The 113838-nt window shown below is 71.4% G+C and carries 95 protein-coding genes, 1 tRNA gene and 1 pseudogene (2 of these 97 only partly in view); 46 read left to right on the forward strand and 51 right to left on the reverse strand.

Annotated elements, in window-relative coordinates:
- Together ACFVFQ_RS18900 and ACFVFQ_RS18905 are read left to right on the forward strand one after the other, a co-directional pair.
- Window positions 1-340, forward strand: the end of a protein-coding gene (locus ACFVFQ_RS18900) for an APC family permease (protein ID WP_383416978.1). It extends 1220 nt beyond the left edge of the window; only the last 340 of its 1560 coding nucleotides appear in the window; its start codon lies beyond the left edge, outside the window; the stop codon is at window positions 338-340.
- A gap of 34 nt (window positions 341-374) precedes the next feature.
- Window positions 375-1943 (forward strand): GMC family oxidoreductase, encoded by a 1569-nt coding sequence (locus ACFVFQ_RS18905; RefSeq protein WP_383416981.1) that lies wholly within the window; start codon window positions 375-377, stop codon window positions 1941-1943.
- Window positions 1944-1964: 21 nt separating this feature from the next.
- Here ACFVFQ_RS18905 and ACFVFQ_RS18910 read toward each other — a convergent pair whose 3' ends face one another.
- Entirely contained in the window at window positions 1965-3044 is a 1080-nt protein-coding gene (locus tag ACFVFQ_RS18910; RefSeq protein ID WP_383417386.1) for a HoxN/HupN/NixA family nickel/cobalt transporter, read from the reverse strand.
- 434 nt (window positions 3045-3478) lie between these two features.
- Between ACFVFQ_RS18910 and ACFVFQ_RS18915 the strand changes: the two genes are divergently transcribed.
- Window positions 3479-5755: a heavy metal translocating P-type ATPase gene (locus tag ACFVFQ_RS18915; RefSeq protein WP_383416984.1), complete on the forward strand. Its 2277-nt coding sequence runs from the start codon at window positions 3479-3481 to the stop codon at window positions 5753-5755.
- A gap of 214 nt (window positions 5756-5969) precedes the next feature.
- Window positions 5970-6362 carry a BlaI/MecI/CopY family transcriptional regulator gene (locus ACFVFQ_RS18920; protein ID WP_383416987.1) on the forward strand — a complete coding sequence of 131 codons (393 nt, stop codon included), beginning with the start codon at window positions 5970-5972 and terminating at the stop codon, window positions 6360-6362.
- 62 nt (window positions 6363-6424) lie between these two features.
- Here the strand turns inward: ACFVFQ_RS18920 and ACFVFQ_RS18925 are convergent, their stop codons facing one another.
- Complete coding sequence (locus tag ACFVFQ_RS18925) at window positions 6425-6865, reverse strand: MarR family winged helix-turn-helix transcriptional regulator (RefSeq protein ID WP_383416990.1); 441 nt, start codon at window positions 6863-6865, stop codon at window positions 6425-6427.
- Window positions 6866-7038: 173 nt separating this feature from the next.
- Between ACFVFQ_RS18925 and ACFVFQ_RS18930 the strand changes: the two genes are divergently transcribed.
- Window positions 7039-7929: an MBL fold metallo-hydrolase gene (locus tag ACFVFQ_RS18930; RefSeq protein ID WP_383416993.1), complete on the forward strand. Its 891-nt coding sequence runs from the start codon at window positions 7039-7041 to the stop codon at window positions 7927-7929.
- A gap of 111 nt (window positions 7930-8040) precedes the next feature.
- Here the strand turns inward: ACFVFQ_RS18930 and argJ are convergent, their stop codons facing one another.
- Entirely contained in the window at window positions 8041-9231 is a 1191-nt protein-coding gene (gene argJ / locus ACFVFQ_RS18935; RefSeq protein WP_383416996.1) for a bifunctional glutamate N-acetyltransferase/amino-acid acetyltransferase ArgJ, read from the reverse strand.
- A 64-nt stretch (window positions 9232-9295) separates the two neighbouring features.
- Window positions 9296-10663: a hypothetical protein gene (locus ACFVFQ_RS18940; RefSeq protein WP_383416999.1), complete on the reverse strand. Its 1368-nt coding sequence runs from the start codon at window positions 10661-10663 to the stop codon at window positions 9296-9298.
- Between the two features lie 572 nt (window positions 10664-11235).
- Here ACFVFQ_RS18940 and ACFVFQ_RS18945 point away from each other — a divergent pair.
- From ACFVFQ_RS18945 to ACFVFQ_RS18955, 3 genes are read left to right on the forward strand one after another with little or no spacing between them, the layout of a single operon-like run.
- On the forward strand, window positions 11236-11919 hold the full coding sequence (locus tag ACFVFQ_RS18945) for a hypothetical protein (RefSeq protein ID WP_383417002.1): 684 nt from the start codon (window positions 11236-11238) through the stop codon (window positions 11917-11919).
- Window positions 11916-12872, forward strand: coding sequence for a protein phosphatase 2C domain-containing protein (locus tag ACFVFQ_RS18950; protein ID WP_383417004.1), 957 nt, complete (start codon window positions 11916-11918; stop codon window positions 12870-12872). The genes ACFVFQ_RS18945 and ACFVFQ_RS18950 overlap by 4 nt, the downstream gene beginning before the upstream one ends.
- Window positions 12869-14437 carry a DUF4189 domain-containing protein gene (locus tag ACFVFQ_RS18955; RefSeq protein ID WP_383417007.1) on the forward strand — a complete coding sequence of 523 codons (1569 nt, stop codon included), beginning with the start codon at window positions 12869-12871 and terminating at the stop codon, window positions 14435-14437. The genes ACFVFQ_RS18950 and ACFVFQ_RS18955 overlap by 4 nt, the downstream gene beginning before the upstream one ends.
- A gap of 79 nt (window positions 14438-14516) precedes the next feature.
- On the opposite strand, the gene ACFVFQ_RS18960 is transcribed toward ACFVFQ_RS18955, so the two are convergent.
- From ACFVFQ_RS18960 to ACFVFQ_RS18975, 4 genes are all read right to left on the reverse strand, one after another.
- Window positions 14517-16472 carry a serine/threonine-protein kinase gene (locus tag ACFVFQ_RS18960; RefSeq protein WP_383417010.1) on the reverse strand — a complete coding sequence of 652 codons (1956 nt, stop codon included), beginning with the start codon at window positions 16470-16472 and terminating at the stop codon, window positions 14517-14519.
- Between the two features lie 158 nt (window positions 16473-16630).
- The gene (locus ACFVFQ_RS18965; RefSeq protein WP_383417013.1) at window positions 16631-17188 is read right to left on the reverse strand and encodes a restriction endonuclease; all 558 of its coding nucleotides are present in this window, start codon (window positions 17186-17188) and stop codon (window positions 16631-16633) included.
- Window positions 17189-17440: 252 nt separating this feature from the next.
- Window positions 17441-17650, reverse strand: coding sequence for a hypothetical protein (locus ACFVFQ_RS18970; protein WP_383417016.1), 210 nt, complete (start codon window positions 17648-17650; stop codon window positions 17441-17443).
- Window positions 17651-17820: 170 nt separating this feature from the next.
- Window positions 17821-18282, reverse strand: a complete 462-nt coding sequence (locus ACFVFQ_RS18975) for a nitroreductase family deazaflavin-dependent oxidoreductase (RefSeq protein WP_383417019.1) — start codon at window positions 18280-18282, stop codon at window positions 17821-17823.
- A gap of 166 nt (window positions 18283-18448) precedes the next feature.
- Between ACFVFQ_RS18975 and ACFVFQ_RS18980 the strand changes: the two genes are divergently transcribed.
- Complete coding sequence (locus tag ACFVFQ_RS18980) at window positions 18449-19150, forward strand: TetR/AcrR family transcriptional regulator (protein WP_383417022.1); 702 nt, start codon at window positions 18449-18451, stop codon at window positions 19148-19150.
- An 84-nt stretch (window positions 19151-19234) separates the two neighbouring features.
- Here ACFVFQ_RS18980 and ACFVFQ_RS18985 read toward each other — a convergent pair whose 3' ends face one another.
- Window positions 19235-19735: a hypothetical protein gene (locus tag ACFVFQ_RS18985; protein WP_383417025.1), complete on the reverse strand. Its 501-nt coding sequence runs from the start codon at window positions 19733-19735 to the stop codon at window positions 19235-19237.
- The gene (locus ACFVFQ_RS18990; RefSeq protein ID WP_383417030.1) at window positions 19705-21222 is read right to left on the reverse strand and encodes a sigma-70 family RNA polymerase sigma factor; all 1518 of its coding nucleotides are present in this window, start codon (window positions 21220-21222) and stop codon (window positions 19705-19707) included. Before ACFVFQ_RS18990 ends, ACFVFQ_RS18985 begins: the two co-directional genes overlap by 31 nt.
- Before the next feature lie 413 nt (window positions 21223-21635).
- On the opposite strand from ACFVFQ_RS18990, the gene ACFVFQ_RS18995 reads away from it, so the two are divergent.
- The 4 genes from ACFVFQ_RS18995 (at window position 21636) to helR (ending at window position 27939) form a co-directional block, all read left to right on the forward strand.
- The gene (locus ACFVFQ_RS18995) at window positions 21636-22580 is read left to right on the forward strand and encodes a CAP domain-containing protein (protein WP_383417033.1); all 945 of its coding nucleotides are present in this window, start codon (window positions 21636-21638) and stop codon (window positions 22578-22580) included.
- Window positions 22581-22805: 225 nt separating this feature from the next.
- The gene (locus ACFVFQ_RS19000; protein WP_383417036.1) at window positions 22806-24137 is read left to right on the forward strand and encodes an ATP-binding protein; all 1332 of its coding nucleotides are present in this window, start codon (window positions 22806-22808) and stop codon (window positions 24135-24137) included.
- Window positions 24134-25261: a hypothetical protein gene (locus ACFVFQ_RS19005; protein WP_383417038.1), complete on the forward strand. Its 1128-nt coding sequence runs from the start codon at window positions 24134-24136 to the stop codon at window positions 25259-25261. Before ACFVFQ_RS19000 ends, ACFVFQ_RS19005 begins: the two co-directional genes overlap by 4 nt.
- A gap of 470 nt (window positions 25262-25731) precedes the next feature.
- The gene (gene helR, locus ACFVFQ_RS19010) at window positions 25732-27939 is read left to right on the forward strand and encodes an RNA polymerase recycling motor ATPase HelR (protein WP_383417041.1); all 2208 of its coding nucleotides are present in this window, start codon (window positions 25732-25734) and stop codon (window positions 27937-27939) included.
- Between the two features lie 179 nt (window positions 27940-28118).
- Here the strand turns inward: helR and ACFVFQ_RS19015 are convergent, their stop codons facing one another.
- Both ACFVFQ_RS19015 and ACFVFQ_RS19020 read right to left on the reverse strand, forming a co-directional pair.
- On the reverse strand, window positions 28119-29663 hold the full coding sequence (locus tag ACFVFQ_RS19015; protein ID WP_383417044.1) for an amino acid permease: 1545 nt from the start codon (window positions 29661-29663) through the stop codon (window positions 28119-28121).
- Window positions 29664-29758: 95 nt separating this feature from the next.
- A complete protein-coding gene (locus ACFVFQ_RS19020; protein WP_383417047.1) occupies window positions 29759-30340 on the reverse strand; it encodes a TetR/AcrR family transcriptional regulator in 582 nt (193 codons plus the stop codon).
- Between the two features lie 224 nt (window positions 30341-30564).
- Here ACFVFQ_RS19020 and ACFVFQ_RS19025 point away from each other — a divergent pair, with 224 nt between their 5' ends.
- Complete coding sequence (locus tag ACFVFQ_RS19025; protein ID WP_383417050.1) at window positions 30565-31878, forward strand: MFS transporter; 1314 nt, start codon at window positions 30565-30567, stop codon at window positions 31876-31878.
- 16 nt (window positions 31879-31894) lie between these two features.
- On the opposite strand, the gene ACFVFQ_RS19030 is transcribed toward ACFVFQ_RS19025, so the two are convergent.
- From ACFVFQ_RS19030 to ACFVFQ_RS19065, 8 genes are all read right to left on the reverse strand, one after another.
- Window positions 31895-36643 (reverse strand): caspase family protein, encoded by a 4749-nt coding sequence (locus ACFVFQ_RS19030; protein WP_383417053.1) that lies wholly within the window; start codon window positions 36641-36643, stop codon window positions 31895-31897.
- A gap of 16 nt (window positions 36644-36659) precedes the next feature.
- Window positions 36660-37022: a hypothetical protein gene (locus ACFVFQ_RS19035; protein WP_383417056.1), complete on the reverse strand. Its 363-nt coding sequence runs from the start codon at window positions 37020-37022 to the stop codon at window positions 36660-36662.
- Window positions 37023-37428: 406 nt separating this feature from the next.
- Window positions 37429-38271: a 3-deoxy-8-phosphooctulonate synthase gene (kdsA, locus tag ACFVFQ_RS19040; protein ID WP_383417059.1), complete on the reverse strand. Its 843-nt coding sequence runs from the start codon at window positions 38269-38271 to the stop codon at window positions 37429-37431.
- On the reverse strand, window positions 38268-39005 hold the full coding sequence (kdsB, locus tag ACFVFQ_RS19045) for a 3-deoxy-manno-octulosonate cytidylyltransferase (protein ID WP_383417064.1): 738 nt from the start codon (window positions 39003-39005) through the stop codon (window positions 38268-38270). The genes kdsA and kdsB overlap by 4 nt, the downstream gene beginning before the upstream one ends.
- Window positions 39006-39272: 267 nt before the next feature.
- A complete protein-coding gene (locus ACFVFQ_RS19050) occupies window positions 39273-39506 on the reverse strand; it encodes a hypothetical protein (RefSeq protein WP_383417067.1) in 234 nt (77 codons plus the stop codon).
- A gap of 162 nt (window positions 39507-39668) precedes the next feature.
- Entirely contained in the window at window positions 39669-41177 is a 1509-nt protein-coding gene (locus tag ACFVFQ_RS19055; protein ID WP_383417074.1) for a SagB family peptide dehydrogenase, read from the reverse strand.
- A 13-nt stretch (window positions 41178-41190) separates the two neighbouring features.
- The gene (locus ACFVFQ_RS19060) at window positions 41191-43182 is read right to left on the reverse strand and encodes a TOMM precursor leader peptide-binding protein (protein ID WP_383417077.1); all 1992 of its coding nucleotides are present in this window, start codon (window positions 43180-43182) and stop codon (window positions 41191-41193) included.
- Window positions 43175-45082 carry a hypothetical protein gene (locus ACFVFQ_RS19065; RefSeq protein ID WP_383417080.1) on the reverse strand — a complete coding sequence of 636 codons (1908 nt, stop codon included), beginning with the start codon at window positions 45080-45082 and terminating at the stop codon, window positions 43175-43177. Before ACFVFQ_RS19065 ends, ACFVFQ_RS19060 begins: the two co-directional genes overlap by 8 nt.
- A gap of 471 nt (window positions 45083-45553) precedes the next feature.
- Between ACFVFQ_RS19065 and ACFVFQ_RS19070 the strand changes: the two genes are divergently transcribed.
- Both ACFVFQ_RS19070 and ACFVFQ_RS19075 read left to right on the forward strand, forming a co-directional pair.
- On the forward strand, window positions 45554-46141 hold the full coding sequence (locus ACFVFQ_RS19070; protein WP_383417083.1) for a hypothetical protein: 588 nt from the start codon (window positions 45554-45556) through the stop codon (window positions 46139-46141).
- Between the two features lie 187 nt (window positions 46142-46328).
- Window positions 46329-46925 (forward strand): hypothetical protein, encoded by a 597-nt coding sequence (locus tag ACFVFQ_RS19075; protein WP_383417091.1) that lies wholly within the window; start codon window positions 46329-46331, stop codon window positions 46923-46925.
- A 259-nt stretch (window positions 46926-47184) separates the two neighbouring features.
- Here the strand turns inward: ACFVFQ_RS19075 and ACFVFQ_RS19080 are convergent, their stop codons facing one another.
- Window positions 47185-47439 (reverse strand): hypothetical protein, encoded by a 255-nt coding sequence (locus ACFVFQ_RS19080; protein ID WP_383417094.1) that lies wholly within the window; start codon window positions 47437-47439, stop codon window positions 47185-47187.
- A 300-nt stretch (window positions 47440-47739) separates the two neighbouring features.
- Here ACFVFQ_RS19080 and ACFVFQ_RS19085 point away from each other — a divergent pair, with 300 nt between their 5' ends.
- Both ACFVFQ_RS19085 and ACFVFQ_RS19090 read left to right on the forward strand, forming a co-directional pair.
- A complete protein-coding gene (locus ACFVFQ_RS19085; protein ID WP_383417097.1) occupies window positions 47740-48171 on the forward strand; it encodes a hypothetical protein in 432 nt (143 codons plus the stop codon).
- 834 nt (window positions 48172-49005) lie between these two features.
- Window positions 49006-49314 (forward strand): hypothetical protein, encoded by a 309-nt coding sequence (locus ACFVFQ_RS19090; RefSeq protein WP_383417100.1) that lies wholly within the window; start codon window positions 49006-49008, stop codon window positions 49312-49314.
- Between the two features lie 900 nt (window positions 49315-50214).
- Here the strand turns inward: ACFVFQ_RS19090 and ACFVFQ_RS19095 are convergent.
- From ACFVFQ_RS19095 to ACFVFQ_RS19110, 4 genes are all read right to left on the reverse strand, one after another.
- The gene (locus ACFVFQ_RS19095; protein ID WP_383417103.1) at window positions 50215-51000 is read right to left on the reverse strand and encodes a hypothetical protein; all 786 of its coding nucleotides are present in this window, start codon (window positions 50998-51000) and stop codon (window positions 50215-50217) included.
- A 31-nt stretch (window positions 51001-51031) separates the two neighbouring features.
- Window positions 51032-51679: a hypothetical protein gene (locus ACFVFQ_RS19100; protein WP_383417106.1), complete on the reverse strand. Its 648-nt coding sequence runs from the start codon at window positions 51677-51679 to the stop codon at window positions 51032-51034.
- 114 nt (window positions 51680-51793) lie between these two features.
- Window positions 51794-52135 carry a hypothetical protein gene (locus tag ACFVFQ_RS19105; protein ID WP_383417109.1) on the reverse strand — a complete coding sequence of 114 codons (342 nt, stop codon included), beginning with the start codon at window positions 52133-52135 and terminating at the stop codon, window positions 51794-51796.
- A 519-nt stretch (window positions 52136-52654) separates the two neighbouring features.
- Window positions 52655-53197 (reverse strand): hypothetical protein, encoded by a 543-nt coding sequence (locus tag ACFVFQ_RS19110; protein ID WP_383417112.1) that lies wholly within the window; start codon window positions 53195-53197, stop codon window positions 52655-52657.
- A 1171-nt stretch (window positions 53198-54368) separates the two neighbouring features.
- On the opposite strand from ACFVFQ_RS19110, the gene ACFVFQ_RS19115 reads away from it, so the two are divergent.
- The 3 genes from ACFVFQ_RS19115 (at window position 54369) to ACFVFQ_RS19125 (ending at window position 55945) form a co-directional block, all read left to right on the forward strand.
- Complete coding sequence (locus ACFVFQ_RS19115) at window positions 54369-55025, forward strand: recombinase family protein (protein WP_383417117.1); 657 nt, start codon at window positions 54369-54371, stop codon at window positions 55023-55025.
- Window positions 55022-55156, forward strand: a complete 135-nt coding sequence (locus tag ACFVFQ_RS19120) for a recombinase family protein (protein WP_383417389.1) — start codon at window positions 55022-55024, stop codon at window positions 55154-55156. The genes ACFVFQ_RS19115 and ACFVFQ_RS19120 overlap by 4 nt, the downstream gene beginning before the upstream one ends.
- Window positions 55157-55222: 66 nt before the next feature.
- The gene (locus tag ACFVFQ_RS19125) at window positions 55223-55945 is read left to right on the forward strand and encodes a hypothetical protein (RefSeq protein WP_383417123.1); all 723 of its coding nucleotides are present in this window, start codon (window positions 55223-55225) and stop codon (window positions 55943-55945) included.
- On the opposite strand, the gene ACFVFQ_RS19130 is transcribed toward ACFVFQ_RS19125, so the two are convergent.
- Window positions 55910-55994: transfer RNA gene (locus tag ACFVFQ_RS19130), tRNA-Leu, on the reverse strand. The two genes, ACFVFQ_RS19125 and ACFVFQ_RS19130, sit on opposite strands and share 36 nt — an antisense overlap.
- Window positions 55995-56381: 387 nt before the next feature.
- Between ACFVFQ_RS19130 and ACFVFQ_RS19135 the strand changes: the two genes are divergently transcribed.
- The 4 genes from ACFVFQ_RS19135 (at window position 56382) to ACFVFQ_RS19150 (ending at window position 63138) form a co-directional block, all read left to right on the forward strand.
- Window positions 56382-58118, forward strand: coding sequence for a thiamine pyrophosphate-binding protein (locus tag ACFVFQ_RS19135; RefSeq protein WP_383417125.1), 1737 nt, complete (start codon window positions 56382-56384; stop codon window positions 58116-58118).
- Between the two features lie 13 nt (window positions 58119-58131).
- On the forward strand, window positions 58132-59361 hold the full coding sequence (gene frc / locus ACFVFQ_RS19140) for a formyl-CoA transferase (protein ID WP_383417128.1): 1230 nt from the start codon (window positions 58132-58134) through the stop codon (window positions 59359-59361).
- Between the two features lie 8 nt (window positions 59362-59369).
- Entirely contained in the window at window positions 59370-61508 is a 2139-nt protein-coding gene (locus ACFVFQ_RS19145; protein ID WP_383417131.1) for an acetate--CoA ligase family protein, read from the forward strand.
- 196 nt (window positions 61509-61704) lie between these two features.
- Window positions 61705-63138 (forward strand): OFA family MFS transporter, encoded by a 1434-nt coding sequence (locus ACFVFQ_RS19150; protein WP_383417134.1) that lies wholly within the window; start codon window positions 61705-61707, stop codon window positions 63136-63138.
- A gap of 467 nt (window positions 63139-63605) precedes the next feature.
- Here the strand turns inward: ACFVFQ_RS19150 and ACFVFQ_RS19155 are convergent.
- From ACFVFQ_RS19155 to ACFVFQ_RS19165, 3 genes and pseudogenes are all read right to left on the reverse strand, one after another.
- Window positions 63606-63842, reverse strand: a pseudogene (locus ACFVFQ_RS19155) (transposase); the annotation flags it as partial.
- Between the two features lie 37 nt (window positions 63843-63879).
- On the reverse strand, window positions 63880-65139 hold the full coding sequence (locus tag ACFVFQ_RS19160) for a hypothetical protein (protein WP_383417137.1): 1260 nt from the start codon (window positions 65137-65139) through the stop codon (window positions 63880-63882).
- 376 nt (window positions 65140-65515) lie between these two features.
- Complete coding sequence (locus tag ACFVFQ_RS19165) at window positions 65516-65920, reverse strand: winged helix-turn-helix transcriptional regulator (RefSeq protein ID WP_383417140.1); 405 nt, start codon at window positions 65918-65920, stop codon at window positions 65516-65518.
- A 153-nt stretch (window positions 65921-66073) separates the two neighbouring features.
- Between ACFVFQ_RS19165 and ACFVFQ_RS19170 the strand changes: the two genes are divergently transcribed.
- Window positions 66074-66943, forward strand: a complete 870-nt coding sequence (locus ACFVFQ_RS19170) for an SDR family oxidoreductase (protein WP_383417143.1) — start codon at window positions 66074-66076, stop codon at window positions 66941-66943.
- A gap of 12 nt (window positions 66944-66955) precedes the next feature.
- On the opposite strand, the gene ACFVFQ_RS19175 is transcribed toward ACFVFQ_RS19170, so the two are convergent.
- The 3 genes from ACFVFQ_RS19175 to ACFVFQ_RS19185 form a co-directional block, all read right to left on the reverse strand.
- Entirely contained in the window at window positions 66956-67270 is a 315-nt protein-coding gene (locus tag ACFVFQ_RS19175) for a hypothetical protein (RefSeq protein ID WP_383417147.1), read from the reverse strand.
- A gap of 233 nt (window positions 67271-67503) precedes the next feature.
- The gene (locus tag ACFVFQ_RS19180) at window positions 67504-67890 is read right to left on the reverse strand and encodes a chorismate mutase (RefSeq protein ID WP_383417153.1); all 387 of its coding nucleotides are present in this window, start codon (window positions 67888-67890) and stop codon (window positions 67504-67506) included.
- A gap of 169 nt (window positions 67891-68059) precedes the next feature.
- Window positions 68060-68743 carry a GntR family transcriptional regulator gene (locus ACFVFQ_RS19185; protein WP_383417156.1) on the reverse strand — a complete coding sequence of 228 codons (684 nt, stop codon included), beginning with the start codon at window positions 68741-68743 and terminating at the stop codon, window positions 68060-68062.
- 239 nt (window positions 68744-68982) lie between these two features.
- Here ACFVFQ_RS19185 and fdhD point away from each other — a divergent pair, with 239 nt between their 5' ends.
- Window positions 68983-69837 (forward strand): formate dehydrogenase accessory sulfurtransferase FdhD, encoded by an 855-nt coding sequence (gene fdhD, locus ACFVFQ_RS19190; protein ID WP_383417159.1) that lies wholly within the window; start codon window positions 68983-68985, stop codon window positions 69835-69837.
- Window positions 69838-69857: 20 nt separating this feature from the next.
- Here fdhD and ACFVFQ_RS19195 read toward each other — a convergent pair whose 3' ends face one another.
- The gene (locus ACFVFQ_RS19195; RefSeq protein WP_383417162.1) at window positions 69858-70310 is read right to left on the reverse strand and encodes a MarR family winged helix-turn-helix transcriptional regulator; all 453 of its coding nucleotides are present in this window, start codon (window positions 70308-70310) and stop codon (window positions 69858-69860) included.
- A 151-nt stretch (window positions 70311-70461) separates the two neighbouring features.
- On the opposite strand from ACFVFQ_RS19195, the gene ACFVFQ_RS19200 reads away from it, so the two are divergent.
- Both ACFVFQ_RS19200 and ACFVFQ_RS19205 read left to right on the forward strand, forming a co-directional pair.
- Complete coding sequence (locus tag ACFVFQ_RS19200) at window positions 70462-71403, forward strand: zinc-binding alcohol dehydrogenase family protein (RefSeq protein ID WP_383417165.1); 942 nt, start codon at window positions 70462-70464, stop codon at window positions 71401-71403.
- A gap of 202 nt (window positions 71404-71605) precedes the next feature.
- Window positions 71606-73537, forward strand: a complete 1932-nt coding sequence (locus ACFVFQ_RS19205) for an exo-alpha-sialidase (RefSeq protein ID WP_383417168.1) — start codon at window positions 71606-71608, stop codon at window positions 73535-73537.
- Here ACFVFQ_RS19205 and ACFVFQ_RS19210 read toward each other — a convergent pair.
- On the reverse strand, window positions 73423-74565 hold the full coding sequence (locus ACFVFQ_RS19210; protein WP_383417171.1) for a bile acid:sodium symporter family protein: 1143 nt from the start codon (window positions 74563-74565) through the stop codon (window positions 73423-73425). The two genes, ACFVFQ_RS19205 and ACFVFQ_RS19210, sit on opposite strands and share 115 nt — an antisense overlap.
- Window positions 74566-74742: 177 nt before the next feature.
- On the opposite strand from ACFVFQ_RS19210, the gene ACFVFQ_RS19215 reads away from it, so the two are divergent.
- The 4 genes from ACFVFQ_RS19215 to ACFVFQ_RS19230 all read left to right on the forward strand — a co-directional run bounded on the left by ACFVFQ_RS19215 (window position 74743) and on the right by ACFVFQ_RS19230 (window position 79842).
- A complete protein-coding gene (locus ACFVFQ_RS19215) occupies window positions 74743-75606 on the forward strand; it encodes a LysR family transcriptional regulator (protein ID WP_383417392.1) in 864 nt (287 codons plus the stop codon).
- A gap of 402 nt (window positions 75607-76008) precedes the next feature.
- Window positions 76009-77835 (forward strand): AMP-dependent synthetase/ligase, encoded by a 1827-nt coding sequence (locus ACFVFQ_RS19220; RefSeq protein ID WP_383417174.1) that lies wholly within the window; start codon window positions 76009-76011, stop codon window positions 77833-77835.
- A 111-nt stretch (window positions 77836-77946) separates the two neighbouring features.
- Window positions 77947-78780: an aldo/keto reductase gene (locus ACFVFQ_RS19225; RefSeq protein ID WP_383417180.1), complete on the forward strand. Its 834-nt coding sequence runs from the start codon at window positions 77947-77949 to the stop codon at window positions 78778-78780.
- 276 nt (window positions 78781-79056) lie between these two features.
- Window positions 79057-79842: a VOC family protein gene (locus ACFVFQ_RS19230; protein ID WP_383417184.1), complete on the forward strand. Its 786-nt coding sequence runs from the start codon at window positions 79057-79059 to the stop codon at window positions 79840-79842.
- Window positions 79843-79920: 78 nt separating this feature from the next.
- On the opposite strand, the gene ACFVFQ_RS19235 is transcribed toward ACFVFQ_RS19230, so the two are convergent.
- Entirely contained in the window at window positions 79921-80871 is a 951-nt protein-coding gene (locus ACFVFQ_RS19235; RefSeq protein WP_383417187.1) for a class I SAM-dependent methyltransferase, read from the reverse strand.
- Window positions 80872-81002: 131 nt separating this feature from the next.
- Between ACFVFQ_RS19235 and ACFVFQ_RS19240 the strand changes: the two genes are divergently transcribed.
- Together ACFVFQ_RS19240 and ACFVFQ_RS19245 are read left to right on the forward strand one after the other, a co-directional pair.
- Window positions 81003-82028: a DUF1266 domain-containing protein gene (locus tag ACFVFQ_RS19240; protein ID WP_383417190.1), complete on the forward strand. Its 1026-nt coding sequence runs from the start codon at window positions 81003-81005 to the stop codon at window positions 82026-82028.
- Window positions 82029-82222: 194 nt separating this feature from the next.
- Window positions 82223-83143: a YihY/virulence factor BrkB family protein gene (locus ACFVFQ_RS19245; RefSeq protein WP_383417194.1), complete on the forward strand. Its 921-nt coding sequence runs from the start codon at window positions 82223-82225 to the stop codon at window positions 83141-83143.
- A gap of 22 nt (window positions 83144-83165) precedes the next feature.
- Here the strand turns inward: ACFVFQ_RS19245 and ACFVFQ_RS19250 are convergent, their stop codons facing one another.
- Window positions 83166-83477: a 4a-hydroxytetrahydrobiopterin dehydratase gene (locus ACFVFQ_RS19250; protein ID WP_383417197.1), complete on the reverse strand. Its 312-nt coding sequence runs from the start codon at window positions 83475-83477 to the stop codon at window positions 83166-83168.
- 168 nt (window positions 83478-83645) lie between these two features.
- On the opposite strand from ACFVFQ_RS19250, the gene ACFVFQ_RS19255 reads away from it, so the two are divergent.
- Window positions 83646-84458 carry a helix-turn-helix domain-containing protein gene (locus tag ACFVFQ_RS19255; protein WP_383417200.1) on the forward strand — a complete coding sequence of 271 codons (813 nt, stop codon included), beginning with the start codon at window positions 83646-83648 and terminating at the stop codon, window positions 84456-84458.
- Between the two features lie 6 nt (window positions 84459-84464).
- Here the strand turns inward: ACFVFQ_RS19255 and ACFVFQ_RS19260 are convergent, their stop codons facing one another.
- The 3 genes from ACFVFQ_RS19260 to ACFVFQ_RS19270 all read right to left on the reverse strand — a co-directional run bounded on the left by ACFVFQ_RS19260 (window position 84465) and on the right by ACFVFQ_RS19270 (window position 88813).
- Window positions 84465-84866 carry a nuclear transport factor 2 family protein gene (locus ACFVFQ_RS19260; protein ID WP_383417203.1) on the reverse strand — a complete coding sequence of 134 codons (402 nt, stop codon included), beginning with the start codon at window positions 84864-84866 and terminating at the stop codon, window positions 84465-84467.
- Between the two features lie 275 nt (window positions 84867-85141).
- Entirely contained in the window at window positions 85142-86569 is a 1428-nt protein-coding gene (locus ACFVFQ_RS19265) for an amino acid permease (RefSeq protein WP_383417206.1), read from the reverse strand.
- 168 nt (window positions 86570-86737) lie between these two features.
- Window positions 86738-88813: a phage holin family protein gene (locus ACFVFQ_RS19270; RefSeq protein WP_383417209.1), complete on the reverse strand. Its 2076-nt coding sequence runs from the start codon at window positions 88811-88813 to the stop codon at window positions 86738-86740.
- Between the two features lie 289 nt (window positions 88814-89102).
- Between ACFVFQ_RS19270 and ACFVFQ_RS19275 the strand changes: the two genes are divergently transcribed.
- The gene (locus tag ACFVFQ_RS19275) at window positions 89103-89897 is read left to right on the forward strand and encodes an MBL fold metallo-hydrolase (protein WP_383417212.1); all 795 of its coding nucleotides are present in this window, start codon (window positions 89103-89105) and stop codon (window positions 89895-89897) included.
- The gene (locus ACFVFQ_RS19280) at window positions 89894-90586 is read left to right on the forward strand and encodes a DedA family protein (RefSeq protein ID WP_383417215.1); all 693 of its coding nucleotides are present in this window, start codon (window positions 89894-89896) and stop codon (window positions 90584-90586) included. The genes ACFVFQ_RS19275 and ACFVFQ_RS19280 overlap by 4 nt, the downstream gene beginning before the upstream one ends.
- Window positions 90587-90609: 23 nt before the next feature.
- On the opposite strand, the gene ACFVFQ_RS19285 is transcribed toward ACFVFQ_RS19280, so the two are convergent.
- From ACFVFQ_RS19285 to ACFVFQ_RS19295, 3 genes are all read right to left on the reverse strand, one after another.
- Window positions 90610-91869 (reverse strand): MBL fold metallo-hydrolase, encoded by a 1260-nt coding sequence (locus tag ACFVFQ_RS19285; RefSeq protein WP_383417217.1) that lies wholly within the window; start codon window positions 91867-91869, stop codon window positions 90610-90612.
- A gap of 415 nt (window positions 91870-92284) precedes the next feature.
- Window positions 92285-93616: a pyridoxal phosphate-dependent aminotransferase gene (locus ACFVFQ_RS19290; protein ID WP_383417220.1), complete on the reverse strand. Its 1332-nt coding sequence runs from the start codon at window positions 93614-93616 to the stop codon at window positions 92285-92287.
- A 154-nt stretch (window positions 93617-93770) separates the two neighbouring features.
- Complete coding sequence (locus tag ACFVFQ_RS19295; protein WP_383417223.1) at window positions 93771-94289, reverse strand: GNAT family N-acetyltransferase; 519 nt, start codon at window positions 94287-94289, stop codon at window positions 93771-93773.
- Between the two features lie 156 nt (window positions 94290-94445).
- On the opposite strand from ACFVFQ_RS19295, the gene ACFVFQ_RS19300 reads away from it, so the two are divergent.
- From ACFVFQ_RS19300 to ACFVFQ_RS19310, 3 genes are all read left to right on the forward strand, one after another.
- On the forward strand, window positions 94446-95933 hold the full coding sequence (locus tag ACFVFQ_RS19300; RefSeq protein ID WP_383417226.1) for a phosphatase PAP2 family protein: 1488 nt from the start codon (window positions 94446-94448) through the stop codon (window positions 95931-95933).
- 276 nt (window positions 95934-96209) lie between these two features.
- Window positions 96210-97025, forward strand: a complete 816-nt coding sequence (locus ACFVFQ_RS19305; RefSeq protein WP_383417229.1) for a methyltransferase domain-containing protein — start codon at window positions 96210-96212, stop codon at window positions 97023-97025.
- Between the two features lie 140 nt (window positions 97026-97165).
- The gene (locus ACFVFQ_RS19310) at window positions 97166-97519 is read left to right on the forward strand and encodes a VOC family protein (RefSeq protein WP_383417232.1); all 354 of its coding nucleotides are present in this window, start codon (window positions 97166-97168) and stop codon (window positions 97517-97519) included.
- 418 nt (window positions 97520-97937) lie between these two features.
- Here the strand turns inward: ACFVFQ_RS19310 and ACFVFQ_RS19315 are convergent, their stop codons facing one another.
- From ACFVFQ_RS19315 to ACFVFQ_RS19325, 3 genes are all read right to left on the reverse strand, one after another.
- Window positions 97938-98858 (reverse strand): NADP-dependent oxidoreductase, encoded by a 921-nt coding sequence (locus ACFVFQ_RS19315; RefSeq protein WP_383417234.1) that lies wholly within the window; start codon window positions 98856-98858, stop codon window positions 97938-97940.
- Window positions 98859-98987: 129 nt separating this feature from the next.
- Window positions 98988-100988 (reverse strand): DUF5107 domain-containing protein, encoded by a 2001-nt coding sequence (locus tag ACFVFQ_RS19320; protein ID WP_383417236.1) that lies wholly within the window; start codon window positions 100986-100988, stop codon window positions 98988-98990.
- A gap of 147 nt (window positions 100989-101135) precedes the next feature.
- Window positions 101136-102041 carry an arginase family protein gene (locus tag ACFVFQ_RS19325; RefSeq protein ID WP_383417239.1) on the reverse strand — a complete coding sequence of 302 codons (906 nt, stop codon included), beginning with the start codon at window positions 102039-102041 and terminating at the stop codon, window positions 101136-101138.
- A 137-nt stretch (window positions 102042-102178) separates the two neighbouring features.
- Between ACFVFQ_RS19325 and ACFVFQ_RS19330 the strand changes: the two genes are divergently transcribed.
- A complete protein-coding gene (locus ACFVFQ_RS19330; RefSeq protein ID WP_383417242.1) occupies window positions 102179-102514 on the forward strand; it encodes a DUF6204 family protein in 336 nt (111 codons plus the stop codon).
- A 22-nt stretch (window positions 102515-102536) separates the two neighbouring features.
- Here ACFVFQ_RS19330 and ACFVFQ_RS19335 read toward each other — a convergent pair whose 3' ends face one another.
- Window positions 102537-103100 carry a GNAT family N-acetyltransferase gene (locus tag ACFVFQ_RS19335; RefSeq protein WP_383417245.1) on the reverse strand — a complete coding sequence of 188 codons (564 nt, stop codon included), beginning with the start codon at window positions 103098-103100 and terminating at the stop codon, window positions 102537-102539.
- A gap of 150 nt (window positions 103101-103250) precedes the next feature.
- Window positions 103251-104687, reverse strand: a complete 1437-nt coding sequence (locus tag ACFVFQ_RS19340; protein ID WP_383417248.1) for a CoA transferase — start codon at window positions 104685-104687, stop codon at window positions 103251-103253.
- Window positions 104688-104996: 309 nt separating this feature from the next.
- Here ACFVFQ_RS19340 and ACFVFQ_RS19345 point away from each other — a divergent pair, with 309 nt between their 5' ends.
- From ACFVFQ_RS19345 to ACFVFQ_RS19355, 3 genes are all read left to right on the forward strand, one after another.
- Window positions 104997-105680 carry a TetR/AcrR family transcriptional regulator gene (locus ACFVFQ_RS19345; protein WP_383417251.1) on the forward strand — a complete coding sequence of 228 codons (684 nt, stop codon included), beginning with the start codon at window positions 104997-104999 and terminating at the stop codon, window positions 105678-105680.
- A 180-nt stretch (window positions 105681-105860) separates the two neighbouring features.
- Complete coding sequence (locus ACFVFQ_RS19350) at window positions 105861-107060, forward strand: cytochrome P450 (RefSeq protein ID WP_383417254.1); 1200 nt, start codon at window positions 105861-105863, stop codon at window positions 107058-107060.
- Window positions 107061-107109: 49 nt separating this feature from the next.
- Window positions 107110-107304, forward strand: coding sequence for a ferredoxin (locus tag ACFVFQ_RS19355; RefSeq protein WP_274912426.1), 195 nt, complete (start codon window positions 107110-107112; stop codon window positions 107302-107304).
- 132 nt (window positions 107305-107436) lie between these two features.
- On the opposite strand, the gene ACFVFQ_RS19360 is transcribed toward ACFVFQ_RS19355, so the two are convergent.
- The 4 genes from ACFVFQ_RS19360 to ACFVFQ_RS19375 form a co-directional block, all read right to left on the reverse strand.
- Window positions 107437-109269, reverse strand: coding sequence for an alpha/beta fold hydrolase (locus tag ACFVFQ_RS19360; protein ID WP_383417261.1), 1833 nt, complete (start codon window positions 109267-109269; stop codon window positions 107437-107439).
- A gap of 234 nt (window positions 109270-109503) precedes the next feature.
- Complete coding sequence (locus ACFVFQ_RS19365; RefSeq protein ID WP_383417264.1) at window positions 109504-110892, reverse strand: M20/M25/M40 family metallo-hydrolase; 1389 nt, start codon at window positions 110890-110892, stop codon at window positions 109504-109506.
- On the reverse strand, window positions 110885-111718 hold the full coding sequence (locus tag ACFVFQ_RS19370) for a M55 family metallopeptidase (protein WP_383417395.1): 834 nt from the start codon (window positions 111716-111718) through the stop codon (window positions 110885-110887). The genes ACFVFQ_RS19365 and ACFVFQ_RS19370 overlap by 8 nt, the downstream gene beginning before the upstream one ends.
- A 258-nt stretch (window positions 111719-111976) precedes the next feature.
- On the reverse strand, window positions 111977-112483 hold the full coding sequence (locus ACFVFQ_RS19375; RefSeq protein ID WP_383417267.1) for a PadR family transcriptional regulator: 507 nt from the start codon (window positions 112481-112483) through the stop codon (window positions 111977-111979).
- Between the two features lie 558 nt (window positions 112484-113041).
- Between ACFVFQ_RS19375 and ACFVFQ_RS19380 the strand changes: the two genes are divergently transcribed.
- Window positions 113042-113838, forward strand: partial view of a glycoside hydrolase family 13 protein gene (locus ACFVFQ_RS19380; RefSeq protein WP_383417274.1) — the 5' portion only. 886 nt of this gene lie beyond the right edge of the window; the window shows 797 of its 1683 coding nt (coding positions 1-797); its start codon is at window positions 113042-113044; its stop codon lies off the right edge, out of view.

Here is a 113838-nt window from a genome sequence, read left to right on the forward strand (position 1 = left end):
CTACCTGGCGTATCTGATGGTGACCGTGCCGATGCTGGTGCAGCGGCTGCGCGGCCGCTGGACCACCGGCGGCTTCTCGCTGGGGCGGTTCGGCCTGCCGGTGAACGTCCTGGCGGTGCTCTGGGGCCTGGCGATGTCCGTCAACCTCGCCTGGCCGCGGGCCGCGGTCTACAACGCCACCGGCCCGCAGCACTGGTATCTGCGCTGGGGCGCCTTCCTGTTCATCGGCATCGTGGGGCTCGGCGGCTTCGCCTACTACTGGTTCGTCCAGCGGCACCGCACCGGCGTGCTGGCCTCGCACGCCGCCGAGGACGCGGACTCCGAAGCCGCCGCGCCCTGACGCCGCCCCTCCCCTGTGACCTGGAGCCAGCGCCATGTCCGACGAGACCCACGTGGAACACTCCGACGCGTTCGACTATGTCGTGGTCGGCGGCGGCACGGCCGGCGCGGTGGTGGCCGCCCGGCTCAGCGAGGACCCGTCCGTGACGGTCTGCGTACTGGAGGCCGGCCCCTGTGACGTCGGCGACGACAACGTGCTCCGACTGAACCGCTGGATGGGCCTGTTGGAGTCCGGATACGACTGGGACTACCCGGTCGAACCGCAGGAGAACGGCAACAGCTTCCTGCGGCACGCCCGCGCCAAGGTCCTCGGCGGCTGCTCCTCCCACAACTCCTGCATCGCCTTCTGGGCCCCGGCCGAGGACCTCGACGAGTGGGCCGCGCTGGGCTGTACGGGCTGGAGCGCCGCCGACTGCTTCCCGCTCTTCCAACGCCTGGAGACCAACGACGCGCCCGGCGGCCACCACGGCCGCTCCGGTCCGGTGGTGCTGCGCGGCATCCCGCCCCAAGACCCGTGCGGGGCGGCCCTGTTGGAGGCGTGTGCGGCGGTGGACATCCCCACCGTCCCGTTCAACACCGGTGCGACCGTGGTCCGGGGCGCCAACTGGTTCCAGATCAACTGCCGCCCGGACGGCACCCGTTCCTCCGCCTCGGTCTCCTACCTGCACCCGGCGTTGGGCCGTCGGAATCTCGATGTGCGCACCGGGGTGCAGGCCAAGCGGCTGCGCTTCGACGACGCGCTGCGGTGCACCGGCGTGGACTACCTCTCCCCCGATCTGATCCACACCCGCACCGTGGCGGCCCGCCGCGAGGTGATCGTCTCCTGCGGCGCCATCGACTCCCCCAAGCTGCTGATGCTCTCCGGCATCGGCCCGGCCGACCAGTTGCGCGCCGTCGGCATCACGCCGCTGGTGGACGCGCCCGGCGTCGGCGCCAACCTCCAGGACCACCCCGAGGGCGTCATCATGTGGGACGCCAAGCGGCCGATGGTGGACACCTCGACGCAGTGGTGGGAGATCGGCATCTTCTACGACACCGAACCGGGCCTGGACCGGCCGGACTTGATGTTCCACTACGGTCAGGTCCCGTTCGACCTGAACACCTACCGCCGCGGCTATTCGACGTCCGAGAACGCCTTCTGCCTGACCCCGAACGTCACCCGCGCCCGCTCGCACGGCACCGTCCGGCTGCGCACCCGCGACTTCCGCGACAAGCCCAAAGTGGACCCGCGCTACTTCACGCACGAGCACGACGTGCGGGTGATGACGTACGGGCTGCGGCTGGCGCGGGACATCGTCTCGCAGTCCCCGATGGCCGAGTGGGCCGGTGCGGAGCTGGCCCCCGGCCCGAGCGCGCGCACCGACGGCGACCTGCTGGACTACATCCGCACCACGCACAACACCGTCTACCACCCGGCGTGCACCGTGGCGATGGGCGCCGCCGACGACCTGGCCACCCCGCTCGACCCGCAGCTGCGGGTCAAGGGGACGACCGGGCTACGGGTCGCGGACGGCTCGGCGATGCCGTTCCTGACCGCCGTCAACCCGTGCATCACCACGATGATGATCGGCGAGAAGTGCGCGGACCTGGTCCGGGGCGGGTGAGCGGCGGCGGCCGGTCGGCGGTCAGTCGTTGACCTGCTCGGCCGGCGCCGGGCGGACGTTGACGGTCCACTTCTCCTCGATGCGGCCGAACTTCCACACCGCGAGGGCGACGACCCAGGTGAGGAGGAACAGGCCGACGATGGCGAAGCCGATGACGTTGAGGTCCAGTCCGCTGATCCAGTCCCAGAACCAGCCGTGCAGCCCCAGCTTGTCGGCGAGCAGGCCGAGCAGCTCCACGGTGCCGATGATCAGGGCCACGGCGACCGACAGACCGGTGATGGTGAGGTTGTAGTAAACCTTGCGGACCGGCTTGGAGAAGGCCCAGCCGTAGGCGAAGTTCATGAACGAGCCGTCGATGGTGTCCAGCAGGCTCATGCCGGCCGCGAACAGCACCGGCAGGCAGAGGATGGCGTACCAGGGCAGGCCGGAGGCGGCGCCGGAGCCGGCCAGGACCAGCAGCGCGATCTCGGTGGCGGTGTCGAAGCCGAGCCCGAAGAGCAGGCCGAGCGGGTACATCTGCCAGGGCTTGGTGATCGACTTCATCACTCGGCCGAGAATGCGGTTCATCAGGCCGCGGTTGTTGAGCTGCTCCTCCAGCGCCGCCTCGTCGAAGTCGCCGGCGCGCATCCGCCGGAAGACGCCCCAGAGTCCGACCAGGATGACGATGTTGATCGCGGCGATGAGGTACAGGAAGACGCCGGAGACGGTGGTGCCGATCAGCCCGGTGATCGCGTGCAGTTGGGAGTTGTCGTCCTTGACCGGTCCGGCGAGCGCCTTGACACCCAGCGACAGCAGGAGCGCCAGCCCGAAGACGATGCTGGAGTGTCCCAGCGAGAACCAGAAGCCGACCGAGAGCGGGCGCTGCCCCTCGTTCATCAGCTTCCGGGTGGTGTTGTCGATGGCGGCGATGTGGTCGGCGTCGAAGGCGTGGCGCATGCCGAGGGTGTACGCGGTGACGCCGATGCCGATGCCGAAGCTCTTGGTGCCCAGGCTGTAGTGTTCCGGGGCCACGATCGCCACCAGGGTGAACCAGCCGATCACGTGCAGCGCGAGGATGAAACCGGCCATGCCGGCCATCCGCCCCCACTCGGCGCGGGTCATCGACCGCGCGATCCGCTGCCGGCGCGACGGCGGGGGTGCCTCGCCGGCCAGGGTCGGGGAGGGGGACGTAGACATGCTTGATACTGCTTTCTTCCGTTTCGCCCCCGACCTCTGCCGGGGCACCCTCCCTACAGTCGTGCGCGATGGTTTTACTTGCAACCAATGTGCAGTAAAGCCCGCGGTCGAAGCAGCGGGCGGACGGTTCGCGCTGGTGGGCGCGGGGCGGCGGCCACTCCCCCGCCCCTAGACAACGCCGGACAATTCCCTCGTTCCATGCCCCCTGGGGGTATTCAATCGATCGACCGCCTTCCCTTGCGATGCATACAGGTGGGGGGTATACATGAACTCGCCCCCCTGATACCCCCCAGGGGTATCAGGGAGGGGCGCCAGACGACGCGCGTACCTCCCTTCCGTGAGCTGCGAGGAGCAGAAAGATGACCACCACCAGTCCCGGCGCCGCCGAGGTCGAGCTCGCCATCGGCGGCATGACCTGCGCCTCCTGCGCGGCCCGGATCGAGAAGAAGCTCAACCGCATGGACGGCGTCGACGCGACCGTCAACTACGCGACCGAGAAGGCGAAGGTGGCCTTCCGGGACGACGTCTCGGTCGGGGACCTGATCGCCACGGTGGAGGCCACCGGGTACAGCGCGCAGCAGCCGGCGCCGGTCGCCCCCGTCGCGGGCGGCGAGGCCGCGGACGGCGCACAGGGCGGCGGCGCGGAACCGGATCCGCTGCGGACGTTGCGGCAGCGGCTGATCACCGCGGTGGCGCTGGCCGTGCCGGTGATCGCCCTGGCGATGGTGCCGGCGTTGCAGTTCACCTACTGGCAGTGGCTGTCGCTGACGCTGACCGCGCCGGTCGTCACCTATGCCGCCTGGCCGTTCCACCGGGCCGCGTGGACCAACGCCCGGCACGGCGCGGCCACCATGGACACCCTGATCTCGCTCGGCACCTCGGCCGCGTTCCTCTGGTCGCTGTGGGCACTGTTCTTCGGGACGGCCGGCATGCCCGGCATGCCCCACCCGTTCGAGCTGACCATCGCCCGCAGCGACGGCGCCGGCAACATCTATCTGGAGGCGGCCGCCGGCGTCACCGCCTTCATCCTGGCCGGGCGGTACTTCGAGGCGCGCGCCAAGCGCAGGGCGGGTGCGGCGCTCAAGGCGCTGCTGGAGCTGAGCGCGAAGGACGTCACGGTGCTGCGCGGCGGCGAGGAAGCCACCGTGCCGATCGGGGAGTTGCGGGTCGGGGACCGGTTCCTGGTTCGGCCGGGCGAGAAGATCGCGACGGACGGCACGGTGGTGGACGGCGCGTCGGCCGTGGACGCCTCGATGCTGACCGGCGAATCGGTGCCGGTGGAGGTCGCGGTCGGCGACGCCGTCACCGGCGCCACCCTGAACGTCGGCGGGCGACTGGTCGTCGAGGCCACCCGGGTCGGCGCGGATACCCAACTCGCCCGGATGGCCAAGCTGGTGGAGGACGCGCAGAACGGCAAGGCGGCCGCGCAGCGGCTGGCCGACCGGATCTCCGCGGTGTTCGTCCCGGTGGTGATCGCCCTGGCGCTGGCCACCCTCGGCTTCTGGATCGTCAGCGGCGCCGGGCTGACCGCCGCGTTCACCGCCGCGGTCGCGGTCTTGATCATCGCCTGTCCGTGCGCCCTGGGGCTCGCCACGCCGACCGCCTTGATGGTCGGTACCGGGCGCGGCGCCCAACTCGGCATCCTCATCAAGGGCCCTGAGGTTCTGGAGTCCACCCGCAAGGTCGACACCATCGTCCTGGACAAGACCGGCACGGTGACCACCGGGCGGATGACGCTGCTGGCCGCGCACACCGCGGCGGGCACCGACCGGGCCGAAGTGCTGCGGCTGGCCGGCGCGTTGGAGCACTCCTCGGAGCACCCGATCGCCCGGGCGGTGGCGGCCGGCGCGAGCGCCGAGGTGGGCCCGCTGCCGAGGCCGGAGGACTTCGCGGGCGTCGCGGGGCTGGGCGTGCAGGGGGTCGTGGACGGGCATGCCGTGCTGGTCGGCCGGGAGCAGCTGCTGGCCGAGTGGGCCATCGCGCTCCCCGAGGAGCTGGCGCGGGCCAAGGCGGCGGCCGAGGCGGCCGGGCGGACCGCGATCGCGGTGGCCTGGGACGGCGCGGCCCGGGCGGTGTTGGAGGTGGCCGACGCCGTCAAGGAGACCAGCCCGGAGGCGATCTCGCGGCTGCGCGGGCTCGGGCTGACGCCGGTGCTGCTGACCGGTGACAACGCGGCGGTGGCCCGCTCGGTGGCGGTCGAGGTCGGCATCGACCCGGAGCGGGTGATCGCCGAGGTGCTGCCGCAGGACAAGGTCGAGGTCGTCAAGCGCCTTCAGCAGGAGGGCCGTTCGGTCGCGATGGTCGGAGACGGCGTGAACGACGCGGCGGCGCTGGCCCAGGCGGACCTGGGGTTGGCGATGGGCACGGGGACCGACGCGGCCATCGAGGCCGGCGACCTGACGCTGGTGCGTGGCGACCTGCGCACCGCGGCGGACGCGATCCGGCTCTCCCGCCGCACCCTGGGCACCATCAAGTCCAACCTCTTCTGGGCCTTCGCCTACAACGTGGCGGCCCTGCCGCTGGCCGCCGCCGGCCTGCTCAACCCGATGATCGCGGGCGCCGCGATGGCCTTCTCCTCGGTCTTCGTGGTAGGCAACAGTCTGCGGCTGCGCGGATTCCAGGCGGCGGGCGACTGAGCCCCCGTACGACGACGGCGAGGCCGCGCCACCCGAGGGACGGCCCAACTGCCGGGCCCCGCCCGCTCCTTCCGGACCGACGCCCTCCACACCCCGCCGGTGTGGAGGGCGTCGGCGCGCGGGCGGCGCCGGGGACCGCGTCCTACGATGTGGCGCACCGTGCGCGGTCCCGACATCAGTCCGCGAGCGGTGAGCCCGAGGAGGGGAGGCAGTCGTGCGACGGCTGGGTGGCCTGGAAGCCGAGATCATGGACCGGCTGTGGCGGTGGCAACGGCCCACGACCGTCCGTGAGGTGGTGGACGACATCAACCGCGTCCGGCCGGTGGCCTACACCACGGTGCTGACGGTCGCCAACATCCTGCACCGCAAGGGCTGGCTGCGGCGCCACAAGGTCGGCCGGGCCTGGGCCTACGAACCGGCGCGCGGGCGGGAGGAGTACACCGCCGGGCTGATGCAGGACGCGCTGGGCCGCAGCGCGGACCGGCGGGCGACGCTGATGCGGTTCGTCTCGCACATCTCGCGGGAGGACTGCGCCGCCCTGGACGCGGCGCTGCGCGCGCTCGATCAGGCGGAGGCACCCGCCGCCGACGCGGGCGGCGAACGGTGAGCGACCGTCCCGCCACGCCGCCGCAGCGCTAGTCGTCCTCGTTCGGCTCCGCCGCCAAGCGACTACTCCCCCGTCGGCGGGTGCGTCATCGCCCGTTGCAGCAGGCGCTGGAGGGTGCCCTTCTCCTCTCGACTCAGCGCCGCGAGCGGGGAATCCGCGTCGAGCAGCACCAGCAGCCGCTCGCGGAGCTCGGTGCCCCGCGGGGTGAGGACCAGTTGCTTGGCGCGGCGGTCCGTGGGGTGCGCGCGGCGCTCGATGAGCTGCTGCTTCTCCAGCTTGTCGACGACGAAGGTGGCGTTGGAGGGCTCGCAGGTCATCCGCGCGGCCAGCTCCCGCATGGTCATCGGCCCGGCCAACTCGCGCAGCGCGACGGCCTGGGGCGCGGTGAGGCCCAACGTGGCCGCGCGCCGTCGGATGTGCTCGGAGATCTGCTGGGCCATCCCGTTCACCAGGCCGCACAGCTGGCGCTCCGCAAGGGCCGGCGTTTCCGGGTCGGTGGTCATGGGCCCATCGTAACAAGCGCATACAACCTAAATATTCCGAGCTTGAATGATTCAAACTTGATGCTTATGGTGACGTGGTCGCCGTCCCGAACGGGTCGGCGTCGGCATCCCCACCGCTGGACCCGGGGACCAACACCCCTTGTCCGCACCGCACTTCAGGAGGACCAGCCACCATGAGCACTTCCGCCCCGAGCCAGGACGAACGACTGCGCCGCCCCGCCACCCTCCGCTCGCTGCGGCTCGGCGAGACGACCGTGACGTACCTGCCCGACGGCGTGGCGCAGCTGATCCCGCGCCGCTGGCTCCCGGACACCACCGACGAGGTGTGGGCCGCCCACCCCGAATACCTCGACGCCACCGGCCACTTGGCGGCCGGCGTCGGCGGGCTCCTCGTGGAGCGGGACGGCCGCGCCCTGTTGATCGACGCCGGCCTCGGGCCGCTGGCGCCCGCGGCCGATCCCGACCGGCCGGTGGGCACGCTGCACGGCGGCGCGTTGCTGGACAGCCTCGCCGCCCACGGCCGCACCCCCGCCGACATCGAGGCGGTGGCCTTCACCCACCTCCACTCCGACCACATCGGCTGGGCCTGGCATCCCGCCCCGGACTCCGACCGCCCGGCCTTCGCGCACGCCGACTACCTGGTCACCGAGCCCGAGTGGCACCACCGCCACCTCCTCGAAGCGCACGGCATCGACGACCGGATGCTCTCCGCGCTGGCGCCCCGGGTGCGGACCGTGGCGGACGGCGAGGAGGTCTTCCCCGGCGTCCGGGTCAGGTTCCTGACCGGCCACACGGCCGGGCACGCGGTCTATGTCATCTCCTCGGGCGGGCAGCGGCTGATCGCCTTCGGCGACGCCCTGCACTCGCCGATCCAGGTGGACCACCCGGAGTGGTCCGCGGCCGTCGACCACGACCCCGCCCTGGCCGCCGACGCCCGCCGCCACCTCCTCGCCGAACTCCGGGAGCCGGACACCTTGGGCTTCGGCATCCACTTCGCGGACGTGGTGTTCGGCCGGGTCGGACCGGCCGGCGACGGCCCGGCCTGGCGCCCGCTCGACGACTGATCCGCCGCCGGCCGGCCCCTGTCGGACAGGCCCCAGGGTCTGTCCGACCCGACCCGTCGGAGAGACCCTAGGGAAGGGCCAACTGCCTTCCGGGGCAACGCCGTTGTCCGCTCACGACGTGTAGTCCGCGTTGACCCGGACGTACCCGGCGGACAGGTCGCAGCCGTACACCGTCGCCGCGCCGCCCCCCAAGCCGAGGCCGACGGCGATCTCGACCTCGCTGCGCCGCATGGCGGCGCTGAGCCGCGTCAGCACGTCGTCGGTCGGCTCGGCCGGGTACACCTCGGTGTCGCCGAACGCGACGGTGACCCGGTCCGGCGCGATGTCGCGGTCCTCGGTGTTCTTGCCGATGGCCATCAGGACCCGCCCCCAGTTGGGGTCCGCGCCGTGCACGGCCGTCTTCACCAACGGGGAGTTGACGACGCTCTTGGCGATCCGCCGGGCCTGCGCGGCGTCCCGCGCCCCGGTGACGGTCACCCGCAACAGCTTGGTGGCTCCCTCGCCGTCGCTCGCCAACTGCCGGGTGAGGTCCAGGCACAGGTCGGCCAGCGCCCGGCCGAAGTCACCCGGATCCACCGGGCCGGCCGCACCGTTGGCGATCACCGCCACGGTGTCGGAGGTGGAGGTGTCGGTGTCGACGCTCAGGCAGTGGAACGTGGCGTCGACCGCCGTGCGCAGCGCGCCGTCCAGCTCCGCCGCGCCGATCTCGGCGTCGGTGAAGACATAGGCCAGCATCGTGGCCATGTTCGGCTCCAGCATGCCAACGCCCTTGGCGATGCCGACGATTCGGGCGCCGCCGACCGTGCGGACGGCGGTCTTCGGGCGGGTGTCGGTGGTCATCATGGCCCGCGCCACGTCCAGCGGGGCCGCGGTGAACGCGGCGGTGCCGCGCCGTGCGGCCGCGTCGAAGTGCGCCCGGATCGCGTCCATCGGCAGCGGGCGCCCGATCACGCCGGTGGAGCCGATCAGCACCGCCCCGTCCGGGACGCCGGCGAGGTCGGCGACCCGGCCGACCACTTCGGCGGCGTGCTCCGCCCCGCTCCGGCCGGTGGCGACATTGGCGTTCTGCGCCAGCGTCACCACGGCGCGCAGCCTCCGCTCGGCGGCGTGGGCGCGACTGAGCACCACCGCGGGCCCGGCGAACAGGCTCCGGGTGAACATCGCGGCACTGACGGCCGGTTGGTCCGACACCACGATCGAGATGTCGTCGCCTCGCTCGCGCAGCCCGCCGTGCCCGGCGTAGGCCCGGAAGCCCACCGGCCAGGCCAACCCCGCACCCACCAAAGGATCATTATGCGTCATAGTGCATACCTTTGCAGCAGGTTGGCGCGACTGTCCAGGGCTTTCCCGGGGCCCCGACCTTCCGTTACGACGCGCTCCCGCCCGCGCCGCCCCGCTCCCGCTGCACCTCCTCGACCAGCCGCCCCACCTCGTCCTCGGACAGCGCAACGGCCTCGACGTCGGCGTGGATTCGGGCGGAGAGGCGGGGTGCACGCCGATGGCCGTATCCCCAAGTGTCCGATCCTGAAAGGGAGTTGCCAGTGCCAGCGTCGGCCCCGGCGGAATCCGGCCCGGCATCGGTGACCGGGCAGGACAACGAGCCGGAGACCGAGTCGCCGTTCAGGGGGAAGCTCTCCCGGTCGCTGGTGCACGAACCGGCGTTCCGCCCGTTGACGATGACGGTCGCCCGGAGCACGGCGGTGACGGTTCCGTCGGCGCTACGGGCCCGGGCCGCGGAGTCCAGCCGTCCGGTGAACCGCTCGGTGACGGAGCACCCCCCAGGACCGCAGCCGAGGTCGCCCGCGTCGTCGAGGGAGAGGGCGACCCCGCCGTCGACCGCGTCGTCCAGCCGCCCGGCCTCCCGCTCCAAGGTGTCGTACACCGTGCTGACCTGGTCGTCGGAGAGCGGGGTCAGGGTCATCCCCGCGGAGTCGCCGCCCTTCAGGGGGCCGACGGTGACCTGCAAAGGCGTCGGCGGGGACGATGCGCCGCGCTTCCGGGGCGGCGCGGAGTGCGCGGTGGGGGCGTACGGCTCCAGCCGAAGTACCCGATAGGGCTTGCCCTTTGAGACCAGCAGGCGGCCGGCGGGGGTGTCGACGCGCAGCGCGGGCACCCCGTCCACGGACTCGGACGTGTGCCCGGTGCCCTTCGGGTCGGGCAGTGCGTGGGTGGCATCGAGGGCGCGCCGGAGCTGCGCTGCCAGGGCGGCCGGCGCCTGGAAGCGGTCGAGTTGGCGGACCGTGGCGGTCTCGCCGGGTGCGTCGACGGTCCATTGGGCGGCTCGGGAGCGCTCGTTCGGATTCCGCGCACCGTCCATGGCCTTCGCGCCGTCCGTGGTCTTCGCACCGTCGGGGTTCCCCTCGCCGCGGGGTGACTGCCGGCGGGTGTAGGTCCGGTCGCCGATCCGGAGGACGTCCTGCGGCGCGGCCCCCTTGGCCCGGTGGCCGACGGTTCCCGTGAGCATCCCGGACGAGGAGACCGACACCTCGCGGCGCTCCGCGGTGCCCGTCGCGGTGTCCTGGTAGCGCAGGCCGCGGGCCCTGGCCAGGTTGTCCAGTGCCTGGAGGAAGGGGGCGCGGTCCCGGTCCCCGGTTCCCTTCGGGGCCGCGGTCGGGGCCTCGTTCGGGACCGTGGTCGTGCCCCATGGGTCCGAGCCGACGTACACGATCAGGAGGGCGAGCACCCCGAGCAGCACAATGCCGGCCAGGAGCACCTTCCGTACCGGGGCCGGCACCGTGGGCTCCGGCGCCGGGTCGGCGGGGACCGTGCGAGCGCCCCCCGCCGCTGACCGATGCGGCCTCGTCGCCCGGTCATCTCCCCGTTGCCATCCGGGAGTTGACGCGTGGCCGGGCCCCGGGCCCGATGGAGGGGCGGCACCCCAGGTCGCCGCCTCCGTAGCGGCTCCAGCCGGCCGGGCGGACCGCGAAGCGGGGCCCGGAGCGGATCGCGGAACAGACCGTGAACCGGGCCCTGAACCGGACCGCTGCCCGGATTGCGGACCGGACGGCGGGCCCGGCCGCGCGCACGGCGGCCGCGCCGCCCGCCCCGGCTCCGTGGCCGGCGGGGACGGCCGTGGCCGTCCCAACGGTGGCGGCACCGCCCGTGGCGTCCCCCGCCAGGTGGGCAGCTCCGGCGCACCGGATCCGGTCTTCCCGTAGTAATCGCCCACGCTGACTCCCCCGAGTCGCTTCCGCCGGTCTCCGCTCTTTGGGAAGATACGGCAGCGAGGGGAGCGCTCATAGGGAGCAAACTCCTTACTCTAGAAGCGAGTTGACGCACACAACAGAGACGGGGGAGCGGATCTGTATGGCCGAGACGAGGGGTGTGCTGCTGCCGGCCTATGTGTTGGCGGACGAGTCCGGGTCGATGGGCCCGTACCGGAACGAGCTGTCCGACGGCCTGATCTCGCTGTGCGAGGGGCTGCGGGCCGAGCCGATGATCGCGGCCAAGTTGCGGCTGGCGATCCTGGGGTTCTCCGACGATGTGCAGGTCCGGCTCGCGGTGGCGGACATGCGCACCGAGACCACTCTGCCGAAGGTGGTCATCCGGGGCCTGACCAACTACGAGGCGGTCTTCGACGACCTCCTGGACCGGATCCCGTCGGACGTGCAGTGGCTGCGCGGCGAGGGCTACAAGGTGCACCGCCCGGTGGTGTTCTTCCTCAGCGACGGGCAGCCCACCGACGGCGGGAGTTGGCGGGGCCCGCACGCCAGGCTGATCGACAAGTCCCAGACACCGACCGCGCCCAACATCGTCGCCTGCGGCATCGGTGACGCCCAGCCCGCCACCATGGTCGAGGTGGCGACCCGCCCGGAGTTCGCCTTCGTGGCCAAGCCCGGCACCGACATCGGTCAGGCGGTCGCCGAGTTCTTCCACGCGCTCACCTCCAGCCTGGTCGCCTCGGGCCACGCGCTGAGTTCGGGCAGCCCACAGCTGGTGGTGAACCGCCCGGAGCAATTCAAAATGGCCATCGACGAGGTGGGGCAGTGACCCCTCCCACCGGCGAGGGGGCCACGACGGCGCACCGCCAGGCACCGCCCGTCCCGGCGACCTCCGGGCCCCCGCCCTGGCAACGCATCACGGTGGGCGAGCCGGGCCCCGAGTTCGAGGCCCGGCCCCCGGGCCAGTACGCCTTCGAATTCCCCGACACCGAATGTGACGGCTGGTCAACTGACCATCTCTCGTTGCGTTTTGCCACTGTGCGGGGCGCCAAGCACCGCTACTACCGGCAGCCGCGCCAGGACGCCGCCCGGGCCGCGGCGCACGAGTCGACCGGCGGCGTCGCCTTCGCCGTCGCGGACGGCGTCTCCAGTGCCACCAACTCCGAGTTCGGCGCCGTCGAGGCGTGCCGGGCCGCCCTGGAACGGATGCTTGACCTGGCGTTCGCGCCCGAGGACCGGCTGGACTTCCGCGACGTGGCCGGGCACGCTGCCGAACGGCTCCGCGAGCTCACCAAGTGGCGGCTGGGCGGGCGGGAGCCCGAGCCGGGCGAGGTGGCGGGCCTGTATGCGACGACGTTGGTGGCCGGCGTCGTGCGCCCCGAACCGGCGGGCCCGGTGGTCGAGCTCTGCCGCGTCGGGGACTCGTGTGCCTGGCTCCTGGACCTGACCACCGGGCGGTACCGGGAACTGTTCGGCTCCAAGACCGGCTCCGCCGCTCCGCTGGTGTCGAACGAGGTCACCCCGCTGCCCCACGTCCCCGATCCGCCCGAGCAGGCCCGCGTCCAACTCGCCGCACACCAGGTGCTGTTGGTGGGCACCGACGGCTTCTCGGACCCGCTCGGCGACGGCGACGGCCAGGTGGGCGCGCTCTTCGCCCGCCACCTCGCCACCCCGCCCGCGCCTGCCTGGCTCGCGCACCTGCTGGACTTCTCCCGGGAGACCTTCGACGACGACCGGAGTCTGCTGGCGGTCTGGCCGCGCGGCACGGCGGCCCCGCGATGACCGCGGACCGCACCCCCACCGTCGACCACGCCACGCTCACCCTGGGCCGCCAACTCGGCCAGGGCGGCCAGGGCACGGTGTACGAGGTGCCGCACAAGAAGATCAACCAGGCACAGGGCGGCGGCTGGAACGTCGTCTACAAGGAGTACCGCGCCGAGGTACTGCCCCAACTCGACGCCGCCGCGCTCGCCGCGCGGGTGGCCCTGCTCGGCGAACTGGACGCCGCGGACGGCCGCTGGCTGTGCGAGAAGACCGCCTGGCCCGCGGCCGTCGTCGAACGCGGCGGCAGCGCCTGCGGCTTCCTGATGCGCGCCGTCCCCGACCGCTTCCACTTCACTCTCCGCAGCCTGCACGGCAGTTCGGGAACCCGCCGGCTGGCGAACCTGGAGTACCTGCTCAACGAGGACAGCTACGTCGCCGGCATCGGCCTGAGCATCAGCGAACGGGACCGGCTCCTGCTGCTGGCCGACCTGGCCACCACGCTCGACCGCTTCCACCGCATCGGCATCACGGTCGGCGACCTCTCCCCCAAGAACCTGCTGTTCACCACCGCCCCCAAGCCCGAGTGCTTCCTCATCGACAGCGACGCCATGGGCCTGCGGGGCACCACCGTGCTACCCCAGGCGGAGACGCCCGACTGGCAGGTCCCCGACGGCGAGGAGAAGGCCACCCGGGCCGGCGACGTCCACAAGCTGGGCCTGCTCGCCGTGCGGTTGTTCGCCCGCGACCAGACCACCACCGATCCCACCGCCCTGACCCAACTCAGCTCCGCACTGGGCGACTTGGCCCGCGCCAGTCACCGTACGGACCCGACCCAGCGGCCGACACCGTCCCAGTGGGCCGAGCAACTCACCGCGGCCAGCGCCACCGCCTCCACCACCCCCATCAAGCCGGCACCCGCCCGGCGCCGGGCCGGACGCCTCGGCGGGCCCCCGCCGCCCCGCCCGCGCACGCCCTACCGCCCGCCGGGCCAGGCATCCGGCCCCGGCACCACGCCCTCCGCCACGAAGCCCCCGGCCCGCGCGGCGGCCGCCGGCCTGATCGTCGCCGCCGTGGCCGTGCTCGTCGCGCTGCTCATCCCGCACGGCAACGGCTCGTCCGACGCCAACTCCTCGCCCACCTACACCACTTCACCCACCGACACCCCGACCGAGACCGAGCCGGCGTGGATGCACAGCACGCCCTACGATCCCACCACGCCGTACGATCCGACGACCTACTCTCCGCCTCCCTACAGCTACTCCCCCGAGCCCGATCCGACGACCGCTCCGCCGGACCAATACGGTGCCATCGCCGTGGGACACGACGGCGGCTACGGCACGGCCTGGGACTACTCCACCATGAGCGGCGCCAGTCAGAGCGCACTGTCGCGGTGTTCCAGCTACAGCACCGGCTGCAAGGTCCTGACGGCGTTCGCGAACAAGTGCGGCGCCTTCGCCTACAACTCCAACACCCACGAATACTGGGGTGGTCACGGCGCCACGAGGGCCGAGGCCGAAACCAATGCCATCTCCAATGCCGGCGGCGGGCGTTGGATCACCGCGGTGTGCACCACGAATTCCTGACCACGCTGCTGCCGCGCTCCCGGGGCCACTACTCGTCGCATGACATGGTGGCCCCGGCCCAACAACCGCTCACCTCACGTCAGTTGACACGCTCGTAGTGGTACCCGTTGCCGTGGGCGGGTCCCACGTCGTGGCGGATGCCGCCGGGGTCGTCCAGGGCGAAGTAGGACGGGTCGGCGGTGCCGCAGATGCCGTTGGAGCGGGCCTGGTCCACAGAGGCGGCGCTGAGGTTGATGCGGCTACCGCCGGCCGACACCGACTCCAGCCGGGCCACGTTCTCGCAGTGGCCGGTGCCGGTGACGTCGCTGATCAGCCGGACAGCCTGCTGGCCGTCGGCCGCCCGGGAGATGACCACCTTGCCCGGCTGCTGCGCGTACGGGTTGGTCAGGTGCCAGGTGCCGACGAAGGACGCCGGGACGGCGTTGCCGCCGGAGTCGGAACCGGACCCCGAACCACCGCCGGTGGCAGGGTTGTTGCCGCCGCTTGCGCTGTCCGAACCGCCCGACGAGCCGCCTCCCGTCGCGCCGCCCGAGGAACCCGTCCCACCGCCCGAAGCGCTGCCGCCGGTCGCACCCGCCCCGCCGGCCCCCGCGGGACCGGCCGAGGGCTTGGCGCTCCCGCCGCCCTGTTCGCCACCACCGGAATCCTTGGACTTCGCGTCCTTGGAGTGCGACGGTGATGGGCTCGACGGGGCCGGTGCACCGGGGTTGACCGGCGCCGCACTCCGCCCGTTCGCCGGCGGTGACGCCTGCTGCCGCTGGAACGGCTGGAGGACCAGCACGGCACCGCCCCCGACGGTGACCACGGCCACCAGTCCGACGCCGACCACCAACGGGCGCCGCCGCCGCTCCCGTTCAGCGGAACGGGCCGGCTTCGTACGGGCCGACCGCTCAGGCACCCCCTCCTGCGGCACCGCCGGCGACACCTCCGCCGGCACGTGCTGCGGCGCGTCCCCGGAAGCGCCACCGCCGGCCCGAAGGCCGACCGTCGCCCGGTCGCCACCGCTCGAAGCACCCGCCTCCGGCACTCCCCCCGCCGGGCGGCCGCCCGAAGCCTCCGCCCCGGCGTCCACCCCCGCATCCGCATCCAACAACCGGGCCGCCTGCTGGGCCAGGGCCACCACCAACTTGGCGGGCAGCCACTCCCCACTGGCCGGACCGGCGCCGGCGGGACGCTCCTGCTCGGCGGCCTCCAACAGCGTCTCCACGCCCGGCCGTTGCTCCGGATCCTTCGCCAGACAGTGCCCGATGAGCTCACGCAGCGCCTGGTCCGCCACCGCATCCAGCTGCGGTTCACCCTCGACGATGCGGTACATCACCGCGTGCTGGTTGGTCACATCCTGCCCGAACGGCAACTGGCCCGTCGCCGCGTACATCAGGACGCATCCGAGCGCGAAGACGTCGCTGGCGACGCCCACCTCCTGGCCGAGGATCTGCTCCGGTGCCATGAAGCCTGGCGAGCCGATGACCATGCCGGTGCTGGTCAGCAGGGACTCCACCGAGGCGTCCAGGGCGCGGGCGATGCCGAAGTCGATGACCCGCGGGCCCTCGACCGTGAGCATCACATTGGACGGCTTGAGGTCGCGGTGCACGATCCCCGCCGCATGGATGTCCTTGAGCGCCCGCAACAGCCCGTCGGCGAGCACCCGCACGGAGTCCGCCGGCAGCGGGCCGTACTGCCGCACGACGTGTTCCAGGGACGGGCCGGGCACGTAACCCGTTGCCACCCAGGGGAGTTCGGCGTCCGGGTCCGCGTCCAGCACGGGCGCGGTGTACCGCTCCCCGACCCGCCGCGCCGCGTTGATCTCCCTGCGGAAGCGGGCCCGGAAGTGGTCGTCCGACGCGTGCTCCTCGTGGACGACCTTGACCGCGACCGTGCGCCCGCCCGCCGACCGGGCCAGGAACACCCGGCCCATCCCGCCGGCCCCGAGCCGGCCCAGCAGCGCATACGACCCGATACGCCGTGGATCGCCCGGCGCCAGCGGCCGCACCCCCGTGAGCCCGTCGTCCCGCCCGTCCGCCCCCGCACTGCTCATGACTGTCCGTTTCCCCCTGGTCACCACAACCGCCGCGCCAACCGGCCGCCGAACTTCCCGCGGCCGGAGCAGTATTTACTACAACACGAACGGCTCCCCGACGGTATCAACCCCCCGCACAGGCCCGACTACCGCCCGCCGAGCCCGCCGCCTCTGCTTCACCCCCAGGGCGGGCGCCCACCGGCGACCCAACGGGCCAGCCCGCGCCCGTCGATCAGCCGAAGCGGCACGGGGAGCGAGGCGTTGGCGACCTCGGCGTCACGGGTGAACCGCGAGGTGGTGACGATCACCGCGGCGTCGCAACGATGAAAGTCGCTGTACGTCCCGTTCGCGGTATAGATCGCGGGGGCACCGACCCGGTTGCGTTCGCCGTACCGCTTGCACTGCACGGCGATCCGCCGGCCGTCCCGCAGCACGACGAGGACATCCAGCCCCCGGTCGTTGGCGCCACCCGAGACCGTGGCGGACCGGACGCCGGGATCGCGGCGCGCAAGATCGGCAATGGCGTGCTCGAACTGGGCACCGGTCATGTGCTGATAGGCGGCGAGGCTATGCGTCATGTCCCGCCGCGGACCGACACCCCCGACAGGCCAAAGCCGGAGCCGACCGCTGCGCACAAGAATCCCGAGCACGACCGCGACGGCCAACACCCCGAACACCGCCGCACCAACGGGATATTCGCGAGCGAGCGACACGGCCACGACGACGGCCAGCACGACCCCGGCGAACCGGGTGAAGGCGCGCTCACGCGCACGGCGTCGCGCCGCCTGCCCACGGGGCCGCCGCCCGGGACGCCGGGCCGCCTGGCGCACCGGCCGACGCCCAGACCCCCGCCCCCGACCGGACCGCCGACCGCCAACAGGCCGCCGTCGAGCTGGCGTTGCCATGTGAATGCCTCCCCCTCCAGACCCGCCGCGACGACAACCAAGCGGCGCCGCCCCACCCCACCACAGGCAGTGCGCCCGCCATCAAAGCCCGGACCGGGCTACGCCGTGCACGAGCTGGCTGAGAAACTGCACGATCGCCTGGCCGATGGGCGTCGGCGCAAGCAGGACGCCGAGCGCGAGCACGATGACCACCGTCAGCTTCTCGTCCAACCGACTCCTGGCCTCCGTACGGCGACGCAACCGCAACACGACGACCACTGCGAGCAGCACCACGACGTTGATCGTCAGCAACCGTCCGCCCCCAACTGGACATTTCGATTCCCGCTCCCCAGCGGGCCCTTCCAGCCCTCTTGTCTAGCCCGAACTGGGCGGCGGTGTACCGCAGTTGCAAAGGGTTGGCGCAAAACGCGCCCACCCCGCGCCGGAGGCGGGCGTCCGTGGCCCGGGGAGGGTGGTGGCAGTCAGTCGGTGAACGTGAGGCGGAAGACCGGGTGCTTGGGGGCGATGCGGAGCAGCGCGTCGTCGGAGGACTCCGGGCCGACGCCGTCGAAGAAGGTGCTGACCTGCGCCTTCCAGCGCTTGAGGTAGGCGCGCAGCAGGACGGGCTTCTCGTCGTCCGGCACCTCGGTGGCGGTGAACGGCCGGGCGGCCTTGCCCAGGCGGAGTTCCCCGCCGCCGGCGGCGCGCAGGTTGCGCGTCCACTGGACGTGACCGCGGGGCGCGACGAGATAGTGCCGGCCGTCCACGGTGAGCAGGTTCACCGGCGTGCACCGCCACTCTCCGCTCTTGCGGCCGCGAACGGCCAACTCCTGCGAGCCGAAGACGCCGATCCCGTGCCGGTTGAACCAGGCAACGAGCCGGTTGAACACATTGATCGTGAACCAGCCCGGCTTGATGGCGTGATCGGCGGTCTGTGCACTCATGCGAAATCCTCCTCGACACGGCAGCGTGAGCAGTGCACCGGCATGGGCAGGGCAATGACGTGAGCAGTGCTCTCTCTATAGAGCAGTGTGCACGCTATTGCCAGCCAAAGCAAGAGCAGTGCTCTCGCTTCGAGTCACCGCTCCCGTTGCTGGCAGACTGGCCGACATGAGTGCCATCGAGGGAGCGCGCGCACGCGCACGCCGGGAAGTCACCGCGGCGATCAAGGACGAGGCCCGCCGTCAGCTCGCCACCGAGGGGGCCGCCAAGCTGTCGCTACGCGCCGTGGCCCGCGAGCTCGGAATGGCCTCCTCCGCGCTGTACCGGTACTTCCCCAGCCGGGACGACCTGCTCACCGCGTTGATCATCGACGCCTACGACGCGGTGGGCGAGGCCGCCGAACGCGCCCTGGCCCGGGCCGGCGCCGCACCCCTCGCCCGTTGGACCGCGGTCTGCCGCGCCGTCCGCCGCTGGGCGCTCGCGCACCCGCACGAGTACGCGCTCATCTACGGCTCGCCCGTGCCCGGTTACGCCGCGCCGCAGGACACCACCGGCCCGGCGGCCCGCGTCGGCCTCGCCCTGATCCGCGTGGTCGAGGACGCGCACGCGGCCGGCGACCGCCCCGCGCCGGATGACCTGGCGCTCCCCCAGAAGGTGCTCGCCGACGCCGAGCGGCTGCGCAAGACCCTCGGGGTACGGCTGCCCGCCCCCGTCCTGGTGGAGGCCACCGCTGCCTGGGCCGAGCTCTTCGGCCTGGTGAGCTTCGAGCTCTTCGGCCAGTTCGAGCGGGTCGTCGACGCGCGCGACGCCTTCTTCGAGCGCGCCGTCACCCGCCTCGCCCGCAACGTCGGCCTGTCCGCCGCCGAGTAGCAGCCGCTCCCCCTGTCCGCCCCTATCCGCTCTCCGGCCTCCGCTCTCTACTCCTCGCCAGTCACTCCGTCAAGAACCCTCCCATCACTTTGAGTTGAGGGCGATGGTCCTGAGTTGATGGAGCGTCAGCGTGGGGGTCGTGCGGGTCGGCGTGCCGTTCGGCGTGGCGGCGTTGAAGGCGCTGATGACCACGCGGGTGCCGTCGGCCAGGGCCTCGTCGCCGGGGTGGAAGAGGTCGCCGGCGACGTCGCGCATGTCGGGCTGGACGTTGATCTCGACGAGGCTGCGGCCCTTCCCGTCGTCGACGACGACATGGCCGTACTCGGCATCGCGCCCGTCGCTCCTCCCCACCACGTCGAGGCCCTTGGGCAGCAGGTCGGAGAGTCTGGCGGAGAGCGGTGGGGCGGCGGGCTTGTCCGCGCGCGCCCGAGGACCGCCGGGGAGGGTGTCGGTGACCCTCCGCCACTCCTGCGCCGCCGCCAGGGTCTTCAACTGTGCGGGAGACAGCGGCGGTTCGGCGCGACTGACCGGGGCGCCCTTCTCGGCGGCGGCGTTCAGCGTGGTGCGGCGAGGTCTTGGGTCCACCAGGGGCCCTGGGGCCCGTGGGCGATGCCGACGCCCACCGCGGTGAATTTGCAGTCGAGCAGGTTGTCGCGGTGCGGGGCGTCGCCCATCCAGTCACCCACCACCGCGGCGGGGCTCTCCGGGCCGCGGTCGAGGTTCTCGCCCCAGCGGCTCCACTGGTATCCGGCGGCGGTGATGCGTGCGTCGGGGCCGACGCCGTCGGGTGAAACGTGCTCGTAGTAGTTGCGGGCCGCCATGTCTGCGGAGTGCCGTTGGGCCGCGTTGTGGAGTCGTGGGTCGATGCGGAGCGGGCCGCAACCTGCCTGTGCGCGGCGGCGGTTGACGAGGGCGGTGACTTGTTCTTCGAGGTCGGGTGGGGTGGTGGTGGGGGAAGGCGGGGCGGGAGTGGGGGTGGGCGTGGGAGTTGGGGTTGGGGTTGGGGTGGTGGTGTGGGAAGGGGTGGGGGTTGACGTGGGGGGTGTCGGGGTGGGGGTGGGCAGGGTGCGTTCGGGGGTGGGGGTTGGAGTGGGGGCGGGGGTAGGCGCGTTGTGGGGGGTGTGGGGGCGCCACCACAGGGCGGCGAGGGTGGCCAGGATGAGGAGCAGCGCGGTGCCGGCGATGGCCGTTGCCCTGGGGGATGGACGGCGGGGGTGGGGCGGGGGTGGCGACGGGGCCGTGGCCGTCGTCGAAGTGTCTGGCGTTGGTGACGTGCCCAGGGCGGTGGGGAGGGCCGGGTGGGGCGTGAGGTGTGCGGGGAGGGGGAGCATGGCGAGGCCGGCCAGGAGGCCCTCGGCGGGCAGGAGGTCGCTCCAGTGCCGGGAACAGGTCGTGCAGTTGCGGGCGTGCCGGGCTATGCGTTTGCGCCACAGCGGGGCGGGGTTGCGGTCCCACGCCGCGGTGAGCTCGGCGAGTTCGGGGCAGGGCGGGTTTCCCGCGAGGGCGCGGACGACGACGCGTCCGGTCTCCAACTGCTCCTTCATCCGCTGCACCCGGACCGCGGCATGCCGGCTCTCCAGGCCGATGGCGTCGGCGAGTTCCGGCCGGCTGATCTCGCCGGCGGCCTCCAGCCACCACAGTGACAGCAGCGAGCGGTCCCCCTCGTCGAGCCAGCGGGTGGCCTCGGCCACCTCACGGCGTTGGCCGGACAGTCCCAGTCGCAGGATCGTCAGGTCGACGAAGTCGGCGGAGTGGTCGGGGCGTTCCACCGTCTGGTCGTCCAGGGCGACGGTGGGGACCTTGCGGGCGACGGTCCAGCGGCGCCGCACCTGGTTCATGGCGATCGCCACCAGCCAGGAGCGGAATGATGCCGGCTCGCGCAGATCCGGCAACGACTCCAGGGCACGGACCATGGTCTCCTGCACCACGTCGTCGACGTCCGTATGGCCGTCCAGCGCCCGGCCGACGACGTTGTAGATCAGGGGCAGGTACCCGGAGACGAGTTGTTCCCGGGCATCGTCGTCTCCCGCCCTGGCCGCCTCGACGGTCGCCGTATCGCTGTCCCACTTCACGCCTGTTCGGTCCCGTTCATCCGTTTACGCCTGCATGGCCCCCGTGCTCAGGTGACCCGTCCGACGCCCGGCGACAACAGAAAAGTTACGGGGAAAGTTCGCCGGTTCGTTCGCCGGTTCGCTCGCCGGCTTGTGTGGCAGTTCGCGCGCCGGCCTGTGCTCCCGTCCCGTGCCGTCTGCGGAACCCAGCGCGGGAAGGAGCGGGAAGGCGTGAGCGGGAGGGCGGTGGGCGGGGGCCCGGAAAAAAATCCCGGGAATTTTCGTTGTCGGGGGTCACCCCCGGGGTCTCCCCCAGTGCGGACCGTTCGTCAGGCGGCCGCACGGACCGGCCGACACGGACCGACCGCGTGGCCTCACGTCGGGACGGAACGGGGACCGGGACGGCAGTCGAAGAGGAAGAAGAGGTAACGGACATGGAGCAGCACGATGGCCTCGGCACCACACCGGAGCGCGAGCCGTCGGGCGGTGGCGCCGGCCACCCCACCGACGCGGCGACCGCACACCGGCGGCACGCCACGTCCCGTCCCGCCCGCCGCCGGTCGGGGAAGGTCGGCGGGAACCACCGCGCCGGCGCCGGCCGTCCCGGAACGAAGGCGGCAGCGTTGGCGGTGGGGGCCGTCGTCGTCACGGGCGCCGGGCTGACGCTGATATGGCCCGGATCCGGAGCGGACCAGGCACTCGCGGCCGACCCGTCCGCGCCGGCGCGCCCCACCGCAGCCGTCCCCTCCGCCCCGTCGACGCCGAGCAGCGCCTGGCACTCGCCGCGCCGCCACAAGCCGTCGTCGCCGACCGCCTCCGCGTCCGCTTCGGCCGTCGGGCAGCACGAGGACGGGCGCACACCGCCCGAGGCGAACGCCCCCGGGGAGCGCGCGCACCCGACCCACCAGGCGACGACGCACCCGAACCGCGGTACCGCCTCCGGTACGGGCCGCGCCACGTCCCCGTCCGGTTCGCGGGCGGCGACCGGTACCGCCGCGGAGTTCGCCCGTAAGGTCCTGGAACTGGTCAATGCCCAGCGCGCCCAGGCTGGTTGCGCGCCCCTGACCGTGGACCGGCGCATCCAGGCCGCGGCCCAGGCACACTCCGACGACATGGCCGCCCGCAACTACTACGCCCACGACACCCCGGAGGGCGTCGACCCGGGTACCCGCATGACCAACGCGGGTTTCCACTGGCAGAGTTGGGCCGAGAACATCTTCAAGAGCCCCAAGGACCCGGCCACGGCCGTGGACGGTTGGATGAACAGCCCCGGGCACCGCGCCAACATCCTCAACTGCTCCTACAAGTCCACCGGCGTGGGCGTCAACCTCAGCTCCAACGGGCCTTGGTGGACTCAGGACTTCGCTACCGGGTCCTGACTGACTGGCTGACTGACTGACTGACCGTACGCAGCCAGCGAGGTCATCGGGAGACTCAGGGACGGCGCCTTCCGCGACGAGCGGACGGGCGGACGGACGGGCGCCGTCCCGCAGTCGCCCGCGAGCGCCGAACGCCGATCGCCGACCAACCCATTTCAGGCGGCCCAGGCAATTCAGGCAGGGTGCGCGCACGCCTGCCGCGACGGCTCCGTAAAGTAGGGGCCCATGGCGGCGGAATCCCCCCTGATACAGAGCATGCGCGCGGCCGTTGCCGCGGCTCCCGATGACGTACCCCTGCGGCTGCACCTCGCCGAGCTGCTGCTGACCGCCGGGGACGACGACGCCGCCGTGCGCGAACTCGCCGCGGCGCTGCACCGCGTACCCGACGACGCCCAGGCGCGCGGGCTGATGCTCCGGGCCCTGAGCGACGCCCAGACACCACCCGCTCAACCCGCCGCCGTCGCCCCACCGCAGACACCGTCGCTCCAGACGCCGCCCCAGGCACCCCCACAACCTCCCGCCACCACGCCCACGCCCACACCCACCCCCACCGCACCGCCCTCCGGCTTCGACTGGAAGGCCGCCGAGGACCAGGTCGGCGACGCCGTACCGCCCCGGTTCGTGACCGCGCCGCTCGCCGTCGACGGTGCCGGTGATCCGGGCGACGCGGCCGCCTGGGAGGTGGAGCGACCGGGTACCGTCCGCCTCGCGGACGTGGGTGGCATGCAGCAGGTCAAGGAGCGCCTGGAGGCCGCCTTCCTGGCGCCGTTGCGCAATCCGGAGCTGCGCCGCCTGTACGGCAAGAGCCTGCGCGGTGGGCTCCTGCTCTACGGCCCGCCCGGCTGCGGCAAGACCTTCATCGCGCGCGCCGTCGCCGGCGAACTCGGCGCGAACTTCCTGTCGGTATCGGTCAACGACGTCCTCGACATGTGGATCGGCAACTCCGAACGCAACATGCACGAGCTCTTCCAGACCGCCCGCCGCCAGGCACCGTGCGTGGTCTTCCTGGACGAGTTGGACGCGCTCGGCGGGAAGCGCAGCCGCACCCAGAGTGCCGGCATGCGCAACACCGTCAACCAGTTGCTGACCGAGTTGGACGGCATCGAGGCGGACGCCAACGAGGGCGTGTTCGTGCTCGCCGCCACCAACGTGCCCTGGGACGTGGACCTCGCGCTGCGCCGGCCCGGCCGACTGGACCGCACCCTCCTGGTGCTGCCGCCCGACGCGCCGGCCCGGGAGGCGATCCTCCGCTACCACCTGCGCGAACGCCCCATCGAGAACGTCGATCTCGGCAAGCTGGTCAAGGCCACCGACGGGCTGTCCGGCGCCGATCTGGCCCATGTCTGCGAGGCCGCGGCCGAGCACGCGCTGCTGGACTCGGCCCGTACCGGAACCGTGCGCCTGATCGGCATGCCGGACCTGCTGGCCGCGGCCGGGCAGATCGCGCCCTCGACGGAACCGTGGTTCGCGGCCGCCCGCAATGTGGCGATGTACGCCAACGACGGCGGGATGTACGACGACCTGGTGGCCTATCTCAAGAAGAGGCGCAAGCTGTGACCGCACCGCACCCGGCCGTCGAACGGGCCCAGGCCCTCATCGACTTCGAACGCCACGGCCAGGCAGCGGAGTTGCTGGCCCAACACCTCGCGGAGGTCCCCGACGACCTACGCGCCTGGGTCAAGCTCGGCTACTGCCAGCTGAACATGGAGCAGCCGGAACCGGCCCTGCACGCGTCCGACGAGGCGCTCAAGCTGGCACCCGAGGACTTCGGAGCCCTCATCCTGCGCGCCCAGGCACTGACCCGCCTGCCGGGCCGGGGCTGGCGGGAGGCCGAACCGGTACTGCGCGACGCGGTCCGCGTCGACCCCGGGCACTGGTACGGCCACGCCATGCTCGCCGACGCGGTGTCCCGCATGTCGCTGGTCCGCTACGCCCAGGCCAACAACCTCACGGAACTCCCCGAACGCGGGCTCGACGTCGTCGTGCGGGAGGCGACCGAACTGGCCGCGGAGGCGCTGCGATTGGGCCCCGAGGAGGTCTACGCCCACGAGGTCGCCAGTCAGATCGCCGGCTTCGCGCGCGACACCGAGGCCGTCGACCGGCACGACCGTGCCCTCCTCCGGCTCGACCCCACCCATGCCGAGGCGCTGGCCAGACAGACTCGCAAGGCCGCCCAGGCACCGGGCGTCAAGGCGGCCGAGGCGGCCGACCTCTACGCCACCGGGCTGGCCGCCGCGCCGGACTCCGCCGAGCTGCAACGCGGCCTCGACCAGGCCACGTACCGGATGTTGCGCGGCGTGCGGTGGTTGGCCCTGCTCTGCGTCGGCCTGGCGGGCGCGATGATGGACCTGTTCGCCGTCGAGGGCGAGGTGCAGCGGGAGTTGCCGCTGCCGCTCGGCCAACGCCTCTGGTACCTGGTGCCGATGACGGCCATCTGGCTGCTCGGCTGCCTGCTGCGCTACCGACGGCGGCGGGCCGGCGTCCGACTCAACGTCCGTTCACTGATCCGCCGTCACGTGTGGTCCCGCATCGTGCTGGGCCAGGCCGCCTGGGCCATGCTCTGCGCCCTGCTGATCGCCCAAGTCCCCTGGGCGGAGCGGCCGTTGCCGCAGGTGCTGTTCTGGGCGGGGTTGGTACCGACCTTCGCCACGATCTGGTTCGACCGCCCGAACAAACGCTGATCGACGGCTCCTTGACGCTCGCGCAGCCCGCGAGCGCCCCACCCCAGCCGTTGCGGGAACCACCGCGCGGCCTCGCCAGTCACCCCTTGCGACAGCAACATCGGCCGGCCCGGCGACCGACAGAGTCGGGCCGGCCGCCAAGGGCAAGCCGACAAAGACGGTCCGGAAAAGACGGTCCGGCAAAGACAAAAGGCAAGGAGAACGTCCGCTCCTTGCCACTCTCAAGGTATAGCGCACTGGGGGCCTTGCGGCAAGGCCCCGGTCATGCCGCACAATCACTGGCCGAAGCCAGAAGCTGGGGGAATGGGAGACTCACGAAGTGCGTGCCGTGTTGTTGCAGTATGGGGAATTTTCTGACGTTGGGCCGGTGGTTGCGGGGCCCACGCCGCCGTTGCGAGCACTGGGCGCCGAGGTACCGACGTGCGCGCCACCGGACTGCCTGGCCACGCGCCATGATCGGAGCCACTGACATGACCGCTCCCCTGACCACCGGCGCATCCACTCCATCCAGCGCATCCACTCCATCTAGTGCGTTCGCCCTTCCCGACCGCCTCTCCGCCAAGGCCGATCCGGCGCTGATCGCCGCGGACGAGAGGCACTTCGCGGCCATCGCGGCCAGTCTCCAACAGGCGATCGACGAGCTGTCCGAGCGCCTCGACGCCGAGCTCAAGGCGCCCGGCGGCACCGGCCGCGAGGCGATGGACCGGGACGCGGAGATCCACCGGCTGACCGGTCGCCTACGCGCCCTGCGCCGCTTCGGCCTGGACCTGTGCCTGGGTCATGTCGTCCGCACCGACGACCCCGAGCCGCTCTACGTCGGCCGGCTCGGCCTGACCGACAGCACGGGGCGCCGGCTGCTGGTTGACTGGCGCTCCCCCGCGGCCGAACCGTTCTTCGCGGCGACCCACGGCAACCCGATGGGCCTGGCCAGTCGTCGCCGGTACCGCTGGACCGGCGGCCGGATCAGCGACTACTGGGACGAGGTGTTCACCACCGACGGGTTGGAGCGGCACGCCGCCCTCGACGACCAGTCCGCCTTCATCGCCAGCCTGGGCAGCAACCGCTCGGACCGGATGCGGGATGTGCTCGCCACCATCCAGGCGGACCAGGACGCCATCATCCGGGCCGGCTCCCGCGGCTCCCTCGTCGTCGACGGCGGCCCCGGCACCGGCAAGACCGTCGTCGCCCTGCACCGCTCCGCCTACCTCCTCTACTCCGACCCCCGCCTCGGCCACCGTCGCGGCGGCGTGCTCTTCGTCGGCCCGCACCAGCCCTACCTGGCGTACGTCGCCGATGTCCTCCCCAGCCTCGGGGAGGAGGGCGTGCAGACCTGCACCGTGCGGGACCTGGTCGCCGAGGGCGCCGGGGCGACGACCGAGACCGACTGGGAGGTGGCGCGCCTGAAGTCGTCCGCGCAGATGGTGAAGGCGATCGAGACGGCCGTGAGGTTCTACGAGGAGCCGCCCGCCGAGGGGATGACCGTCTCGACCGACTGGGCCGACCTCTGGTTGAGCGCCGATGACTGGGCCGAGGCGTTCGACGCACCGGGGCCGGGCACGCCGCACAACGAGGCGCGCGAGCTGATCTGGGACGAACTGGTCGCGATCCTGCTGGACAAGTGCGACGCCGACGTCCCGCCCGAGCAGTTCAGCCGGTCGCTGCGGTACGACGAGGAGCTGGTCAGCACCCTCGGCCGTGCCTGGCCGCTGCTCGAAGCGGCCGACCTGGTCGGCGACCTGTGGTCGGTCCCCGCGTACCTGCGACTGTGCGCCCCCTGGCTCGACCGCGACGAGATCCGGCGGCTGCAACGCGCGCAGCCCCAGGCATGGACCGTGTCCGACCTGCCGTTGCTGGACGCGGCGCGGCAGCGGCTCGGCGATCCGGAGGCGGCCCGGCGCAAGCGCCGGCACGAGGCCATCCTTGCCGCCCAGCGCGAGCAGATGGATCAGGTCGTCGACAACCTGATCCAGGCCGCGACGGACTCCGGCGCCGACGGTGACGACGGCGAGGGCCTGGTGACCATGCTGCGCGGCCAGGACGCCCAGGTCAGTCTCGTCAACGAGGCCGAACTCCCCACTGTCACACCGGACTTGCTCGCCGGCCCGTTCGCGCACATCGTCGTGGACGAGGCGCAGGAACTGACCGACGCCGAGTGGCAGATGCTGCTGCTCCGCTGCCCGTCCCGGAGCTTCACCATCGTCGGGGACCGTGCCCAGGCCAGGCACGGCTTCACCGAGTCGTGGCAGGAACGGCTCGAACGCGTCGGGTTGGACCGTATCAACGTGGCCTCGCTGAACGTCAATTACCGCACCCCGGAGGAGGTCATGGCGGAGGCGGAGCCGGTGATCCGGGCCGCGCTGCCGGACGCCAACGTCCCGACCTCCATCCGCAACAGCGGCATCCCGGTCACCCACGGATCCCGCGCGGACCTCCACCCGATACTCGACGCCTGGCTCGCCCAACACGCCGACGGCATCGCCTGCGTCATCGGCGACCCCACGTTCCGGGCAACGCCCCGCGTCCGGTCGCTGACCCCCGAACTGTCCAAGGGCCTCGAATTCGACCTGGTCGTCCTCGTCGCCCCGGACACCTTCGGCAACGGCATCGAGGGAGCGGTCAACCGCTACGTCGCCATGACCCGCGCGACCAGCCAACTCGTCATCCTCAACGGCGCCTGACGGCGGCGGGGTCGGGTGGGGTGGGGTGGGATGGGATGGGACTCTCGGCGGCCGTTGGTACGCGGTTGTGCGGACTGACGCGGGCCGCGGCAGCACATCGCCGGCGGACTGGCCGCGGCGGTGGCCCAACGGCCCTTCGATATGGGGTGATTGGCCCGCGGGCCGGCGGGCACCCTGATTCAGTCCTCGACGCCCGTCCCCGGGGCCGCAGACACCATACGTGCCCGGCGCCCACGGCTCACCCCGCGCACCGCCCGCCGAACCCCGTAGGCCAGCAGTACCACGCCCAGGCTGCCCAGGCTCATGAGGAGTTGGGGCCGGGTGTCGGCGAACAGGGCCATGGAGAACAGGATCGCCAGAAGTGCGGCGATGGTCAGCCACGTGAGGTGGGGGTGGGCCCACATGCGGAAGGTCAACCGGTGGGGTTCGGTGCGCCGGGCGCGGGTACCCAGCCGTAGTTGGGAGACGGCGATCGTGACGTAGAGGAAGATGAGCACGGCGCCGGTGGAGTCGAGCAGAAAGCCGAACGTCCGCTCCGGCTGGAGGACTTGGGCGCCGATGGAGAGGTATCCCATCACGGTGCCGAGGAGGAGGGCGCGGGCCGGGGTGCCGCGGCGGTTGGTGTGCGCCAGGGCTCGCGGCGCCTCCCCGTGGCGGCACAGCGTGGTGAGCATGCGGGACGAGGCGTAGAGGGTGGAGTTGAGCACCGAGAGTAGGGCGGCCAGGATGACGGCGGTCATCACGGTGCCGGCGAACGGGACGCCCATCCGTGCCATGGCGGTGGCGTAGGGGCTCTCCGTTCCCGTCAGGGTGTCCCACGGCACGATCGCCACCACCAGGAAGATCGAGCCCAGGAAGAAGATGACCACGCGCCAGAGGACCTGGCGGGTGGCCCGGGCGACGGCGGCTTCGGGGTCCGGGGTCTCGGCCGCGGCGATGGTGACGATCTCGGTGCCGCCGAACGCGAAGACCACGACCACGGTCGCGGCGAGCACGGCGCCGGGGCCGTTGGGGAGGAAGCCCCCGTGGTCCACGAAGTGACTGAGGTGCGGGCTCGCGTCGCCCGGCCAGAACCCACAGACATAGGCGGTGCCGAGCGCGAGGAATCCCACGATCGCGCCGATCTTGACGATCGCCAACCAGAACTCGACGCTGCCGAACGATCCGGTGGAGCAGAGGTTCACCACGGCCACCGCGGTCAACAGCACCACGCTCACCGCCCAGTCAGGCACCTCAGGCAGCCAGCCGTGCACGATCCGACCGCCCGCGATGGCCTCGATCGCGACGATCGCCACGAACGCGTACCAGTACAGCCAGCCGATGGTGAACCCGGCCCAGTCACCGAGCGCCAGGCGCGCGTAGTCGGCGAACGAGCCCGCCATCGGCCGAGCGACGACCATCTCGCCCAGCATCCGCATGACGAGGATCACCAACAGGCCCGCGAGGGCGTAGGAGAGCACGGCGGCGGGCCCGGCGCTGTGGATGGTCTGGGCGCACCCGAGGAAGAGACCGGTGCCCACCGCCCCGCCCAACGCCATCAAGGTGAGGTGCCGCTGCTTCAGCGCACGCCCGGCGGCCGCAGCGGGTGCAGGGTGCCTGGGGTGGTGGCCCTCCGGGCCGTCCGTGCTGCCTGCGCCCTCCGGGCCGCACGCGTCGCCCAGGCCGTCCGGCGCCGGTCTGCCGCCCGGTGCGTCCGCCGGCCGTCCGGATGTGGCCACAGTCATGCTGTCTCCCCCTGGTTGGATGCTCAACGAGAAGTATGTACGGGTTCGCGGCGGGCCGCCTCGACGGGCCCGGTGGCCCCGCATACACCCTCGTTTCAGCCTCGCGCCGGCAGCAGCTCCCGCAGCAGGGCCTCGAACTCCTCGGCCCCGGTTGGCCCGTCACCGAGCAGCCCCTTCAGCAGCAGCCCGTCATAGGCGTTGGTGAACAGCGCGATCCGCAACGGGTCGTCGGTGAAGAGCCGGGCGAAGTCGGCCAGCACGGCCGTCCAGCGACTGGTGGCGTCGCGCAGTTCCGGGCGCCGGGCGGCGCGCAGACACAGCTCGAACTCGGCCAGCAAGTGCGCCCGATCGGTGAGCAGTTCGGCCATCAGGAGCGCCAGCGCCCGGATCTTGTCGGTGCCGTCCGGTGCGTCGGGCGCCTCGATCAGTTCCCTGATGCGCACCGAGTCGGCCGCCATGCAACTGGTCAGGGCCGCGTTCAGCAGCGCGTCGATGCTCTCGAAGTAGTAGGTGGTCGCGGTGGTCGGCAGACCGGCTTCCTGGGCGACCGCGCGGTGAGTGACGCGTGCGGCGCCGTCCCGGGCAACCACCCGCACCGCGGCCTCGATCAGGGCCGCCCGTCGGCGAGCGCCCTTGGCCTTGCGTCCGTCGGTGATGGGCTCGTCGGGGGTCGACATCTCGGCTGAACTCTCCTGCCTGGTGAGGGGCGGCAGCACCATATCCCGGCGAACCGGTTTCCCCCACAGGCGAACCGGTTTCCCCCACACAAGAAACTGGGACTATAGTCCCAGTTGTTGTTCCGTCGCCTGCTTCGGTGTCCCCGTGCGGGGCGCGCGGCGGCAGGAACGTCCCTGCCTGCCACCACCACCCGCACGGGATCGCCCCAACCCCTGGACGAAACATGGCAATCCCGTACCGCGCTCTCTTCTCCGCTCCCGGAACGAAGGCGTTCAGCGCCGCCGGCCTGCTCGCCCGACTCCCGCTGCCCATGGCCCACATGGGCATCCTGACGATGCTCTCCGAGACCACCGGCCAGTACGCCCTGGCCGGACTGGTGGCGGGCACCTTCACCTTCTCCATGGCCTTCCTCGGACCGCAGGTCTCCCGGATCGTGGACCGCCGCGGGCAGCGCCGCGTCCTGCCCGTAGCGACCGGCATCAGCGTCATCGCGCTCGGCGCCCTGCTGCTCTGCGCCACCACCGGCGCCCCCACCTGGACGCTCTTCCTCTTCGCCCTGCTGTCCGGCCTGATGCCCAGCATGGGGGCGATGGTGCGCGCCCGTTGGACGGAGATCTACCGCGGCCAACCACAGTTGAACACCGCCTACTCCATGGAGTCGGTGGTCGACGAGCTGACCTACGTCCTTGGCCCCGCGCTCGCGGTGATGCTCTCCACGGCCCTGTTCCCGCAGGCCGCGCCGCTCGCCGCGGCCCTCCTCCTGACCGTCGGCGTCGCCCTGTTCGTACCGCAGAAGCGCACCGAACCCCCGGTCAGGACGCGCACGGAGAACGCCAGCGGCGCATCCGTGATCCGCTCCGCCCCGGTGCTGATGCTCGCCCTCACCCTCCTCTTCGGCGGCGCCATCGCCGGCACGGTCGACACCATGGGCCTGTCCTTCGCCGAACAGCAGGGCAACAAGGCGCTCTCCGGCCTCGTCTTCGCGGTCTACGCCCTCGGCTCCGGCATCTCCGGCCTGGCCTTCGGCGCCCTGAAGCTCTCCGTCCCGCTCCCGCGACTGCTGGTCGTCGGGGTGACCGGAACCGCCCTGACCACCCTGCCCTTCCTACTGGTCGGCAACGTCGCCGGGATGGCCGCCGTGGTCTTCGTCGCCGGCGTCTTCTTCGCCCCGACCATGGTCGTCATCATGGGCATCGTCGAGCGGACCGCCCCCGCCCACCACCTCACCGAGGCCCTCACCTGGATGATCGCCGGCCTGCAGAGCGGTGTGGCGCTCGGCGCCGCGGTGTCGGGGATCGTCGTCGACGCCTACGGCACCCGCTGGGGCTTCGCCGTCGCCATCGGCGCCGGCGCCATCGCCCTCCTCCTCGCCCTCACCAGCGCCCCCATGCTCAACCGGCGCCTGGCACGGCGCGAGAACGCCCCTGCCGAGCCCACCGACGCGCGCGAAGCAGACGGCGCATGCGAGGCACGTGACGCACGTGATGCCCCTGACGCACGTGACGCGCTCGATGTCACGAGCGAAGCGTGCCGATAGCGCCGCCTACTGACACTCACTCAGCCCCGGTATAGATCACGTCCCGGGCGAGTGTGAACCCGAGTTCACGGAAGCGTCGAGCGACCTCCGCCAAGGAGCGCCCACTGAGCGAGGCGCCCTGATGGACGTGCCACAGGTCAACCGGGGCCTGCTTGTCCAGCCATTCGTAATTCCCCTCGCGGAAACGCCCCTTGACCATCAGCATGCGGAGATCCTCAAGCTCGATCTTCGCCAGGTCGCCCGAGCCGTCCGCCACCCGCAAGCCGAACCCCGCAAGGCGGGCTGCCACTTCCATGGGCCGACGCCTCAACCTGCTGGCCACGGCCAGCACATGACTCACCGGCACCGGCACCGTCTCGTCCAGCCACGGCACCATGGGATCGCCCTCGACCCTCAGCATGGCCGGGTCATCCACTCCGACCACCTCCGGCAGCACCCTGCCCTCCGCAAGGTGCAGCCCGAGCTCCCCGAGCCTGGCCACCACCTCCGCGGGACGACGCTTGAACCGCTCCGCCACCGCCAACACATGCCCCAACGGCACCGGAACGGCGGCATCCAGCCACGGAGCATCCCGGTCGCGTGCCTTGCTGAGGAGGAAGAGGTCGTCGGACTCCACGACGTCAGGCACCCCCGCACCGTCCGGAAGGCGCAGTCCAAGCTCCCCGAGCCTGGCCGCCACGTCCGCGGGACGCCGCTTAAACCGCTCCGCCACCGCCAACACATGCCCCAACGGCACCGGAACCGTGCAGCGCAACCAATCCGTCCCCCGGCCAGTGGCCGCATTGAGCAAGGCGAGGTCTTCGGTCTCCACCGTCGGAGGCAGCACCGCGTCCTCGTCCAGGCGCAGGCCGAGCTGCACCAGCCTGGCAGCCACCTCCCCGGGAGACCGCCTCGCGGCATGGGCGGCCACGAGCACATACGCCGGCGGCACCGGCCGCGCGACATCCCACCACGGCATGTCCGGCGTGAGGCCCTGGCGCAGGATCGCCAGGTCGCCGGGCTCCATGGCCTCGGGCAGCACCGCTCCCTCGACGAGCCGCAGCCCGAGCTCCGCGAGCCTGGCCACCACCTCCGCGGGACGCCGCTTCGTCCGCTCGGCCGCCGCCAACACATGCCCCAACGGCACCGGATCGGCCACATCCAGCCACGGCCGCTGCCCGGCCTGATGCTTGCTCAGGACGAAAACGTCGTCGGGCCCGGTGGTCTCGGGCAACGTCGCCCCCTCGACAAGCCGCAGCCCGAGCTCCGCAAGCCTGGCCACCACCTCCGCAGGACGCCGCTTCGTCCGCTCCGCCGCCGCCAACACATGCCCCAACGGCACCGGATCGGCCACATCCAGCCACGGCGGCTCCCGATCGAGGTCACGGCTGAGCATGATCAGGTCGTCGGCCGTGACCGTCTCGGGCAACACCGCGCTGTCCGGCAGCCGGAAGCCGAGGGCCATGAGTCGGTCCGCCGCCTCGTGCGCGCTGCACCCCACCACATGCGCGAACTCCAACACATGCCCCACGGGCACGGGCAGTTCGGGGTCCAGCCAGTCACCCACGTAGCGCCGCTCCGAACCGAACTTGGGCCGGGTCTGCTCGGCAGTGGCCAATTCGGTGAGCAGCCCCACGTCCGTGGGCCGCGCGCGCACCACCGACTCCGATTCGGTGAGCCGCACCCCGGGAATCGCCCCCGCGGCGCCCCACGCCCTGACGCGCCAGGCGACGACGCGTTCCGGGATGCCCATGGAAGGGCGTTCCCACCAGCCGCCGTCGCTCATGATCTGCGTGTCCATCGAGAAACAACCCACCGCGGTGATGTCCAGCTCCTGCCTGGCCACCACCCAGGGGTGGTACCGACAGGTCACCGCGGCCGCGGCTATCTCGTCCGCCAACGCCGGTTGGTAGTCGGACAGTTCGGACAGCCAGTCGTGGCCGAAGACCTCGGTTCCCGGCCGCAGCAATACCGGGATCTCCGCACGCAGCCGCCGCAGGACGTGATCCGTGTCGTAGGTCAACGCCCGCCTGCGGTCGACGGTCAGCTGCGGTGCATGGGTCCCGGTCAGGTTCACCACGGCGCCGAACATCGGAACGCCGATCCACACGCCGTCGGCCAGGACGCCGCCATGGGTACTCGTCCACCACACGTCCGGCCGGGTCGTCGCGTCGACCGCGACGTCGGCCTCGCGCACCGCATCGCTGCTGTGCGGGTCCCGGTGGCCCAGCGGCGCCACCGGCGAGAGCACATCCGGCTCCCACTCGAAGCGGGCGTCCGCGTCCTGTGCCACCACCGCGTACTCGGAGATCCACAGCAACCTCCGCAACAGCGCGGTACACGACGGGAGTTGGGACGACGGGCGGAGATACAGGCGCACGGTGGTGCCGGCGTCGTACCCCCGTCCCACGTCGTGAATGTAGAAGAGGGACCCCGGTCCGGCAATGTCCACCTGTAGGCGCTTCCCGGCGTGACCCTCGCGGTCCAGGCGGCAGGTGGTCACCGAGATGTCGTCAGCGATCATGAAGTAGCTGAGCACGCCGATGCCGAAGCGACTGTTGGGGTGGAGTTCGATGCCCGCCTCGCGCCACTCGGCCTTTTCGTCGAGGTACTCGGGGAGGTCGGCGAAGCGCATACCGGCGTGCGAGAAGACTTCGCGGAGCTCGCCCTCCCCCATGCCGATGCCGTTGTCGGTGCACTCGATGTAGGCCCGGCCGTCCTCGGCCACGCCCTGCTTGAAGGTGATGCGCCCCGACCAGGGGGCGAGTTCGGGGTGTCGCCGCCGCAGGTACTGGGTGCGGGCCCCGCGGTAGCGGCAGGCGTCCAGTGCGTTCTGGTAGAGCTCACGGATCGCCAACGCCGGGTCTCCATACAGTTGTTCGCCCATGAGGAGTTCCTGGACGCGGTCGTCCGCAAGGCGGAAGCGCAGGTCCATCGACACGTACGCGGGCGCCCCGGTCGCTGTGACGACCGGTCGCACCTCGTCGGCCGTGGCGTGCGCCGGCAGGTCCTGCAACGGCTCCAGTTGGGCCTCGCCGCCGGCGCGGACGTCGACCGAGCCGAGCAGGGCGTCCAGGGCGGCCGCCTGATGCCGCAGGGCCAGGCCCACCGCAGGATGATGGCAGGACGCCTTGAGGACGCGCGTGCGACCGCCCTGATTCCAGCGGGCGTCCTGGAGGGTCTGGTGGAACTGCGCCATGTCCACGGAGTACTTGATGCCCAGGTGCTCCACGACGACGTCCGGCAACAGGACCGGATCGATCGCCAAGTGGTGCGCCACCGCCAGCAGGACGACCAGCAGTTGTTCCCGGACGTGCTGCTCCGCCTCGGCGCCGCCCGCCAGTTGGCGCGTGGGTTGGTTGGCGATCGTGCCGAACGGAGTGCACAGCGAACGCATCAGCACGGACAGGGTGTTCAGCTCGAAGAGTTCGACCACCAACTTGCGGTCGGCATCAGCCGGGACGCCATCCAGCAGGCTCTCCGCGGGGCCGAGCAAGCTGCCCAGGACCTTCTCCTGGAATCCCCCGGGCTTGCTGTTCAGCCAACGATGGAACAGCCACCAGGCGATGCCGGCCGCATGGTCGTCCCCCGCAAGTTCGGCACGACGCACCAGCCGCTGACGGTTGTTGAAGAACTGCTCGTAGTTGGCGCGGGCGGGAGACGGACCGGGCAGATGGCCGAGGTGGGTGGGCTGGACCTCCAGCGCCTGCACCGCGGCGCGGTGGGCACTCGACACGTAGAGGTAGGGCGCAGCAACCAGGAGGGCGGCCTCGGCCGGGGACAGGGCCAGTTTCTCCGGATTGAGGACCTTCGACAACAGCCAGCCCACCCGGTGGGTCATCCGCTCGGCGAAACCGACCGGCCGCCAGGGGTCCTCGGCCAACTGCGCCTCGTCCCGGGTGAACTGCGGGATGATCTGGGCGACGAGAGCAACCGTGGCCGCATGCATGGCCTCGGCGCCGGGGACGTCGCCGATCTGCTTCCACGCCGGATGGTTGCGGGCCGCGGTCACCCAGGCGTGCTCGCCCGCGGCCCCGAGTGCGGTGCGGTCAGGCCGCTCGAACAGGACGAAGTCGTCGGCCTCCGTCTCGGTGCGCACCCTGATCTGCTGGCGGGGCAGCTCCTTCTCCGCGGTCAGCGCGTCGGTCGCACTCTGCAACTGTTCCCTGAGCTCGCGTAGCGTGCTCGGGCCCGCTTCGTCCGCCACAACGGTGCTGAGGGCACGGGAGAAGATGCTGAAGGTGTTGTTCCCCGCGCTGGTGAAGCGGGCACGTTCCCCGGGCGAGCAGGCGTATACGTGGCAGTAGTGACGCTCACCGGTCCGCGCGACCCGCATCTCCGACCAGGCAACGGCGTTGCCGACAGACATCTCCCTGAGGTCGATGCCCTCACGACAGGCGTCCACGAACACCACCACGTCACCGGCTCCGCTGCGCTCCACGTAGCTGCTGAAGTCGAGCGACAGGCACTTGCCACGGAAGTCGTGAGAGGTGGTCCGCGCCCCCTTGGGCACGAGGTAGTCCTTGCCACCATGGTGGATCCCGTGACCGCTGAGATAGAGCAGCAACGTCTCGCCCGAAGTTGCGTCCTGGAAGAAGGTTTCGACGGCGTAGTCGATGCTCTCCCGGTCGGTCTCGTCAACGTTATGGGTGCGCACCCCGTACCCGACCTCGGTCAACACCCCTTCCAACTCACGCATATCGTCCGTGACGAAGGGCAGGTCGTCGATCTGGGGGTCGTGGTAGAGCGGCACCCCGATCAGCAAGGCACGGTACGAGCCGGTCATCGCGCTCTCCAACGGATCAGGAGCCGAAGGTCAGCGTGATCGCTCCCTTGGCACCCACTTGTGCCGATGTCCCCACGATGGCGATGCCCCCGGTAGCGGTGATCTCGAAGGAGACCTGCGCCTGCTGCAACGGCATGCCACCGTCGGGAACCCTGAGGTCCCCGAGCACCTGTTGCAGGGCATCCACCGTGCGCTGGAGGTTCTCGTGCAGGACGGCGGTGGGAATCCGCCGGACCGAGGACTCCTCCCCCCGACGCCCGAAGATGCCCATGGCCCCCGAACCGGCCGGCTGTTCGGTGTCGTCAATGGACACCACCACATCGAGCCCCTCCACTGAGGCCCCCTTCTCCGCACCCGCGGCCTCGGCCGTCTCGAACATGGCTCCCCCTCATCTCAGACCCGGAAACCGCCACATCATAGAGCCCCCGCCCACCCCACCAGGACCCTCCTCACAAACACCCAACTACCCGACCACCAAACTGCGTTGACCACCCATCTCTCCTTGACCAACCGCCCCATCCGGGCCTCCGCAGCACCCGAAGAATCGGAGATGTTGGGCGAGGAACTGTTGGGCGAGGCGCTGTTGGGCGAGGAGCCCACCATGTCGGGTCCGGTGCGGGCGAAGGTGGCCTCGGGGCGCGAACGATCGGGTGGTTCAGGGCGCGGGCGCAGCGGCCGTTGGTCAGCCGGCGGGGGCGGGGCTCGCTCGCCGTCCCGTTCGTCATGTACGGCCAGGCACTCCCGAGGGTGGCCCGTAGCGGGCGGCGGAGCTCCCCGGGAGTGGCCTATGCCTTGACCAGGTCGTCGATTTCCTTGATGTGGCGCAGGAGGGCGGGAAGGTCGGCGGTTGCGGTGGCGCAGGGGCCGTCGCAGGGGGCCTGGTCGGGGTTGGGGTGGGCCTCGATGAACAGGCCGGCCAGGCCGAGGGCGGTGCCGGCCCGGGCCAGGTGGGGGGCGAACTGGCCGCGGCCGCCCGCCGACTCTCCGAGGGCGCCGGGGAGTTGCAGGGCGTGGGTGACGTCCAGGGTCACCGGTGGGCCGAACTCGCGCATACGGGCCAGGCCCACCATGTCCACGACCAGGTGGTGGTAGCCGAAGGCGGTGCCCCGCTCGCACAGCACCACGCCGGCAGCTCCCGCCCGGGCGCACTTGTCGGCGACCGTCCGCATGTCCTCCGGCGCCATCATCTGCATCTTCTTCAGGTGCAGCGGACGCCCGGTGGCCGCGGCCGCGTGGATCAGGTCGGTCTGGCGCACCAGGAAGGCGGGGATCTGGAGCAGATCGACGACCTCGGCGGCCGGCGCGCACTGCTCGGCGGTGTGCACGTCGGTGACGAGGGGGACGTCCAGTTCCCGTTTGACGCGGGCGAGCATGGCCAGGCCGTCGTCGAAGCCGGGTCCGCGGAAGCTGCGTGCCGAGGAACGGTTGGCCTTGTCGAACGACGCCTTGAAGACGTAGGGCAGGCCGAGCCGATCCGCGCTGGTGCGGAACGCTTCGCCGACGCGCAACGCGGTGTCGAGGTCCTCCAGGACGTTGACTCCGCCGAGGATGACCGCGGGGCGGTCGTTGCCCAACTCGATGCCGGCGACCGAGCACCGCCGCAGTGCGTCCAGGCCGCCGCCCGTCATGGCCGGCTCCACAGGGCGGCCTCGGCAGCCGTGAGGTCGTCGGGGGTGTTGATGCTGACGGGAGCCCGCAGCGCCTGAACCACCCTGATCGGGAGGCCCAGTTCGAGGAAGCGCAGTTGTTCCAGCCCCTCGGCGCGTTCCAGGATGCCGGGCAGTGCGGCGGCGATGCGGGCCAGTGCGGTGGGGGCGAAGCCGTAGATGCCCAGGTGTTTGGCGGCCCGCCGGCTGCCGGCCAACTCCTCGAAGCGGATGCCTGGTTGCTGGTACGGGACGGGGGCGCGGGAGAAGTACAGGGCGCGGTCGTCCTGGTCGGTCAGCACGGTGACCTGGTGCGGGTCCGTCGCGTCCGCCGCGGCCAGTGGCCCCGCCGCCGTCGTCACGGGATGTCCGGCCTGCACCGTGGCGATCACCCGGTCGATGACGTCCGGGTCGATGAAGGGTTCGTCCCCTTGGAGGTTGACGACGCAGTCGTCGTCCCAGGCCGCCGCCACCGCGGCGACGCGGTCGGTCCCGGTGGCGAACGCGTCCGCGGACAGCGCCACTTCCGCGCCGAAGGACTGGCACACCGTGGCGATCCGTTCGCTGTCGGTGGCCACCACGACCCGCGTGGCCCGTCGCGCGCGGGTGGCCGCCTCGTAGGTCCACCGCACGACCGGCCGTCCGCCGAGCAGTGCGGTGGCCTTGCCGGGAAAGCGGGTTGAGCCGGCCCGGGCCGGGATCACGATCGCGGTCATGCCCTCTCCCAAACAGTGGGGTGCCACATCGCGGTCAACTCCACTGGGTGGTCCTTGGGTTCGGGCCGCCGCATCAGTCTCCTACGGCCCTGCCCCCTCGGACTGGTACCGGCACCAGTCAAGAGCCGCCGCGCCGCGGCGCAAAGTCGGTGCGACGAGAAACATCCCTCCCCACAAGTGGCGTTTCCCATACGGAGCGATCTTCGCCCCGGTTCGCAGCCGCTTGGCCGGGACGCGGCGGTGCCGCGCCCCGGCTGTGCACGGCGACTACGCCTTGTCGGTGGAGTCCGGCGCGACGCTGCAGGCACAGTTGCAGTTACAGCTGCAGTTACAGTTACAGCTGCAGTTACAGCTGCAGTTGCAGACGCACTCGTTGCAGTTGAATGCCTTGTTGAGCTCGGTGATGCCGTGTCCGCTCGTGTTGGGCGAGTCGGTCGGGATCACCTGGAAGCCTTCCACCGCCAGGTCGTTGAGGTCGAGGGCGATTGCTGTGTTACTCATGGTGCTGTTTCCTTTCTGGGTTGACTGAGCCCGCCCGGTCGGGTGGGCTCCATTCAGGAAGTCGACTGGTTCGCCTGCGGGAGGTGGGTGAACCGCTGGCCGCCCCGCGGTGGTTCGCGTGGTCGGGATGCGTGCGGGTGGCGAGGGACTGGCTCGCCGGTGTCAGGGCGTGGCTGGGTCCGCGTCGCGCAGGCAACCGGGCCTGGGTTTACCCAATGCGAGGAAGGAGAGGCTGCGTTGCCGCGTTCCGGCGAGGCCGAGGGCGGCGTCGGTGGTGTCGTTGGTCCCGTCGGAGTGGATGCGCGCGGTGAGGCCGAGGGCCGTTGCGGCGAGCGTGGCACGGTGCAGGAGGAGCCCGGCTTCGACCTGCTGCACCCGGTACCAGCGGTCCCCGAAGGCGTCGATGCCTGCGAGCGGGTCTCCCGCCGGGATCAGCACCGCCGCGCACTCGGCGAGTGCGGGTCGGGTGTTCGGCTGGAGCGGTCCGCGTGCCACCAGACCCGGGGCGTCGGCATCGCCGGTGCGGAACAGGGCGTGCGTGCCGGCGTCGTACCAGTAAGCGCCCGGTGGGATACCGGCCACCCGTCGGACGAGGAGGTAAGGGGTCACGGTGACTGGCGTGCGGTGGGTACCCGGGAGGTCGCCCAGATAGCCGGCGGTCGCGGCGGCCAGCACGGTGGCGAGGGCGGCCAGGTGTGTGTGCGCCGGGAGGAAGCCGTTGGGCGGCGACGCCCGGTGTGCCATTCCTTCGGAGAGTTGGCGGGGTTGTGGCCTTGGCAGCGGCACCGGGGGGTGCCTGGCCTGCGTCGGCCGGGCGGGTAAGCGGACGGTGGCCGGCCTGCCCGTCGGCTTGCCGGCTGCTTGGTGCAGGGCGGTCAGGTGCGGGAGCAGCTTGCCGGCCGGTGTCGGTTGCGGCACCGCTTGGGCGGCGGGGCGGGCCAACAGGTCGGTGTAGGAGGGGAGTTCCGAGGGGGTGTCATGCCGGCTGTGGGGCGCGAGGGAGAGGATCGCGAGCGCGCCCTCGCCGACGCCGTCCAGGCCGAGCAAGCCTTCCGTCTTCTGCTGGGCGAATCGGAGGTGGACGGTCAACGCGCGGTCGAGTGCCTCGGCCAGGGCGAGGGCCTGGGCGGTCAGGACCCCGGTCTCCTGGCAGTGCAGGCGGTAGGCGAAGTCGCCGTACTTGAAGCCGTTGCGCCAGAAGACGGCCGACAGCACCAGCAGGAGTTCCGGTAACCGCGCCGGCCGTTGGGCCAGCAGTCTGGTGAGCGCGGCACGGTGGTCGCCGGGGCGGACCCGGTCAAGACAGTGATGGGCGGCGTCGTAGTGGTACAGGCCGGCGGTGGGACCGGCGGTCGCGAGGTATGCCTCGATCGGGTAGAGAGCGCCGCCGGAGGGGGCCGGGCGCCCGAGGCGGACCTCGGGCGGCCCTACGGTCGGCTGCCCGGCCTGGTCCGTGGGGTGGCCCCAGTAGGCGCGGGTGAGGCCGAGCAGGTCCCGCGGCAGCCGGCTGAGCGGTTCGGACGACTGCCAGGGCAGGACGATCCGGCCCTCCGGCGGGTAGCGCTTGTAGGTCGGCGGCGCAGCGGACCAGTCGACCGGTCTGGAGCGGCGGTCCCGCAGGGCTTGCAGATAGCGGTGGGTGGCATCCCCGACCGCGGCGGTCTCGGTCATGGAAACCTCCAGGTCACGGGAACGGGTGCGGGAACGGGTTGATGTCCTCGGCCGGAAGGTCGGCGTCCCGGTACCCGAGCAGGCGGGGCACGGTGGACAGCCGCGGCAGCCCGTGGCTGCGCCGGTAGCGGTGGCCAAAGGTCATCGACAGGGTGCCCGGCACGATCACCTTGGCGGAGGCGAAGCCGCCCGCCCGCTGCTCGGGCGAGGTGGTGTCGACGGCGATGACATCCAGCCCGCAGGCGAGGTAACGGCTGACCAACTCGCCGAGGTCGTCCGAGAGATCGTGGTGCTGCGGCCAGGCCCAGAGGCCGGCGAAGTCGGACAGTGGGCGTGCCGGACCGTCGGTGGCGAGGAAGGCCAGGCGTGGCTGTGCGGCCGGCAGTCCGTACAGCAGCGCGTGGTCGTCCATCTCCCGGACCAGGTCGGACGTGTGGAACAGGTCCTCGGCGCGCTGGGCGTCGTAGCGTCCCGTCAGCGAGGCCACGCCCGCAACGAGCTCGTGCAGGGCGCCGAGCAGGGCGCGTTCGGGATGGAGGTGGGCGGCGGCCGCGCAGTAGAGCCGGGGACGATCCGGCCCGCTGTCGGGGTCGACCGCCATCAGCCAGAACGCGGGGACCCGCTGTTCCACGGTCGTCGCGAAGGCGAACGCCTGGTAACCGTGCTGCTGGCGCAGCAGCTCGACCGCCAGCGGGATGCGCGGATCGTGTGCCGAGGCCAGATCGATCCGTGGGACGGGCAGTTGCGCGTACCACGTCATCAGGAAGGCGTCTCGCTCGGCGATCTCCAGCAGGCCGTACAGGATCGCCTCCGGCAAACTGGAGCCCAGTGCGCAGCCGTTGGAGCACTCGTAGGTGAAGCCGGGGTCGGTCCTGGGCCGGTGGCCGTAGTAGGCGTAGGTGGCGGGCACGAGCACGGGCGCGCCGCGGCTGAAGGAGTACCCCCAGACCCAGGAGGTCCCGCGGCCCACGTCGAACCGGGCGAAGCGGAAGCCGGGTTGGTCGTACCAGTCGTCCGGGTACAGCCCGAGCGTGCGCGGATCGAGGGCCTGGTCCGCGATGTCGGCGTACGCGGCTCGGACGGTGAGGCGCCGTCCGCGCGGGTGCGGACCGGCCATGCGCTCCAGGGCCTCGGTCAGCGCCGTCAGCCGAGCGGAGCGGAAGTCGCGGGTGCGGCCGTAGCCGTGGTTGCTGTCGTGGGCGGCACGGGCGGGGCTCAGCCTGGCCACCGCAGTGGGGCTGCCGTGTGCCGAGCTGCTGTCGATCGACGCGACGACCCCGGTTTCGGCGTCCACGTAGAGCCGCAGCAACTCCTCCTCGCGATCAAGGAGTTGGCAGGTGCGGAAGGTGTTTGGGCGGGGCTTGGGCAGGCGGTGCGCGCGGATCACCGCGGCATCGGCCGTGTCCGGGGGCAGGTGGCCGCAGTCCGGGCACAGCGGGTCGGGCAGCAGGGGGTGCCGGCTGACCGCAGCACTGGTCAGGCAGAGCCGCAGCAAGGCGCCGTTGGTGCGCGCGGTGGACGGGTCGCGCAGCAGCCGGTCGAGTTCGTCCGCCACCACGGTGGCGACGGTGTGCGCGGTCAGCGGCGTCACAAGGGCGCTCGGGCGGCCGGCGGGCGTTGCGCCGTGCTCGGTGCGCAACAGCTCCCGGGCCTTTCCGTCGGGCCGGTTGGCGCCGCGGCGGCGCTCGGCGCAGGTAGGGCAGCCCTGGGCGCTGGGCCGCACGGACGGGCCGATCAACACCCACGGCCCATCGACGCGCACGGGAAGCCAGGCAGTCGCGTGCTCGGCCACGGCGCGCCGCACGGCGGGGTAGGCGGAGGTGTCGTCGGCGTCGCCGAGCACCGCGACGGCCGCGCACCCGGCCGCATCCTCCGGCTCGACGAGCCGGCAGCGCGCGCCGAGGGCATCGGCGAGGGCGGTGTGCAGGAGCCCCGATCCGACCAGGCCGATGGGCGGTGCGGCGACGGTGGTCAACGAGGCCCGGGGCGCCGGCAGTTCAGTCATCGCAGAGCACCACCTGAACGACATACGGCAGGAGTTCGGCCACCTGCCCGTCCCCGCCCAGTGGCACGGCGACCGGCGTGCGCCCGACCCGTCGCAACGCCTCGGCCAGTGTGCGACAGCGGGGATCATCGAGGGGAGAGCCGGGCTGCGGATCGGTGAGCCCGACCGGCCAGCGGCACACCAACGGCTCACCGAGCGCTTGACCCTCGGTACGGATTTGCCAGGCGAGCAGGGTCCGTTCCAAGCCGTCGCGTACCGCCTCGGCGGCACTCGCGGCGCAGGTCGTCACCATGGTGCGGCCGCCGGACCGGAACCCGAACCCGGGGATGCCCAAGGCGCCGCCGAGGTCCGTGATCTCCACCGACTGCCCGGCCGCCTCCAGCAACCGCAGCAATTGCCGGGCCGGTTCATCGTCGACCTCGCGCACCAGGGCGGCCGCATCGAGCGGCTCGGCGCCCGCCCGTTCGGCGAGCAGCGCTTCGCAGTGGGCGCGCAGCCCCGCGGCGACCGCGTCGCTCCAGGACAGCCCGGCAGCCGCCCCGACCGCCGCCCGGTACGGCACCCTGGTGTCGGCGCGCGGCGCGGGCACGGCTCGCGGCTGACCGGAGAGCAGGTCGGTCCCCCAGGTGCTGCCCTCGGCAACGGTCAGCGTTCCGTACGTGGTCAGCGCGGACAGCAGCGCGCGAAGCCACGCGGTGGAGCGGTCCCGCCCCCAGCCCATGACGCTCGGCGCCGGGGACCAGGCGGGCAGCAGGCCCAGCGGGTCGGACAGCGTGGCCCGGCAGACCGACAGCGGCACCTGGGTCAGCTCCTGTTCGTCGATGCTGCCCAGCACGCCGGTCCGCGCATCGATGAACGAGCCCGCCTGCTCCAGGAGTTGGTCACGGGCGAGGACGGCGCCGGCGGCCAACTCGACGAGCCGCTGCGGACCGTCGGCCGGTCTGGGCCTGAAGGGGCGCACGGGGTGCGTGCGGGTGGCGAGCGTGCGCAGGTCAATCCGGGTGAGCACCGGAGGCCGCGGGCCCTCCTCGGGGCGGGGAAGCGCGTCCAGCCCGGTCAGATACGAGAAACAGGACAGCGCCACATGGGACGCGACGATGGCCGGTGTCGGGCCGGTCAGCCAGTCAACCTCCGCGGTGGGCTCGGGGTCCACGAAGCGCTGAGCGGTCAGGCGCCGCCAGCAGGACCTGGCCTCGACCACCTCCGGGCGGCCCACGAGAGTCAGCCAAACCTCCGAACTCCCCAGCAGCACCTGGCCCGTGGCCGTACGGCAGTCTTCCGACGCCGCCATCAGCTCGGCAGCCGAGAATCCGACGTGCAGCGCCACATCAGCTCTGCGCCCGGACTCGCCCCGCACCCCGCAGCGCACCTCCTGCCCCCCATCCCGGCGCGCCCGCTCGGCCGTCCGCCGCAACTCCGCTAACTCCCCCTCCGGAGCGACCACTTGGACATCCCGCCAGCCCGAGCGAAGCCCGGCCTCCAACAGCGCGCTCAACACAACACCGGAACCGGGCAAACCATGCAGCACGATCCGGGCCTCACGCAGGCGCTGGAAGCGCCGCTCGGCCGAGTCGGTCGCGTACCGGATGAACGCGATCTCGGCGGCATAGGTCTGCTGCTCCTCGGCGCTCAGCGAGTGCGGCTCGTCCTGCCGGGCATCGACCAGCAGTCGGTGCTCCGAGAGCGTGCGCACCAACTCCTCGACCATCCCGCGCTTGTCCGGCTGCAGCCCGCCGACAAGGTCCGCCAACTCGTGCTCGCCCGTCAGATACGGAGCCAGTCTGGAGAGCCATTCGTAGGCGTTCTGGCCTTTGATGATGCAGCGCCCGCCGTCCCCTTGGAGGAAGACGCCGTCCGGGCTCTGCACATACCGCACATCATCGCGCAACCGTGGACGCATTAGCAGATCTCCACTCACAACTGCCCAGTGCTACAAAGAAGTAGGCCAGAAGGGGGGAATCGGATGCTAGTGGCGCCGGCGAACCTTACACGAATGGGCTACCGGCGCCGCGTTGAAACCCGTCGACAGACGAGAGGTGACGCGCGACAGGCCCCACCACGGAGAGCGGCAGAGGCTTCCACCGTACTGCGACGGCGAGTTGAGGAAAGCGGCCGCTGGGGGGAGCTGAACCCTACGCACCTGCCGGTGACGCGTGTGACCGCTGCAGCTGGCGTAATCCCGCACGACCGACGCGCGTCCGTTGCATGCCACGCAGCAAGGCCATGGACACGGCCACCGCGCCGCCGGCCGCGCCCCGCATCGCCGGCGCGTAACGGATCGACCGCAGCTACCCCACGGACTACGTGACCCCCAGCCACCGCTACGCCTACGTGCGAAGGACGCTGGGGCAGGGCGAATAGTCTGTGTAACGTGCCGACCTCCCTCTACCACGTACGCAAGACCTCGCTCGGTCTCAAGCGCAAGTACCGGATCTCCGCCGACGACGGGAACGGGAAACCGGGCGAGCCGCTCGGTTACGCCGAGAAGCAGCTGAAGATGTCCGACGAGCTGGACATCTACGGTGACGAGCAGCGCAGCGAGAAGCTGGTGACCGTCCGGGAAAGCTCAAAAGGCTGGCTCGCCGCCCTGACCGGCTACGAGGCATTCGACCACGAGGGCCAGCTGCTCGGCTCGTTCGGGGTGTTGCCGAAGAAGTCGATTGACCGCACGACGTGGGAGTTCGAGCAGCCCGGCCTCGGCAGGTGCACCGGTACCGAACGCAGCATCACCATTGCGAGGGCCCGGCGACTGCTGACGCTCTTCGACACGGCCGGAGAGATCGCCGGGGCCTTGGTGAAATACCACTTCGACTTCGTGCAGGATGGTGAGCTGGTATTCAGCATCGACAAGCCCAAGGTGTTCGACGACTGGTACCGCCTGACCGTCCACGAGGACGCCGTCGACCGGAAGTTGCTCTTCGCGCTGGCCGTGACGATGGAGTCCCGGCAACGAGGCTAAGCCCGTGTGGGGCCACAGAGACGGTCCCAAGCGACCGACCGCCTGCGAGCTGTGGGAGCGGGAAGCCATGCCTCTGCGGCCGCCGGCAACCGCAGGCTGGAGCAGTCCCTTGCCTGGAAAGGGCCCTCCTACTGACACTGGCCCCATGACGACAGCGAGTAGGGAACCTCTGCCGGGGGGTCTCGTTTTGGCCGTACCGGATAGCCGGTCAGGCCCTCCCCCACTGCGCTTCGAGCGGATCACACCGTCCCAGTGGGTTCTCCGGCAGGACGAACGACGGCTGATCCAGGCCCGCTCGGAGGGCGACGGCTGCTGCCGCGACCTCCACCTGCACCGCCTACCCGGCCACCGCTCCCCACTACCGCCCCTGTCCTCCGCCGCGATGCGGGCCAAGCCCAACTGGCCCTACCGCTACGCGCGGTGGCTGGAGGAAACCCGCTACGGCCCACTGCACCAGGGACGTTGGCGGCTGACCCCTCGCACCACGTTCGCTCCGGGTATCTGGGATGGCGACCTCGTCCACGACTGGCCGGACGCCACCCTCGAACCGCTCTGCGGCGGAGGTTGGCACGGCATCCTGCCGCTACGCCCGCTGTCGGCACCGCACGCCCCGCGCGTGAAGGCGTACCGCAAGCACGCCCGCGAGGGCACCCTCGCCCCCGTCCTGCTGTGGACAACTGGCCGCGGACCCGCACGCTGCACGCCACCGGCAGGCGCTGAACCGGGGCTTCGCCGACGCAATCTCCACCCTGCCCTACGAGGCAGACGCCACTGCCGTATTTGAGCGCTCCCATGGCTGACACGACATTGTGGTCGTCGTTTTCGCGCTCTTGGCCTTCGCCACACGGCTGCCAACTCAGAACGCCCGTCAACTCGCCGCCCCCACGGGTGAGTTCAGCAATGGAATCGTGCGCCAGAGAGCGTTTCCAAGAAGTGTGGGGTGCGCGATTCGCTCAAGCTGATCGCGCGAGTGCCCCAGGAACAACGCTGGGCGACGTGGTCAGCACGTTGTTCATTGCGCCGCCCCGGTACGGCTTCACCGGTCAGACGAAGTAGAGGCGTTCGAGTTCGTCACTGTCGGCGGACCTGGTGTACAAAGTGCCGCCTTCTTGGGTTACGCGCTCCAGGTAGGCGTAGATCTGCAGGGCCCGGTTGATGGTGTCGGTCTTTGTGTCGCCGGTGAGCTTGACGGCCTGGTTGAGCGCGGCGTTCGCCTTCGGGGCGAGGTTGACGGTGATACGAGCCGGGCCGGCACTCTGCCACTCTTCGGCAGCGACCCCCTTGCGCATGGTGGACATGCCGACTTCCCCTTCACTCGATCCGTCAGCGGCCCGACGCGATGCGAGCCTCCACGCACTCACGATGCCAGGCCACACACGCACTGTCAAGCAATCGTATGGACGAAACGCATACGATGCATGCAGAGGGCGCACTTCTCGTGTGAGTCTTGCCCGACTTCTGTCGCCATCACGTTGGAGCTGAGTAACAGTCACGTAAGGGCGCAGAAAGTCTCGTTGATGCCCATTACACGAGGCCGCTACCGTCAAGGCGTGAGCGGTTTACCTGATGGAGGACAGCTGAGGGGAGAACGGGGAGAAATGGCCATCAAAGACCTCGACCTCAGCCTGGAAGAACCCAGCAACCGCGCGGACGCGGCCGTACTCAAGGAAAGCACCGGACTGACCTTCAAGTGGGAACTCGGCCCCGCCAAAATGGAGGTCGCCACCGACGAAACCCAGACGATGTCCCCCTCCGCGATCAGCATCGCCATGCTGCTGTTATCCGCCGGAAGCAGCATCCCAGCCGTCGTCCTCGCCCTGACCAACCAGATCCTCCACGCCCCCGCCGTACTGATCGCCACCGGCTCCATCGCACTGTTCCTGGTGGTCTTCACCACCGGCACCCTGCTGATCCTGCGAGGCGCAGCAATCGGAAAAACCCCGCACGCCCGTACCCCGGAAAGCCTCCCGGGCCCACCCCTCAAACGCACGCGCCCTAGCAGGCTCCGCTCTCGTCAACGCACTCCATAACATCCTTGCTGACACCAGCAGTTCACGCACCTGCCTGGCATTGGTTGAGCCCAATGCCTGTTCCCGGCGCGCGAACAGCCATGTAGTCGACGGCGACCTGGCAGGCGAACAACGCATTGCGGTACGGCAGAGGCTGCAACCGCACCAGGGTGTCCAGCAAGCGCCGCGGCGCACCAGGCGGCGCCGACCAGGAAGCGGTCGCACGACTGAGGTCCGCCATGACGGACCTGGGGAGGCGCTGACCGTGGTCCCGTACGCGGAACTGACCAGCGCCCACCCCCAGAAGTGGTGCCTGGTGGAACGGGCTGAGCGAGAAGCAGCAGTACGACCTGACGCGGGCCGAGCCGGTCAGGCTCGCGCAACTCGACGGAATACCCGAGAACGTCAAACGCGAAATACGGGGCACGGACGGGAAGTTCGACCGAGTCAAGATGCCGGGTCAAGATGGTGCAGTACGCACTGGACAACTGAAACAAGGACGCCCCGGTCCAGTTCGACAACAACTGCACCAGCTTCGTCTCCCAGACGCTCGACCACGCCGGCATACAGAAGAAGCTCGACCCGTGGGACGGCGCCCGCGGCGACGACACCTGGGGTCACGAGAGCGGCATCGGCATCGACCGATGGGACACCACCATGTACTACTCCAAGTCCTGGGCCGATGCCGAGAACCAGCAGAACATCCGCATCGTCCGCCCACACCCGGATTGGCACTGACAGACAGCCATGCCCCAGACCCTCACCCAGCCCGCTCCGCGACGGCGGCCAGTCCGAGCGCTTGCGGTACCCCTGCTTTCACTGACCGCCATCGGCTGTCTGATCACCACGCTCGCGTTGTCCACCGCCCATATCCACCACCAGTCGGCCGCCTGCCGCTACATGCCGGTGCCGTGGACACACTTCGCCTTCGCCTACGGCGCGTTGCTCGCGGCTCTCGCCGCACTCCTCGTCCACCTGACGCTTTCCCGCACTGCGCAACGCGAGGGGCTCCCGCCGGCTTCCGGCTGGCAGAGCTGGCTCCCGACGCTCTTCGTCGTCATCGCCGGCCTGATGGTTCCCCTGACGGCGGTGGTCGTCGCGCTGACCCACAAAGACGCCGCCGAAACAGCCACGCATCTCGGACAGCCACTGTGCGAGGGGTAGAGAGTGCATTCCCTCTGCGACGCACTTGCGCCCTCGCCCCGGCGCGTGGGAATCGGCAACTCGGCGCGGCACAGGCGCTTCCGGACACACCCGCGCCAGCTCGTCAACGCCTGCAGCGAATGCGACTGCATGCCGTCCGCTCGGCCTGTCGAACTGCCCGCCACCCACTGCGTCGAACGTGCTGTGAGCGGCGCCCTGTCAGCGTTGTGGCGCATCCGGCTGCTTAGAGTAGCTGGGGTAGTCGACGTACAACCGCCAGCTGAGGGGCTTGTTTTCGTTGCATGGTCCGCCGAATACGCCAAGAACACCGCACTCGACCACACCCTGACCGGTTACCTGCGGCAGGCCGCACTCCTGCCGGCACTCGATGCATGGATCGCCCGCGTCTTCGCGCCCGGCCATCCGGGACGCGCGCTCCAAGCCATGTGCGAGAGCCGGCAGCAATCGCCAACCGACCCCGCCCTGGAAGCGGTGCGGACCGACTGCAAGCAGCAGCTCCCGAAGACGAGGCCCGCTCTATGCCAACTTCGGCCTTGAGCTGGAGTACGACGCAATTCAGCGGGCTGCGACCGTATGGCCACAACCCGCTGACATGTGCGTATTCGCGTGTCCGAGGGGCGAGTTGGACCAATTCCCCACGGATCACGCCGCTCAGCGCCGAATTGAAACTGGCAGTTTTTTAGTCACATTCTGGAACCCTTGACAGGGGCCGCAAGAAACGAGGTCAGGTCGTGCCGCGTCGTCGGGAAGGACGGCGGCGAAGATTCCGTCTGGGACATGGAGCGCGAACCACGCCCACGTCGGGGCACTCAAGCGCCACCATCGCCACATCATTCACTGCCGCCGGCTCACTCTCGCATCGATGGGCGGGGAATCGGACGCGGTGTGCGTGAAGACTCTCTAGTTTATAAGGACTTCTCCCTTTTTAGACACCTTGTAGTAGTCGGTGACCGGCAATTCCAGTTTGAACACCATGCCGTACTGTTCGCGTATGTCAGCCACCGTCTTCTGCGTCGGTTCGCGCAGGCACCGTGTGACTGGCGGATCGCTCTCCATGCACGGGCTCAGCTCTTGCACCAGCCGCCTCTTGCTGCTGCGTACGGTGTCCCATGACAGGGTCTGCGAGGGGTTGAACACCTGGGCCGGCTCCTGCGTTTCCGGGCCCGTGGGATTCGGGCCGTGGCCGCGGTAGTAGCCGACGAGGCGCCTGCGGTAGGAGTCGTGGTTGAACGGGATGGTGTCCCCGGGAGCGTCGTCGGAGGAGTAGTGGTCACCGGCGGTGAAGATGCCGTCCAGGACATCTCCGATGCGGTGGGGGTCGGCGCCGTAATAGGCGGTGAGGCGCAGGGCGCAGCGGATCTTGTACTGGTCTTTTCCGTCCTGGAAGAACCACTGTTTGGCTTCGCCGCCTGAGCAGATGTCGTCCACGGTGATCAGGGCCAGGGTGAGGGGGGTTTTCTTGCCGTAGGCGTCTGCAATGGATCGCAGGTGTTTCTCTGCCTTGTGCCGGGATTCTTCGGCCTGCTTGCTTCCTGCGAGTCTGCGTATCTCTTTGGGGCTGGTGGCGCGGTTTTGGGAGGAGCAGGCGGTTAGGGCGAAGACGAGGAGGACGGAGAGGAGTCCGAAGAGACGTTTGCCTGCGTTGCGTAAGGCGGTTGCGGCGTTCTTTGTCTGCTTCGTGGTCATGCGGCCATTGTGGCAATGCAGTCTGTGGCGCTTATCCATTCATGCCGCGGAAGGCCGTGAAGGCGGCGGTGTGGGTGGCGGGGTTGCAGGTGGGGTCGAAGGAGGCGAGGGAGGCGGTGAATGGCAGCTTCGTCACCGCACCGGTCTTGACGGTGACTATGGCGGCGAAGGCACCGCCCTGCATCAGGTCTGGCTTGTTGGTGAACGTGCGGGGTGCATACACGGCTGCGACGTGATCGGCGTCCATGGCGCACTGGTTGCCGATCCACGAGTCCGCGGGCATGCCCGGCTCAGACAGAGTGGCGGCGGTCTTCCACTCGTACGCCTTGGAACTGTCGGCGACGAGGATCTTCAGACCGTCGACGTCAGCCGCTGCGGTGACGACCCGGTCAGGGGACGTGTTCCACCCTTTGCCGAGTTTCTTGTCCGGGTCTGTGACCCGGGTTGGTGGTGGTGTCGGCTGAGCAGATGGTGTGGGCGACGGTTGCGGTTTGGTGTCGGCGAACGCCGGTGTGGCGGAGGCCGGTATGAGCCCGGTCAGGAGCACCGTGGCCGCCAGGCTCGCAACCGGGACGCGGGCCTGGCGGACTGGTCTGGGCACTCTTAACAACGTTTTCCCTTCTAGGGTCTCGTAGTCCTGCTTGCGCTCACTCGCGTTGTTCTTGACGAGGTCGTTCACGTCGGACTGGACCAGGCGGGCCTCGGCGTGGATCTCGTCGGCGGGCGTAAGCGCAGCGCCAGTTACGGCAGCGGACCGGTGTCGATCCCGCGGAAACGGACGGGTTACGCAATGTCAGCTGCGCATTTCCCGCCGCGAGATGCGCTCGATGGTGATCTGGGGGTGCTGGGGTACTGGCTTGCCGGGGTCGCTGACGGTGGGTTCGACCGGCCATGAGCCACCCGGATAGACCCCGACGACGTCGGTGTCGACGTGCACGGTCACGTCAAAGCCGCCCGGCCCCTGCACCCGTATGTCGACCTTGTAGAACGCCCGCTGAGAGCCGCTGTTCTTGATCTCCACAGGAACGGTCAGACCCGTTCCCGCACGGGCGGGGAGGTAGACCGTCACATCCCCTTTGACGACCGCGCGCTGCTGGAAGTTCTTGTCGTCCGCCCCCGAACGCCCGGGGCGCACGGGATCACCACTGGGGGCGCTCGCAGCCCGTTCGGCATCAGCCCGCGCGCCGGCATCCCGGTCCCACACATTCCTCGGGCTGGGGCCGGCCACGGGCGCAGCCGGAGACGCGGCCGGCGAATGGGCCGTCGACGCAGACGCCGAGGGCACCGGGGTGGCGATGGTCGCCATAGCGCGCGGGCTGCTCGACGGTGCAGCCGTCGGGTGGCTGCTGCACCCCACCGCCAGTGCGCCCGCAGCCAGCGTCACGATCGCCAGCGCCGCGGTCCTGGCCCTATCGGGTATGCGACGGCGCGTATGAGGTGAGCCAATTACAGAAGACGGCATGTCGGCCTGGCCTTTGTTGGGTCGTCGGTTCTCGACGAGCACGGAACACTCACCGGGCGTGCTGGTGTGCCTGCAAGCAGACACACCAGCACCTGTGTCACGCGGGCAGACTACCGATCGCGCCTCCCGCCATACCTTGGCGTGCTTCGCTAACTCCCGCTGTTCCAACCAGAGTTAGTCAGTCCGCGCTGGTCAGTCGCACGGGGTTGCGTAATCCACCCGGTTGATCAGGTAGGAGCCCGAGCCGGCGGAGTTCTTCATGAGCGCGGTCACCTTGGAGCAGAAAACGTAGTCCCCCCTGATCCGAACAGGGCCGGCGTACTGGGAGAAGGTGCCCTCATCCACGCTGCAACGTGGGTTGACCTGGTTCTCGCAGAGTTGGAGCTTCATGTACTTGGACGAGCCCATGTTGTTGTCGAAAATCGCGCAGGCGGCCGTGTTGTCGCTGTTGTTGTAGAGGAAGAGAGTTCCCCGCCGATTGCTCGCATCTGGCAGGCGCTGGGCCACCCACAGCGTATATTCCGAGCCGCACAGGTAGCCCGCGTACTGGGCGGCCTTCGGCTCGGCTGCGGCAACCGCGCGGGTCTTCTTGCTCGCCTTGGGCGAGATCGCCACACCCGCCACGTCGCCGGGCCCGTCGGTCGCCGAGGCTTGCGGCGCAGTGATCCCGAGCGTGGCCACAGCGGCCACGACGGCAAGCCCACGAAGCGCGGCGGTCTTGCTGATGATGGACATACGTCCCCCCTTGAAGCTCTGCTGCTCATGCAATGGGCACGCATGGCCACCTGCCCGTTCAGCCGGACGGAAGGGCCTGGCCGTCGGCGGAAACACCGCTCAACGCCTGGTACCCCGTGCAGAGATGGAAGCGCGACACTCCCAACGACCGTCGCGGCTTGCCCCCGATGCCCCGTTACATGCCCACGGCCTGGTCGGATGACCGAAGGCGGACTAGACCATAGGCCCGAAGGTGGTGCAGGGCACGTGGTTAACGGGCCAGTGACCGAAAAGCTGCTCCTTCAACTCGTAGACAGACTTGGCCTGTTGTGTCCGCTGACCTGTCCCGTAGCCACCGATTGGGTCACGTGGAGGCATTTACTCCTCTTTGTAGGGTTGGCTCATTTCATTTCCGTAAGGTTCATGTATTGCAGCCTGCCAGTGGTACAGCAAGGAGCCTGCGCCGATTGCGGACTTGAGGTGATCGGGCCGGTAGCCGAGTCGCCGACGCCGCCGCAGGCAATGTCTCGGAACACGGCTTCACGTTGTGGCCCGCTGGTCGCCGCACGAAGGTCGACACGGAGGCAGAACTACCGCGTGTGTCTGTACGGACTGACGGCGCGTACGACTTCCCGCCCGGAACCCACCGACCGGCCTCACCAGGGCGCCGCCAGTGCGGGCGTGACGGCTGACCCGCGACCTGCAGCCAGCGGGAAAACCAAGTTCGGCGGGTCGGCCTTCCTCCGCTCGCACGGAGAACGCGACGCTCTTCGTGACCTGCGCCGAACCACCGCCCGCTGAGCACGCTGGCATCCGCGTAGCTGTGAAGCCAGGCGGACACGATGCGACGTGGTGAGCTGCGGAAGGACGCGCCTCTCCTGCACCTCGGACTTGTAGTGGACCTCTTCCCCGATATGGCAGAGGAACTCCAGGCCCTTTTGTCGACGGATACCGCTGAGCCTGCCACAAGCCCCGTACAGAACGCCTACAACAACACCAACAGCCAGGTGGTGCAGGCTCTCGGCAGCATCGACGCCGGTGCTGGAGGCATCAACTACGGAGTCGCCCCCCCCGTCGCCCGGAGGCATGATCCGGACACCGAACCGTGACCGGCAACCAACCTCCTCTCCCATGGCTCCTCCCCACCCCCACGTCCGCAATCGCCACCGGCGACTCACCTTTGCGAACGACGTTGACGTTCGCGTTCTACGGGCGGGTGTCCACCGAAGACCACCAGGACGCCGAAGCCTCTCGCCAGTGGCAACTCGGGCGCGCCCAAAGCCTGATCGAGCCGGCCGGAGGAACGATCGCGGCCGAGTACTTCGACATCGGCGCGACCCGGGCCTTGCCGTGGAAGCGTCGTCCGCACGCAGCGGACCTGCTCGCCGCGCTCGCTCATCCGCAGCGCGGTTTCGACGCAGTGGTGATCGGAGAACCGCAGCGGGCCTTCTACGGCGCCCAGTTCGGCAACACCTTCCCCCTCTTCACCCACTACGGCGTCCCGTTGTGGGTCCCGGAGGTCGGTGGTCCCATCGACGCGGACAACGAGACCCACGACCTGATCATGTCCGTCTTCGGCGGCATGTCCAAAGGTGAACGCAACCGCATCAAGGTCCGCGTCCACGCCGCCATGGCCGCCCAAGCCCTCACCGAAGGCCGCTACCTCGGCGGCCGCCCCCCGTACGGATACCGGCTGCGCGACCTGGGCCCGCACCCCAACCCGGCCAAGGCGGCCGACGGCAAACGTCTCTACGGTCTCGACCCCGATCCCGCCACCGCCCCCGTCGTCGTCCGCATCTTCACCGAGTACCTGCGCGGCCTGGGTGTCTTCGCCATCGCCGAGGACTGACCCGCGACGGCAACCCCAGTCCCTCCGCCCACGACCGGGCCCGCAACCCCCACCGCGATGCCCGTGCCTGGGCCAAGAGCGCCGTACGCGCCATCCTGACCAACCCTCGCTACACCGGCCGCCAAATCTGAAACAGGCAAAGCAAGTTCGAAGCACTCCTCGACATCGAAGACGTCTCCCTCGGCTACACCACCGCGATGCGCTGGAACACCCAGGACAAATGGATCATCTCCAAGAAAATCGTCCACACCCCGCTGATCGACGACGGCACCTTCACCCACACCCAACAGCTACTGCATCGCCGCGCTCACACTGGTGCCGCCCACCCCGTCCACCACCCCCGCAACGTCTACCTCCGAGAGAAGTGGATCACCCAACCGCTCGACGACTGGCTCACCACCGTGTTCCAGCCCCACCGCCTCGACGACACCATCGACCTCATGGCCGCAGCCGCCCAGCCCGAAAGCCACCCCAGCTCCACCGCTGCCGAAACCGCCCGCGCCGTGATCACCGACTGCGACGCCAAGCTCGCCACCCACCGCGCCGCCCTCGAAGCCGGCGCCGACCCCACCGTCATCACCCAGTGGATCGCCGAAACCCAAGCCACCCACACCCGCGCCGAAGCCGACCTACGCACCGCCACCCACGATGCCCACGACCATCGCATGACCCGCGACGAGATCGCCTGCCTTGTCCGCTCCCTCAGCGAACTCGCCACCGTCATTCGCCAAGCCGACCCCCGACGACAACTACCACCAACTCAGCCTCCAGCTCACCTACACCCCCGGCCACCAGACCATCCACGCCGAGATCGCCCCCACGCCGCACGCCCCCAACAACGACAAATCCCCACGGTTTCAGAGAAACCGTGGGGATTTGGTCTGTGTCCGAGGGGGGACTTGAACCCCCACGCCCGATAAAGGGCACTAGCACCTCAAGCTAGCGCGTCTGCCATTCCGCCACCCGGACTTAGGTGATCTTCGCGGGGCGTTCCCCGCGGCGACATGGATAACAATACCAAGGTTTCGGAGTGCCTTTCACCTGCGTATCCCTGTCGGGCATAAGGCTCGGTTATGGGTAGGTGGCGACCGCGGGTCGCCGGCCAGATGGCTTGATCGTGGCGTTGCCCCCTGGACAACCGGGGGGCGGTGAGGGATAACGGGTCCATACAGTATTTGTCGACTGGCGACTGTATACAGTCTTCAGTCGGCGGATGGAGGTGGCTCCTGCGGCGACCTCGAGGCGCTTCGGTATGCGAGGCGCTTCGGTTGGTGGCTCTCGGGGCTCGGTGACCTGGTTCGGCGGCTGTGGATGTGCGGCTACCGCGCCCGGAAAGATCGGAAGGAAGTGACGCAGATGACTCAGGGCAAGGGCCAGCAGGGCGAGGGGCAGGAAGGCAAGCAGGGCGTCGGTCGGGGGGACGGCCGGGCCGGGGTCTCCGGGGGGCACCTGGTGGCCAAGGCACTCAAGGCCGAGGGGGTGGAGGTGATCTACACGCTCTGTGGGGGGCACATCATCGACATCTACGACGGGTGCGTCGATGAGGGCATCGAGGTGGTGGACGTCCGGCATGAGCAGGTGGCGGCGCATGCGGCGGACGGGTACGCGCGGCTCACGGGGCGGCCGGGGTGTGCGGTGGTCACCGCGGGGCCCGGGACCACGGATGCGGTGACCGGGGTCGCCAACGCCTTTCGGGCCGAGTCGCCGATGTTGCTGATCGGCGGCCAAGGGGCGCGTACGCAGCACAAGATGGGGTCGCTCCAGGACCTGCCGCACGTCGAGATGATGACGCCGATCACCAAGTTCGCGGCCACCGTGCCGGACACCGCGCGGGCCGCGGACATGGTCTCGATGGCGTTTCGGGAGTGCTTCCACGGTGCGCCCGGGCCGTCGTTCCTGGAGATCCCGCGCGATGTGCTGGACGCCGAGGTGCCGGCCGAGGAGGCGCGGGTTCCGCGGGCCGGGCACTACCGGGCCTCGACCCGTTCGCCCGGCGACCCCGAGGACGTGCAGCGGCTGGCCGATCTGCTGGTGCGGGCGGAGAGGCCGGCGATCCTGCTGGGCAGCCAGGTGTGGACGACGCGCGGGACCGATGCCGCGGTGGAGCTCGTCCGGGCGCTGGACGTCCCGGCGTACATGAACGGGGCGGGGCGGGGGACGCTGCCGCCCGGCGATCCGCACCACTTCCAGCTGTCGCGGCGGTACGCGTTCGCCGGCGCGGACCTGATCGTCATCGTGGGGACGCCGTTCGACTTCCGGATGGGGTACGGCAAGCGGTTGTCGCCGGATGCCACGGTGGTGCAGATCGATCTGGATTACCGGACGGTGGGGCGGAACCGCGACGTCGATCTGGGGATTGTCGGGGATGCGGGCCTGGTGCTGAAGGCGGTCACCGAGGCGACGTCCGGGCGGATCAACGGGGGTGCCGCCAAGCGCAAGGAGTGGTTGGACGAGCTGCGCGCCGCCGAACAGGCCGCGCTGGCAAAGCGGTTGCCGCAGCTGCGGTCGGACGCCTGCCCCATCCACCCCTATCGACTGGTGAGCGAGATCAATGACTTCCTGACGGAGGATTCGATCTACATCGGGGACGGCGGGGACATCGTCACCTTTTCCGGGCAGGTCGTGCAGCCCAAGTCGCCGGGGCACTGGATGGATCCGGGGCCGCTCGGAACGCTCGGCGTCGGCATCCCCTTCGTGCTGGCCGCCAAGCAGGCCCGGCCGGACAAGGAGGTGGTCGCGCTCTTCGGGGACGGCGCGTTCAGCCTGACGGGGTGGGACTTCGAGACGCTGGTCCGCTACGACCTGCCGTTCGTCGGCGTCATCGGCAACAACTCGTCGATGAACCAGATCCGTTACGGGCAGCGGGCGAAGTACGGCGCGAAGCGGGAGCGGGTCGGCAACACGCTCGGGGACGTCCGCTACGACGAGTTCGCGCGGATGCTGGGCGGCTACGGCGAGGAGGTCCGGGACCCGGCGGACATCGCGCCGGCGCTGCGGCGGGCCCGGGAGTCGGGCAAGCCCTCGCTGATCAACGTGTGGATCGATCCGGACGCGTACGCCCCCGGAACGATGAACCAGACGATGTACAAGTAGGAGGGAGTCGGCCATGTCCAAGGCACTCGACGGCATCCGCGTCCTCGATATGACGCATGTTCAATCCGGGCCCTCCGCAACGCAGTTGCTGGCGTGGCTCGGGGCCGATGTGGTCAAGCTGGAGGCGGTGACCGGAGACATCACGCGGCGTCAGTTGCGGGACGTCCCGGACGCCGACTCGCTCTACTTCACCATGCTCAACTGCAACAAGCGCAGCATCACCCTGAACACCAAGACCGAGCGCGGCAAGGAACTGCTGACCGAGTTGATCCGGCGCAGCGATGTGCTGGTGGAGAACTTCGGCCCGGGCGCGGTCGATCGGATGGGTTTCCCCTGGGAGCGCATCCAGGAGATCAACCCGCGGATCGTCTACGCCAGCATCAAGGGGTTCGGCGAGGGCCCGTACACCGGCTACAAGGCGTACGAGGTGGTGGCCCAGGCAATGGGCGGGTCGATGGCGACGACCGGCTTCGAGGAGGGGCCGCCGCTGGCGACCGGGGCGCAGATCGGCGACTCCGGCACCGGGGTGCACTGCGTCGCGGGCATCCTGGCAGCGCTCTTCCAGCGCACCCGCACCGGCCGCGGCCAGCGGGTCAACGTCGCCATGCAGCACGCGGTGCTCAACCTGTGCCGGGTCAAGCTGCGGGACCAACAGCGCCTGGCGCACGGCCCGTTGACGGAGTATCCGAACGAGGACTTCGGCGACGAGGTGCCGCGCAGCGGCAACGCCAGCGGTGGCGGGCAGCCGGGGTGGGCGGTGCGGTGCGCGCCGGGCGGGCCCAACGACTACGTCTATGTGATCGTGCAGCCGGTCGGTTGGCAGCCGATCACCGAGCTGATCGGGCGGCCGGAGCTGGCCGGGGACCCGGACTGGGCGACGCCGGAGGCGCGGCTGCCGAAGCTGTCGAAGATGTTCCAACTGATCGAGGAGTGGAGCAGCACGCTCCCCAAGTGGGAGGTGTTGGCGCAGCTCACCGCCCACGACATCCCCTGCGGGCCGATCCTGTCGACCAAGGAGATCATCGAGGACGCCTCGCTGGCCGAGAACGGGATGGTGGTGCGGGTCGAGCACCCACAGCGCGGCGCCTTCACCACCGTCGGCTCGCCGCTGAAGCTGTCCGACTCCCCCGTCGACGTGCACCGCTCGCCACTGCTCGGCGAGCACAACGCCGAGGTGTACGGCGAGGAACTGGGCCTGGACGGACCGGAATTGGCGCGGCTGAAGGCGGCGGGAGTGATCTGATGATACAGATGAGTGCAAGTCAGAAACGTGTAGTTGATGGGGTGTTGGCGGCGGCGCGGGGTGCGGGGCGGACGGTGCTCACCGCTCCCGAGGCGAAGGTGATCGCCGACGCGTACGGGATTCCGGTGCCGGCGGAGGGAGTTGCACAGGACGCCGAGGCGGCGGTGGCGCTCGCCGATCGGATCGGGTTCCCGGTGGCGCTCAAGATCGTGTCGCCGGACATCCCGCACAAGACCGAGGCGGGCGGGGTGCGGACCGGCCTCGCCTCGGCGGCCGAGGTGCGTGGCGCGTTCACCGCGGTCGTGGCCAACGCCCGGGCCTATGCGCCGGACGCGCGGGTCGACGGCGTCCTGGTGCAGCAGATGGTGCCGGCGGGGCAGGAGGTGATCGTCGGGGCGGTCACCGATCCGACGTTCGGGAAGGTCGTGGCGTTCGGGCTGGGCGGCGTCCTGGTCGAGGTGCTCAAGGACGTCACCTTCCGGCTCGCACCGGCGACGGCCGAGGACGCCGCGTCGATGGTGGACGGCATCCGGGCGGCCGAGGTGCTGCGCGGGGTGCGCGGCGGGCCCGCGGCGGACCGCGCGGCGCTCGTCGACCTGATCGTGCGCACCTCTCAACTCGCCGCGGATTTCCCGCAGATCGCGGAGGTGGACCTCAATCCGGTGTTCGCGTCGGCGGACGGGGTGTGCGCCGCCGACGTCCGGATCCTGCTGAGCGAGGGGGCGCCGCCGAGCCGTCCGCGCCACGGCCGGGCGGAGATCCTGGCCGCGATGCGGCGGCTGATGCGGCCCCGTTCGGTGGCGGTCATCGGGGCCTCCAACACCCCGGGGAAGATCGGCCACTCGGTGCTGCGCAATCTGCTCGACGGCGGGTTCTCCGGCGAGATCCATCCGGTGCACCCCACCGCTGACGACGTCCTGGGCCACAAGGCGTACCGGTCGGTGCGGGACGTGCCCGGCGAGGTGGACGTTGCGGTCTTCGCCATCCCCGCGCCGCTGGTGCCGACCGCGTTGGAGGAGGTCGGCCGCAAGGGCGTCCCCAACGCCGTGCTGATCCCGTCCGGCTTCGCCGAGACCGGTGAACTCGCCCTCCAGGAAAGGATCGTGGCGATCGGCGCGGAGTGGGGCATCCGCCTGCTCGGGCCGAACATCTACGGCTACTACTCCACCTGGCAGGACCTGTGCGCCACCTTCTGCACCCCCTACGACGTCAAGGGTGGGGTGGCGCTGACCTCGCAGTCCGGCGGCATCGGGATGGCGATCCTGGGCTTCGCCCGGACGACCCGGACCGGCGTCTCGGCGATCGTCGGGCTCGGCAACAAGGCGGACGTGGACGAGGACGACCTGCTCACCTACTTCGGCGAGGATCCGCACACCGACTGCATCGCGATGCACCTCGAAGACCTCAAGGACGGCCGGGCGTTCGTCGAGGCGGCCCGGGAGACCGTGCCGAAGAAGCCGGTGGTGGTGTTGAAGGCGGGCCGGACCGGGGCCGGGGCGCGGGCCGCCGGCTCCCACACCGGCGCGCTGGCCGGCGATGACGCGGTGTACGACGACATCCTGCGGCAGGCCGGGGTGATCCGGGCGCCGGGCCTGGCCGACCTGTTGGAGTACGCCCGGGCGCTGCCCGTCCTGCCCGTCCCGAAGGGCGACAACGTGGTGGTGATCACCGGCGCCGGCGGCTCCGGGGTTCTGCTGTCGGACGCCCTGGTGGACAACGGGCTGCGGCTGATGGACATTCCGGCCGATCTCGACGCGGCGTTCCGCCGGCTGATCCCGCCGTTCGGCTCGGCCGGCAATCCCGTCGACATCACCGGCGGCGAGCCCCCGGCCACCTACGAGGCGGCCCTGCGGTTGGGGCTGTCCGATCCCCGGATCCACGCGCTGGTGTTGGGCTACTGGCACACCATCGTCACCCCGCCCGCGGTCTTCGCGGAGTTGACGGCGCGGGTCGTCGGGGAGTTCCGGGCGCGCGGCATCGAGAAGCCGGTGGTGGCGTCGCTGGCCGGGGACACCGAGGTCGAGGCGGCGGCCGCCCGGCTCTTCGACAACGGGGTGGTCGCCTACCCGTACACCACCGAGAAGCCGGTGGCGGCACTCGGCGCCAAGTACCGCTGGGCGCGGGCCGCGGGGCTGCTCGGTCCCTGACGCCGTTCCTGACACCCGAAACGAAAAGGGACAGAGGGCGCGCTGACCGGATTTTTTCGATTCCGAGGTGAACGGCATGGATCGCAGTCACAGGAACGGGCGGGACGACAGCAAGAGGAGGACGGAGGGAACGGGAACAGGGACGGGAACGGGAACGGGCGGAACCGAACAGGCAGCACCAGCTGCCGCAGGCACAATGCCAGGCACAACGCCAGGCAGGACAACAGACACGACGACAGGCGGGACGACAGGCGGGACAGCAACCGCCTACCGCGAGATCACCGACGGCAAGGGCCGGATCTACCGCATCGGGGAGACCGATCGGGAGCTACTCGGCGGCCACACACGGAAGTTGATGGTGTATCTGCCGTGGGTGTCGATGATCGCGATCAGCGTCTCCGAGTACGCGTACGGGTCGGCCGAGGGCACGCTGTCGCACGCCCACGGCTGGACGCAGAGCGACACCTTCTGGATCCTGAGCGTCTGGGTGTTCTTCCAGGCGGGCATCGCGTTCCCGGCGGGCTGGTTACGGGAACGGGGCATCCTGACCGCGCGCCGGGCGATGTTCATCGGGGCGGTGCTGAGCCTGTTGGGCTTCGTCGCCCTGGGGCATCTGGACAACGTGCCGGCGGCGCTCTGCGGCTTCGGGGTCGTCGGCGGCATCGGCTCCGGGCTCGTCTACGCCACCTGCATCAACATGGTCGGCAAGTGGTTCCCCGAGCGCCGCGGTGCGAAGACCGGGTTCGTCAACGGCGGATTCGCCTACGGTGCCCTGCCGTTCATCTTCGTCTTCAACTACGCCTTCAACACCCGTGACTTCGACGAGGTGTTGGACCTCATCGGGGTCTATGTGCTGATCGTGGTGGCGGGTTGTGCCTGGTTCTTCAAGGACCCGCCGAAGAACTGGTGGCCCGCGGACGTCGAGCCGCCGCTCGCCGGCGGCGGGGCACAGAAGCCGGCGGCGGGACTGGTCAAGAACCCGCCCGCGGTACGGCAGTTCACGCCCAAGGAGGCGATCCGCAGCGGGGTGCTGCCGCTGATGTGGATGAGCGTGGTGCTGACCGCCGGCGTGTCGATATTCGGGATCTCGTTCCAGGTCGACTTCGCCAAGGACGTGGGCTTCGGCCCGCTGGTCGCCGCGTCGTCGATGGGGATCATGTCCGTCGTCAACGGCGTCGGGCGGACGGCGGTCGGTTGGCTGTCGGACCTGTGGGGCCGGAAGGCGACCCTGGTGGTCGTGATCGTCGTGTTGGGACTGGCCCAGTTCGGGGTGTTGTGGGCCGGGGACCTGCACAGTCAGTGGCTGTTCCTGTTCTTCGCCTTCCTCTCCGGCTTCGGCGGCGGCGCCTTCTATCCGCTCTTCGCCGCCCTCACCCCCGACTACTTCGGGGAGAACTACAACGCCAGCAACTACGGCCTGGTCTACAGCGGCAAGCTCATCAGCGGCCTGTTCGGCGGCGGGCTGGGCTCGATGGTGGTCAGCGCCTGGGGCTACAACGGCGCGTACCTGCTGGCCGGCGGCATCTCCCTGGTCGCCGCGGCCTTCACCCTGCTGCTGCACCAACCGGGCCGCCCCCGGCTCCGTGACGTGGCCCCCAACCCCCGCCCGATCAGCCGGGAGATGATCTGAACTACCATTCCCGCCCCGGGAGTTGAGGAACACATGCCTCCACCCCGGGGCGGGGCTGCGTCTACGTATACGTCTGCGACTGTGACTGCGTCAGGGTTGGGCGCAGTCAGTCAGCCAGTCAGTCGGTGGCCGGCTCCGACCCCGCGGCCGGTTCCCCTCCGTCGCCAGTCACCGCCCGGTCCGCGATACGCGCGGTGATGACGAACCGCTTCTCCGATGATGAAGATGAGGAGCATCCACAGCGGTTGAGAAATGCCGCTCGGCCCTCCTGCAAGTGCGGCGAACTCCCAGGTAGGCGCCAGGCAACCGAGAAGGAGAAGAGGGAACCGCACCGATGAGCATGGGCCGTCGCTGACGCCGTGTCACCAAAGCGGTCCCGTACGATTCGGTGGCCGCTTGGTCTGAACAATCAGCGACAACGCGGCTGAGGCAAGACCGGACGACTGAGTCTCCATCGGTGATGCGGTGCGCGACCGGATCAGAAACCGACGGTGAGCGGTCGACTTGGAGATCCCGAAGCAGGGCGGCACCGCACGCCAGGCACAGCCACTGGCCAAAACGTAGATGATCGCTGCGAACGGCGTCTCATCAGGAGTGTCCCGCGTCCCGCCGCCCTGCGGCCCCACCTTCGACGGCGGGACCAACGGCTTCGCGATCTCCCACAACCCGTCCGGAACAGTCCAACTCCACGTACCCCGCCCCATGTTCAGCCCAGCGAGCCACCGCCACATGGGACACGGTCTAAGGCGTCGCCGTGGCCTGTTCGGTGGTCAGGCGGGCCCGCCAGTCACGGACGTAGTCATGGGAGATGGAGGCCAGGCGGGCTATCTCCGCATCGTCGCGGCCGTCGGCCCACGCCAGGATCCGGGTCACGGTGCGGTTCCGCGCGGCGCGGAAGTCCTTGAGCATGCTTTCGAGACGCTCGACCTCCTCGCCTTCGTAGACAAGCTGCCGGTCGACGGAGGCCCGTTCGTCGGCGCGCAACCGCTGCAGGTAGGCGGACAGGCCCGTCAGGACCAACCCCTCCTCGTGCGCGGCGCTCTGGAAGCGTTCGGCCAAGGCCGCCAGCACACAGTCCGGCACATCGGCGAGCGTGGCTCCGGGGGGCTTGGCCGCCTCCCAGGTGCCCCTGCCGGCCTCCGTCGTCTCCAGCCAGGTGCGGGCCTCCGTCGGGGAACGATCGCCGCACGCCTCGGCGCGATAGGCGTACAGGGCGGCGCGGTGGCCGTAGAAGGTGAAACCGTCCTCGATCTGCCGGTCGGCGGCGCGGCACATCCGCCCCGGGACACCGCCGTAGCCCGAGTCGGGCCGGTAGTCGGCGTAAGCCTCCAGTTCCGCGTCGGTGGCCACTCCCCAGGACGGGTCGCACAGGTCGGGGTTGCTCGCGAGGAACGCGCCGACCTCGACCCGCCACCCGGGAACCGGGCTCATCCGGAGCCTGGGCCAGACGACCGCTCCGGAGGGAGCGAAGGTGTAGGTGGCGGCCTGCTCGATGTCGTCCCAGGCGGTGGCGGCCTCGGCGGACCACTCCAGTTCGCCGGCCGGTCCCGTACGGTGCATCGAGTCCACGAGTCGCTGTACGGCGGGGAGTATGCGCAGCGCGAGCGCATGCAACTCCTCGACGGTGAAGAAGCGCCAGGAGTAGCCGCGTTGCTCGTCGTGCGCGAGGTGGGTCAGCAGGTACACGAGAACGCCGGGGGCCGGCAGCGTGCCGTCGCCGAGTGCGCTGCGCGGGACACCGGGGAGTTGGCGCTCCAGGTGCTCGCGCGAGGCCCGCCAGTCGACGTCCCCGAACCAGACCGCGCCGCTCTGCGCGTCGATGGCCAACCATTGGTGGTATCCCACGCCCGGGCCGTACCGCTCCTCTTGCTGCTCGGCGTCTTCGTCGTGCCAGACGTATTCGGCGGGGGGCGGGTTCAACTCCACGGCCATGAAGCCGTCCTCCGGGCGGTAGCCGGTGAGGATGCGGGCCGTGATCGGTGCGCTGTCGGCGGCGGTCATGAGGGGTTTCCTCTCGGTGGAACAGCAACCGCCGCAAACCGTAGTGCGCCCCTCGGCCATTAGTTCAATTTTCAGTCATTTGTGCCTGGCTCGACACGACAGGCGGGCACCGCCGGGGCCCCGGTGTCACGCGAGGTCTACGCGCGTGCAAGCGGCCACCAAGGTTGGCCATATTTCACATGGCCTCCATGTTTTGCTCACTTCACGGGATGCTTCCGCGGCCCGCCCTCGATCGATTCGAAGGCATGTCAGGCGTAAGGACAGGCCCCCACGCGCCGCACGTTCCTTCTCCCACGTGGGAGAAGGAATCGCCCCTGCCGGGCAGTAGCGAAGGTGCCGCCAACGCCGTGTACCAGCGGGGCTCGGCCGCCGCCGATTACCTGGTGCGCTCAGTGCGGTCGTCGTACTCTTCGCGGGCGGTGATGACTTCTTCGATGTGCAGCACGGACCACTCCGTGAGCGCCTTCAGCGGTTCCCGGAGCGTCTGGCCGAGCGGGGTCAGCTCATACTCCACGTGCGGTGGCACCTCTGGGTAGACGGTCCGGCTGACCAGCCCGTCGCGTTCGAGGGTGCGCAGTGTCTGGGTGAGCATCTTCTCGCTCACGCCCGCCAGCGCCTGCCGGAGTTGGCCGAACCGGGAGGTCCCGTTCCGGCCGAGTTCGCCCAGCACGAGGACCGCCCACTTGCTGCCGATCTGGTCGAGCAGGTCCCTCGACGGGCAGCCGCGCTCGTACGGATCGAATGACGGTATGGGCCCGGTCACGTTTTTGACAGCAGCCATGCGGCTCACCTCAATGCTTTCGGTCCGGTAAGTACCCTACCAAGAAGTGGCTACTACCCAACAGAGAGTGTCCAGGTCAGTCTGTGTTCCATCCCGCCGTGGACGGACCGCGGCAGGCGTGCAAGGCACGCGCGGAAGGAAGGAACGACCACCATGCCGATCGTCGTCACCGGAGCCACCGGCCAGTTGGGCAGGCTCACCGTCGAGGCACTGCTGCGGCGCGGGATCCCGGCCGCGGACATCATCGCGACCGGCCGGGACATCGCCAGGATCAAGGACCTGGCCGACCGAGGCATCACGGTACGCCGCGCCGACTTCGCGGACACCGACGGCCTGGCCGAGGCATTCGCGGGGGCGGACAAGCTGCTGCTGATCTCGGCCTCGGTCCCCGTGGGCGAGCGGGTCGCCAACCACCGCCGCGTGATCGACGCCGCAGTGTCCGCAGGCGTGTCGCTGGTGGCGTACACGAGCACAACGCACGCGAACACGGCCACCACCGTCATCGGCGCCACGCACGGCGAGACCGAGGAGTATCTGCGGGACCGCGGAATCCCCAGCGTGCTGCTGCGGAACAGCTGGTACTTGGAGAACTACACCAGCCAACTGCCGCAGATCCTGCAGCACGGCGCCGTCGTCGGCGCCGCAGGCGAGGGGCGGATCAGCGCCGCGTCCCGCGCCGACTACGCCGAGGCCGCAGCGGTCGTCCTCACCTCCGAAGGCCACACCGGCACCGTGTACGAGCTCGGCGGCGACGAGTCCTTCACCCTCACTGAGCTCGCCACGGCGATCTCCGCTGCGGCCGGAAAGCAGGTTACCTACGCTGACCTTCCGGTAACCGACTTCGCCCAGGCACTGGCCGCCGCGGGCCTACCCGCCGAGCTGGCGGAGGTCCTCGCTGACGCTGACCGCGGCATGAGCCACGGCGAGATGTACACCAACTCTGGCGACTTGCGCCGCCTGATCGGACGCCCGCCCATGACCCTGGCCGAGGCACTCGCGGCCGCCCTGCATCACCGAGGTTGAACTCAAGCCGTGCTACGCCTGGCTCAACGCCTCGGGCCGGCGAACGGCATACACGTCCTCACGACACGTTTTCTGGGGCCGCGTTGGGGTGAGGGCATCGGGCTGCACCGCGACAAGACCCTGCTCATCCGTCGCGAACCGCACAACGGCGGGTTCTTCACCTGCCCAACTCTGCGGATAGAGCAGGAGGTAGCCGAGTACATCCGGCGCGGGAGCGACGGCAGCAGGCTGGGGACCGTGCACGATCTGGAACCCGTCAAGAACAAGTGGTGGTCCGTGCGTGACGTCGACGTTCCGCCGTTCCTCGCGAACCTCCTTGAACGGCACCTCGACGCTAATCGGGGTACACCCGGTGCTCGCGTACGAGCGGATGGGGCACAAGTACCCTGGTATCAAGGGGTATCAAGGGCACTTACCAGCACCCAACACCCGCTCTGCGCCAGAGGCGACTGGGCGGCCTGGAGGAGATGTTCGACCGCGCCCTGCACGTTCTCGGGGTGAAAACCTGTGGGGAAGTTGATCTCCCTCTCCCAGATCTCTCCCAGATATCTCCCAAGTGATCAGCCAGCAGCCGGCGTTGGCCCCTCAGCCTGCCCCCCGCTGCTGGTCACCGCCCGGTCCGCGATGGCGCGGTGGTGGCGAACGACCTCACCGATGATGAAGTTGAGGAACTTCTCGGCGAAGGCCGGGTCCAGGCGGGCCTCTTCGGCCAGGCGGCGCAGGCGGGCGATCTGGGCGGCCTCGCGCGCGGGGTCGGCGGGCGGCAGGCTGTGCCTGGCCTTGAGTTCGCCGACCTGTTGGGTGCACTTGAAGCGCTCGGCGAGCAGGTGCACCAGCGCGGCGTCGAGGTTGTCGATGCTGCTGCGCAGGTGGAGCAGCCGCTCGCGGGCCGCCTCGTCGGCGACGGAGGCCGCTTCGCCGGCCGCCGCTGCTGTCCCTTCGCTCATGTACGTCTCGCCGTTTCTGGTCGGGTTCGGGTGGTTCGTCCGTGATCGGCTGGCGCGCGATCGCCTGCACCCTACCCGTCGGCGGGCCGCTCCTAGCCCCTGGTCTCGCCCCTCGGACGGGACGCGGGGCGACGGGGGCGAGGACCGGCCACCCCGATCTCCGCCCTGGTCAGGCGTCCTCGCCGTCGCGTTCGTGGTACATCCGCCGGGTGTGCTCGGTGTGCGCGCGCATCACGGCGGTGGCGCGCTCCTCGTCGCCGTCGGCGATCGCCGCGATCAGCTCGCGGTGTTCGGCCCAGGACTGCTTGCCTCGGCGGCGGGCGACGGGGGTGTAGTACCAGCGCACCCGGCGCCCGACCTGCCCGGCCAGTTCCGCGAGGACGGCGTTGCCGGCGAGCGCGGTCACCTTGGCGTGGAACTCGGCGTTGAGCGCCACCGCGGCCTCCACGTCGTCGTCGTGGACCGCGCGCTCGCCCTCGTCGCAGAGCCGCTCCAACTCGGCGATGCCGGCCGGGGCGGCGTGGACGGCGGCGAGCCGGGCGGCCTCCGCCTCCAGGAGCGTGCGGACCGTGAGGAGTTGGTCGGCCTCCGCCTCGGTGGGCTCGTGGACGAACGCGCCCTGGGCGGGCCGCAGATCGACCCAACCGTCGGTGTTGAGCCGCTGGAGGGCCTCGCGCACCGGCTGGCGGGAGACGCCGAGATGGCCCGCCAACTCGCTCTCGACAAGGTGCTGGCCGGGCCGCAGCGCACGCGTGGTGATCAGTTCGAGCAGTGCCTCGTAGACGCGCTCGCGCAGTGGGCCGGGGCGTTCCAGCTTGGGTACGGCGCCCTGCGGCAAACCTCGGGACAGCATCGGGGCCCCCTCCGTTATTGGCTATCGTCTACAGTCTACCGAGCGCGGCCACTCCGCACAGGCCGCCGCGACGATCTGGCTCATCCGGGCCGGACCGTGGCCGCCGACGGCCGCGCCGGGTGAACGCCCGTACCGGACAATGGACATCGGGCATCGATCATCGGCGATACGCGCCGACCACCACGACGGACACCGGCGAGCACGCCCATCACCGCAGACAGGACCGGGGCTGATCAGACATGGGACGGGTCACCGAGCGACGCCGCGTCATCCGCATCCGTGGCGGCGCGGTGAGCAGCCGGCCGGACACCCTGGTCGCCGAGGAGCCGCTGGAGATCCGGTTGAACGGCCGGCCGTTGGCGATCACCATGCGCACCCCCGGTGACGACTTCGCGCTGGCCGCGGGCTTCCTGGTCAGCGAGGGGGTGCTGGGCGCCGCGGACGAGGTCGCCAACATCGTGTACTGCGCGGGGGCCACCGAGGACGGGCGCAACACGTACAACGTCGTGGACGTGCGGCTGGCGGACGGGGTTCCGGTCCCGGACATCACCCTGGAGCGGAACGTCTACACGACGTCGTCGTGCGGGCTGTGCGGCAAGGCGAGCCTGGACGCGGTGCGCACCAGCGCCCGTTGGTCGCTGACCGCCGATCCGGACCCCGCGCTGCGGATCACCCCGGAGACCCTGGCGACCCTCCCCGACCAATTGCGCTCCACCCAGCGGGTCTTCGAGCGGACCGGCGGGCTGCACGCCGCGGCGCTGTTCACCGCCGACGGCGAACTGCTCGACGTCCGGGAGGACGTGGGGCGTCACAACGCGGTGGACAAGGTCGTCGGGCGAGCACTCCGGGACGGCCGGCTGCCGCTGTCGTCGAGCGTGCTGATGGTGTCCGGCCGGGCCTCGTTCGAGTTGGCGCAGAAGGCCGTGATGGCCGGCATCCCGGTGTTGGCCGCGGTCTCCGCGCCGTCCTCGTTGGCCGTGGACCTGGCCGCCGAGGCGGGGTTGACGCTGGTCGGCTTCCTGCGCGGGGCGTCGATGAACGTCTACGCGGGCGAGCACCGGTTGGTGTGGGACGGGGCGAGCGCCGGCGACTGAGGCCGCCCGGCCGGCCCGGCTCACTCCGCCGGGGCCACGATCCGGCCCAGCAGCGCGACGAGTTGGGCGCGCTCCTCGTCACTGAGCGCGGCGGTGAGTTCGGCGTTGGCCTGGTCGCCGAGGCGCTGGGTGCGGTCCAGCCGCCGCTCCCCCGCCGGCGAGATCTCGATGGCGTTCTTGCGGCGGTCCTTCGGGTCGGGGGTGCGGGTGACCAGCCCGTCCTGCTGGAGGTCGTTGACGACCGCGACGATGTCCTTGGGGTCGATGCCGACCCGCCGTCCGAGCTCCGCCTGGGAGAGCGGGCCGAGTTCGGCGACGGCCGAGAGCACGGCGTGGTGCATCATCCGCATGCCCTCGGCGGCGAGCGCATCGGCGACGAGCCGGTGGCCGCGGGCGGCGGCGCGCCCCAACAGCCAACTGGGCAGGGCCCGGATGCGGCTCGGGGCGTACGGGGCGGGGGTGTTGTCGGACATGGGAGCACCGTACCCAGTCAGCCGTGGGTGGCACCAACGTAGGGAGCACCACGAAAAACCATTGGCAAGCCCAACGGTTTCTGCTTATCGTTGGGGCTCCCAATGAAACGGGTCGCGGTCGTGCGGCCCACCCTCCCGGAGGTGACGGCCGATGCGCCGCGTCCGATTCCATGCCTACGGCGGTCCCGAGGTCCTGCGGCTGGAGGAGGCCGAGGACCCGGTGCCCGGTCCCGGTGAACTCCTCGTCCGCACCGAGGCGATCGGCGTCACGCTGCCGTCGGTGCGCCGGGTGCGCGGCGACGGCAGGGGCGGCGGCGATCGGCTGCCCGGCGTCCTCGGTGGTGAGATCGCCGGCGAGGTCATCGCCCTGGGGCCGGACATCACCGGCTTCGCCGTCGGCGACCGGATCACCTCGCTCACTCTCACCGGCTCGTACGGCGAACTCGCCCTCGCCCCGGCCTTCCTGGCCAGCCGCCTCCCCGACGGCGCGAGCGCGGTGCGGGCGGTGGCGCTGGTGCGCGGCGGGCACGTGGCGCTGGCCGCGCTGAGCACCGCCGCGCCGTCCGCCGGCGAGTCCGTGCTGATCACCGGCGCGGCCAGCGGCACCGGGCACCTCGCCGTCCAACTGGCCAAGCTCCGGGGCGTGCCACGGGTGGTGGCCGCGGTGAGCTCGGCGGCCAAGGCCAAGTTCCTGTACGGGCTGGGCGCCGACGAGGTGGTGACCTACGACCAGGAGTCCTGGGGCGAGCCGGTCGACATCGTGCTGGACGGCGTCGGCGGGGAGCTGCTGCCGCGGGCGCTGGCCGCGCTCGCCCCCGGTGGCCGGCTGATCTACTTCAACTCCGGTGGCGGCACGGTCCCGGCGTACGAGCTGCTGGCCGGTGCGAAGACCATCACGGGACTGACCATGCGGCGCTTCGCCACCGTCCATCGGGAGCGGTACGCGCGCCACCACGACGAGTTGTGGGAGCTGGCCGCGGCCGGCCGGTTGACGGCCGCGGTCCACGCCGAACTGCCGCTGGCCGAGGCCGCGAAGGCGCACGAGATCATCGAGGCGCGGGCCAACCTGGGGAAGGTGGTGCTGCGGCCGTGAGGCGTCCCGGCGGACGCCGTCCGACCGTGGCGCACACGGCGCAGTGCGCCCGGCCGGGAGAGTGAATTCCGGGGCGGGCGGGGAGAACCGACGTCGGCTCCTTGTCGCTCTTGGCGCACGGCAGTAGCTTCCGTCCCATCTGCACATAGGACGTTGGATGTCCTGATGACCCGACCCGATGCCTCGAAGGGCAGGCCGGACCATGACGTCAGATCTCCGCGCGCACCCCCGCCCCAGACCACGGCACCGCCGTGCCCGGGCCACCGCCGCCGCGCTGACCGCCACCGCGCTCGCCGTCCTGGCGACCGTCCCCGCCCGGGCCGCCGATGACGCCCCGGCGGGCGGCTTCGACCAGCGGGTCCTCTTCAAGGCGGCGCAGGAGAAGGGGTATTTCTGCTTCCGTATACCCGCCATCGTGCGGACCGTCCGCGGCACCCTGCTCGCCTTCGCCGAGGGCCGGGTGCACGACTGCGGGGACGCCGGCGACATCGACCTCGTCGTCAAGCGCTCCACCGACGGCGGCCGGACCTGGGGCCCGCTGAAGGTCGTCAACCACGGCGACGGGGACACCCACGGCAACCCGGCGCCCCTCGTGGACCGCCGCACCGGCCGGATCGTCCTCGCCGAGACCTACAACAAGGGCCGTACCGACGGCCTCAGTTGCGACGTGCCCTGCGACCGCACCCCGCACCTCCAATACAGCGACGACGACGGCGCCACCTGGTCCGCACCCCGCGACCTGACCCGCAGCATCCGCCCCCGGCGGTGGAACTCCTGGTACGCCACCGGCCCGTTGCACGGCCTCCAGCTCGCCCACGGAAGGCACGCGGGCCGGCTGGTCTTCGGAGTCAACGCCGAGAGCTACGCGGGCCGTCGGGTCACCGCCAACCACGCCGCCCTGGTCCACAGCGACGACGGCGGGGCCACCTGGCGGGTCGGCGCGCTCGACACCTGGCCGATCGCGCCCGACGGCACCTTCCGGCAGAAGCCGTCCGAGATGGCCCTCCTGGAGCGCACCGACGGCTCGATCTACGTCAACGGCCGCGAACAGGACGGCACCGACCTGGGCAACCGCACCGCCGCCGTCAGCCGGGACGGCGGCGACTCCTTCGCCACCCCGTTCCGCACCCTGCCCGACTTCTCCGCCCCGATGGTGCAGGCGTCGGCACTGCTGCTGCCGCGCTCGTCGGCCGCGGGCGGCGGCACCCGCACCCTGCTCGCGGCCCCCGCCGACCCCGACCGGCGCCGCGCCATGACCATCCGGTCCTCCTACGACCAGGGCCGCACCTGGGAGGGCGTGGACCGGGGCGCCCGGGTCACCGCCGACTGGTCGGGCTACTCGGACCTGGTCGCCGTCTCCCCCACCGTCACCGGCCTGCTCTACGAGGGCGGCACCGCCGACGCCCGGGACGAGATCCGCTTCGCCCGCTTCACCGAGGCGTGGCTCGGACCGCGCCGCGGCCCGGACCCCACCACCCCCGATCTGGCCCGCGGCGCCCGGCCGGCGGCGGTCCTCGGCGGCGCCCGGCTCACCGACGGCCCCTTCGGCCGCGCGCTCTCCTTCGACGGCGCCGACGACGCGGTGCGCCTCCCCTTCCGCGGCTCGCTCCCCCTGGGGAGCCGGGAGTTCACCTGCTCGCTGTGGTTCCGCTACCGCGCCACCGGGGGCGCACAACCGCTGCTGTGGATGGGCGGGATGGGCAGCGCCTCCCCGCAGGTCGCGGTGAGCGGCGACCCGGCGCACGACCGGATCACCGCGCATCTGACGGCCGTTGACGGCGCCCGGCCCCCGGCGACGGTCCAACTCGCCAGCGCCGGCGCCTACAACGACGGCCGCTGGCACCACCTCGCGCTGCGCCGCGCCGGCGGCCGACTGCGACTGACCGTGGACGGCACCGCGACCGCGTCCGCCGCCGACGTGCCCGGATCGGTCAGCCGCACCTCGGTGTTCGGCGCCTTCCTGGGCCAACAGCCGGACGGGCGGGCGCGATTGACCGGCGCGCTGTCCCAGGTCCGGGTCTACGGGCGGGCGTTGACCGACGCCGAGCTCTCGCGGGTGCGCGGGGGCAGCGCCTCGGTGGCCGGCCCGTTGGTGCTCGGGCTCCCGTTGGACAGGGTGGACGGCGGGCGCTGAGCGGGCGGTTGGGGTCCGGCGCCGTCGGGCCCCGCCGACGGCACCTCCTCGGCGTCCGCTCGGGCCGCGTACCGCTTGGCGAGCACCGCGCACACCATGAGCTGCATCTGGTGGAAGACCATCAGCGGCAACACCGCCAACCCGGCCTGGGCGCCGAACAGGACGCTGGCCATCGGCAGCCCGGCGGCCAGGCTCTTCTTCGAGCCGGCGAAGGTGATCGCGATCCGGTCGGCCCGGTTGAAGCCCAGCTTCCGTGAACCGTACGTGGTGAGCGTCAGCATGGCCGTCAGCAGCACCGCCTCGACGCCCAGCAGGCACAACAGCCGCAGCGGGGAGACCTGGTGCCAGATGCCCTGCACCATGCCGGCGCTGAACGCGGCGTAGACGACCAGCAGGATCGAGCCGCGGTCGACGTACCCGAGGACCTTCTTGTGCCGGACCAGGAAGCCGCTGACCCAACGGCGCAGCAACTGCCCGGCGACGAACGGGAGCAGCAGTTGGCAGACGATCGCGACCAGGGAGTGCGCGGAGAAGCCGCCGCCGTTGCCGTGCAGCACCAGCCCGGCGAGCAGCGGGGTGACGACGATCCCGACGATGCTGGAGAACGAGCCGGCGCAGATCGCCGCCGCCACGTTGCCGCGGGCGATGGAGGTGAAGGCGATGGAGGACTGGACCGTCGACGGCACCAGGCACAGGAACAGCAGGCCCGTGTAGAGCGCGGGCGGCAGGACGTGGGGAACCAGGCCGCCGGCGGCCAGGCCGAGCACCGGGAACACCACGAACGTGCAGGCCAGCGTGGTCAGATGGAGCCGCCAGTGGCGCAGCCCGTCCATCGCCTCCCGGGTGGAGAGCCGGGCGCCATAGAGGAAGAACAGCAGGGCGACGGCCCCGGTGGAGGCACCGTCGGCGACAGTGGCGGCACCACCGCGGGCCGGCAGCAGGGCGGCCAGGCCGACCGTGCCGAGCAACGCGAGGATGTAACCGTCCACGGGGAGCCAGGGGGGCAGGCGGAACACAGGGCGGCGCATGGTCTCTCTTCGGGGTTGACGGCTCACGGGCAGTGGCATGGACGGTGCCCTCTCCAGCCTGCCGGGCCGGGCGGCGATCGGGAACCCCTCTTACTGTGGTGACTGTCATCATGGAACGCGATAGCGCGGACGAAAGAGCGGTCGGGGGTGTCGATGGTGGAGCAGGTGGGGCGCCCGATGTTCGACCCGGTGCAGTTGCGCACCTTCCTCGCGGTGGCGCAGACGCTGAGCTTCACGCAGGCCGCGCACCGGCTGGGGCTGCGTCAGTCGACGGTGAGCCAGCACGTGCGGCGGCTGGAAGAGGCCGCCGGGCGGCGGCTGTTCGTGCGGGACACCCATGCCGTGGACCTCACCGAGGACGGCGAGGCGATGCTGGGCTTCGCGCGCACCATCTTGGAGGCCAACGAGCGGGCGGCCGGCTTCTTCGCCGGGACCCGGCTGCGGGGGCGGCTGCGCTTCGGCGCGTCCGAGGACTTCGTGCTGACGCGTCTGCCGGAGGTGTTGGAGGGGTTCCGGCGGGACCATCCGGAGGTCGATCTGGAGCTGACCGTGGAACTGTCCGGCACGCTGCACGAGCTGCTGGCGGCCGGCCGCCTCGACCTCGTGCTGGCCAAGCGGCGCCCGGAGGAGCCGCGGGGTCAACTGGTGTGGCGGGACCGGCTGGTGTGGGTGGGCGGCGAGCGGCTGCGACTGGATCCACAGCGACCGGTCCCGTTGGTGGTCTTCCCGCCGCCGGCGGTGACCCGGGCGCGGGCGCTGGAGGCGCTGGAGGAACAGGGCCGGCAGTGGCGGATCGTCTGCACCAGCGGGAGCCTCAACGGGCTGATCGCGGCGACCCGGGCGGGGTTGGGGGTGATGGCGCACACCCGGGGGCTGATCCCGCCGGGTCTGGTGCGGATACCGTCCCGGGCCGGGCTGCCGGAGCTGGGCGGGGTGGACTTCGTCCTGCTGCACGGGCGGCGGGCGGGGGCGGCGCGCGGTCCGGCGGAGGCGTTGGCGGAGGCGGTCCTCGCGGGCGGCGACCGGCTGCACCTCCCGTAAGGGGCGGGCCCGGCGCGGCTGTTGCGCGGCCGGAATCCGTCGCGCCGCTCCGGGGTGCACCGCGGCCGGGGGCGGGGCACCGGCGATCGGCTGGGCCGTCGCAGGATCTCCCGGGAACCTTCCGCAGATCGCCGCAGTCCGCCGGAATACGTCTCCGACATGGTTCAACCATGGTTCAACGTCGCAAAAGATGCAGAGATTCGGTGCAGATCCGGTCCCGGCGCCGTGTTCACCGGGCGACGGAACGGCCGGATAATGTCCGCGGTTACCCGAAGTAACCCGATTTCCCCACCTGGCCGGTTCCCGCTGCCCCGCCGGCCCGGCGTGCTACCGCACTCCCACCCGCCGTTCCCGTGGGGTACGGTCGCGGCCTTGTGAGAAGCACCACGAGGAGCTGGGTCATTGCGCGAGTTCACCGTCCCACCGTTGGCGACCGCGCCCCGGGTCGGCGGGCTGGCCGACTCGGTCTACGACAACGCGGACTCCGATCCCGGACGGACCGCGCTCGCGCGTAAGGACGCCGCCGGACAGTGGCACGACGTCTCCGCCGGGCAGTTCCGGGACGAGGTCATCGGGCTCGCCAAGGGCCTGCTCGCGCAGGGCATCCGGTTCGGCGACCGGGTCGGCATCATGTCCCGCACCCGCTACGAGTGGACCCTGTTCGACTATGCGCTGTGGTCCATCGGCGCCCAGTCCGTGCCGCTCTACCCGACCTCGTCGGCGGAGCAGGTCTTCTGGATGCTGCACAACGCGGACGTCTCGGCCTGCCTGGTGGAGCACGAGGACCACGCGATGACCGTCGGCTCGGTCGTCGGCAAGCTCCCCCAACTGCGGAAGCTGTGGCAGCTCGACGCCGACCCGGTCGCCGAACTGACCGCGGCCGGCGCGCACATCGACGACGAGGTGGTGCACCGGCACCGGATGGCGATCACCCCGGAAGCCGTCGCGACGCTCATCTACACCTCCGGCACCACCGGCCGCCCCAAGGGCTGCGTGATCACGCACGCCAACTTCATGGCCGAGGCCGACAACATCGTGCAGCGGTACGACAAGGTCTTCCGCTCCAAGCCCGGCGACGAGGCGGCGACCCTGCTCTTCCTGCCGCTGGCCCACGTCTTCGGGCGGATGGTGCAGGTCGCGGCGGTCCGCGGCCGGGTCAAGCTGGGCCACCAGCCCGAGCTGTCGGCCCGGGCGCTGCTGCCGGACCTCCAGGCGTTCCGCCCCACCTTCATCCTCGCGGTGCCGTACATCTTCGAGAAGGTCTTCGCCGCGGCCCGCCGGAAGGCGGAGGTCGAGGGCAAGGAGGGCCCGTTCGACAAGGCCGTGCAGGTCGCCGTCCGGCACGCGGAGGCGCTGGAGCACAAGGCGTTCGGCACCGGCCCCGGCCCCGGCGCCGCGCTGCGGATGCAGCACCAGCTCTTCGACAAGCTGGTCTACAGCAAGGTCCGCGAGGCGCTGGGCGGCCGGGTGCGGCACGCGATGTCCGGCGGCTCGGCGATGGAGCGCCGGCTGGGTCTGTTCTTCGCCGGCGCCGGCGTCCGGATCTTCGAGGGCTACGGCCTGACGGAGAGCACCGCGGCGGCCACCGCCAACCCGCCCGAGCGGACCCGCTTCGGCACCGTGGGCACGCCGGTCCCCGGCACCACCGTCCACATCGCCGAGGACGGCGAGATCTGGCTCTACGGGGGGCAGATCTTCCAGGGCTACCACAACAACGTCAAGGCGACCGACGCGGTGCTGCACGACGGTTGGTTCGCCACCGGGGACCTCGGCTCCCTGGACGAGGACGGCTATCTGACGATCACCGGCCGTAAGAAGGAAATTCTGGTTACCTCGGGCGGCAAGTCGGTCTCGCCGGTGCCGTTGGAGGAGCGGGTGCGGGCGCACCCGTTGGTCGCCCAGTGCGTCGTCCTGGGCAACGACCGGCCGTTCATCTCGGCGCTGATCACCCTGGACCCGGAGGCGGTCACCCACTGGCTGACGATGCGCGGCAAGCCGGAGATGGCGCCGCGCGACCTGGTGCGCGACCCCGATCTGGAGACCGAGATCCGGCGGGCGGTGGTCGCGGCGAACACCCTGGTCTCGCAGGCCGAGTCGATCCGCACGTTCCGGATACTGGCCAACCAGTTCAGCGAGGAGCACGGCCTGCTGACGCCGTCGCTGAAGCTCAAGCGCAAGGCGATCGAGGCGGCGTACGCGGCGGAGGTGGACGCGCTCTACCGGGCGTGAGGGGAGCGGGGCGGGACGGGCGCATTTCCTCGGCGTGCGCGGGAATGTCCGGCGGCGGATGATCGTTGTCGCCCAAGAACAAGCAATGCCGACGTAAGGATCGAATTCCCCGTGAACACGGTTCCGTCCATCACCCTCAACAACGACGTCACGATGCCCCAGCTCGGTTACGGCGTCTGGCAGATCCCCGATGAGGAGGCGTTCACCGCCGTCGGCCACGCCCTGGAGGCCGGTTACCGCAGCATCGACACCGCCGCGATCTACGGCAACGAAGAGGGCACCGGCAAGGCGCTCGCCGCCTCCGGCCTCGCCCGCGAGGAGCTCTTCGTCACCACCAAGCTGTGGAACTCCGAGCAGGGCTACGACTCCACCCTCCGCGCCTTCGACGCCTCGCTCGACAAGCTGGGCCTGGAGTACGTCGACCTGTACCTGATCCACTGGCCGCTGCCGGCCCGTGACACCTACGTCGACACCTACAAGGCGTTCGAGAAGATCTACGCCGACGGCCGCGCCAAGGCCATCGGCGTCTCCAACTTCCTCCCCGCCCACCTGGAGCGGCTGCTCGGCGAGACCTCCATCGTCCCGGCGGTCAACCAGATCGAGCTGCACCCGCAGCTCCAGCAGGCCGAGTCCCGCGCCTTCCACGCCCAGCACGGCATCGCGACCGAAGCCTGGTCGCCGCTGGGCCAGGGCAAGGGCCTGCTGACCGACGCGACGGTCACCAAGGTGGCCGAGAAGCACGGCAAGACCCCGGCCCAGGTGGTCCTGCGCTGGCACCTCCAGCTCGGCAACGTGGTCATCCCCAAGTCCGCCACCCCCTCGCGGATCCGGGAGAACTTCGACGTCTTCGGCTTCGAGCTGGACGACGCCGACCTGGCGGCGCTGGCAGGCCTGGACTCCGGCACCCGCCTCGGCCCCGACCCGGCCACCTTCGACGTGGCCTGAGCGGCGCGTCGGCCCGCGGGCCCGGCAGGCCGCCGGCGCCCGGGTCTCCCGGCATGCTGCGGCGCCGTCCGTCCCGTCCGGGGCGGGCGGCGCCGCAGCGTAACCGGCGCGTCACCATGGGGCGTTACGTCGGCGCGCAGGGCCGCGGCAGCCCCGAGTGGCGGGTTCGGCGGGCGGCGGGAACCGTGGAGAGGGAGGCGGCCCCGGCGGTGCCGGCCGGTCACGGAGGACCGCCGCGGGCAGCAGCCACCGCCCCGCGCCCCCAGGAGGCCACCGATGTCCGACGTCACGACTCCCTACCCGCCCGGGACGCCCTGTTGGGTCGACCTCTCCGCCCCCGACCAGCAAGCCGCCATCGACTTCTACTGCGATCTCCTCGGCTGGACCGGCGAGATCGGCCCGCCCGAGGTCGGCGGCTACGCGGTCTGCCAGCTGAACGGGAAGCCGGTCGCCGGCATCATGGCGGCGGTCGCGATGGGCGACCAGCCCGCCCCGCCGACGGTCTGGACCACCTATCTCTCCTGTACCGACGCGGAGGCCGCCCAGCGGTCGGTGGAGTCCGCCGGCGGCACCGTGCTGATGCCGGTGATGGACGTGATGACGCTGGGCCGGATGTTCATCGCCGCCGACCCGACGGGGGCGGTCTTCGGCGTCTGGCAGCCGGTCGACTTCCGGGGCGCCGGCGCCGTCAACGAACCCGGCGCGCTGATCTGGAACGAGCTCAACACCACCGACCGGTCCGCCGCCTCCGCCTTCTACCGGGCCGCCTTCGGCCTGGAGCCCGCCGCGGCGGAGGGCGTCGAGCACTACGACACGCTCCAGGTGGCGGGCCACCCCGTGGGCGGCATGCAACCGATGCCGGAGCACCTGCCGGCCGACACGCCCTCGCACTGGCTGACGTACTTCGCGGTGACGGACGCCGATGCGGCGGTCACCAAGACCAACAAGGCCGGCGGCGGGGTGGTCCTGGAACCCTTCGACATGTTCGCCGGCCGGATCGCGGTGCTGGCCGACCCGCAGGGCGCGGTCTTCGCCGTGATCCACCCCAAGTCGGAGGCGTGAGGGTCGAGTCGGGGCCGTCGTTCGTCAAGTGGGCGGCGATCAGCCCCGGTTGAAGCGGCCCAGCGGTCGGGCGCCGGCTCACCGCTCCGGTGCGCGTGCGGTGTGCACCGTTTGGGCGGAGAGCAGGAAGACGTCCGGGCGGCGGGTGACGCCGGCGGGGTCGTGGGGGTCGGTGAGGCGGGTGAGGGTGCTGAGGTCGTCCGGGTCCAGCCGGTCGCTGTAGGAGTCGACGGCGCGGCCGAGGGTGGCCTGGAGGTGGCGGCGGGCGTCGGCGGAGAGCGGGGCCGGCAGGTCCAGCAGGAAGCTGCGGGTGCTCGGGGTGCACAGCCCGGCGTTGGCCAGGAAGGCGGGCCAGTCCTCCAGGACGTCGGTGGCGTCGGGCAGCGCCGCCCGCATCTCGGTGAACCACTCCTCGGCGGCCGCGTCCAGCCGGGCCTGGAGCCCCGGGCGGCCGATGCCGAGGTCGCGGGGAAGGAAGCGCGGGGCGAGGCCGCCCTCGGCGATCGCCAGCAGGCCACCGGGGCGCAGATGGCCGGCGAGGGCGGCCACCGCGGCGCGTTGGTCCCCGACGTGGTGCAGCGCCTTGCTCGACCAGATGAGGTCGGCGCCGCCGAGCGGGTCGAGGCCGTGCGGAACCTCCGCGCAGTGGGTGTGGATCCGGTCGGCCAGACCGAGCCGTTCGGCGCGGGCTTGGGCGCGGGCCAGCAGCGCCTCGGTGGCGTCCACCGCGCACACCTCGGCGCCCGGGAAGGCCCGGGCCAGCAGGCAGCTCACGACCCCCGGGCCACTGCCGACGTCGAGGATGCGTCGCACGGTCACCGGCCGGGTCGGCCCGCCGGCCGTCGCTGATCGGTCGTCAGGCCCGGTGGCGGAGAGCAGTTCGCGCAGCCAGTCGGCGACCTGTTCGTGGAGCGGGGTCTGGATCTCGGCGCCCCGTTCGAGGTACGGGCCGAGCACCTCCCAGTCGATGGTGGCGCCGCCGTGGTCGCTGGCGTGGCGGCCGGGCGCGGGGCGGTCGTGACTGCTCATGGGATTGAGCCTCCGGTACGGGGTGTGCTCCGGCAAGCGGCGGGCCTCTCCGGTGGCGCCGTCCACCGCCCCTGGTGACGGCCGGGGTCGGGACCACCGTAGGGTCTTGGCCTGTGGTTACTCCGGGATGGATGCCGCCGACGGAGACCGAGCGGCGGCTGTACGAAGCGACGGCACGTGGGGACGAGGGCGGTCAGATAGCGGCGATCGCCGGCGAGGATCTGTATCTGGCGGTCCCGCAACAGGGTCAGGACCCGCTGCCCGTCTACGACGATCCGGTGGCGGCCGGTAAGTGCATTCCCGTCCTGACGCGCGGCATGCTGCCGGCGTGGGAGCCGCAGCGGTTTTTCGACCGGGTGACGGTCGAGGAGTTCGCCCAGGACTGGCCCAACGACAAGTGGCAGTTGGCGGTCAATCCGGGCACCCCGTTCGCCGCCTACCTGCGCGCGACGCCCGCGCACCGCGGCCGTTGGATGCAGACGAGGGCGCAGCTCGGGGCGCGGCCGGGCGGCTTGTTGGTGACGCACTACGGAGGGCCGCTGCACGGTCCGTTGGCGCAGGGGCTGGCCTGCGGGGCGCCGCTGGCGGTGCACCACAGCGTGCCGTGGAACGAGTTGGGGACCGCGTTCCTGGACTACTCGACGGACGCCGAGACGCTGCGCACACAGTGGTCGGTGACGGATCCGGCGGGCTGGCAGCAGCGGTTCGAGCAGATGCTGGGCGGGGCGTTCGTCCCGGCGGAGGCGGAGGCGGCGTTGCGCGCCCGGGCCGCTGGGGACGGCGGGGAGGCGCCCGCCGTACCGGAGTTGGTGGGCCGGTACGAGGAGCGGTTCCGGGCGGACGGGCTGCTGTCGGCGGACGGCCGGGTGGGGTCCGTGGTGGCGCTGGACCTGGCGCACGCGGTCGCCCTGGTCCGCTGGGGGCTGGGCGCGCGGTGGTGCGCACCGCCGCAGGCCGAGCAGGCGGTGGCACGGGTGTTGGCCCGGGCCGGGGAGGTCTACGGCTCGTGGGAGGAGTTCGCCGCGGGGTATGCGCTGGGGCGGGTGTTGGCGTTCGACAACGGCTGGTTCGGGCCCGCGTACGCCGAGACGGTCCATCTGCACCGGGTGTTGACGCAGGATCCGGCGTCCCCGTGGCGGGCCCTGCCGCTCGGCTGATGCCGCCGTGCGCCGTTGCCGGCCGGGCGGCCGGACCCCGGTCTCGTCGCGGGTCGGCGCCGCCGCGGGGGATGATGCAGGGGCTAGGTCCGGGACGATGCCGGGCCAGTTCGGCACTGAGGGCGGATACGACATGGGCGGGAGCGGTATGCGGAGGGTCGCGCGGCGGCGGGCCGGGACGGCGGGGGTCCGGCATGGGGGCTGAGACCGCGCCGTCCGACGCTCCGGTGCGGATCAGGCCAAAGCGGCCGGCCCGCCGGACGGCCTGGCAGCGGTACCGCACGGCACTGCGCCGCACCCCGCTGTCGGTCTGGCACGACGACCTGACGGACTACGCGGCGAGCCTGACGTACTACTCGGTGCTGGCGCTGCTGCCGTCGGCGATCGTCACCATCTCGCTGATCGGGCTCGCCGATCCGGCCGGCACCGAGCAGTTGATCAATCGGCTGAGCTCGATCGCCCCGGCCGAGTCGGGCGCGACGGTCCGGCATGCGCTGGTGGTGATGGCGCAGCAACGGGCCGCCGCCTGGGTGGTGGTGGGCGGCGCCGCGGTCAGCGCGTTGTGGTCGTCGTGCAGTTATCTGGCGGTGTTCCGGCGGGCGTTGCACGCGATGCACCGGGTGAAGGACGACCGGCCGCCGTGGCGGAAGGCGCCGCGCATCCTGGTGACGGCGCTCCTGCTGATGGCGCTGCTGATCAGCAGTGCGGTAGCGCTGCTGGTGAGCGGGCCGGTGGCGTCGGCACTGGGGCGGGCGCTGGGCCTCGGCGAGACGGGCGAGACGTTGTGGAACGTCTTGCAGTGGCCGCTGTTGCTGGTGTTGGCGACGGTGTTGGCGATGGTGCTCTTCCGGTCCGGGCCGCCGAGTTCCCGGGGGTTGCGCAGGGCCGTGCCGGGGGGCGTGGTGGCGGTGCTGTTGTGGCTGGTGTCGTCGGCGGGCTTCGCGTTCTACGCCTCGTACGTGGGCACCTTCAACCGGCTGTACGGGTCACTGGCGGGATCGGTGGTGTTCCTGATCTGGCTGTGGTTCTCGAACCTGTCGCTGCTGTCGGGGGCGCAGTTCAACGTGGAGTTGGCGCGCGCCGGGCGGGTCGTCCGGCCGCGCCGCCCGAGCTGACGGGGACGGACGGGGCGGCCGGTCAGCGGGCGCCGTGCCCGGCGGCGATCTCCTCGATGCGGCGGGCCAGGCCGAAGTCGAGGTAGGTGATCCGGCCGCCGATGCTGTGGGTGTTGACCGTGATGGCCAGTTGGTTGTAGCCCAGGGTGAGTTCGGCGTGGTGGCCCAACTCCTCCTGGATCTGGGCGATGTGGATGACCATCGCGGCGGCCTGGAAGTGCCGGTCGAAGCGGTAACTGCGGCGCAGCCGGTCGCCGTCGGCACGCCAGTCGGGCAGCTCCAGGAGGCGGTCCTGGATCTCCGACGCGTCGAGTGGTGCCACCTGTGCGCTCATCACGCTCGCCTTCCGCCGGGGTAACGGGTCGCCGCCGGGGCGGCCCTTCCAGCCTGTCACGGCCGCGGCGGTTCCGCGCCCGCCCGCGGCGCGCGCCGCGGGCCGTATACCCTCCCGATCCCCGAAGTTACCGTCAGTAGCGCCACTCGTTCGGCTACCGTCCCGGTCATGACGACTGCCACGGCCTCCGCGCCGGTAGCCACGGGAGTGGGCGCCCTGCTGCGGGAATGGCGCGACCGGCGCCGGATCAGCCAGCTGGAACTGGCGCTGCGCGCCGACTCCTCCGCCCGCCACATCAGCTTCATCGAGACCGGCCGCGCCCGCCCCAGCCAGGAGATGGTGCTGCGGCTGGCGGAGCACCTCGACGTCCCGGTCCGGGAGCGCAACGCCCTGTTGATCGCGGCCGGTTACGCCCCCGCCTTCCCCGAGACCCCGTTGGACGACCCGTCGATGTCCGCCCTACGGGCCGGCATGGAGCGCCTGTTGGCCGGCTACGAGCCGTACCCCGCCCTGGTGTGCGACGGGACGTACCACGTCCAGGCCGCCAACCAGGGCATGACGGTACTCCTGGACGGCGTCGCCCCGGAACTGCTGCGGCCGCCGATGAACGCCATGCGGATCACCCTCCACCCGCGCGGCATGGCGCCCCGCATCCGCAACTTCCCGGAGTGGCGCGAGCACCTCTTCGGCCAACTGGACCGCCAGTTGGCGCTGTTGCGGTCCGCCCCGCTGCGCGCGCTGTACGAGGAGGTCAGCGGCTATCCCCTGCCGGACGGCGGGCGGACGGGGGCCGCCTCGGGCGAACACCCGCCGCTCGCCCTGCCGTTGGTGATCGAGCACCGCGGCACCGTGCTGTCCTTCCTCTCCACCATCGCCACCTTCAACACACCGATGGACGTGACCGTTTCGGAGCTGGCGCTGGAGGCGTTCCTGCCCGCCGACCCCGAAACGGCCGCCTATCTGCGCGAGGTGGCCGGGTGAGGCCGCTCAGGCCGTCGGGACGCGGTCCAGGAAGCCGAGCACCGCGCTGATCCGCCCGTCCGCGGCCAGCCGCACCACGTCGAAGCCGGCGACCGGCGCCGACCCGTCCGGCGCGACCAACTCCCAGCCGAACCGCGCGATGTCGTGGTGGCCGTCCACCGCGCCCAGCGGCCGGAACACGAAGCCGGGGAACTGCTGGTGCGCCCCGGCGATCGCCGCCCCGAGCCCGTCGTGCCCGGCGACCTCGACCAGCGGATCGGTGTAGGTGGCCCCCTCGGCGAACGCCGCGGCGACGGCCTTGGCCCGCGCGCCCTCCTCGGTGGCGTTCCACGCCTCGAAGTACCGCTCGGCGGCGGCCGCGTGGTCGAGGGCCGGCCTAGAAGCGCCCTGCTGCACCTGCTGCGACATCTCGAACTCCTGGTGGTATCCGTCGTGACATCCGGTACGGATCCGGCTCGGGACGAGGCCGGGATCCGGCCGACCACCGGCGACTGACGGTGCATCAGCACCACGTCAGTACCGCGTCGGCACCGATCCACGGGCCGGAGTGCGCCGGCCCGTGAACCGATGCCCTGACTCTGCCGGAGCGGGGCGCCAGCCGCGATTACGTGCAAGGTAATGCCCCTGGTCGCAGGGGTGCGGCCAGGGGCAGAGGGGCCCGGAGGGGCGGGCGGACGGGGCGGCTAGTGCGTGGCCGGGCCGGTGGTCGCGGCGACCGGCTCCGCCGGGGCGTCCACGGTCGCCTTGGCAGCCGCGTCCTCGGCCGCGCCCTCCGTCGCGTCCTGCGGGCGACGCCCGCGGCCGGCCCGGCGGGCCGCCAGCAGCGCGTAGACCAGGATGCCGGCGAAGAGGAACAGCACGCCCTGGTAGATCGCCTGGTAACCGGCGCCGGCCACCAGCCAGAAGGTGAAGCCGAAGGCCGCCAGGGCGATGGTCAGGTCGCGGACGAAGCGGCCGGGGCGGACCCGGTCGCGGCGGTCGGTGAACAGGAAGTAGATCTGCGCGGCGGCCGCGAGGAGGTAGGGCACGGTGGCCGAGAAGGTGGTGATCAGCACCAGGGTCTCGAAGACGCCGGCGCTGCCGCCGCCGAGGTAGTTGTTCACCGTGAGGGCGGAGGCCAGCACCGCGGCGGCCAGCACGCCGAAGGTCGGCACCCCGCGCCGCTTCTTGAGGAACACCGCCGGGAAGAGGCCGTCCTTGGCGGCGGCGTACGGGGACTGGGCGCTCATCAGCGTCCAGCCGTTGAGCGCCCCGAGGATGGAGATCACCGCGGCGGCCGCGATGACCGCACCGCCCCAGTGGCCGCCGAACATCGCGTCCACCGCGTCCGAGAACGGCGCCTTGGAGTGGACCAGCTTGTCGTGCGGGACGGAGCCGAAGACCGAGAGGGTGCCCAGCAGGTAGACCACGGCGGCGCCGAGGGTGCCCAGGACGGTGGCCCGGCCGACGTTGCGCTCGGGGTCGCGGACCTCGCCGGCGCTCATCGTGGCCGACTCCACGCCCAGGTAGCTGTAGAGCAGCATCGCGGCGGACGCGGAGAGCCCGCCCAGCATGCTGCCGCTGCCGGCGTGGAACGCCCCGATGTTCTTCGGGTCGAAGAAGAACAGCCCGGCGACGGCTATGAGCAGCAGCGGCACGAACTTCAGGACCGTGGAGACCAGTTGGACCGCGCCGACGTAGCGGGTGCCCGCGAAGTTGGCGAGGGCCGGCAGCCACAGCGCGGCCAGCGCCACCAGGAGGTCGGTGGTCGGGGACTCGTGGCCGGGGAAGAGCACATGCACATAGCCGACGGCGGCGACCGCCAGCGCGGCGTTGCTGACCCAGGACATCGTCCAGTACGACCAGGCCGAGAGGAAGCCGGCGAAGTCGCCGAACGCCTCGCGGGCGTAGATGTAGGGCCCGCCGGTGTCCGGATGGCGCCGCGCCAGTTTGCCGAAGACCAGGGCGAGGCAGAGCGCGCCCAGGGTGAGGATGCCGAAGGCGACCAGACTGATGGTGCCGAAGGGGGCGACCGAGGCCGGCAGCAGGAAGATCCCGCCGCCGATGATGTTCCCGATCACCAGGGCGGTGGCTGTTCCCAGACCGAAACGGCGGGTGTGCCGGTCTTGCATGGCGTGGTGGGCCTCTCATCGTGCTGTGCACCCGGGTTTGCCGGGACACGCCATGTTCGGTGACCTGAGGGCCCCCGCAAAATCACCGATTTTTGTCCCGCGGGGGGCGGGTGCGACGGAAAAAACCTTCGGCGGCCCGGCCCTTCGCCGCAGGTCGTCCGCCGTCCGTCAGAGCGGCCGTTCCGGCAGGTCGACCCGGTGCGAACGCGGCGCGACGGGTACTTCCGGGCCGTCCCCCTCGCGCAGCCAGCGGCGCAGCACCCGGTGGATCTGCTCGGCACCAACCAGCGGAGCCCCGTCCGGGACCGGCGGGGTCAGCTCCGTGGGCCACAGCAGGAACGGCCGGCTCTGCGGGCCGCCCAGGCCGCCGTGCGAGCCGATCTGCTCCTCGAAGGCGTGCACCGCGCCGGTCGCCGGATCGCAGGCGGAGTTGATCATGAGGTCGGCGACGTGCGGGAAGCGGTCGGTGCGGCGGACCGCGTCGGCCGCACCGGGTCCGAACGGCGCCAACGGGTCGGCGCCGATGACCCGTCCGGTGTCCAGGTGGTGCTCGCCGCCCTCCGGGCCCAGCACCACCGCACCGTCCGCCGCCGAGCGGACCAGCACGAAGCCGATGCCCGGGTGGCCGGCGAGCGTACCGAGCAGCGCGGGGTGCCGGCGGTCCAGTTCCTCGCGGGTCATCCGATGAGGGACGTCCGGGAACGACACCAGGCCGAGGTTGCCGGAGGCGAGGACGACGGGCTGCGCCCCGCGCCGGTCGCCGTCCGCGGACCCCTCGGGCCGGCCGAGCGCCGCCCGCGCCGCCTCCCGCGCCTCGGCACCACTGGGGGTGCGGCCAGCCCGCCGCCGCACCGGCAGCCCGCAGCCCGCGCGCACCAGGTCGCCCAGGGTCAGCCCGTAGCGGTCCCGGAAGGTCGCGCCGGGGCTCTGCCCGTGGTCGGAGAGCAGCACGATGCGGTACGGGCGGGGCGCGTGCCGGGCCGCCTTGGCGAGCAGCGCGAGGGAGCGGTCCAGGCGGCGCAGCACCTGGTGGGTGTCGCGGTGCCCGGGGCCCGAGTGGTGCGCCACCTCGTCGTAGGCGACGAGGTCGGCGTAGACCGCGGTGCGGCCGGCCAGCATGTCGCCGGCCACCGCCGCGACCACCACGTCCCGCTCCACGACGGTCGCGAACGCCCGGATCACCGGATACAGCCCGCCGCGCCTGACCCGCGGCCGCTCGCGGCGGCAGCGGCTGCGCAACGCCTGCCCGATCTCCCGAAGGACCTCGGCGACGAAGGAGACCGCGGTGCGGGTGGCGTTGGCCGGGTCGGAGAAGTAGGCGAAGTAGCCGGCCCGGGAGCGGTTGCGCCGGTCGCGCCGGGCGGCCACCGACATCACCAGGGCGACCTGGTCGGCGCCGCCGCTGAAGAGGTTGCCGCGGCTGGCGCCGTCTTGGGCCAGCAGCCCGTCGTCGCCGGTGCGCGCGACGGCCCGGCGCTGGAGCTCCGCGGCGCTGCTGGGCCGGTTGCTGACGACGAGGTCGCCGGTCTCCTTCTCGTACCAACGGAACGCCGGCAGGTCCTCGTTGCTGCCGTGCAGGATGGCGAGTTGACTGGCGCCGGTCTGGCTGGACCAGTCGGTGTGCCACTCGGTGACCCGGTGGCTGCTGCCGAGCCAGCCGGCGACGGTCTCCATCAGGGGCCGCTCGCCGCTCGCCGCCGCCACGAGGACGTCGTGGCCGACGCCGTCGAGCTGGAGGAAGACGGTGCCCGGTGTGGCCGGGACGCGGTCCGCGGCGGCCCGCCGTCCCCGTCGGCCGGCCAGCCGCACCAGCCGGCGCCGGTACGCCTCGTCGTTACGGACCGCCAGGAAGGTGGAGGTCGCCGAGGACGCCGCGGACATCGCGGCGGCGACGATCGTCGCGGTCTCCGGGGTGGTCTGCCCGCGGCCCGCCGGGATCAGGCTCAGCGCCACCAGCAGCAACGAGCCGTTGAGGAAGAACACCAACAGCCCGAGCACCAACGCCGGCACCAGCAGCAACGCCCGCACCAGTAGCGGCCACACCAGCGCGCTGAGCAGGCCGAACGCGCCGGCGCCCAGCGCGGCGGTCAACGCGGTCCGGGTCAGGCTGTCCCCGCCGCTGGCCTGGAGCCGGAAGTCGGGCAGCACGGCGGCCAGCACCAACAGGGTCAGACTGGAGACCGCCCAGACGGCCAGCACCCTCAGCAGCGCGCCGCCGAGCGCCTTCCACCGCGGGGTCCGCACGCCGTCCCGTCCTCTGCGCTCCGGCCCGCCACACCGGCCGGGCGGGCATTCCGGCCAAGGGTGTCATCAAAGCGGCCGGCTGTCATAAAGCGGGCGGCCACCGCGGTAGGGCGGCGCCCCCTGGGGTCGGCGCTCCCGGGGACGCGCCAACGGGAGGGCCTCGGCACCGCCCCTCCATACGGAGAGGCGAGACGGATGGGAGAGGATCGAAGGGCAGCGGAAGGGGCCCGGAGGGAACCGGCAGGGCGACCGGCACCGGCGCCCCACCCGACCGGAAGGCGGACGGAACATGGCGGTGGAGATCACCTGGTGGGGACATGCCACGGTGACGATCGAGGACGCCGGCGTGCGGGTGCTGACCGACCCGCTGTTCGTCGCGCGCCTCGCCCACCTGCGCCGCCGCCGAGGTGCGCTGCCGCCGCCCGCCGCGGCCCGGGCCGACGCGGTCCTGATCTCCCACCTGCACGCCGACCATCTGCACCCACCCTCGCTGGCCCGACTCGCCCCCGGCACCCGGCTGATCGTGCCGCGCGGCGCACCGGCCGCCGTACCGGGCCTGCGCCGGGTCGCCGCGGCCCGCGGCCTGCCGCTCACCGAACTCGGCCCCGGCGAGGAGTGCCGCCTCGCCTCGGGCCCCCTCGCCCCGACCGTCCGCGCGGTGCCGGCGGCGCACGACGGCCGGCGGCTCCCCCGCGGACCGCACCGCGTCCCCGCCCTCGGTTACGTCCTACACGGCACGGCCCGCACCTACTTCGCCGGCGACACCGGCCTGTTCGCCGAGCTCCCGGACGAGGTCGGGCCGTGCGAGGTGGCGCTGCTCCCGGTGGGCGGCTGGGGGCCGTTCCTCGGCCCCGGCCACCTGGACGCCCGACGGGCCGCGCAGGCAGCGTCCCTCATGGCGCCGTGCAGCGCCGTCCCGATCCACTACGGCACCTACTGGCCGATCGGCCTGGACGCCGTCCGGCCGCACGAATTCCACGCGCCGGGCCAGGAGTTCGCACGACAGGCCGCGCTGATCGCGCCGGACGTGACCGTCCACCGCCCCGACCACGGCGAGTCGGTACGCCCGAGGACCACCCGATGACCCCCACCACGACACTGGCCGACGGCCTCCACCAGGTGCTCACCCACGCCCCACCGGAATCCACCCAACAGGCGGTGGGCTACCCCTCGTTGTTCCTCCTGGTGGTGCTGGGCTCGCTGGTGCCCGTCGTCCCCACCGGCGCGGTGGTCAGCTCCGCCGCGGCGGTCGCCTTCCACCACAGCTCGCCGCTGACCCTGTTGTTCGTCTTCGTGGTCGCGTCCGGCGCCGCGTTCCTCGGGGACCTCGGCCTGTACTGGCTCGGGCGCCGCGGCCTCACCTCCCGTAACGGCTCGCGCTGGCTGGCCCGCCTACGGGACCGCGCCGCACCCGAGCGCCTGGCCCACTCACAGCGCCAACTACGGGAGCACGGCGTCCTGGTGCTGGTGCTCTCCCGCCTCGTACCGGCCGGCCGGATCCCGGTGATGCTGGCCTGCCTGCTCGCCGCGATGCCGCCCCGCCGGTTCGCCCGCGGCGACCTCCCGGCCTGCCTGGCCTGGGCGGCGACCTACCAACTGATCGGCCTGCTCGGCGGCTCGCTGTTCCGCGAACCCTGGCAGGGCGTGGCCGCGGCGATCGGCCTGACGGTCCTCTTCACCGCCGCCCCGGCCGCCTGGCGCCGCCTCCGACCGGCACCCACGGACGACGCCGAGAGCGCCGGACGGGCCAGCGGGGGTGACGGGCGCGGTTGACGGGAACTGCCAAGACGCCCGCCTCAGCGCCCCTCCCCCACCCGCGGCTCCACCGCCGCCGACTCCCCCACTCCGGACTCGCCCGGCATCGACCCGACGCCCCTCGACTCGACGGCCCCCGATTCGGCGGCTCCCGACTCCCTCCCCCTCGGCTCCAACTCCCGCGACGCCCCCACCGGTAGGTCCCACAGGTCCGACATCGGACGTCCGGTGGCCGCCCAGGCGGCCCGGATGCGGTGCAGCGGCTCCAGCGGTGGCTCCGCCGAGAGCAGGAACGTCGACCAGTGCATCGGCGCCAAGTACCGCGCGCCCAGGTCCTGACAGGCCCGAACCGCCTCCTCCGGATCGGTGTGCACCGGGCGCAGCATCCAGCGCGGGTCGTACGCCCCGATGGGCAGCAGCGTCAGGTCGATGCCCCGGTAGCGGCTGCCGATCTCCTCGAACCAGTGGCCGTAGCCGGTGTCCCCGGCGAAGTGGATCCGCCGCCCATCGGGAGCGGTGAGTACCCAACCGCCCCATAGGGAGCGGCAGGTGTCGGTCAGCGTCCGTTTGCTCCAGTGGTGCGCGGGCACGAAGTCGAACCGCACCGGGCCACCGGGGCCGGGCAGTTCCACTGCCTCCCACCAGTCCAGGTCGGTGACTTGGGTGAACCTGCGCCGCCGGGCCCAGGACGCCAGCCCCGCGGGGAGCAGCAACGGGGTGTCGCGCGGCAACCGCTTCAGCGTCGGCGCGTCCAGGTGGTCGTAGTGGTTGTGGCTGATGACGACGGCGTCCACCGGGGGAAGGTCCTCCCAGCGGACCCCTACGGGCGTGACCCGCGCCGGCGTCCCCAGGATCTTGCGGGACCAGACCGGGTCGGTGAGAACGGTCAGCCCTCCGATCCGGATGACCCAACTGGCGTGCCCGGCCCAGGTCAACGCGACGGTCGAGGGTCCGGCGTCCGGCAACGGCCCGGGTTCGAACGGCAGTTGCTGGATCTGCTGGAGCGTCTCGGGCACCGGGCGGAGCTTGCCCTCCCGCGCAATCCGGGCCAGCGCCCGGACACCGGGCAGCGGCGCGGTCAGCCGATCGGTGAAGTCACGCGGCCAACTGCGCAACTCCCCCAGGGGACGCGGCTCGACCAACGGGCGGGGCTCGACCAACGGGGGCGCGACGACATCCGGAAGCGGCGCGGAGCCCGGAAGCGGTGCGGTGTCGGACAGCTGTGCGATGTCGGGAAGGGCTGCGGTCGCGGCGCGGCCGGCCGGCTCGGCATCCCCCTCACCGCCCATCTCGCCGCCCATCTCACCTTTCCCGTGGCCTCCGTTGGGGCCCTCAGCCCCTTCGACGGCGGGGCGCCCCTCGACCCGAGACGACTCGGTCTGCGACGGCTCGGCACGAGACGGGGTACCAGCCGCTTCGGCACGGGACTCTTCAGTACGGGACGCTTCGGTACGGGACGGCTCGTCAAGGGAGCGCCCCGCGAGAGAGCGCTCGGTCTGTTCGGTCATCCAGGAGCTCCATTCGATGGCCGGGCGGAACCGGAGTCACGGGGCGGGCGGGTGAGTCGTGGCGGAGGAGCGGGAGAAGCGCAGGCAGCGGGAGAGGAGCAGAGGAAGCGGGCCTGCCCCGAGGTCGAGCATCGGAGCGCCAACGGCCGGCGCCGAGGGGCGGGACGGCCCGGCGCCCCACCGCCCCGACGCCCCCACACCCGGCCGCTCAGCGCTCCTCGCCCCCTTCCGCACCCGAGCCCCCACCCGCGGCGCCCGTCCCCGCCTCCGCCCCCGGCCCCGGCCCCGCAATGCCGCCGGGCCGATCCACTCCCGACCGATCACCGCTGCCACCCCGCACCCCACCCAGCTCGGCCAGCGTCCTCGCCAAACCGCTCAGCCCGTCCCGCACGTAGGGCAGTTCCAGCGGATCCACCGCATCCAGCACACCCTGCCGCTGCCCCCCATCGACGCCGAGCAGCGGATCCGCCCCCAGGCGCACCCGCAACGCGTCCGGGTCGTCCTCGAAGTGGTGCCCGCCGCGGGCCGCCCAGGGCGCCAACTCCCGTTCCAGGGAGGCGGATCCGGCGATCCCGCGGGCGGCCAGCGGGCGGCGCAGCGGTTCGAGGTCGGCGTAGAGGAAGCTGCCCGCGTGCGGCGGGCGGCACAGCGCGCCGGCCGCGGTGAGCGTGCGGTACAGCGCACCGGTGAGCGCCCCGTATACCCGGGCGGCGGCCGCGATCCGCTCCCGCACCGCGTCGGGTTCGCCGAGCGCCCGGGTCACCGCACTGGCCAACGGCCCCGGAAGCGGGGCGCGCAGCCGGGCGAGGGTGTGCAGCACCGCGTCCCGGAGGACGGCACCCCGTCGGGTACCCGGAAAACGGGCCAGCGCCGCTGGCCAGGAGGCGGGCACCAACCCGGCCCGCAGATCGGTCAGTACCACGACCTCACCGGGCAGCATCTCGGCCGGGCTGAGCACCACGGTGTCGTGCGGATCGTGCAGCAGATCCCGGCGCGACTCATCGCTGATCACCCACAACCCCTCCTCGGCCGCCACCTCGCACACCTCGTGCAGCTGTTCCGGGGGCGGGCAGGTGCCGGTCGGGTCATCGGCGACGGACAGCACCAGGGCGCGCGGGGTGTCGCCGTGCATCCGGGCCCGCCGCACGGTCTCCAACAGCGCGAACGGGTCCGGCAGCCCGCCCGATTCGGCCGGCACCGGCGCCAGGTGGACCGCCCGCCCGAGCAACCGGGCGGGCGGCGCGTACCAAGGTGAACAGGGCCGCGGGAGCAGCACTGCCCCGTCCACCGCGGCGTAGAGGGCGAGCAGCAGGACGGACGCCCCCGGGCCGGCGAGCACCCGGTCGTCGGGGGTGTGCAGGCCGCGGCGCTCCCAGTAGCCACAGGCGGCGGCGCGCAGCGAGGCGGAGCCACCGGGGGGTTCGGGGGCGGTGCGGTCGGCGGCGGCGGAGAGGTGCGCGGCGAGCTCCGGGAGGACCGGCAACCCCACCGGCGGGGCCGGCTCCGGCTCCCGCTGCGGATCCGGCGCGGTCCGCTGCATCCGTACCTCCACTCCACGGCGGCCGGTCGATCGTGGGCCCATCACATGATGAACGGCCCCGACCACCTTCGCAGATCACCGCGGTGGCGACGGCGGACGACACGTCCCCGGAGGGTGACCGCGCCACGCCGGGGCACACGGTACGGCCATCCCGCTACGTGTTCGGCTCCCGCTCGGTCGACGGCGGCGCCGCGTACCGGTACACCTCCACCTCCTCGGCCGCCCCGTCCGCGCCCCACACCTGCCGCTCGGTGCCGCACCGCGCCCAGCCCCGCCGCTCGTACAGCGCGACGGCCGACGCGTCGGAGGTCTTCACCTCCAGGACGAGCCGCACCCCGCGCACCGCCGCCTCCGCCTCGACGGCCGCCATCAACCGCGCGCCGAGGCCGCACCCGCGGGCGCGGGGCGAGACATAGAGCCGGCTGATCTCCCGCCCACACAGCGCGGCATGGCCGAGCACCGCCCCGCCCACCTCGGCGACCCACGCGGCCGACAGCCCGTCAGGGGTGAGCCACCGCGCCGGTTCCTCGGGCCAGCGGTGCGGGTAGCCGCTGTGCGCATGCACCTCCGCGAGCGCCGTCACACAGGCATCGAGGTCGGCGTCCGCCCGCCTCCTGACCACCCCGCGCGCCCGTTCACCCGACGCCCCCGCGCCTCCGTACGCCCCGCTCACCCACGCCCCCTACTCGCCCTACACCTGACGCCCAACTACCCCCGCATCTTGCCTCGCCTCATCCGCCCCGTCAGCCCCACCCCTCGCCCACTCAACCCGCCTCCAGCCCCCTCTCGGGCCAGACTGCCCCGCCCGCACCGGGGGTACAGGTGACCCATGCGCAAGCGAACGCTCGTCAGCAACCTCGACCAGTGGGCCTTCGACCGGATCGCCTCCCGCGACTGGCCCGGCGCCCACCGCGTACTGCCGCGGCTGACCCGCAGCGCCAATCACGGGCTGTTGTGGTTCGGCATCGCGGCGGGGGCGGCGGCGTTCGGCGGGCGGCCCGCGCGCCGCGCCGCCGTGCGCGGGGTGGCCTCCCTGGCCGTGGCCTCCGCAACCGTGAACACCCTCGGCAAACGCTCCGTGCGCCGCGCACGCCCCCTACTGGACGCCGTCCCCGTGGTGCGCCAACTCGGCCGCCAGCCGTTCACCTCCTCCTTCCCCTCCGGGCACGCGGCCTCGGCCGCCGCCTTCGTCACCGGCGTCGCCTTCGAGAACAAGTGGTGGGGACTGACGCTCGCGCCGCTCGCCGCCTCCGTGGCGTTCTCCCGGGTCTACACCGGCGTGCACTATCCGGGCGATGTACTGGCGGGCGCCGCGCTCGGCGTGGGCGCGGCGTTCGCCGTCCGCGGTGCCGCGCCGACCCGCGCCCAACTGGCCCCGCCCGCCCGGCCGCGCGCCGAGGCGCCCGCCCTGCCCGGCGGGCGCGGGCTGTTCGTGGTCGCCAACGCGGCCTCCGGGCAACGCTCGGGCCCGCGCCCCGACCGGGCCGCGGAGGTGCACGGGGTGCTGCCGCACGCCGAAGTGACGGTGTGCGGCGGCCCGGACGGACCGCCGATGGACCAGGCGTTGGCGGAGGCCGCCGCACAGGCCGGGGCGCAGGGCGGTGCCCTTGGGGTGCTCGGCGGCGACGGCACCGTCAACGCGGCGGCCGCGGTCGCGATGCGGCACGGCCTACCCCTCGCCGTCCTCCCGGGCGGCACCCTCAACCACTTCGCCTACGACCTGGGGATCGAGACCCACGCGGAGGCGGCGCGCGCCGTGGAGAGCGGCGAGGCCGTCGCGGTCGACGTGGCCCGCTTCCGCGCCGAGCCGCACCAGGAGGGCCACCACTTCCTCAACACCTTCTCCATCGGCGTCTACCCGGAGTTGGTACGCATCCGGGAACGGTGGGCCCACCGGATCGGGCCCTGGCCCGCGGGAGTCCTCGCGGCATGGGAAGTGCTGCGCTCCGCCGCACCGTTGAGCATCGAGATCAACGGCGAACGCCGCACCGTCTGGCTGCTGTTCGTCGGCAACTGCCAGTACCGCGGCCTGGGCACCGCGCCCGTACGCCGACACGACCTGGCCGACGGCGTGCTCGACGTCCGGGTGGTCCACGGCGGCCGCCTGGCCGGCACCCGCCTGCTCCTCGCTGCCCTGCTCGGCACCCCGCACAGCTCCCCCCTCCTGGGCGAGGCCCGCCTCCCCCGCCTACGCCTCAGCAGCCTCCGGGGCGGCACACCCCTCGCCTACGACGGCGAAGTGGCCATGTTCCCGGGAGAGTTGACCCTGGACAAGGAAACCGAGGCCCTGACGGTGTATCGCCTCCTCCGCAACTGACCGACTGACTGACGCGTTGGACTGGCCAACTCGCTTGAACGGCAGGCCACTTCCCCCTCCTAGGCCCCGACTCCCCTCCCCCTCCCCCGCGCCCACCCGCCCCGCCTCCTCCACCACCACCTCCCGGCCCCCTCGTCCATATCGCAAGACGCATCTCTCGTCATGCGAGACGCCGGCGTACCGTGTGGATGCAACACGCCGCAGGGCATCCGCACCCGGCCGTGGTCCGCCATGGCCTCGTGCGGACCGCCCCCGATGTTCGCGAAGGAGCCGTCCATGCCGCAGGAATCCGCCGTATACACCCACGGCCACCACGAGTCCGTACTGCGCTCGCACAGCTGGCGCACCGCCGCCAACTCCGCCGGATATCTGCTGGGTTCCCTCCTCCCTCACATGCAGATCCTGGACATCGGCTGCGGCCCCGGCACCATCACCGCCGACCTGGCGGCCCTGGTGCCGGACGGCCAGGTCACCGGCCTGGAACACGCCCCCGCCGTCCTGGACCAGGCCCGCGCCACGGCCGCCGCCGGCGGCGTGGAGAACGTCCGCTTCACGGTCGGTGACGTCCACGCCCTGGACTTCCCGGACGACACCTTCTGCGTGACCCACGCCCACCAAGTCCTCCAGCACGTAGGCGATCCCGTACAGGCCCTGCGGGAGATGCGCCGCGTCACCAAGCCCGGCGGCATCATCGCCGTCCGCGATTCGGACTACGCCACCATGACCTGGTACCCGGAGGTCGAGGGCATGGCCGACTGGCTGGACCTCTACCACCGGGTGGCCCGCGCCAACGGCGGCGAGCCCGACGCCGGACGCCAACTGCACGCCTGGGCACGCCAGGCCGGCATCCCGCCGGAGAACATCACCGCGACGGCGAGCGCCTGGTGTTACCAGACCCCCGAAGAGCGGAACTGGTGGTCCGAACTGTGGGCGGAGCGAACGGTCGCCTCCTCCTACGCCAAGATCGCGATCGACGGCGGGCACGCCACCGACGACGACCTGACCCGTATCGCCGCGGCCTGGCGGGAGTGGGGCGCCCGGGAGGACGGATGGTTCGCCATGCTGCACGGCGAACTCCTCTGCCGGGTCTGACGTAAGTGCCCAACGTCAGCTGTAGCTGCCTGACGTCAGCACGACGCCTCCGCCACCCCGCCTCCACCGCACGACCACATCGCGGTCACGCCGTCGCCAAGGTTCGCGTAGTCGCAGGCCGCCCAACTAGGCTGATTCATATGGACATTCTGGGGACCTCACTTCGGGTATGTGTCGGCGATCTCGATGCCGCGGTCACGGTCTACGAACGGCTGACCGGCGCCGAGGCGATCCGCTTCCAGCGCGGCGGGGTGGCGGTAGCGGCGGTCGGGTGCTTCTTCCTGATGAGCGGTCCCGAGGCGGAACTGTCGGTACTCCGGAAGATCACCGCGACCATCGCCGTCAAGAACGTCGACGCGGCGGTGGACGACCTCACCGCGGTAGGCGCGGACATCATCGCCGGACCACTGAGCACCCCCATCGGTCGGAACGTGGTGGCCCGCCACCCCGACGGATCGATCTTCGAGTACGTCGACCGCGTCCAGATCAGCTGAGCCCGGCCCCACCCGGCCGACCACTCATCCCACTTCACGTCATCCCCCTCTCACGCTCTCGCGACTCGCCACCTCGCCGCGCTATGCCACACCTCGCCTCGGCACACCGCGTCTCGCCGCATCTCGCCATCTCCCCGAGCCCGACAGCCGGGAACGCGATGCGTGGCATCCGAGGGCGCCGGCGGCGTGGTGTTGGGTGCAGGGTTTGGTGCGGCGTTGGGTGCGATGTTGAGCCCAACACCGGGTAGTTTCCTTCGCGTTGGCTACGCACCTCCCTCCACGCCAAGCAGTGGCGCGTCCGCGGCGCGCCCCACTGCGCCCGCCCGTGTCGACGACATGACGACACGATCCGCTAGGGCCGGTCCTCAACCGACATCCGTCGCGCACCACCGCTCGCGCGCTCGCATCTGGCGACCTCTCACACCTCCAGAATGATCTTGCCTCGGGCCCGGCCCGCCATGCTGAGCCGGAACGCCTCCGCGGCCTCTTGTAGCGGAAGCACCGTCTCGATCGGGACGGTGAGCTTTCCGGCGTCCGCGAGGATGCCCAGTGCACTCAGGTCGGCGGCGTCCGGTCTGACCCAGACCGCATGGCCGCCCTTTGCTCTGACGTCGCCGTCGGCGATCGACACCACTCTGCTGCGGTCCTTCAGCAACTCCTGGGAGACTTCCACGGCCCCGCCACCGACGAAGTCCAGGGCGGCGTCGATGCCTTGGGGCGCCAGGGCCCGCACCCGCTCCGCCAGTCCGTCGCCGTAGGCCACCGGCTCGGCGTCCAGGGACCGCAGGAATTCGTGGTTGCGCTCGCTGGCCGTGCCGATCACACGGGCCCCCTCGGCGACCGCGATCTGGACCGCCAGTGAACCGACCCCGCCAGCGGCGGCGTGCACCAGCACGAGGTCGCCCTCCCGCACCCGGGCCCGCTTGAGGGATTGATAGGCCGTCAGCCCGGCGAGCGGGAGCCCGGCGGCCTGCTGCCAGCTGAGCGATGCAGGCTTGCGCGCCAGGGTCCGCACGGGGGCGGCGACCAACTCGGCGAAAGTGCCGTGCTGGACCTCGTCCTTGCGGACGCAGCCCATGACCTCGTCGCCGACCGCGTACTCGGTGGCGTCGACGCCGACCTCTTCGACCACTCCCGCCACGTCCCAGCCGGGGACTAGCGGGAAGTGAACGTACATCAGACTGTCCAGATAGCCCGCGACGATCTTCCAGTCGACCGGATTGACGCCGGCCGCCTTCACTCGGATCAGCACCGAGTCGGGTGCCATCTTGGGATCGGGCTGCTCGGAGTAGGTGAGAACCTCGGGGCCGCCATAACTGTTCGTGGTAATTACCTTCATGACCGTCACAACGCGTGACGATCCGCGAAGATTCCAAACCGTCGCGATCTTTTCCAACTGGCATATGCCAATTGCGCGCGCGGCGGGCCAGGTTGGGGCAACGCCCCGTCCCGCCGCCGCGCGCGACCGCTACGCCGTGTCCGTCGGTCGCATCCGGAACTCGTAGCGTTCCGGCAGCGGATGCTCCGCCCGTGCCCGCGCGGCGGTCTCCGCGTCGATCGGGCCGTCCCCCGCCACCAGCCGTTCGGCGATGGCATACCAGGTGTCGCTCAGCACCTCGTCGCCCTCCCGCAGATCGGCGATCTCGAAGCCCTCGTCGAAGATCTCGCGAGCCTCCCGCGGCCGCCCCTGGGCGAGCAACACCCGTGCCGCCAGCAAGCGGAAGCGACCACCCGCGCGCTCGGCCGGGCTCAGCGCCGCCAGCATCTCCGCGGCGCCATCGGCGCGTTCGGCCGCCAGCAGCGCGGGAATCGCCTCCCGGACGAAGGCCGGCAGGACCTCTCGCCAGGGCCGGGCGGTCGCCGGATCGTCGGACGCGGCCGACCGCACGACGCAGGCGAAGCCCTCGGTGAACCGGTCGGCGGCGTGCCCGGTTTCGCCAGCGATGTACTCGGCGACGGCCAGGCAGTACAGCGGCAGGCATCCGGCACCGTGCGCCAGCGCCCGCTCCCAACTGCGGACGGCCTGCGCCCGGTCCCCGGCGTGCCACTGGGCGAGCCCGAGATGGTACTCGACGGCCGGCCCCGGGTGCGCGGACTCCAGGAGATCGCGCCAGGCCGACGAGACCGGTGCGGGCCCCGGTACCGGGCCGGCGGCCGGCAGTTCCCCGGTCCTGAGCAGCGTCAGCCAGGGCCGTTGCTCGGCGCCCAACGTGGCCGTGGCAAACGGCGTCCCAGGAAGGTCCCACCCCGCGCGGGCCACCTCCAGGGCGCCCCAGCCGGACCCGGTCGCCAGTTGTTCCTTCGGGTCCTGGTCGGCGTACGGGAGCCAGGCGGCGTAGGCGTCCTCGACCTGGGCGCGGGGCAGCGTCGCGGCCAGCCGTTCCTCGACGGCGTCGCGCGCCGCCGCCCAGTCGGCGCCGTGCACCGCCGCGGGATCGGCGGCCAGTGGCCCGTACGCCTCCAACCAGGAGAACTCGCCTTCGGCATCGAGCGGCACGTGTTCCAACTGGGTGCGAGCCAGGCCCGCTTGGATCTCCGCGTAGCCGCCGGTGCCGGGCGCGGTGAGCCACCGCTGCCAGCGCCGGCCGGCCCGTCCGGCGCCCCAGACGAAGAGCTTGCGGCCGGGCAGGCCGTCCGTGGAGGTCTGCACCAGACCGCGGCCCTCACGGTCGAGGGAGGCGATCCAGGGGCGGGCGCCGTCGGGCAGGTCGTAGAAGTAGTCCGCGGGGAACTCGCTGCCCAACGGGTACGTCCGGTCGGCGCCTTCGGACTCCGGTACCGGGACGCGTCGCAGGGTGCGTTGGTACCCGAAGTGCCAGGCATCCTCGGCCGGGGCCAGTACGCGGGTGTGCGCGTCCTCGGGGACGGCGGTGTTGGACCACCAGTACACCGGGACGGTGTGGTGGTGCGGGTTGCGGATGCGCACGCCCACGTAGAGGAAGTCGGTGCCGTCGGGCAGCCAGAGGTCCACCTGGAACGGCAGGTCGCGCAGCCGCTCCCACTCCCACAGCCGGAGCATCTCGCCCCCGTCGGGGGCCGGCACCCGGGCGGCGTGCAGTGGGGCGCACGAGAGGGTGGTGTGCCCGGTGGCGCCGATGTTCCATTCGATGCCGCCGGAGAACCACGCACCGTTGAGGGCGAAGTCGGCGGGCTGCACCACCGGGTTGCGGTAGAGCAGTTCACGGCCGGTGGGCTTGTGGTGGAGGGAGTGGATCCGACCGCCGAGGCCGGGCAGGACGGTGGCGCGCAGCCGGTCGTTCTCGATGACCAGGGCATCGAGGTCGGTGCTGCGGCGGTCCCGGCCGTAGCCGTCGCGCCTTCGGGTGGGCAGGATCGAACGCAGCGGCTCGTAGCGGAGCTGTCGCGCCATATCGGGTGGCGGGGCGGCGCCCGAGGGGGCCTCGACGCGGTGCACGTCACCGGGGGCGTGCAGGGCGGGCAGGGGGTTGTCCGGGCCGATGGCGGCCATGGGAAGGGTCAGGGTGGTGCGTCGCACACTCGTGGCCACGGCTGCCTCGCAAGATCGTGCCGGGCCCCCTCGGCTGCGGCGGCCCCCTGTTGACCATGGAACAACGTGATCGCCGGTCTGACCAGGGCCCCTGGAGACCGGGTGGGGTCAGGGTTGCGCAAAAACGCCCTCAAGGAGGTCGGCCAGCAGCACGGCCCCCGAGCCGTCGGGGTCGCGGTCCGGGTCGTAGATCGCCACGTCGATCCCCACGCAGCGCGGGGAGGCCGCCAACGGGCCGAGCAGCGCCCGCAGTTCGTCGGTGGACAGGCCGTCGGGGTCGGGACTGTCCACCGCCGGCATCACGGAGGGGTCCAGCACATCGGCGTCCAGATGGATCCAGAAGCCGTCCAGCGGGGAGTTCTGGAGGTGCCCGAGTGCCGCCCGCGCGACCGTCTCCGGGCCACGTCGCCGGATCTCGCCGACGTTGGTGCAGCTGATGCCCAACCGCGCCAACTCTCCCTGGTCGGTGTCCGCGTCCCGGATTCCCAGGAGGCTCACGTCCTCGTCCCGGACATACGGGCGCAGGCCCTCGATGTCCGTCAGATCGGGCTGGCCGCGCCCGGTGATCTGGGCGGCGCCCTCGCCGGCCGCGGCGCCGACGGGGCCGGCGACCTCGGTGTTCCCCGGGTGCCGGAAGTCGCTGTGCCCGTCCAGGTAGGCGACGCCGTACCGGCCCAGGCGTCGCAGCGCGAGGACCGCCCCCAGCAGGATGCTGCAGTCGCCGCCGAGGACGACCGGGAAGTCCCCGTTGCGGACGTGGCCCTGGACCCGTCGGGCGAGCCGCACGCTGTACTGGGCGAGAGCCGCGGCGTGGAAGTCCCCGTCTCCCTCGCGCCACTCCCCCAGGCCATAACGGGGCGGCACCACCACCCCGCCCTCCTGGGCCCCGAGCCGCCGCAGCAGCCCCTGCTCCCGGAGTGCCCCGGCCAGTTTGTAGCAACCGGGCACGGCACCAGGGGCGGGTGGCCGCAGTCCCAGGTTGGAGGGGGCGTCGATCAGCACGTTCCGGCGCATACGGCGATCGTAACGGGCGGTGCTCAAACGGCCGGTCGTTGCAGGGGGTTGCAGGGAAAATGGGCGGGCGACGCCGGGCTCGTGCGCATAGCCTGTACTGCTGCACACTGGGAACAGGAAGAACGGAAGCGGTGCAGATGGCCACGCAGCACACCTACCGGGTGATCGTCCGCGGCAAGTGGGACAACCTCACCGCGGAGGCGCAAGCGAAGCTGCTTGCCGAGGTCGACGACCACGGGCTGGCGCAGATGAGGTTCACCCCGGAGGGCTCGCTGGCCTACGACAGCGCGCTGCACGCCTTCAGCTACCGCTACGTCATCGTCTCGGACGCCGAGTACGGCGAGGCGATGGCCGCCGCACTCGGCGAGGAGAAGGCGGAGAACGCGCTCCGGGAGGCGGGTCTGGGCCACCGCGAACTGCGCGCCACCGCCACCGACATGGACACCATGAAGGTCAACCGGAAGGGCCGGTAGCGGCCCTCCCGTCGGACAGACCCTAGCCTTCCTGCCCCTTGGGTGGCGCCTGGAGCATCTCGCTGGTGATGGCCCAGCGTTCGTGGTCGCGCCAGGCGCCGTCGACGAAGAGGAAATCCGGCGAGAAGCCCTCCAGACGGAAGCCCGCGCGCTCCACCAGGGAGACGGACTGCCTGTTGGACGGCTGGATGTTGGCCTCCAGGCGGTGCAGGCCGAGCGGTCCGAAGGCGTGGCGGAGCACCAGCCGCAGGCCCTCGCTCATCAGACCGCGCCCGGCGGCGTGCGCGAACGCCCCGTAGCCGATGGCGCCGCTGTGGAAGGCGCCGTGCACGATGTTGTTGATGGTCAGGTAGCCCGCGATGCGCCCCGTGTTGTGCTCGCAGATCAAGTACCCCTCGCGCAACGGCTCCTGGAGCCGCGCCAGGTAGTCGTCGAACGCACCGTCGGTCGCCGGCGGGAACAGCCACGGGCGGTGCAGGTCGGTGCTCTGCCGGGCGAGGGCGGTGAACTCCTCCCGGTCGTCGACGGTGAACGGTCGAATGCCCACCCGGGGGCCGCGCACGAGATAGCGATCGGTGCTCGTCATCAGCAGATCGTACGAGGGGCGGTGGCGCCGGAGCGGTCATCCCCTCTTCCTGATGGCGCGCACCGCTTGAGCGGGGGCTCCGGGGGCCGTGGGGGCACCCCCGGAGCCGACGGCATCCGTGCGGACCGAACGGGAACGCGTCGGAATCGTTCAGCGCCAAACGGGCGCGTCACTGGCACAACGGCCGGGCGGGGTCGCCCAGTTCACCGGACCGCCGTCGAAGGCCACCGGGGGCAGGGCGTGCCGCAGCCGCCCAACGGGGCTGTCGGTTTCCCGGAGATAGCGGTCGGGGTCATAGCCAGGGGAGGGCGCCGACGCGTCCTCATGGGTGGGCGGCTCGGGCTTGTTCCCCAGGTCGTGCACGAGCCAGCGTGCCGTACGGGCCAGCGCCAGCGTCGCCAGGTGCGAGCCGCCCGTCCGGGACTGCTCGGCCAGTGCCCGCAGCACCGCCGCGGCCAGGAGGTACCCGGTGCCGTGGTCCAGTGCCTGGGCGGGCAGCGCGCCCGGGGTGCCGGCGCCGTCCGCCTCGATGGCGGCGATGCCGGTCGCCACCTGGACGACGCTGTCGAAGCCGCGCCGGCCGCCCCAAGGGCCGTCGTCGCCCCAGGCGGAGAGCCGCGCCACGACCAGTCCGGGCCGGCGCTCCGCGAGGGCCTCCGGGGCGAGCCCGAAGCGGTCCAGGGCACCGGGGCGGTACCCGGTCACCACCACGTCCGCCTCGGCCAGCAGCGCCTCGAAGGAGGCACGGCCGCTGGGCGAACCCAGGTCGAGCGCGGTGGAGCGCTTGCCGAAGCCGGTGTCGTTGTGGGCGTCCTGGCTCTCCGGGAGCTGCGGGGCGTCGATGCGCAGGACGTCGGCGCCGAGGAGGGCGAGCGTACGGGTGGCGACCGGGCCGGCGATCACCCGGGTCAGGTCCAGAACGCGCAGTCCGGCGGCGGGCAGCACCGGGTCCCCGGCGCGGGCCGGCAACGCACGCGGCGGGGCGCCGGCACCGAGCAACTCCCGGGTCAGCAGCCGGTGGCGGGCGAGGGCGGCGCCCTGCGGGTGGGCGGACCACTCCTCGGGAGTGCGGGCGGCGATCGCCAGTCCACCGGCCGCGTAGACGGCGTCCTCGACCTCCTCGGCCCGCCGGCCGGCGATCACGGCCTCGACATCCGCGGGTTCGGCGGTGCCCGGGAGGCCCAGTGCGCGGAGCAAACGGGCGCGGTGGTGGGGGTAGTTGGCGTGGGTGCGGAGCCAGCCGTCACCGGCGCGCCAGAAACGGGAGAGCGGCGCGAAGTTCGAGGGAGCGCGGCCGTCGATGCGCAGGTGCCGCTCGCTGATGAAGGCGGTGGCCACCGCGCCGTCGTCGACCCGTACGGCGCGCAGCGGGCCGCCGTCGCGGCCGGCGGCCAGTTCGGCCGCGGCCAGGGCGCAGGCGGCGACGGTGGCGCGGGCCAGGTCCATGACCGGGAGCCGGGCCGCCAGCAAGCCGGGCGGGCCGGTGTAGGAGATCCGTTCCGTCAGCCCGGGGTCGCCGCCGAGCGCGGCCCAAGCCTGGTCCGTACCGAGAGTCTGTCGCCGTCCCGTGTCATCTCGTTGCGCCATGAACCGAGTCTGGCACCGGGTGCCACGCTTGACCAGAGGGCGGCACCTCGGGACGTCGGACTGCCGCGAGTTGCCGAGGGGAAACACCGAGGCGAAGCGCGCGAACGGAGATCCCTAAGGGGGCAATTGACGCACCCCGGACGCAGACGCCAGAGCGGCACCGCGTGCCAGTGTGGCGCCCCACCCGACCACCCCTCGGAACGCGAGGTACTCATCGCATCGCCGCGCAGCCGGCGGGAGTTGGGGCATCGCGCGTCGTCCACAGGACACCGTCAGGCGATGGCGCGCGGAGCTACCATACGCTACCGTATGGTCATGGTGCGAAAGCGGGCGAAGGGGACCAACGGCGGTGCCGCGCGGCAGCGGTTGACCGTGCAGGACTGGGCCGATGCGGCCCTCGCCGCGATGGGCGAGGGCGGACTGGCGGCGGTCGCGGTGGAGCCGCTGGCGGCCCGGTTGGGCACCACCAAGGGAAGCTTCTACTGGCACTTCGCCAACCGGGACGCACTGATCGAGGCCGCCCTGGACCGCTGGGCGCAGGCCCGCACCGAGGCCGTAACCGCCGAGCTGGCGGACGAGCGGGATCCGGGCGAGCGACTCCGCCTGCTGTTCCGGCGGGCGACCCGTCGGGCCGCCAGCGACCCCCTGGAGGTCTCGCTGCTGGCCTCCGCGGCGGACCCGCGGGTGGCGGCCGCGCTCGCTCGGGTGGCCGACCGCCGGATTGGCCATATCGCCACGCTCTTCGCGGAGTTGGGCTTCCCCGAGGACGAGGCGCACCGTCGCGGCCTGCTCGCCTACACCACGTATCTGGGGCACGCCCAGCTCACTCACGCCGTGCCGCGGTCCCTGCCCGACGGCGCCGCGGGCGAGCGTCATCTGGACGCGGTTCTGGAAACTCTGTTGCGTCCGGCGGGAACGCCAGGGACAGTTCCGGACGTTCGACCATCGAAGCCGCAGCGCCGAGCGGCGGAGACCACCGTCGAGAGGAGGTGAGAGCGCACCTGAGTATCCAACGGCACCGAGTGCGCGCCGCGTTGAACGGCAGGCGCGGAGCGGCGCCCCGCCCAACACCCCCCTCTGGAGATCAGCGCGGCCCCCACCCTCACACGGGGGACGGCATGTCACACGACAGTCGTCGGTGACGTCCCCTGGTGAGCGCAGCACCTCACCCGCATGGGAGAAACCGTGAGCGAAACCGTCTCCTTCCCCCAGAACCGCACCTGTCCCTACCACCCGCCGGCCGCCTACCGACCGTTGAGCGAAAACGGCCCGCTCTCCCGCGTTTCCCTCTTCGACGGCCGCACCATCTGGGCGGTGACGGGCCACGCGGAGGCACGGGTCCTGCTGAGCGATCAACGACTGTCGGCCGACCGACAGAACCCTGCGTTCCCCATCCTGATCGAGCGCTTCGCGAACATCCGGCGGGTGCGGACCCCGCTGATAGGCGTGGACGACCCGGAGCACAACACCCAGCGGCGGATGCTGATCCCCACCTTCAGCGTCAAGCGGACCGCCGCGCTCCGGCCGGAGATCCAGCGCATCGTGGACGACCTGTTGGACCGGATGCTGGCGCAGGGCCCGCCCGCCGAGTTGGTCTCCGCGTTCGCACTGCCCGTCCCGTCGATGGTGATCTGCGCACTGCTCGGCGTCCCGTATGCGGACCACGAGTTCTTCGAGGAGCGGTCCCACCGCCTGCTGCGCGGGCGTACGGCCGAGGAGGGCGAGCAGGCCCGACGCGAACTGGAGGGCTATCTGGCGGACTTGATCGCCCGTAAAGAGACGGAACCGGGCGACGGCCTCCTGGACGAGCTGATCAACGACCGGCTCCGGGCCGGATCGCTGGAGCGTCAGGAACTGGTCCGCCTGGCGATGGTGTTGCTGGTAGCCGGCCACGAGACCACCGCCAACATGATCTCCCTCGGCACCTTCACCCTACTCGAACACCCCGAGGTGCTGGCCAAGTTGCGCTCCGACGACAGCCTGATCCCGGGCGCGGTCGAGGAGTTGCTGCGCTTTTTGTCCATAGCCGACGGCATGGTGCGGGTGGCGACCGCCGACATCGCGATAGCCGGCCAGACCATCCGCGCCGGCGACGGCGTGCTGTTCCCGACATCGCTGATCAACCGCGACGAGGCGATCTATCCCTCGCCGGACGAACTGGACCTGGGGCGCTCGGCACGCCACCATCTCGCGTTCGGCTTCGGCATCCACCAGTGCCTCGGCCAGAATCTGGCCCGCGCCGAGATGGAGATCGCGCTACGCTCCCTCTTCAGGCGAATCCCCGATCTGCGACTCGCCGTGCCGGCTGCCGAGATTCCCTTCAAGCCGGGAGACACTCTCCAAGGAATGATCGAACTGCCGCTGGCCTGGTAGGGCCGATCGGCACCACCGGGGGCGGCTCGTCAACGAAAGGGGTCCGATCATGCGGATCACCATCGACAAGGACGTCTGTATCGGCTCCGGTCAGTGCGCCCTCACCGCGCCGTCGGTATTCACGCAGGACGACGACGGATTCAGCGCGCTGCTGCCGGGCCGCGAGGACGGCGGGGGCGACCCGCTGGTTCGGGAGGCCGCCCGCGCCTGCCCCGTGCAGGCCATCGAGGTCACAGAGGACTGACGCCGGACGCTCGTCCGCGGACGGCGTCGATGACGGCCGCGCCCCCGATCGCCGCTCGGCGCCGGGCGAGGGCGGCCCGCCGGACGCGCACCGCCGCTGACTCCGCGCTATGTGCGCCAGCCGCCCACTCCGCTACGGCACGGCCCCCTGGGCGACGGGGAGTTCGAGGACCCCGGTGTCCCCCGGCGCGCTGGTGACCGTCACCCGCTTCACCCCGCGGTTGCCCACGTAGGCGGAGTCACTCGCGGCGATCACCAGCCGCAGCCGGTGCCCCGGCTGGTAGCGGTGCACGATGCCCGGGAGTTCCACCGTGAACCGCCGGGTCACATCGGGCACCCGGGCCGGGGCCACCAGCCGGTGCACCAGCGTCTTCTTCCCGTCCGGCGCGATGTCGTAGAGCTTGGCGAAGAGCACCAACTTGTCGGCCGCGTCCGAGGAGTTCTGCACCCGCTCGGCCTGCGGCGAGACCACCCGCAGCGTCAACTTCGGTGCGCCCACCACATCCAGCGGCCCGCCCTCCACCGGCGCCGAGGTCCAGGCCAGATAGGTGCCCTTGATGTCGTACGGCTGCGGGTCCGAGAATCCGACCATGTCGGCGAGCGAACTCTCCGAATGGCTGGTGGGCACCCGCAGGTTGCGGTACTCACGGCTGCCGCGGGCCACCTCGTCGCGGTCCTCGACCAGCGTGCCGTCCCCGGACAGGTAGAGCCGGCGGCTGCCGCCCGTGGGGAAGGCGGACGCGGTGGCGTAGGCGGGCCCGTTGGCCACCCAGTCCCGGTAGTACGCGAAGGCCGGTCCGGTGTCGGCGGCCGTCCGGTGGCGGAGATAGCGGTCGAACCAGGACAGAATCCGCTGGCCGACGTAGCTGGTGTCGAAATTGCCCTTGGCCAGGTTGAGTTCGCCCTTGGCCGGGTCCTTCAGTCCGCCGCTGTGGCCCCAGGACTGCCAGATCATCTTGACCGGAGTGCCCTGGCCGGCGAGGGTGCGGTAGGTGGCCGCGGCCTCGTTGAGGTCGAAGAGGGTGTCGGCCTGCCCCTGGACGAGCAGCGTGGGCGCCGTCACGGACTTCAGATAGGAGACCGGGGAGACGCTGCGTACGTACTGGAGCACCGCCCGGGTCTTGTCCGCCGGATAACGGTGGGAATCCAGCAGCCGCTTGGTGCGGCAGGCCGGCGCGACGAAGTGCAGACAGCCGGCGCTGCCGGCGCGTGACCGGCTCAGCCCCGGGTGGAGCAGCCCCTGTGCCTCCCCGAGGAGGAAGAACCCGTTCGTCCATTGGTACTTGTACGCACCGGGCAGCGGACCGCTGACGCCGTGTGTGCGGTCGGCGTTGTTCGGGTCGAGGGAGTAGGACAGGTCGTTCCAGGTGATCAACGGGACCAATGCGTCGATGCGGTGGTCGACCGAGGCGGTGGCCATCTGGATCGCCCCGCCGTACGACCCGCCGATCATGCCGACCCTCGGGTCTCCGGGCCGGTCCTGGGCGACGAAGTCGATGCGGGTGCCGTCGTTGGCGGCGCGGGTGCCGGCCAGCAGGTCGACCAGTTGGCTGGCCGCCTTGCCGTCGATCTCCGGGTCGTCGAGGGAGATCGGGCAGCCCGTCTTGCCGAAGCCCAGGCCGGAGTAAGCGAGCACGACATAGCCGCGGGCGGCGAACGCCCGCGCCATGGCGTCGGTCGAACCGTCCGCCTTGCTACCGCCGAAGCCGTTGGTGGTCATCACGGCGGGAGCCGGGTGCGCGCGGTCGACGCCCAGCGGGCGGTAGAGGTCCGCGTCCACCCTGCAGGTCCGGTCACCGGCCCGCACCGACACCTTCAACGCCCTGACGTCATACGGCGCGGCGGCGCTGCCCGCGCGGGCAGCGGGGGCACTGAGGACGAGGGGTGCGGTGAGGGCCGTACCTGCCAGCAGGGCGAGGGAGATGCGGACCACGGGGCGGAACGCGGCTCGGGACACGTTGGGCACGCAGACCTCCAAAAGGGCACGTCGTACCAACCAGTCGGTAGCGGCGGGCTCATGGTGTGACACGAGTTAGGACATGTCAACGCTCACGGCACGCGTTGCTGATAGGACGTCAGTTCAGCTCTTCGGGTGGGCAGGTAGGGGGAACTGCGGGTGGCGAGGGTGGCGGAATGGCCGCTGGTGGCGCGGCTGATCGCGGGCCGACCGGACCGTCGGACGGGCCGGCCGGCCCTGTCGTCAGATGGCCGCACCTCCGCTTCCCGGCAAGCCGCGCAGGAAGTGGTCCAGTACGCGGACGCCGAAGTGCAGGCCCTCCACGGGCACCCGTTCGTCCACGCCGTGGAAGAGCGCCTGATAGTCGAACCCCTCGGGCAGCTTCAGCGGCGAGAAGCCATAACCGACGATGCCCAGGCGGGAGAACTGCTTGGCGTCCGTGCCCCCTGACATGCAGAACGGCACGGTGTGGCTCTGCGGATCGAACCGCTCGATGGCGGCCCGCATCGCGGCGAACGTCGGGGAGTCGACCGGGGCCTGGAGCGCGACCTCGCCGTGGTGGTAGTCCCAGGTGACGTCGGGTCCGGTGAGCTCGTCCATGGTGGTACGGAACTCGGCCTCGCCTCCCGGGACGACCCTGCCGTCCACGTAGGCGACGGCGGACCCCGGGATCACGTTGACCTTGTAACCGGCCGTCAGCATCGTCGGGTTGGCGCTATTGCGGACCGTGGGCTCGACCAGCTTGGCGGACGGGCCCAGCTTGCCGAGCAGGGCATCGACGTCGAAGTCGGCCCGCTCGGGGTCGATGTCGAGGTCGTGCAGCGCGGCGAGTTCGCGCAGGGCGGCGCGGACGGTGGGGGTGAGGCGCACCGGCCAGTCGTGCGCGCCGATCCGGGACACCGCGTCGGCCAGCCGACTGACCGCGTTGTCGCGGTTGACCTTCGAGCCGTGCCCGGCCCGGCCGTGGGCCGTCAGCTTCAACCAGGCGGTGCCACGCTCCCCGGCCCCGATCGGATAGATCCGCATCCCGCCGCCGGCGTGGAAGGTGAACGCCCCCGATTCGCTGATGCCCTCGGTGCAGCCTTCGAAGAGGGCACCGTGGCGATCGGCCAGGAATCCCGAGCCGTCCTCGGCGCTGTCTTCCTCGTCGGCGGTGAACGCCAGCACGATGTCGCGCCGGGGGCGCACTCCGCTGCGGGCCCACTGCCGGATGACCGCGAGCATCATCGCGTCCATGTCCTTCATGTCGACGGCGCCGCGGCCCCAGACCACGCCGTCACGGACCTCTCCCGAGAAGGGGTGGACCTGCCAGTCGGCGGCCTCGGCCGGGACCACGTCCAGGTGCCCGTGCACCAGCATGGCGTCGGCGGACGGATCGCTGCCCGCGATGCGGGCGACGACGTTTGTGCGCCCCGGGGTGCGCTCCAGTAGGGCCGGCTCGATGCCGACATCGGTCAACTGCTCGGCGACGTACTCGGCGGCCGGACGCTCCCGGCAACTGCCGTCGCCGGCATTGCTGGTGTCGATCCGGATCAGCTCCGAGGTGAACCGCACCACCTCGTCGAGCGCCTGCTGATCGACCGCCCCGGTGTCCGGGTCGGCCCTGTGCTCCGCCAGCTTCTTCTCAGCCATATTGTTCCTCCACGGCGGACGAGACGACGGTGGTGACCGCCTTGAAACACCGGATGGCTTCGTACATGTCCTGACTGGTATACGCGACGCGGCGCTCAGCGCTGGGCTCCACGCCGGGCACGCATGTCGCCGCCCCCACCAGGTGCTCCGCGTCGAACTCCAACTCGAAACGGAACGGGCCGCCGTGGGCCGGCTCATGACGCACCGCGAGCGCCGCGCCCTCGCGGGCCGCGACCCGTATCTCGGCCGCCGTACGGGCCGGCGGCCGGCACACCGCCGCGTAGCGCGACACGTAGTCCTTGACCGCCACTGCGGGTGCCCGCGGGGCGTATCCCTGAGCGTCCGCACAGGTCCGGTCGTCGCCCGTCACGAGCACCACGGGCACGCCGTACTCGGCCACGACCAGGGAGTTGAGATAACCCTCGCTGGCCCGCGTGCCGTTGACCCAGACGCCGGTGAGCGTGTTGGCGAGGTAGGTGTGGGCCAGCACGCCCTCCGTCCCGGCGCCGGTGTGGTAGCCGACGAACGCGATGCCGTCGACGTCGCCGTGCTGGATGCCCTCGACCATGCTCAACGCCTTGTGGCGGCCCGTCAGCATCTCGGCGCGCTCGTCGAGCTGCTCCAGCAGCAGGTTGCGCATCGTCCAGTGGGCCTCGTTGACGAGGACCTCGTCGGCGCCGCCCTCGAAGAACCCCGCGACGGCGGCGTTGACGTCCGAGGTGAACATGTGGCGGCAGCGCTCCCATTGCGGCGTGCCCGGCAGTACATCGGCGGGCCACGTCACGCCCGTGGCACCCTCCATGTCCGCGGAGATCAGGATCTTCACGTCTATCAGTCCCATCCCAGGTGAGAGGGCGTGCCCTCAGCTCTTGAACGATCACGTTACGCGGCCGCGAACACCCGTACCAGGACTGTGGATAACTCCGGATGTCCAGACCACTGGAGATCAACTGCGGGGCGGGGAGGGGGCGTTCGGGCGAGGGTGTTGGGGCGGCGGGAAAAAAATGAAAGCTAGGCAAGCACGCACAGCCGCACGGCCGCACAGCCGCACGTCAGCGACCGCGGTGGTGCGCACGGGCGCGGTTCACTCCAGTTCTTCCTGGCAGCGTTCCAGCCACTCCAGGTCTGCCTGGAGGTGTAGCAGTGCGCCCTCAATCAGCAGGTGTGCGACCCGGTTGTCCCGGTCCTGGGACGCCGCCAGACGGGAGAGTTCCCGCATGGCCTTGAGGTAGTGCCGGCGCTGCTTGTTGATCAGGGCGATCTGGCTGGCGGCACCGGCGCGGGAGGCGAGCGCGAGCTTGATGAAGAACTCGTCGCGGACCCGTGGCGCGACCGTGGCATCCCCAAACCAGGCGCTCACCGCCTCCCGACCGGCCTCGGTGATCCGGTAGATGCGCTTGTTCGGCCGGTCCGGTTGCTCGATCTCCTCGCCCACGATGAGGCCCGCCTTCTCCAACCGCCCCAGGGTGACGTAGATCTGTCCGACGTTCGGCTGGGGGTAGGCCGCGCCCAGGAGCGTCTGCAGGGCGTGCTTGAGTTCGTAACCGTGCGCGGGCCCGTTGGCCAGCAGTGCCAGGAGTGGCAGCCGCACGCTTTCCCTCTCCCTATGCCCTTGTCGACCGTGTCAATCGTCCGACCGTCGCCCGGTCCCGTCCGACGGAGGCCCTACTGGCGGCCGTTCGCCCCGGAATGGGGCCGGCCAGCCAGCGTCCCGTTTGGGAGGTCTCCCCCGGGAAGGCTTGTCCTGAAGGCCACGGTCCGAAGGTCTTTCTTCGGTTTCTCGGCTCCTACTGTCCGTCCCCTGTGGGCAACAGGTATACACGCGCGTGGGCGACGAGCTCGGCCGGGCACGGTGCGCCACCCCTGGCCGCCCCCGTATCCGCCTGGCCACACAACGCCCCCATCACCCACCGCCACCCTCTACTCGCCTGCTGTATACGGAAGTTGAGGGTGAACGGAAGAAACTGACACCCCATCGGGTGGGAATTGGCAGTGGAGTTGGGCGCCATACGCCACAAATCCGGGCACGCATCGTTCGACTTCCGTCATTCCGTTGACACCGAAAAGATGCCGCTACCTAACATGCATGCATCACAGCAACTCGCAAGTTGCCGCGCCGACTTGCACCGTAAGAAGTGGATCCCGGCAGATGCTCACAGCCACCGCAGATCGCGGCCACCCGACCCCCGCCCAGGACACGGCCCAGCGCTGGTGGCGCGATGCGGTCATCTACCAGGTCTACGTACGCAGCTTCCGCGACACCACGGGAGACGGCATCGGAGACCTGGCCGGGGTCCGAGGCGGACTGCCGTACCTCAAGAAGCTGGGCGTGGACGGGGTGTGGCTCAGCCCGTTCTTCCCGTCGCCGCAGCACGACCACGGCTACGACGTGGCCGACTACCGCGACGTGGAGCCGGCGTATGGCGACCTCAACGAGTTCGACCGGCTGGTGGCCGACGCCCACCAGCTCGGCCTGAAGGTGCTGCTGGACATCGTCCCCAACCACTGCTCCAGCGAACACCCGTGGTTCCAGGAGGCGTTGGAGGAGGGGCCGGGCGGCCCGGCGCGTTCCCTGTTCCACTTCGCTGACGGGCGCGGGGAGGGCGGGGAGCTGCCGCCCAACAACTGGCGGGCGATGTTCGGCGGGCCCGCCTGGTCCCGCATCACCGAGGAGGACGGCACCCCCGGGCAGTGGTACCTCCACATGTTCACGCCCGAGCAGCCCGACCTGAACTGGCGCAACCCCGAAGTGGCGGCCGACTTCGACAAGGTGCTGCGCTTCTGGTTGGACCGCGGGGTGGACGGCTTCCGGATCGACGTGGCGGCGGGCCTGTTCAAGCACCCCGAACTCCCCGACTCCCCCGACCCGTCGGCCGACGAGCGCACCCGTGACTCGGTCAACCCGCTGGCCTGGAACCAACCCGAGGTGCACCAGGTGTGGCGTGA

This window comes from Streptomyces sp. NPDC057743, assembly GCF_042798755.1.
GTDB lineage: Bacteria > Actinomycetota > Actinomycetes > Streptomycetales > Streptomycetaceae > Streptomyces.

Coding starts and splice junctions, on each gene's coding strand:
- ACFVFQ_RS18905 (WP_383416981.1), top strand. CDS start 375: ATGTCCGACGAGACCCACGTGGAACACTCCGACGCGTTCGACTATGTC.
- ACFVFQ_RS18910 (WP_383417386.1), bottom strand. CDS start 3,044: ATGACCCGCGCCGAGTGGGGGCGGATGGCCGGCATGGCCGGTTTCATC.
- ACFVFQ_RS18915 (WP_383416984.1), top strand. CDS start 3,479: ATGACCACCACCAGTCCCGGCGCCGCCGAGGTCGAGCTCGCCATCGGC.
- ACFVFQ_RS18925 (WP_383416990.1), bottom strand. CDS start 6,865: ATGACCACCGACCCGGAAACGCCGGCCCTTGCGGAGCGCCAGCTGTGC.
- ACFVFQ_RS18930 (WP_383416993.1), top strand. CDS start 7,039: ATGAGCACTTCCGCCCCGAGCCAGGACGAACGACTGCGCCGCCCCGCC.
- argJ (WP_383416996.1), bottom strand. CDS start 9,231: ATGACGCATAATGATCCTTTGGTGGGTGCGGGGTTGGCCTGGCCGGTG.
- ACFVFQ_RS18945 (WP_383417002.1), top strand. CDS start 11,236: ATGGCCGAGACGAGGGGTGTGCTGCTGCCGGCCTATGTGTTGGCGGAC.
- ACFVFQ_RS18955 (WP_383417007.1), top strand. CDS start 12,869: ATGACCGCGGACCGCACCCCCACCGTCGACCACGCCACGCTCACCCTG.
- ACFVFQ_RS18960 (WP_383417010.1), bottom strand. CDS start 16,472: ATGAGCAGTGCGGGGGCGGACGGGCGGGACGACGGGCTCACGGGGGTG.
- ACFVFQ_RS18975 (WP_383417019.1), bottom strand. CDS start 18,282: ATGAGTGCACAGACCGCCGATCACGCCATCAAGCCGGGCTGGTTCACG.
- ACFVFQ_RS18980 (WP_383417022.1), top strand. CDS start 18,449: ATGAGTGCCATCGAGGGAGCGCGCGCACGCGCACGCCGGGAAGTCACC.
- ACFVFQ_RS18995 (WP_383417033.1), top strand. CDS start 21,636: ATGGAGCAGCACGATGGCCTCGGCACCACACCGGAGCGCGAGCCGTCG.
- ACFVFQ_RS19000 (WP_383417036.1), top strand. CDS start 22,806: ATGGCGGCGGAATCCCCCCTGATACAGAGCATGCGCGCGGCCGTTGCC.
- helR (WP_383417041.1), top strand. CDS start 25,732: ATGACCGCTCCCCTGACCACCGGCGCATCCACTCCATCCAGCGCATCC.
- ACFVFQ_RS19015 (WP_383417044.1), bottom strand. CDS start 29,663: ATGACTGTGGCCACATCCGGACGGCCGGCGGACGCACCGGGCGGCAGA.
- ACFVFQ_RS19020 (WP_383417047.1), bottom strand. CDS start 30,340: ATGTCGACCCCCGACGAGCCCATCACCGACGGACGCAAGGCCAAGGGC.
- ACFVFQ_RS19025 (WP_383417050.1), top strand. CDS start 30,565: ATGGCAATCCCGTACCGCGCTCTCTTCTCCGCTCCCGGAACGAAGGCG.
- ACFVFQ_RS19030 (WP_383417053.1), bottom strand. CDS start 36,643: ATGACCGGCTCGTACCGTGCCTTGCTGATCGGGGTGCCGCTCTACCAC.
- ACFVFQ_RS19035 (WP_383417056.1), bottom strand. CDS start 37,022: ATGTTCGAGACGGCCGAGGCCGCGGGTGCGGAGAAGGGGGCCTCAGTG.
- kdsA (WP_383417059.1), bottom strand. CDS start 38,271: ATGACGGGCGGCGGCCTGGACGCACTGCGGCGGTGCTCGGTCGCCGGC.
- kdsB (WP_383417064.1), bottom strand. CDS start 39,005: ATGACCGCGATCGTGATCCCGGCCCGGGCCGGCTCAACCCGCTTTCCC.
- ACFVFQ_RS19050 (WP_383417067.1), bottom strand. CDS start 39,506: ATGAGTAACACAGCAATCGCCCTCGACCTCAACGACCTGGCGGTGGAA.
- ACFVFQ_RS19055 (WP_383417074.1), bottom strand. CDS start 41,177: ATGACCGAGACCGCCGCGGTCGGGGATGCCACCCACCGCTATCTGCAA.
- ACFVFQ_RS19060 (WP_383417077.1), bottom strand. CDS start 43,182: ATGACTGAACTGCCGGCGCCCCGGGCCTCGTTGACCACCGTCGCCGCA.
- ACFVFQ_RS19065 (WP_383417080.1), bottom strand. CDS start 45,082: ATGCGTCCACGGTTGCGCGATGATGTGCGGTATGTGCAGAGCCCGGAC.
- ACFVFQ_RS19080 (WP_383417094.1), bottom strand. CDS start 47,439: ATGTCCACCATGCGCAAGGGGGTCGCTGCCGAAGAGTGGCAGAGTGCC.
- ACFVFQ_RS19085 (WP_383417097.1), top strand. CDS start 47,740: ATGGCCATCAAAGACCTCGACCTCAGCCTGGAAGAACCCAGCAACCGC.
- ACFVFQ_RS19095 (WP_383417103.1), bottom strand. CDS start 51,000: ATGACCACGAAGCAGACAAAGAACGCCGCAACCGCCTTACGCAACGCA.
- ACFVFQ_RS19110 (WP_383417112.1), bottom strand. CDS start 53,197: ATGTCCATCATCAGCAAGACCGCCGCGCTTCGTGGGCTTGCCGTCGTG.
- ACFVFQ_RS19125 (WP_383417123.1), top strand. CDS start 55,223: ATGCGCTGGAACACCCAGGACAAATGGATCATCTCCAAGAAAATCGTC.
- ACFVFQ_RS19135 (WP_383417125.1), top strand. CDS start 56,382: ATGACTCAGGGCAAGGGCCAGCAGGGCGAGGGGCAGGAAGGCAAGCAG.
- frc (WP_383417128.1), top strand. CDS start 58,132: ATGTCCAAGGCACTCGACGGCATCCGCGTCCTCGATATGACGCATGTT.
- ACFVFQ_RS19145 (WP_383417131.1), top strand. CDS start 59,370: ATGAGTGCAAGTCAGAAACGTGTAGTTGATGGGGTGTTGGCGGCGGCG.
- ACFVFQ_RS19150 (WP_383417134.1), top strand. CDS start 61,705: ATGCCAGGCACAACGCCAGGCAGGACAACAGACACGACGACAGGCGGG.
- ACFVFQ_RS19160 (WP_383417137.1), bottom strand. CDS start 65,139: ATGACCGCCGCCGACAGCGCACCGATCACGGCCCGCATCCTCACCGGC.
- ACFVFQ_RS19165 (WP_383417140.1), bottom strand. CDS start 65,920: ATGGCTGCTGTCAAAAACGTGACCGGGCCCATACCGTCATTCGATCCG.
- ACFVFQ_RS19170 (WP_383417143.1), top strand. CDS start 66,074: ATGCCGATCGTCGTCACCGGAGCCACCGGCCAGTTGGGCAGGCTCACC.
- ACFVFQ_RS19180 (WP_383417153.1), bottom strand. CDS start 67,890: ATGAGCGAAGGGACAGCAGCGGCGGCCGGCGAAGCGGCCTCCGTCGCC.
- ACFVFQ_RS19185 (WP_383417156.1), bottom strand. CDS start 68,743: ATGCTGTCCCGAGGTTTGCCGCAGGGCGCCGTACCCAAGCTGGAACGC.
- fdhD (WP_383417159.1), top strand. CDS start 68,983: ATGGGACGGGTCACCGAGCGACGCCGCGTCATCCGCATCCGTGGCGGC.
- ACFVFQ_RS19195 (WP_383417162.1), bottom strand. CDS start 70,310: ATGTCCGACAACACCCCCGCCCCGTACGCCCCGAGCCGCATCCGGGCC.
- ACFVFQ_RS19200 (WP_383417165.1), top strand. CDS start 70,462: ATGCGCCGCGTCCGATTCCATGCCTACGGCGGTCCCGAGGTCCTGCGG.
- ACFVFQ_RS19205 (WP_383417168.1), top strand. CDS start 71,606: ATGACGTCAGATCTCCGCGCGCACCCCCGCCCCAGACCACGGCACCGC.
- ACFVFQ_RS19210 (WP_383417171.1), bottom strand. CDS start 74,565: ATGCGCCGCCCTGTGTTCCGCCTGCCCCCCTGGCTCCCCGTGGACGGT.
- ACFVFQ_RS19215 (WP_383417392.1), top strand. CDS start 74,743: ATGTTCGACCCGGTGCAGTTGCGCACCTTCCTCGCGGTGGCGCAGACG.
- ACFVFQ_RS19230 (WP_383417184.1), top strand. CDS start 79,057: ATGTCCGACGTCACGACTCCCTACCCGCCCGGGACGCCCTGTTGGGTC.
- ACFVFQ_RS19235 (WP_383417187.1), bottom strand. CDS start 80,871: ATGAGCAGTCACGACCGCCCCGCGCCCGGCCGCCACGCCAGCGACCAC.
- ACFVFQ_RS19240 (WP_383417190.1), top strand. CDS start 81,003: ATGCCGCCGACGGAGACCGAGCGGCGGCTGTACGAAGCGACGGCACGT.
- ACFVFQ_RS19245 (WP_383417194.1), top strand. CDS start 82,223: ATGGGGGCTGAGACCGCGCCGTCCGACGCTCCGGTGCGGATCAGGCCA.
- ACFVFQ_RS19250 (WP_383417197.1), bottom strand. CDS start 83,477: ATGAGCGCACAGGTGGCACCACTCGACGCGTCGGAGATCCAGGACCGC.
- ACFVFQ_RS19255 (WP_383417200.1), top strand. CDS start 83,646: ATGACGACTGCCACGGCCTCCGCGCCGGTAGCCACGGGAGTGGGCGCC.
- ACFVFQ_RS19260 (WP_383417203.1), bottom strand. CDS start 84,866: ATGTCGCAGCAGGTGCAGCAGGGCGCTTCTAGGCCGGCCCTCGACCAC.
- ACFVFQ_RS19265 (WP_383417206.1), bottom strand. CDS start 86,569: ATGCAAGACCGGCACACCCGCCGTTTCGGTCTGGGAACAGCCACCGCC.
- ACFVFQ_RS19275 (WP_383417212.1), top strand. CDS start 89,103: ATGGCGGTGGAGATCACCTGGTGGGGACATGCCACGGTGACGATCGAG.
- ACFVFQ_RS19280 (WP_383417215.1), top strand. CDS start 89,894: ATGACCCCCACCACGACACTGGCCGACGGCCTCCACCAGGTGCTCACC.
- ACFVFQ_RS19285 (WP_383417217.1), bottom strand. CDS start 91,869: ATGGGCGGCGAGATGGGCGGTGAGGGGGATGCCGAGCCGGCCGGCCGC.
- ACFVFQ_RS19290 (WP_383417220.1), bottom strand. CDS start 93,616: ATGCAGCGGACCGCGCCGGATCCGCAGCGGGAGCCGGAGCCGGCCCCG.
- ACFVFQ_RS19300 (WP_383417226.1), top strand. CDS start 94,446: ATGCGCAAGCGAACGCTCGTCAGCAACCTCGACCAGTGGGCCTTCGAC.
- ACFVFQ_RS19305 (WP_383417229.1), top strand. CDS start 96,210: ATGCCGCAGGAATCCGCCGTATACACCCACGGCCACCACGAGTCCGTA.
- ACFVFQ_RS19310 (WP_383417232.1), top strand. CDS start 97,166: ATGGACATTCTGGGGACCTCACTTCGGGTATGTGTCGGCGATCTCGAT.
- ACFVFQ_RS19315 (WP_383417234.1), bottom strand. CDS start 98,858: ATGAAGGTAATTACCACGAACAGTTATGGCGGCCCCGAGGTTCTCACC.
- ACFVFQ_RS19320 (WP_383417236.1), bottom strand. CDS start 100,988: ATGGCCGCCATCGGCCCGGACAACCCCCTGCCCGCCCTGCACGCCCCC.
- ACFVFQ_RS19325 (WP_383417239.1), bottom strand. CDS start 102,041: ATGCGCCGGAACGTGCTGATCGACGCCCCCTCCAACCTGGGACTGCGG.
- ACFVFQ_RS19330 (WP_383417242.1), top strand. CDS start 102,179: ATGGCCACGCAGCACACCTACCGGGTGATCGTCCGCGGCAAGTGGGAC.
- ACFVFQ_RS19335 (WP_383417245.1), bottom strand. CDS start 103,100: ATGACGAGCACCGATCGCTATCTCGTGCGCGGCCCCCGGGTGGGCATT.
- ACFVFQ_RS19340 (WP_383417248.1), bottom strand. CDS start 104,687: ATGGCGCAACGAGATGACACGGGACGGCGACAGACTCTCGGTACGGAC.
- ACFVFQ_RS19345 (WP_383417251.1), top strand. CDS start 104,997: ATGGTCATGGTGCGAAAGCGGGCGAAGGGGACCAACGGCGGTGCCGCG.
- ACFVFQ_RS19350 (WP_383417254.1), top strand. CDS start 105,861: ATGGGAGAAACCGTGAGCGAAACCGTCTCCTTCCCCCAGAACCGCACC.
- ACFVFQ_RS19355 (WP_274912426.1), top strand. CDS start 107,110: ATGCGGATCACCATCGACAAGGACGTCTGTATCGGCTCCGGTCAGTGC.
- ACFVFQ_RS19365 (WP_383417264.1), bottom strand. CDS start 110,892: ATGGCTGAGAAGAAGCTGGCGGAGCACAGGGCCGACCCGGACACCGGG.